Here is a 97135-nt window from a genome sequence, read left to right as displayed (position 1 = left end):
CGTGGCGTCCGCGACCGACGCGGTTCGCGGAGCGGGGGTGTACCACTCCGGCTCGTCATCCCCGTCTGGCCCGGCCGTGGCGGTGTGCGGCGTGGCGTCCGGAGTCGACGCGGTTCGCGGAGCGGGGGTGTACCACTCCGGCTCGTCATCCGCGCCAGGCCCGGCGGCGGTGGTGTGCGGCGCGGCGTCCGCGGTCGACGCGGTGTGTGGAGCGGGGGTGTACCACTCCGGCTCGTCATCCTTGCCGTCTGGCCCGGCGGTGGCGGTGTGCGGCGTGGCGTCCGGATCGGTGTCTTCTGTCGGCTGGGCGTCGCTGGTAGGCCCGGTGTGGTCGGCGTTGACGTCGGTGTCGGCGGTCGGGTTGGTGCTGCTGGTGGGTTCGCCGTTGCCGGTGTGCGAGTCGCCGTTGCGGGTGGTGGTTTGTCGGGGGTTGCTGGTGGTGGTTTGGTCGTTGCCGAGGAGGCGGTTGACGGCCAGATCGGTGCGGAGTTGGTTGAGGTTGCGGGGGTCGCCATCGGCTTGGAGTTGCCGGGCGCGCTGGGTGAGGGCGGCCATGATCGCGGTGATGTCGATCGCGGAGGTGGACACGACCAGGTCGCAGGTGCCGCCGTTGTGGTTGACGGTGTAGGTGGTGCGTTCGTCTTGGCGTTGGGCGTGTAGCAGCGATTCGTACTCGGCGAGGACTTTCTGGGTTTCTCGTTGCGCGGTCTTCTTGATCCGGTGCCATCCGTAGCGGCGTCCCCAGGCCAGCACGATCGCCTCGACCGCGGCGCGCAGGTCGTCGTCGACGATCAGCGCGAGTTCACGGGCGATGTGGTAGGCGGCGGCGACCGGGATCCCGCCCGCGCCGAGTAGCCGTAGGGTGGCTGGGAAGCGGTCGACCAGGACCGCGGCCCGGTTCAGCCACAAGGCCGCGGTCTTGCGGTGCGCGCCCAGGGTCAGGCCGATCTCGTCGGTGACCGAGACCAGCACGTCACCTGACCAGCGCCGCTCGGCCGGACCGGCCAGGCGATCACCTGAGCGCGGTGATTCGTGACCCAGGTCCGCAGACGTGCCGGACAGCGCGTGGTGGAAGGCGACCATCGTCTGGGCTTTCCGGGCCGCCAGTGCGGACTCCAGTTGCTGGATCTTCGACAGGTGCTCCAGCAGACCGTCGGCGTCGAGCACGGCGATGTCCACGCTGGCTACCGAAGCCATCGTGGACACCATCTCCGCCGGACTCTCGAACATACTGTCGATTATAGACCCAGTGAAGATGCCAGAACTAATCGCGAACGAGGCCTGTGGACAACCCAAAACCCCAATTCTGCAAGGGAAATTGGGGCTGCGTGAAGTCGGCTAGCCGGTTGAGCCGTTAAGAGTGGTGCCGCGATGGCGCCCGGGAACGAACGAGGTGACACGGAGCGGCTGGGGGTGGGCCGGAGCGGAGGTGGGTGGGCGGAGCGCCTGTGGGTGGGCCGGATCGCCAGCGAACTGGTGAAGTGGCGGACGGCGTACGAGTTGGAGATCGTCTGGCAAACCGAGTCGCTCGCCGTCCGGGATCGCTGATTAGCCTCGCGCTGGGGGTGGGCCGGAGCGGAGGTGGGTGGGCGGAGCGCCTGTGGGTGGGCCGGATCGCCAGCGAACTGGTGAAGTGGCGGACGGCGTACGAGTTGGAGATCGTCTGGCAAACCGAGTCGCTCGCCGTCCGGGATCGCTGATTAGCCTCGCGCTGGTGCCGGAGTTGGGCTAGCCGAAACGGGCCGAGCGAGCCGACGTCTGCTTGAAACGGTGAAGGCGCTTAGGGCGGTCCAGATCAGGGCGAAGCCGATGAGGCGGGCGACAGGCATTGGTTCGCCGAAAGCGAAGACAGCAAGGGCGAACTGGACTGTCGGAGTGAGGTACTGCAGCAATCCAAGGTAGGTCAGCGGTATCCGCGCAACTGCACCGGCGAAGAACAGCAGCGGGATCGCGGTGGCCGGGCCGGCGGCCATCAGAAGCAACGTCGTCGACCAACCTGCATGCCCAAACGAACCCCTCCCGGCGTACTCGAGCCACCCCAGATAACCCACCATGACAGGCAGAACAACAGCCCCCTCGACGGCAAGGCCCTCAACCGCCGGCACAGCCGCCCGCTTCTTCAGTACGCCGTACGCCGCGAAGCTCAGGGCCAGCCCGACCGCCACCCAAGGCACCCGACCGTAGTCGATCGCCAGCCACGCAACCCCGACCGCGGCCAGCACGAGCGCGACCCACTGCCCACGCCGCAGCCGCTCACGAAACAGCACCACCCCGAACAGCACTGTGATCAAAGGGCTGATGAAGTACCCGAGCGACGTCTCCACCACCCGCCCATGGTTGACGCCCCAGATGTAGAGGTACCAGTTGAACGCGATAACCACCGCGGCCACACCAAGACAGCGCAACGCACTCGGCCGCCCAAGCAACGCCCGCCACCACCCAGGCTGCGGACGCAACCAAAGCAGCACCCCGACAACCGCAAGCGTCCACACGAACCGATGAGCAAGCACCTCGATCGCACCCGCGCCGTCAAGCAGACGCCAGTAGAGCGGAAGCAACCCCCAGATCCCGTACGTCGATGCGCCGTACAGGAGCCCCCGCTTCATTTCAGAACGCGGTACTTGAGGTGAGTGACACCAGGTGCTTCGACAGCCCGGACCTGCTCCAGCCGCACCCCGGCAACGTCACCGAAGATCCGAGACCCGTCACCGAGCAGGATCGGCACGACATGCAGCTCGAGCACATCCAGCAGTCCCGCGGCCAGGTACTGCCTGATGACGTCGCCACCGCCCCACAGCATCACGTCCTTCCCACCGGCCGCCTCCTTCGCCTGGGCGAGCGCCGACTCGATCCCGTCGGTGACGAAGTGGTACGTCGTACCGCCGGCCATCTCGACCGGGTCCCGCCGATGATGCGTGACGACGAACACCGGATAGTGGTACGGCGGGTTGTCGCCCCACCAACCCTTCCAGTCCTCGTCCACCCACGGCCCGCCGCCGATCGGGCCGAACATGTTCCGGCCCATCACCGCGGCGCCGATGTTCTCCCGCACCTCCTCGACGATCCGGTCGCTCGCGTTGACCTCGCCGCCTTCCTTGTCGTGCCCTTCGCGCCAGGACGCCAGCGGCACTACCCAGTCGTGCAGCCGCTCACCACCCTCGCCGAGTGGTTCCTCCATACTCTGGTTCGGTCCTGCGACGAAACCGTCCAGTGAGATCGAGATGTGGCACCTGAGCTTGCTCATCGCTCTCCTCCTCGGTCGTGATCCTGCACCGAGCATGGAGCACTCGGGAGATGACGTCTAATGCCAATATCGCAAGCAATACATTGATATTCTTGATCAATGCTGAACCCGGTCCATCTCCAGGTGCTGGCCTCGGTAGCGCGGCACGGCTCCGTCACCGAAGCCGCCAAAGAGCTGAACTACTCGCAGCCCTCGGTGAGTCATCACCTGTCCCGCTTGGAAGCAGCCACTGGCGTCAAGCTCATCCAGCGGGTCGGTCGCGGGATCCGACTGACCCCGGAAGGCCGGCTGCTCGCCAACCGGGCCGCCGAGATCATCGGCCGAATCGAATCGGCGACCAAGGAGCTCGCCGCCCAGGTCGGACTCCAATCCGGCCGGATCAGCCTGGCCGCCAACGCGTCCGCCCTGAGCACCCTCGTACCGCGAGCCGCCACCACGTTGGCCGAGACCAACCCGGGCCTCGAACTCAGCCTGATCGAGCGTCACCCCGTCGAGGCGTTGCAGCTGCTCCGGCACGGCGACATCGACGTCGCACTCATCTACCGGTACGCCGATGCGCCTGCCGAAGACGAAGCGTTTCGCCTGGTCCCCGTCGGCGAGGACTCCCTCTACCTGATCAGCCAGCACCCCGACGACTCTCTGGAGAAGCACCGCGACTCCCCCTGGATCGGCGGCTGCGAACGCTGCCAGGAAGAGCTCGTCACGGTCTGCCGGCGAGCCGGCTTCGCCCCACGCATCAGGTCACTCAGCGACGACATGACCGTCGTACAGGCATTCGTTGCCGCCGGCATCGGTGTCACCACCCTCCCCGGGCTAGCCCTCCAGGCCCACCGCCACCCCGGCATCCACGCCACCAAGATCCCCCACCACACCCGCCAACTCCACGCCGCCACCTACGGCGACCCACCCGACCCACCCGCCACCACAGCCCTGATCAAAGCCCTCCAAGCAGCTGGGTCCGAGGGGGAAAAAGGTGGGCCCAGGGGCTCTCGGTGAGAGCTCCTGGGCCCTGGCCGGCCGCCATGCGCCTGCGGGCGGCAGGCCGGTCCTTTGTGCTTACCAGTAAAACTTACTGGTCGGTCACATGGCTAGCCGAAGGTGTGTCAGATCTCGAGGTCGACGGTGCGGGCGGTGTCCGCGGCTACCGCGGTGGAGATCTCGTCGAGGACCGCCACCGGGATGCTGGAGTCGACGCTGAGGGCCACCAGGGCCTTGCCGCCCTTGCGGTCGCGGCTGACCTGCATGCCGGCGATGTTGATGTCGGACTTGCCGAGGATGCCGCCGACCTGGCCGACGATGCCCGGGCGGTCCTCGTAGCTGAGGAACGCCAGGTGGGCGGCCAGCTCGACCTCCAGGTCGAAGCCGTCGATCTCGACCAGCCGCTCGGACTGCTTCACGCCGACCAGGGTGCCGGAGACCGAGACCTGGCCGCCGTCGGCGAGGGTGCCCCGCAGGGTGATCAGGTTGCGGTGTTCCGGGGACTCGTGGTCGGTGAGCAGCCGGACCTCGAGCCCACGCTCGGCGGCGAGCAGCGGGGCGTTCACGTAGGAGACGTTGTCCTCGACGACATCCGCGAAGACACCCTTCAGCGCGGCCAGCTCCAGCACCTTCACGTCGAACTCGGTGATCTCACCACGCACCTCGACGTCGAGCTGCTGCGCGACCCCACCGGCCAGCGCGGTGAAGATCCGGCCGAGCTTCTCGGTCAGCGCGATCCCGGGCCGGACGTCCTCGGCGATCACGCCGCCCTGGACGTTGACCGCGTCCGGCACGAGCTCACCGGACAGCGCGAGCCGCACGGACTTGGCGACGGCGATGCCGGCCTTCTCCTGCGCCTCTTCGGTGGACGCGCCCAGGTGCGGGGTGGCGACGACGTTCTCGAACTCGAACAGCGGCGAGTCGGTGCACGGCTCCTTGGCGAAGACGTCCAGCCCGGCCGCGGCCACCCGGCCTTCCTTCAGCGCGGAGTACAGCGCGGCCTCGTCGACGATCCCGCCACGCGCGGCGTTGACGATGATCACCTCCGGCTTGACCTTGTGCAGCTGCTCGTCGCCGATCAGGCCGATCGTCTCGGGCGTCTTCGGCAGGTGCACGCTGATGAAGTCCGAGGCCGCCAGGAGCTCGTCCAACGAGGCGAGCCGGACGCCCATCTGGGCGGCGCGGCCGGCCTGGACGTACGGGTCGTACGCGATCACGTTCATGCCGAAGGCGGCCAGCCGCTGGGCGACCAGGACACCGATCTTGCCGAGGCCGACGATGCCGACGGTCTTCTCGAACAGCTCGACGCCGGAGAACTTCGACCGCTTCCACTCGCCGTTCTTCAGCGAGAGGTCGGCGGCCGGGACCCGGCGGGCGGCGGCCAGCAGCAGCGCGACGGCCAGCTCGGCGGCGCTGACGATGTTGGACGTCGGCGCGTTGACGACCATCACGCCGGCCTGGGTGGCGGCCTTCACGTCGACGTTGTCGAGGCCGACACCGGCGCGGGCGACGACCTTGAGCTTCTTCGCGGCGGCGAGCGCCTCGGCGTCGACCTTGGTGGCGCTGCGGATCAGGATGGCGTCGACATCGGCGATGGCCGGCAGCAGTTCGGCGCGGTCGGCGCCGTTGGTGTGCCGGATCTCGAAGTCGGGGCCGAGCGCCTCGACGGTGGCCGGGGAGAGTTCTTCGGCGATCAGGACGACGGGACGATGTGCGTCAGTCATGGGAGAGATCTCCTGCAGAAGCGGTTGGGGGCTCAAAGGAACAGAGCACCGCGCTGTGCCCGCTGGAAAAGATGCTACCAGCCACCCAGTTCAGCCGGACGGCGGTCTCATCCCGTACGCCGGGGCTCAGTCGCTGTCGCAACTCTGGTTGGAGCTGACGTTCGTGGCCACATCGATCCGGAGCCGGCCTTGTTCGCGGACCAGCTTGTAGCGCAGATCCAGCCGGGCGCAGGTCGCCCCCTTCGCCCCGGCGCTCTGCGACGAGAACAGTACGGCGAACGTCATCCGCGCCGTCGCCCTCGTCTCCCCGGTCCCGCCGATCTCGGAGATCACCGGCCCGAACGCGTACGACGTACCGTGCGACTTGTCGAAGGCTTCCTTCGTACTGTCCGCCGCGAGCTCGCGCGAATACGTGTCCTGCATCGCCAGGAAGTCGTGCTGGTTCAATGCCTTCAAGTAAGACGCGAACAGGCGCTGGATCTCGGTAGCCAAGGCAGTGACCGGCACGCTCAAAGAAGGCTGAACCGCGGATCGGGGGCCCCGCGCGGAGCAGGTGCCGGTGGGCTCGGCAGCCACGCCCGGCGCCGAACCGGCGTACCGACGGAGGTCGTCGAGGCCGATCACCTTGCCGGCGGCAACGGTGTTGCCGGTGACCAGGCCGGTGACCTGGCCGTTGCGGTCGAGCACCGGCGCACCGAGAGACGCAGGGTCGAGGAATTCGGCCAGCGCGCGCGGCTGCCGCGTAGTACCGGCGTCTTGGATCGATTGTTTGCCGGCTTGGTCGTAGCCGATGATCGCGCGCGGTGCGCCGGCATCAACTGATGGGGCTACGACCGCGGTCGACGTGTCCAACCGGCCCGGCAGATTCAGTACTGCGACGCCGTCGGTACTCGTGCCGTTCACAGTGGCCCGCCGGATGCGCCCGTCCGCGGTCACCACGGCAACGGAAACCGGCTGTCGGATTGCGGAAGCGGCCGTGAGCACCCGGCCGTTGTCGAACAGCACCCCAGTTGCCTCGCCGCTCCCCGCGCACGTGCTGGCGAGCACCCGTACGACGCTTGGGCCGCTCGCCTTCAGTACGGCAGTCGTGTCCAGCGGCTGATCGACCGGAGTCTCGTCATCCTTCGAACCGAGCAGCCAGCCGGCGCCGACACCCACGACCAGCACGATGATCACCAACGGGATGATCGCCAGCGGACCAGGTCCAGGAAGCGGCCTGCGGCCGCGCTGTGCCCCTGAAGGCGAGGATGGCGGGTGGCCCGCCACTGCGCGGGGCTCGATCGAGGTCCGGGCGCCCTTGGTGACCTGCTCGTCGGCGGTGGCCCAGGCCGGGATGCGCCGGGGCGGCTTCGGCAGGTCGTTGTCTGCCGAACCCTCGCCCGTCGAGCGCTCTGCCATCCCCCACCTCTCCCTGACCCGGTGTCAGCGCCGATTCTGTCAGAAGACAGAGCGACGCCCGGGTCGCCACAGCAGTGGCGGCCCGGGCGTCCGGCGTACGGAAGATCAGCGCGCGGCGCTGCCCTCGACGTAGTCGTCGTCGTGCGACTTGACCCACGCCATCAGACCGCGCAGCTCCTTGCCGACGGCCTCGATCGGGTGCTCCTGGCTCTTCTTGCGGAACTCGGCGAACTCCGGCGCGCCGGCGTCCTGGTCGGCGATGAAGCGGGCCGCGAAGGTGCCGTCGGTGATGTCACCGAGGACCTCCTTCATCCGCTGCTTGACCGACTCGTCGATGATCCGCGGGCCGGAGACGTAGTCGCCGTACTCGGCGGTGTCGGAGACCGACCAGCGCTGCTTGGCGATGCCGCCTTCGTAGATCAGGTCGACGATGAGCTTGAGCTCGTGCAGGCACTCGAAGTACGCGACCTCGGGCTGGTAGCCGGCCTCGGTGAGGACCTCGAAGCCGGACTGGATCAGCTGGGAGACACCGCCGCAGAGGACGGCCTGCTCGCCGAACAGGTCGGTCTCGGTCTCCTCGGTGAAGGTGGTCTTGATACCGCCGGCCCGGAGGCCGCCGATGCCCTTCGCGTAGGAGAGCGCCAGGTCCCAGGCCTTGCCGGTCGCGTCCTGCTCGACGGCGACGAGCACGGGGACGCCGCGGCCTTCGCTGAACTCACGGCGTACCAGGTGGCCGGGGCCCTTCGGGGCGACCATGAAGACGTCCACGCCGGCCGGCGGCTTGATGTAGCCGAACCGGATGTTGAAGCCGTGGCCGAAGACGAGCGCGTCGCCGTCCACCAGGTTCGGCTCGATGGCCTCCTTGTAGAGCGACCGCTGGGCTGGGTCCGGGGCGAGCACGACGATCACGTCGGCCTCCTCGCACGCCTCGAACGGGGTGAGCACCCGCAGGCCCTGGGCCTCGGCCTTGGCGCGGCTCTTCGAGCCCTCCGGCAGGCCGACGCGGACGTCGACACCGGAGTCGCGCAGCGAGAGGGCGTGCGCGTGGCCCTGGCTGCCGAAGCCGAGCACGGCCACGTTGCGGCCCTGGATCACCGACAGGTCGGCGTTGTCGTCATAGAACATTTCTGCTGCCACTGGGAGCTCGTCTCCTTGAGTTCTCGATAGATAGTGCCGGTACTACGGGGCGCCGGCCGGGTTGGTTCGATCCTGCCGCTCGGCAGGTGGTTCGCCTGGTGGTGAGCCGCTCAGCCCTGGCGTGCGGGAGCGGCGGGGCGACCCGGCGGCGGCGCCGGCACCGGGTGGTTCGGGTGGTGGGCGGCCGGGGAGTTGCCGGATGGGCTCGTCGCGCCGGTCGGACTGCTCGCGGAACTCGCCTGGCTGTTCGCCGGACGGGCCTGCAGGGCCGGCGCTCCGGAGGCCACGTGGGGTGGCGGGACCGGGACGGGCCGCAGGGTGCGGTCGGAGATGGAGCGGCTGCCCCGGCCGATCGCGACCATGCCGGACTGCACCAGCTCGCGGACACCGAAAGGTTCCAGCACCCGGAGCATGGCTTCGAGCTTCTCGGGGTTACCGGTCGCCTCGATGGTGATCGCATCCGGAGCCACGTCCACCACCTTCGCACGGAACAGCTGGACGGTTTCCAGCACCTGCCCGCGACTGAGGGTGTCCGCCTTGACCTTCACCAGTAGCAGTTCACGCTGCACGGTGGCGGTCGGCTCGAGTTCGACGATCTTGATCACGTTCACCAGCTTGTTGAGCTGCTTGGTGATCTGCTCCAAAGGCTGCTCGTCCACGCTGACCGCGATGGTCATCCGGGAAACCTCAGGGTGCTCGGTCGGGCCGACCGCCAGCGAGTCGATGTTGAACCCGCGGCGCGAGATGAGTGCGGCCACCCGGGCCAGCACACCATGCTTGTTCTCGACCAGGATGCTCAATGTGTGCTTGGACATTTACAGCTCCTCCCCGTCCCACTTGGGGGCCATGTCGCGGGCGATCTGGATGTCGTCGTTGCTGGTGCCGGCGGCAACCATCGGCCAGACCATCGCGTCGCGGTGCACGACGAAGTCGACCACGACCGGCTGGTCGGTGACCGACATCGCCTTGTCGATGGTGGCGTCGACCGACTCCTTGTCCGAGCAGCGCAGCCCGACACAACCCATTGCCTCGGCCAGCTTGGCGAAGTCCGGGATCCGTGCGGAGTGCAGGTCGGTGTTGGAGTAGCGCTTGTCGTAGAACAGCGTCTGCCACTGCCGGACCATACCGAGCGACTGGTTGTTGATCACGGCAACCTTGATCGGGATGCCTTCCAGCGCGCAGGTGACGAGCTCCTGGTTGGTCATCTGGAAGCAGCCGTCGCCGTCGATCGCCCAGACGGTCTTGTCGGGCCGCGCGACCTTGGCGCCCATCGCTGCCGGCACGGAGTACCCCATGGTGCCGAGGCCGCCGGAGTTCAGCCAGTGCAGCGGCTTCTCGAACGGCAGGTAGTGCGCGGCCCACATCTGGTGCTGCCCGACGCCGCTGGTGTAGATCGCGTCCGGGCCGGCGATCTGGCCGATCCGCTGGATCACGTACTGCGGGGACAGGCTGCCGTCCTCGGGCTCGTCGTAGCCGACCGGGTACTTCGCCTTGACCGAGTCGAGCAGACCCCGCCAGGCCGAATAGTCCGGTGTCTTGCCGTTGCTGGCGATCTCGGTCTGCAGGGCCTGGATGAGGTCGGTGATGACCTCCTTGCAGTCCCCCACGATCGGCACGTCGGCGGCGCGGTTCTTGCCGATCTCGGCCGGGTCGATGTCGGCGTGGATCACCTTCGCCTCGGGCGCGAACGAGCTGAGTTTGCCGGTCACCCGGTCGTCGAACCGTGCACCCAGACAGATCAGCAGATCGGACCGCTGCAGCGCACCGACGGCCGAGACCGAGCCGTGCATCCCGGGCATCCCGAAGTGCAGCTCGTGCGAGTCCGGCAATGCACCACGGGCCATCAGGGTGGTGACGACCGGGATCCCGAGCATTTCGGCGAGCTGCTTCAGCTCCTCGCTCGCCTTCGCCCGGATCACCCCGCCCCCGACGTAAAGGACCGGCTTCTCGGCGGCGGCGATCAGCCGGGCCGCCTCGCGCACCTGCTTGGGGTGCGGGCGGGTTACCGGGCGGTAGCCGGGCAGCGAGAGCTCGGTCGGCCAGTGGAAGTCGACGGTCGCCTGCATCGCGTCCTTGGTCACGTCCACCAGGACCGGACCCGGACGGCCGGTCGAGGCGATGTGGAACGCCTCGGCGATCGTGCTGGCGATCTCGTTCGGGTCGTTGACCAGGAAGTTGTGCTTGGTGATCGGCATCGTGATGCCGCGGATGTCGGCCTCCTGGAAGGCATCCGTCCCGATCGAGGCGCTGGCGACCTGGCCGGTGATCGCGACCATCGGCACCGAGTCCATGTACGCGTCGGCGATCGGGGTCACCAGGTTGGTGGCGCCCGGACCCGAGGTCGCCATGCAGACGCCGGTCTTGCCGGTCGTCGAGGCGTACCCCTGGGCGGCGTGGCCGGCGCCCTGCTCGTGACGTACCAGGATGTGGCGGATCTGGGTCGAGTCGAGCATCGGGTCGTACGCCGGGAGGATCGCGCCGCCCGGAATGCCGAAGACGGTGTCGACGCCGGCATGTTCCAGTGCGCGGATCAGAGCCTGTGCCCCGGTCAGCTGCTCACTCATGAGTGCCTTCCCTTGTCAGTCACGGTAGTTCTCTTGTGCCGTATCGCGATCGATCGTCCTCGGCCCTGGGGCCTGGTGACCAGCCCCTGGATCACAGGAACCTGGACAAAAAAGAACCCCCTCCGCCGGGTGGGCTGAGGGGGCGCGCTCGACTCGAAGGTCGCGTCAGTCGGCGCGCCACACAAGTACGAGGAGAATCGATCGCATGCAGTCACCTTCCCCGACTCCCCTCGATCCGGTCAAGCCTGCCACCTGACTGTCTCACAACCCGAGATTCCCGTCTTACTTTCGCCCAGTCTAGAACCGCCCTCCCCAAACAACGTCCTGGGCCCCCGAAGGTCACCCCCGCCCCGCAACACCACCCGGCCACCTCTCCGGAGTCCCTTCGGTGGGTCTGGACAGCAAACGGGGGCTCCGGACAGGAAATGACATGTCCGAGGGCCCCACGTCCTGTCCGAGGGTCCGAGAAGTTGGTCGAGGGGCAGCAGGTTGGTGGGAAGTTGATGACGGGGCTGCTCAGATGCAGATGGCGCCTTCGGAGGCGGAGCGGACCAGGCGGGTGTATTTGCCGAGGACGCCCTTGGTGATGGCGGGGGTTTTGGGGGTCCAGCCTTCGCGGCGGGTGGCCAGTGCCTCGGGGTCGACGTGGAGTTCGAGGGTGCGGTTCTTGACGTCGAGGGTGATCCGGTCGCCGTCGCGGACGAAGGCGATCGGGCCGCCGTCGACGGCTTCGGGGGCGACGTGGCCGACGCAGAGACCGGTCGTTCCGCCGGAGAAGCGGCCGTCGGTGAGCAGCAGGACGTCCTTGCCGAGGCCGGCGCCCTTGATCGCGCCGGTGACGGCGAGCATCTCGCGCATCCCCGGGCCGCCCTTCGGACCCTCGTAGCGGATCACGACCACATCGCCGGCCTGCAGCGAACCGTCCTCGACCGCGTCCATCGCACCGCGCTCGCCGTCGAACACCCGCGCGGTGCCCTCGAACACGTCGGAGTCGAAGCCCGCACTCTTCACGACAGCACCCTCCGGCGCCAGCGTGCCCTTCAGGATCGTGATCCCACCAGTGCCGTGGATCGGCTTGTCCAGCGCACGGATGATCGTGCCGTCGACATCCGGCGGGGCGATGTCGGCCAGATTCTCGGCCATCGTCTTGCCGGTCACCGTCAGGCAGTCGCCGTGCAACAGACCCGCATCGAGCAGGGCCCGCATGACGACCGGGATGCCACCGACGCGGTCCACGTCCGTCATCACGTACCGGCCGAACGGCTTCAGGTCGCCCAGATGCGGAACCTTGTCGCCGACCCGGTTGAAGTCGTCCAGCGTCAGGTCGACCTCGGCCTCGCGGGCGATCGCGAGCAGATGCAGTACGGCGTTCGTCGAACCGCCGAGCGCCATCACCACGGCGATCGCGTTCTCGAAGGCTTCGCGGGTGAGGATCTGACGAGCGGTGATCCCCTTGGTCAGCAGGTTCACCACGGCCTCGCCGGACTTGCGGGCGAACCCGTCACGGCGACGATCCACCGCCGGCGGCGCGGCCGAGCCAGGCAAGGACATGCCCAGTGCCTCGGCTGCGGAAGCCATCGTGTTCGCGGTGTACATGCCACCGCAGGCGCCTTCACCGGGACAGATCGCACGCTCGACGGCATCGACCTGCTCGCGAGTGATCAGACCGCGAACACAGGCACCGACGGCCTCGAACGCGTCGATGATCGTGACGTCCTTGTCGCCGAGGCGACCGGGCATGATCGATCCGGCGTACAGGAAGACGCTGGCCAGATCGAGGCGCGCGGCCGCCATCAGCATGCCGGGCAGCGACTTGTCGCAGCCGGCCAGCAGCACCGAACCGTCGAGGCGCTCGGCCTCCATCACCGTCTCCACCGAGTCGGCGATGATCTCGCGGCTCACCAGCGAGTAGTGCATGCCGACATGACCCATCGAGATGCCGTCGGAGACGCTGATCGTGCCGAACTCCAGCGGGTATCCGTTCGCCGCGTGGACGCCGTCCTTGACCGCCTTCGCGAGCCGGTCGAGCGACAGGTTGCACGGGGTGATCTCGTTCCAGCTCGAGGCCACCCCGATCTGCGGCTTCACCCAGTCGTCGTCACCCATCCCGACGGCGCGGAGCATGCCGCGGGACGCGGTGGCCTCCAGTCCGTCGGTGACCGTCCGGCTCCTGGGCTTGATGTCAGGCTCGTTGTTCGTGGGCATGGCTCCGACTGTAGGACTGTCCACGCCGTGGTCACCACCGACCCGCTCAGCCGCCGGCCACGCTCGGCAGGATGAGCAGCTCGTCCCCGTCGGCCAGCGGCGTACCGAGACCGTTCAGATCGCGGACGTTGTCGTTGCCGAGGAAGACGTTGACGTGCCGGCGCAGCGCCCCTTGCTCGTCAGTCAGTCGCCGCCTGAGCGCGGGATATTCGCCTTCCAGCGCAGCGAAAACCCCGCCCACAGTGGCGTCGTCCGGCTCGACCTCGACCCGTTCCGCATCACCGGCGAACGGTCTCAGGACGGTCGGGAGCTTCACCTCGATCTTCATCTCAGTCGAGGACTGCTGCGCGGACGGTGAGCACGTCGGGGAGATGGCGGGCCACCTCGGTCCAGCTGTCGCCCGCATCGGCACTCGCGTAGACGCAGCCGTCGCGCGTCCCGACGTACACGCCCGCCGGGGTTCCCTGGTCGGTGCAGAGCGCGTCCCGCAGTACCGGCGCGTACGACGGGACGTCGGGCAACCCGTTCGTCAGGGCTTCCCAGGTGGAGCCGGCGTCGCGGGACCGGTAGACCCGGCATTTCGCGTCGGTGGGGATCCTGTTGCCGTCGGCGATCAGCGGGAAGACGTAGATGGTGTCCGGTTCGTGCGGGTGCACGGCGATCGGGAAGCCGAAGTCCGACGGCAGCCCGTCCGCGATCGACTTCCAGATCGCGCCGCCGTCGTCGGACCGGTAGACGCCGTGATGGTTCTGCGCGAACATCCGCTCCGGCCGGTCCGGATGCGCCGCGAGTTTGTGCACGCACTGGCCGAACTCGGGATCCGGGTCGGGCATGAAGTACGCCTTGATGCCGTGGTTGGCGGGCTCCCAGATCTGACCGCCGTCGGTCGTCTGGTAGACACCGCCGGTCGACATGGCGACGCTGACCTGGTCCGGCTCGGTCGGATGCGGCAGCACGGTGTGGATCGCCTGGCCACCGAAGCCGGCACCCCAGTCCTTGCGGTGCGGGTGGTCCCAGAGTCCGCGGACCAGCTCGAAGGTCACTCCCCCGTCGGTCGACTTCCACAACGAGGACGGCTGCGCACCGGCGTACACGACTCCGGGCTGTCCCTCGGGCGCCGGCTGGATCTGCCAGACCCGCTCGACGGACGCCTCGGATCCGGCCGGGAACCCGATCGACCCCTCCGGCGGCTCGGCCCAGCTCCGCCCGAGATCATCCGAATGGAACACCGCGGGCCCCCAGTGCTCACTGGTCCCGCCGGCGAACAACCTCGGGGTGTCCGCGCGGGTGTCGATCCCGACGGAGTACACGCCCTGCATCTCGAACGACGGCCCCTCGAGCGTCCACTCCCGGCGCGCGGCGTCACTCCGCCCGATCCAGAGCCCCTTCTTGGTCCCGATCAGCAACACACTCTCGGACATCTTTGTCCTCTTCTATCTGGGTGGGCCTGCCACCACGTTGATCAGCGGTACGCCGGTGGCGTAGCGCTCCAGCTGGGCGCGGACCAACCGGGCCACCCGAGGCGCGAAGGCGGTGGATGCGCCGCCTCGGTGAGGGTTGATCAGCAAATTCGGAGCGGACCACAGCGGGTGGCCCGCGGGCAAGGGTTCGGGATCCGTGACGTCGACGGCGGCGCGGAGACGGCCCGAGACGAGTTCCGCCAGGAGGGCGTCGGTGTTGACGATGACGCCGCGGGCGACGTTGATGAGAAGGGCGCCGTCCTTCATCGTGGCGAGGAATTTCTCGTCGACGAGGCCGCGGGTCTCGTCTGTTGCGGGGGTGAGGAGGACGACCACGTCAGCCTGTGGAAGGAGGGTCGGGAGGTCGGTGATCGGGGACACGCCGTCGCGCGGCCGCCGTGCGACGCGGAGTACGGAACATTCGAAGCCGGCGAGGCGGCGTTCGAGCGCCTCACCGATCGAGCCGTAGCCGAGGATCAGCACGGTCCGATCGGCGAGCGAGTCGTCCATCTCGTCGTACGACGACGGCCAGATCCCGAGCTCCTGGTTGCGTACTGCGCGGGGAAGGTTCCGGTACGACGCCAGGATCAGCCCGACCGCGAGTTCGGCGGTGGACGCGTCGTGCACACCCCGCGCGTTGCACAAGGTGACGCCCTCGCCGAGGTACGGCAGGAAGTTCTCGAAGCCGGCCGTCTGGGTCTGGACGACCTTCAGCGCCGGCATCTCCGCGACGACCTCGGCCAGTTCAGGCCCGCCCATATAACTGGGCACGTAGAACTCCACCGTGTCCAGCGACGGTGGCCGGTCACCACCCGCGAAGTACTCGACGTCGAATCCTGCCGGCAACCCACCGAGGAAGCTGTCCGCGTCCTGCCACGGCAGCCATGTCTTCACCGCATCAGCCATATCCCGAACCTACTCGCTGCTCATTCCGATCGTTCACCGGTGACGTCGGAGCCGGCCCGGCGGACTCGACATCCGCACGGAAGTTTCTTCGAGGGGACTCGAAGTTGGTGAGAATTCCGTGCCGGACCGGAATTTCGGTCGTACTCTGGATCGGTGCCTTCGACACCGGATCTGGCCTCGACCCTCGATCACGACCAGGCCGTAGGACGGCTGAGAGCGTCCTACCAGCGCATCCCGGCGGGGCAGCCCGTCCGGCTGGCCAAGCGCAGCTCCAACCTGTTCCGGCCCCGGACGGCCGTCGACACCCCAGGGCTCGACGTGTCCGGCCTGACCGGCGTGATCAGCGTCGATCCGGCCGGCCGAACGGCGGACGTCCAGGGCATGTGCACCTACGAGGACCTGGTCGCGGCCACCCTCCCGCACGGACTGATGCCGCTGGTCGTACCTCAGCTGCGCACGATCACGCTCGGCGGCGCGGTCACCGGCCTCGGCATCGAGTCCACGTCGTACCGCAACGGCCTGCCGCACGAGTCCGTCCTCGAACTCGACATCCTGACCGGCTCCGGCGAGCTCGTCACCGCGCGGCCCGAGGGCGAGCACGCCGACCTGTTCCGGACCTTCCCGAACTCCTACGGCTCGCTCGGCTACGCGACCCGGCTGCGGATCGAACTCGAACCGATCTCCCCGTACGTCGCGCTTCGGCACGTCCGCCTCGGTCTCGACGAACTCGGCCCTGCCATCGAGTCGATCGTTGCCGCGGGCACCTATGACAACCAGCCCGTGCACTTCGTCGACGGAGTCGCCTTCACGCCGGACGAGGCCTATCTGACGCTCGGGCGGAACAGCGACGCCGCAGTACGGACGAGTGACTACACCGGTCAGGAGATCTTCTACAAGTCGATCCAGCAACGATCGACCGACTTCCTCACGGCCAACGACTATCTGTGGCGCTGGGACACCGACTGGTTCTGGTGCTCGGCGGCCTTCGGCGCCCAGAACCCTTATCTCCGGCGGGTCTGGCCGCGCAAGCTTCGGCGAAGCGACGTGTATCACAAGATCATCGGGTTCGAGAACCGTCATCAAGTTGCCGCGCGCATCAATCGTCGACGCGGGAACGCCGACCGCGAGCGCGTGGTTCAGGACGTCGAGATCCCGACGGCGCGGCTGGCCGGCTTCCTGCGCTGGTTCGACGCCGAGGTGGGGATGCGGCCGGTCTGGCTGTGCCCGCTGCGGTTGCGCGGCGACGAGTCGTGGCCGCTGTATCCGCTGAAACCCCGCGAAACCTACGTGAACGTGGGCTTCTGGGGCACCGTGCCGATCGCGCCGGGCGCCGCCGACGGCGACGTGAACCGGCGGATCGAGGCGGCGGTCGCCGACTTCGACGGCCACAAGTCCTTGTACTCCGATGCCTACTACGACCGGGACACCTTCGACCGGCTCTACAACGTCCCGGCCCTGACCGCAGTGAAAGATCGCTACGACCCCGACGCCCGGTTGACCGGGCTCTACGAGAAGGCGGTGACGCGTCGATGACGGCTACCCTCCCGACGCAGGTTTCGATCGCAGCAGCGCTGACAGCGGTGGCGCCTGACGGACTGCCTTTCCGCTTCACGGCGTACGACGGCAGCTCGACCGGGCCCGAGGACTCCCCGGTCCACATGCACCTGGCCACCGAGCGCGGGCTCTCCTACATCCTGACCGCACCGGGCGATCTCGGCCTGGTCCGCGCTTACGTCCAAGGCGATCTGGAGATCACCGGCGTCCACCCGGGCAACCCGTACGGCCTGATGAAGCTGATGCTGAACGAGCTCCACTTCCAGCGCCCCTCGCCGGCGGAAGCGCTGCGGATCGTGCGCGGGCTGGGCTGGAGTCACCTGAAGCCACCGCCCCCGCCGCCGCAGGAGCACCTGCCGAAGTGGCGTCGTACGTTCGAAGGTCTGCGTCACTCGCGGACCCGGGACAAGGTGGCGATCCACCACCACTACGACGTGTCGAACAAGTTCTACGAGTACATCCTCGGACCGTCGATGACGTACACGTGCGCCGTCTACACGTCGCCGGACGCGACGCTCGAGCAGGCGCAGTTCGAGAAGTACGACCTGGTCGCGCGGAAGCTCGACCTGAAGCCAGGTCAGCGGCTGCTCGACGTGGGCTGTGGCTGGGGCGGCATGGTCCGGCACGCGGCGCGCGAGTACGGCGTGAAGGCGATCGGCGTCACCCTGTCGGCCGCGCAGGCGGAGTGGGCGCAGGAAGCGATCAAGGCCGAGGGGCTCGAGGATCTCGCCGAGGTGCGGTTCTCCGACTACCGCGACGTGTCCGAGCGCGACTTCGACGCGATCAGCTCGATCGGGCTGACCGAGCACATCGGCGTCCGGAACTATCCGTCGTACTTCGGGTTCCTGCTCGACCGGCTGCGGCCCGGCGGGCGGTTGCTGAACCACACGATCACCCGGCCGGACAACCGGTACCGGTCGACGGGGGCGTTCATCGACCGGTACATCTTCCCGGACGGCGAGCTGATGGGGTCCGGGCGGATCATCGCCGACGCGCAGGACGCGGGGTTCGAGGTACGGCATGAGGAGAATCTGCGGGAGCACTACGCGCTGACGCTGACCGGCTGGTCCGAGAACCTGGAGGCGCACTGGGACGAGGCGGTCGAAGAGGTAGGTTTCGCCACCGCGAAGATCTGGGGGCTCTACCTGGCCGCCTGCCGGGTCGGTTTCGAACGCAACAACACCCAGTTGCACCAGATCCTCGCCGTCAAACTCCACGAAGACGCCTCGTCGGGCTTCCCGCTCCGCCCGACCTGGCTCAGCTGAGCTACAGGGTGCTCAAGGCAAGTAGCAGGAGGCGTACTGCGGCCGCGGTGGTTGCGGTGGGTGCCTTGGTGGCGGGTTGTGGGGACAACGGTGGGGACGCGGAGCCGTCGGTGTCGACCAGGTCGGCGACATCGGCGACTCCTAGTACTCCGCGCGCGCTGAAGCTGGAAGTCGCCGGGACGGTCGCGACCGGGATCGAGGTGCCGTGGGGGTTGACCTTTCTGCCCGACAAGTCGGCCTTGGTGGCGTCGCGGGACTCCGGTGAGGTGAAGCGGATCGCCGACGGCCGGGTCACGTCGGTCGGGAGCGTGCCGGGAGTGGATTCCTCGAGCGAGGGCGGATTGCTCGGGCTCGCGGTCGATCCGGCGTACCCGTCGCGGCCTTATGTTTACGCGTATTACTCGACCAGCTCGGACAACCGGATCGCCCGGTTGACCTATCAGAACGGGCGGATCGGGAGTCCTCAGGTGATCCTCCAGGGCATCCCGATGGCAGCCGTCCACAACGGCGGGCGGCTGCGGTTCGGGCCGGACGGGTTCCTGTACGCCGGAACGGGTGACGGCACCGAGGGGCCTAACTCGCAGAGCGACGACTCGCTCGGTGGGAAGATCCTGCGGATCACGACCGACGGGAAGGCTGCGCCGGGTAATCCTGGCGGACGGCTCTGGTACTCCAAGGGTCACCGGAACGTGCAGGGGCTCGCGTTCGACGGTTCTCAGCTGTATGCCGCGGAGTTCGGCCAGAACACCTGGGACGAGTTGAACGTGATCACGGCCGGTGCGAACTACGGCTGGCCGGCGGCCGAAGGGGTCAGCCAGCTCGACGGGATGGTCGATCCGGTTGCGCAGTGGCGGACGAGTGACGCCTCACCGTCGGGGATCACCTTTGCCCAGGGGTACATCTTCATGGCCGGGCTCCGGGGCCAGCGGCTCTGGGCGATCCCGGTCGCCGACGGACGGCGTACGGGTGAGCCTGTTGCCTTCTTCACCAACCAGTTCGGGCGGCTGCGGACGGTCGAGGCCGCGCCGGACGGGTCGTTGTGGCTGACCACGTCGAACACGGACGGCCGCGGTACGCCGAGGGCCGGCGACGACCGGATCCTGCGGGTGACGATCAGTTAAGAGGCGAGGCGCTCGCGGGTGCGGCGATTGGGGCCGGACGGTTCGGCCTGGTTGATCTCGGCCCAGATCGCGTCGAGGGACAGGCCGAGGACGTCGGCGATCGCGGCGATGGTCGGGAAGGCCGGGGTCGCCACCCGGCCCGATTCGATTTTGCGCAGCGTCTCCGGGGAGACTCGGGCATCGAGGGCGGTGTCGAGCATCGAGCGCTCACCCCGGGCGCGCCGGAGGAGGGCGCCGAGACGCTGTCCGCGCTCGACCTCTGCGGGGGTGAGCGGCAACCTGACCATGACACCGATGATAGTACCGGTATAGTTTGGCCGGGATAGTTATTGGAACCGTGAGGAAGGCACCACGATGATCGAGATCCTGAGCCCGGCCGAGGTGGACCGGGCGCGGCAGACCGGCGCTTTGGTCGCGAGCATTCTGCAGACCATGAAGAGCCGGAGCACGGTCGGCACCAATCTGCTGGACATCGATCAGTGGACCAAGGAGATGATCCTCGACGCCGGGGCGGAGTCCTGCTACGTCGACTACGAGCCGTCTTTCGGGCGCGGGCCGTTCGGTCACTACATCTGTACGGCGGTCAACGACGCGGTGCTGCACGGCCTGCCGTCGGACTACACGCTGGCCGATGGCGACCTGCTGACGCTCGACCTCGCTGTGCTGCTCGACGGAGTCGCGGCGGATTCGGCCATCAGTTTCATCGTCGGCGAATCGCGGCCGGCCGAGAGTGTCGCGCTGATCGACGCGACTGAGCGTGCCCTCGCCGCTGGGATCGCCGCAGCGGGGCCGGGGGCTCGGATCGGTGACCTGTCCCATGCGATCGGGACCGTGCTCAGCGAGGCCGGCTATCCGATCAACACCGAGTTCGGCGGCCACGGCATCGGATCGACGATGCACCAGGACCCGCACATCTCGAACACGGGTCGCCCGGGACGCGGCTACCAATTGCGCCCGGGCCTACTCCTCTGCCTGGAGCCGTGGGTGATGGCCGACACCGCCAAGCTCGTGACCGACGACGACGGCTGGACCCTCCGCAGCATCACCGGCTGCCGCACGGCCCACAGCGAACACACCATCGCCATCACCGATTCCGGCGCGGAGATCCTCACCGTCGTCTCTTAGGCGGCCTTGCTGAGCGGGTTCTGCTGGTCGAGGAGAGCTCGGGCGACGGAGGCATCGGCTGCGGTCGCGCGGACCTCGTAGCGGGCGGGGAGGAGTTCGGTGAAGACCGCCTCCGGGCGGTTGTGGACGAGTCCCCGCCCGAGGCCGATCAGCCCGCCGACCAGTACTCCGTACACGATGCCCCAGAGCACCACGGCCAGCCCTGACAGGTTGGTGTCCGCTACCAGGGTGACGAACACAGCCGCCAGCAGGCCGAGTGCGAGGCCCGTCCCGGCGCTCTTCGCCGCCAGCCCGGCCGTCGAGGCTCGCGGTCTCTCGGTCAGGACCAGCTCGGCACCGACGATCGCCAGACTCTCCCGGCTCATCCCGGACGATCGCAGGAACCCGACCGTCTCCTGGGCCTCCGGGTAACTCGCCGCGGAGACGATCACCGTGTCATGCACCAGCACCTCAACCCCAGACCGCAAAACCATTCCTCTCACCACCTAGCTCGCACCGGACCCCTCCACTAGTACCAGCCCGGCCAAATCTGAAACGTAAAGTTGCCCACGGCAACATGACTGAGCCCCGGGCAGGTAGACCCGGGGCTCAGCGAGGGTGCGGGGTCAGATGCCCAGCTTGGCGTTCAGGAGTTCGCGGACCTTGGCGGCGTCGGCCTGGCCGCGCATGTCCTTCATGACGGCGCCGATCAGGGCCCCGGCGGCGGCGGGCTTGCCGGAGTTGACCTTCTCGACGACGTCCGGGTTGGCGGCGATGGCCCGATCGATGGCCTCGATCAGGGCCGAGTCGTCCGAGACCAGAGCCAGGCCGCGGGACTCCATGATCTCGGCCGGCGTGCCCTCGCCCTTGACCAGGCCGTCGAAGACCTGGCGGGCGAGCTTGTCGTTCAGCGCGCCGTCGTCGACGAGCTTCTGGACAGCCGCCACCTCGGTCGGTCCGACGCCCAGGTCGCCGAGGTCCTTGCCGCTCTCGTTGGCGGCGCGGGCCAGCTCGCCCAGCCACCACTTCTTCGCCGCCGACGGGTCGACGCCGAGCTCGACGGTCTGCACGATCAGCTCGAGCGCACCGCCGTTCACGACGTCGCGCATCTCCAGGTCGGTGAGGTTCCACTCCTGCTGCAGCCGGACGCGTCGCAGGGAAGGTGCCTCCGGCAACGACTTGCGCAGCTCCTCGACCCATTCGCGCGACGGCGCGATCGGGACCAGGTCGGGCTCGGGGAAGTACCGGTAGTCGTCCGCGTCGGACTTCTCCCGGCCGGACGTGGTGATGCCGGTGTCCTCGTGCCAGTGCCGGGTCTCCTGGACGATCTTCCCGCCGGCGTTCAGGACAGCGGCCTGCCGGGTGATCTCGTAGGTGACGGCCCGCTCCACCGACCGGAACGAGTTCACGTTCTTGGTCTCGGTCCGGGTGCCGAAGACAGTTGCACCGCGCGGCTTCAGCGACAGGTTCGCGTCACATCGCAGTGAGCCCTGGTCCATCCGGGCGTCCGACACGCCCAGTGCGAGCACCAGGTCGCGCAGATGGTTCACGAGAACCCGGGCTACCGCGGCGGCCTTCTCCCCGGGGACCTCGATCGTCTTGGTGACGATCTCGATCAGCGGGATCCCGGCCCGGTTGTAGTCGACCAGCGAGTGCGACGCGCCGTGGATCCGGCCGGTCGCGCCACCGACGTGCAGCGACTTGCCGGTGTCCTCCTCCATGTGGGCGCGCTCGATCTCGATCCGGAACGTCTCGCCGTCCACCACGATCTCGGTCCACCCGTTGAAGGCGATCGGCTCGTCGTACTGCGAGGTCTGGAAGTTCTTCGGCATGTCCGGGTAGAAGTAGTTCTTCCGGGCGAACCGGCACCACTCGGCGATCTCGCAGTTCAGCGCGAGGCCGATCTTGATCGCGGACTCGACGCCGACCGCGTTCACCACCGGCAGCGCGCCCGGCAGGCCGAGGCAGACCGGGCAGGTCTGCGTGTTCGGCTCGGCGCCGAACTCGGTCGGGCAGCCGCAGAACATCTTCGACTTGGTGTTCAGTTCGACGTGGACCTCGAGGCCCATCACCGGGTCGTACTGCGCGAGTGCCTCGTCGATCGGCACTACCTCGGCAACGACAGTCATCGGGTGACCTCCAGCTCCGGAGCCTTCGACATCAGCACGCCACCCCACTGGTCGGCCAGCGCGGACTCCAGCGCGGCGCCGACCTTGTACAGCAGGTCGTCGCGCATCACCGGTGCCATCACGTGGAAGCCGACCGGCAGCCCGTCCTCGTCGGCCAGGCCGGCCGGGAACGAGGCCGCGGCGTTGCCGGCCAGGTTCGACGGGATCGTGCAGAGGTCGTTCTTGTACATGGCGATCGGGTCGTTCACCCGGTCGCCGATCGCGAACGCGGTGGTCGGCGTCGCGGGCGAGACCAGCACGTCGACGTGCTCGTAGGCATTGGCGAAGTCACGCGCGATCAACGTCCGGACCTTCTGCGCCTGGCCGTAGTACGCGTCGTAGTACCCGCTGGACAGCGCGTGCGTGCCGAGCATGATCCGGCGCTTGACCTCGGCGCCGAAGCCGGCCTCGCGAGTGAGCCGCATCACCTGTTCGGCGTCGTTCTCGCCGTCGTCGCCGACCCGCAGGCCGAACCGCATCGCGTCGAACTTGGCCAGGTTGGACGAGGCCTCGCTCGGCAGGATCAGGTAGTACGCCGGGAGCGCGTACTGGAAGTGCGGGCAGGACACCTCGACCACCTCGGCACCGAGCTTGGTGAGCAGCTCGACCGCCTCGTGGAAGCGGGCCTCGACACCCGGCTGGTATCCCTCGCCGCCGAGCTCCTTGACGACACCGATCCGCAGCCCGTTCACGTCACCGTGCCGGGCCGCCTCGACCACCGGCGGAACCGGCTGGTCGATCGAGGTGGAGTCCATCGGGTCGTGCCCGGCGATCACCTCGTGCAGCAGCGCCGCGTCGAGGGTCGTCCGGGCACACGGGCCGGGGGTGTCCAGGCTGGAGGCGAGCGCGATCAGGCCGTACCGCGAGGTTCCGCCGTACGTCGGCTTGACGCCGACCGTGCCGGTGAACGCGGCCGGCTGCCGGATCGAGCCACCGGTGTCGGTGCCGATCGCCAGCGGCGCCTGGTACGCCGAGATCGCGGCCGACGAGCCACCGCCCGAACCACCCGGGATCCGGCTCAGGTCCCACGGGTTGTGGGTCGGTCCGTACGCCGAGTTCTCGGTCGACGAACCCATCGCGAACTCGTCCATGTTGGTCTTGCCGAGGATCACGATGCCGGCCGCCTTCAGCCGCTTCACCACGGTCGAGTCGTACGGCGGCTTCCAGCCCTCGAGGATCCGCGAACCGGCCGTGGTCGGTACGCCGTCCTGGGTCAGCACGTCCTTCAGCGCGAGCGGAACGCCGGCCAGCGGGCCGAGCTCCTCACCCTTGGTCCGGCGCGCGTCGACTGCAGCTGCCTGGGCCAGTGCGCCCTCGGTGTCGACATGCAGGAACGCCCGTACGGCGGTGTCGGTGGCCGTGATCCGGTCCAGGTGCGCCTGGGTGATCTCGACCGAGCTGGTCTCACCGGACGCCATCAGCTCCGACAGCTCGACGGCTGTCTTACGGGTCAGATCGCTCATCAGTCCTCACTCAGAATCCGCGGCACCCGGAAACGCTGCTCTTCGGCGGCCGGGGCGCCGGACAGCGCCTGCTCGGGCGTCAGGCAGGGCACGTTCTCGTCCTTGCGCATCACGTTGCTCAGCGGCAACGCGTGCGAGGTCGGCGGGATGTCCTCCGCGGCCACGTCGCTGACCTGCGCGACCAGGCCGATGATCTGGTCGAGCTGCGGAGCGAGGTGGTCGAGCTCGTCGTCGGAGAGCTCGATCCGCGCCAGTCGCGCCAGGTGGGCGACCTCTTCGCGGGTAATCGATGGCATGAAAGGGATCCAATGGTCTCGCAGGATGGCCGGACCGCTGGTTCAGCCCGACCTGGCCATCCTAGTGGGCCACCACTGTCTCCTTTGCCCCTATATACCGCGGCCTGTGGATAGCGGGTTTCGGACCAGAAAGTGAGAGGCCGGGCGTGTCTTCGGGTTCCGCTCTGTAACATTGGCCGCGACAGGGCGTAACTTGCGTGGTAATCGGCTGGGAGATGATCGTTCGGTGTTCCTGCTGCGATTGATCATCCCGGACCGTCCCGGTTCGCTGGGCACCGTGGCAACCGCCCTCGGTGAGGTGAACGCGGACATCCATGCCATCGAGATCGTGGAACACCGGCGCGAGAACGGCACCGCCGTCGACGACATCGTGGTCGACCTGCCACCAGGTGTCCTGCCCGACCGGCTGGTCTCGGCCTGCAACAGCGTCCCTGACGTCGAGGTGATCTGGTTCTCCCGCTACGGCGCGGGTGGCGGCCTGCACATGGACCTCGAGGCTGTCGAGCAGATGACGTCGGCACCGGCCGAGGCGGTCGACATCCTGGTCGAGCAGGCGCCCTCGGTGCTGCACGCCGACTGGGCCGCGCTGCTGGACGGCACCGGCAGCGAGATCAAGGTCGCCCTGGAGACGAGCGCGACGCCGCAGTTCGGCGACCTGGTCAACCAGTGGCTCCCGCTGGACAAAGCGACCACTCTGGAAGCTCCGAGCCACCAGGGTCTGTCGGAGTCCGTGCTGGTCGCCGCACCTCTGGAGTCGAACCGTCGCGTGCTGGTGATCGGCCGCCGCGGTGGACCCGAGTTCCTCGGCTCCGAGGTCGCCCGCCTCAGCTACCTCGCCAACCTCGCGGTCACCATCCGCGCCACCGCCTGACCTCATAACAAAAGCCGCCCTCCTCCATCGCGGGGAAGGGCGGCATTTGCGTGCGGCGCTTCAGAAGAACTTGAAGTAGGCGAGGGTCCAGAGGGCGGCGAGGATCAGCAGGATCACGACGCCGATCAGCACGACGATGATGATCGCCTGGCTGTTCTTGTCGCCGCGTTCCGGCAGGTCGAACTGGGTCGGCCCCCAGGCGCCGCCGCCGTCCACCCGTTGCATCGCTTCGGGCGGCGGCTTGGCGACCTGGTGGGCCACCCGCTTCTCCGGCTCGAACTTCATTCTTTCAGCGTACTCAGACGTAGAAATTCTCGGACCGGATCGAGATGCTCCGTGAGCCGTAGTCGGAGTCGGTGTCGTTGCCGGTGATCTCCACCCGCCAGCCCGACACGTACCCGGCGTACGACTTGCCGTCGCTGTGCGACGAGACGTAGTCCTTCAGCGCCGCAACGTCCGGGCCCTTGAGGACGCCGAAGCCGTCCGCGATCGCCCCCGGCATCGCTGCCTTGATGTCGTCGCCTTCGCCGCTGACCCGGATGTCGAACGAGCTCAGGCCGCCACTGCTGCTGCCGTAGCCGTCGATGAGCTGCGAGCCGTACTTGCCGACCGTCTTCTTGCACAGCGAGGTGCAGGCGTACTTCTTCGCCTTCAGCGCCGCGTTCAGCTGCGCCTCGGTGATGTCGAACTTCTTGCGCGGCATCTCGAACGAGTCCGAACCCGACTTGCCACCCGACAGCGACAGGTCGCCACCGTAGTTGGAGAGCCGGAACTCGCCCCAGGTGCTGCCGACCTTCTGGTTCTTCTGGCCGGTCTTCACCGCCTGCTGAACCTTCGCCACCTCGCTGCCGCCGAAGGCGTCGTTGCCGATCGCCTGCAGCGCCTGGTCGAAGGTGACGCCGGCATTGTTCACGTTGTCGCTGTCGTAGGACCGGATCCGGACACCGATGATGGTCCCGTCGGACTGGAACTGGAAGACGACCTCGGCGGTCTTCGGACCGTCGTACTTGAAGCAGCCGCGGTGGGCGCCCTGCGGGCCGTTGAACAGGTCGCTGCACTGGAAGCCGGCGCCCTGCAACTTGTCGGTCGCGGTCTTCGCCTGGCCGGTCGCGTTGCCGAGCTGGCCGGCCGGCGGAGCCTGCGTCGGGTCACCATCCGGCGTCGTCGGGGCGTCGGTCGGCTGGGTGTTGTTGGTCGGCAGTGGGTCGGCTTCCTTCTTGTCGTCGCCGCCCAGCGCCTTGATGCCGAGGAAGACGAGCAGGCCGATCAGTACGACGCCGATCACGCCACCGCCGATGAACAGCGGCATCTTGTCCTTGCCGAAGCCACCGCCGCCCGGGCCCTTACCGCCAGGTCCACCGGTCTGCCAGGGTTGCTGCTGGCTGTGCTGCTGTTGCCAGCCGGGCTGCTGGCCAGGCTTGTTCTGGCCCCATTGCTGCTGCTGGTAGCCGCCCTGCTGCGGGGACTGCTGTCCCGGACGCTGACCCCAGCCCTGACCGCCCTGCTGCGGAGGCTGGCCTTGACCGGGCTGCTGACCCCAGCCGGCGCCACCCTGCCCCGGTTGGGGCTGACCCTGCTGGGGCGGCGCGGGCGGCTGTGCCGGGGGCTGCTGCGCGGGAGGACGTTGTCCCCAACCGCCGCCCTGGGGAGGCTGTTGCTGGCCCCACCCACCTTGACCCGGCTGTCCCCCTTGCTGCCCGCCTGGCTGGCCCCCCGGCTGCCCAGGACCCCACGGCCCTTGTGGCGGCGTCGTCATAATCGCTCCTTTGAACCCACTGGTAGACGGTGCAAACTAACAGTCCGACGGATCAACCCGGCGTCCGGCTCCATCAGATGTCCACTAGTCAGACACCGGTACTACGTGTCGCCGCCGTCCCCGTTCGTCGCAACCGCGGCTGCGGCCTCTGGTCCGTCCTCCAGGAGCACGCGGAAACCGGCCGCGTCCAGGATCGGTACGCCGAGCTGAACCGCCTTGTCGTACTTGGATCCCGGCGAATCGCCGACCACCACGAACGACGTCTTCTTCGAGACCGAGCTCGCCACCTTGCCGCCGCGGGACACGATCGCCTCGGTCGCCTCGTCCCGGCTGAACCCCTCGACCGTCCCGGTCACCACCACCGACTGCCCGACCAACGTCTGCTCGACAACCGGTCCGGTCCGCTCCTGCCGCATGACGACCCCGGCGGCCTTCCATTTGCGGACGATCTCCTGGTGCCAGTCGACCGCGAACCACTCCTTCACCGCGTGCGCGATGGTCGGCCCGACGCCCTCGATCTCGGACAACTCTTCCTCGGTCGCCGCCTCGATCGCGTCGATGTCGTCGTACGCCGCCGCGAGTGCCGCCGCCGCGGTCGGCCCGACGTGCCGGATCGACAGCGCGACCAGGCCGCGGGACAGCTGCTGGGTCTTCGCCTGCTCGAGGTTCGCGATCAGCTTCTGGGCGTTGGCGGACAGCGCACCGGCCTTGGTGGTGAAGAACGAACTGGTGGCCAGTGCCTCCTCGGTCAACGCGAACAGGTCGCCTTCGTCGGCGATCAACCCGCTGCTGATCAAGGCGTCCGCGGCCTTGAAGCCGAGCACCTCGATGTCGAACGCCGACCGGCCGGCCAGGTGGAACAACCGCTCGCGCAGCTGCGCCGGGCAGGACCGGGAGTTGGGACAGCGGATGTCCACGTCCCCTTCCTTCATCGCCCGCAGCGTCGTCCCGCAGGAGGGACACTCGGTCGGCATCACCCAGGGTTGCGCGTCGTCCGGGCGCAGCTCGATCACCGGTCCGAGGATCTCGGGGATCACGTCGCCGGCCTTCCGCAGGACGACGGTGTCGCCCGGGTAGACGCCCTTGCGCTCCACTTCCTGAGCGTTGTGCAGGGTCGCGAATTCAACGGTCGAGCCGGCGACGCGCACCGGTTCCATGACGCCGTACGGCGTGACGCGGCCCGTGCGGCCGACATTCACCTTGATTTCGAGCAGCTTGGTGGTGACCTCTTCGGGCGGGTACTTGTACGCGATCGCCCAGCGCGGCGCGCTCGACGTCGAGCCGAGGGCACGCTGCAGGTCGACCTCGTCCACCTTGACGACGACGCCGTCGATCTCGTGGTCGACGGAGTGCCGGTTCTCGCCGTAGTACGCGATGAACTCGTTGACCTCGTCGAGCGTGCCGACCCGGCGGGCCCGGTCGCTGACCGGCAGACCCCACTCCTTCAGCTGCTCGTAGGCCTCGGACAACCGGTGTACGTGGTAGCCCTCGACCTTGCCGAGGCCGTGCACGACGAACCGCAGCGGGCGGCTCGCGGAGACCCGGGGGTCCTTCTGCCGCAGGGATCCGGCCGCACTGTTGCGGGGGTTCGAGAACGGGTCCTTACCGGCTTCGACGAGTTGCGCGTTCAGCTCGGTGAAGTCTTCGACCCGGAAGTAGACCTCGCCACGGACCTCCAGGAAGGCGGGCGGGTCGTCGGTCTTCAGCTCGTTCGGGATGGAGTCGATGGTGCGGGCGTTGAGGGTGATGTCCTCGCCGGTGCGGCCGTCGCCGCGGGTGGCGCCGCTGACCAGGCGGCCGTTCTCGTAGACGAGGTCGAGCGCGAGACCGTCCACCTTCAGCTCGCAGAGGAAGCCGCTGTCGTGGATCTGCTGAGCGGTGACTTCGCGCTCCAGCCGCTTCGCCCACGCCTCCATCTGCTCGGCGGAGAAGGCGTTGCCCAGGCTCTCCATCCGCTGCGGGTGCTCGACCGCGGTGAACAGCGTCGAGATCGGTACGCCGACCTTCTGGGTCGGCGAATCCGGCGTACGGAGCTCCTGGTACTGCTCCTCGATCGCCTGCAGCTCGTGCATCAGCGCGTCGAAATCGGCGTCGGAGATGGTCGAGGTGGCCATGTAGTACCGGAAGCGGTGCTCTTCGATCTCCCGGCTCAACGCGGCATGCCGCTCGCGCACCTCAGCAGGCGCGGCAGGCTGATCGGCGGCGGCAGTCTCGGGGATCTCGTCACTCATACCCCGAAATCTACCGTCGCCCGCCGACAGAATCCGGCATCTGCACCAGGTGACAACTGCACAAGGGAAGGAAGGAAGGAAGGCGAGGGGAGGGGCGGGATTACTCTTCTGCCTTCTCGCCTACGACATCGGCCGTTTTGGGGAGCAGTTCGAGGCGGGCCCGGGCGTCGTTGGCCGAGACGGCGCCGGCGAGACCGCAACCCGGCGTGATCACGACCTGCTTCAGGCGTTCCGGGTCGAGGCCGAGTTGACGCCACTGACGGACGAGACTCATCGCCGCTTGTTCCTGGTTCGGGATCGGGCCCATGGTGGGGACCACCCCGGCGTACAGGGTGGTGCCGGCCTCTACTGCAAGAGCGATCTGCTCCCAGGCGGCCTCGGTGAGCACGGCAACGTCTATTGCCACTCCCCCGGCACCCGCCTTCGTGAACACCTCGATAGGCGGCCGTGCCGCACAGCAGTGCACGAGTGTGATCGCAGGCGCGACAGCTTCGATCACCTGGTTCAGCAGCTCCACTGCACCAGGACCATCGACAGAGCGATGCTTGCTCCACCCACTAGCCGTCGGCACAGCACCAGCCAGTACTGCGGGGAGCCCCGGCTCATCCAGTTGCACCAGGAGATCCGCACCGGGCACGCGCCGGCGTACCTCGGCTACATGTTGTTGCAGACCGTGCGCGAGCCCCTCTGCAAGGTCACGGCGAGCACCGTGATCAGCCAGCACCTTGTCACCACGCGGAAGCTCGACTGTCGCAGCCAGCGTCCAAGGGCCGACGCTCTGGATCTTCAGCGGACCGGTGTAGCCGTCAGCAACCTCTTCAAGCGTGTCCAGGTCCTGCTGCAACAGTGAGCGAGCCCGGCGCTGGTCCATGCTCGCGCGCGGATCACTACCACCGGTCAACCGCCAGCCAGCCGGTTGAAGATCTGCTGCGAGTTCGATCAGCAAGGCCGTCGAACGGCTGACCATGTCGCCGTACGGACGGGCAGGAAGCTCGGGCACGAACGGGATCGTGACAACGTCGAGGATGTACTTCGTCCACTCGGTGAAGCTCTCGCCGGGCAGCGAACCGATCCCGGTTGTCTCAGGCACGTCAGACGCTCTGGGTAGCGCGCTGGACGGTGTCGATGGTGGCCGAGCCGATCACGCGCGTTCCGTCGTACAGGACGACCGCCTGGCCGGGCGCGACCGCGTCCGCCGGCTCGTCGAACTCGACCAGCACCTGGTCGTCCACGAGCCGCGCAGTGACGGCGATCTCCTCGCCGTGCGCGCGCAACTGCGCCTTCACCTGCAACTCCGAGGTGGGCGCCGGACCACACCAGCGCGGCTTCGACGCCGTCAGCCGCTCGACCGCCAGCTCGGCCCGCGAACCGACCGTCACCCGGCGATCCACCGGCGAAATGTCCAGCACGAACCGGGGCTTGCCGTCGGCGGCCGGCGTACCGATCTTCAGGCCCTTGCGCTGGCCGACGGTGAAGCCGTGCGTGCCCTTGTGCTCGCCGAGCTTGTTGCCGGCGGCATCGACGATGTCACCGGGCGCCTCGCCGAGCTTGTTGCTGAGGAAGCCCTCGGTGTTGCCGTCGGCAATGAAACAGATGTCGTGGCTGTCCGGCTTGGCCGCGACCGACAATCCGCGCCGCTCGGCCTCGGCCCGGATCTCGGACTTCGGGGTGTCACCGAGCGGGAAGAAGGCGTGCTTCAGCTGCTCCTGGGTGAGGACGCCGAGCACGTACGACTGGTCCTTGGCCGGGTCGACCGCGCGGTGCAGCTCACGCCCGGAAGGGGTGTCCACGATCTGCGCATAGTGTCCGGTGGCGACCGCGTCGAAGTCGAGGGCGAGCGCGCGATCCAGGACCGCACTGAACTTGATCTTCTCGTTGCACCGCAGGCACGGGTTCGGCGTACGGCCTGCCGCGTACTCCGCGACGAAGTCGTCCACGACGTCGGCCGCGAACCGCTCGGCCATGTCCCAGATGTAGAACGGGATGCCGATCACGTCGGCGGCACGGCGGGCGTCCCGCGAGTCCTCGATCGTGCAGCAGCCGCGCGCGCCGCTGCGGTACGACTGCGGGTTCCGGCTCAGGGCGAGGTGGACACCGACCACGTCGTGCCCGGCCTCGGCCATCCGCGCCGCCGCGACGGCGGAGTCGACCCCGCCGGACATGGCTGCGAGTACCCGCATCAGTTGTTCCTTCCCACGTTCTGCAGTCCTGCGGACTTCGCCCGCTCCACGACCGGTCCGATGTTGTCCAGTACTGCGTCGATGTCTTCGCGCGTACTGGTGTGCCCCAGCGTGAACCGGAGCGAGCCGCGTGCCCGCTGGTCGTCGTACCCCATCGCCAGCAGCACATGACTGGGCTCGGCGACCCCGGCGTTGCAGGCGGAACCGGTGGAGACCTCGATCCCGCGCGCATCGAGCAGGAGCAGCAGCGAGTCTCCCTCGCAGCCGCTGAACGACAAGTGTGCATTGTTGGGCAAGCGGCCGACCGGATCGCCCGACAGCTGCGCGCCCGGCGCGGCCGCCAGCACGCCTTCGATCAGGCTGTCCCGCAGCTCGGTGAGGCGCTCGGACTCGTCCTTCTGGTGCTGGATCGAATACTCCAGCGCCACCGCGAAACCGGCGGTCGCCGGGGTGTCGAGCGTGCCGGACCGTACGTCGCGCTCCTGCCCGCCACCGTGCACGATCGGCACCAGCTGGGTCTCCTTGCGGACCACCAGCGCACCGATCCCGTACGGACCGCCGAGCTTGTGCGCGGAAATCGTCATCGCGTCGGCGCCGAGCGTCGCGAAATCGACCGGCACCTGACCGATCGCCTGCACCGCGTCGGTGTGCACCGGGATGTCGTGCATCTTGGCGAGCGCGGCGATCTCCTGGATCGGCTGCAGCGTGCCGACCTCGTTGTTGGCCATCATCACTGTGACGAACGACACGGACTCCGGGTCCTTCGCGATCGCCTCGGCGACGCTGTCCGGCCGCACCCGACCCAACTCGTCGACCGGCAGCCACTCGATCTCGGCGCCTTCGTGCTGCGCCAGCCAGACGGCAGGATCCAGTACGGCGTGATGCTCGACCCCGCTGAGCAGGATCCGCCGCCGTCGCGGGTCGGCCGCCAGCCGGGCCCACCACAGCCCCTTGAGGGCGAGATTGTCCGCCTCGGTGCCGCCGGAGGTGAACACGATCTCGCTCGGTTGCGCGTTCAATGCCTCAGCGATCGTCTCCCGCGACTCCTCGACGGTGCGCCGGGCGGACCGCCCGGACCCGTGCAACGACGAAGCGTTGCCGGTCCGCCCGAGGTGCGAGGTCATCGCCTCGATCGCCGCAGGCAGCATCGGAGTCGTCGCAGCGTGATCCAGGTAGACCGTACGACGCGCAGTTGAGCTCATAACACTGATAAGAGTAAGTCCCCCGCGGATGTTCCCGATCCAGTCATCAATTCGGGAATAGATCGGGCAGCCCGAAGTGTTCGAAGAGGGCCGGATCCCTGAAGAGGGTGATCCGGGTGTCCTCAGCGCGCCTACGCTCCCTGACCGCGGATCTGGTCCAGCCAGACATGGTCCGGATGGAGGTGGTGGACCATGTCGGCTAGCCAGGTGCGTCGGGCCGCGGAGAGGAGTGGGAGGGTCGTGGCCAGGTCGGCGCGGTCCTTGGGGCGGTTGCCCTTGGCTTTGTAGGCCAGCGCCATTTCGGGGTTCAGGTAGCGGATGCCGTCGTCGGCGACCCAGGTGATCTCGTCCAGTGTGTAGTCGAGCGCCGGGTCCCGGCGGAAGATCCAGCGGCCGTCCCGGTCGGGGTTGAGCACCACGTCGTACTTCCACGGCGCGAGGGCGTGTTCGCGGAGCCAGACCTGGTCGGCGGTGTCCGGCATCTCCGGCTTCTCCGGTGTCAGAGCGGTCAACCCGGCGCCGGCTGCCCAGACGTGGAACCTACCCTCGGCGTACCGGACGAGTTCCGGGACGTGCCGGCGCCAGAAGGAGACGTCCAGATCGTCATGGTGCCGCGGTACGCCGGTGAACGCCTCGATCGACCAGCCACCGGCTACCCACCAGTCGAGCCCGAGCCCGCCGAAGAACTCCTTCGCCTCGTCCCGCGTCGCCGGCTCCACCGGCCCGTACCGCCGCTGAAACTCCAGGTCCTCCGGATCGAGCCCATCCGGGTACCAGTACCGCTTCTCCATTCCCCGATCCTAGGGTTCGTCGGGGTGAACGAATTCGCACCACGGGGTTGTCGTTCGCGACGAATACGCGGGCGTTGACCGGTTCTACGGTTCGAACCATGGCGACCCTGAGCGAGATCGAGACGTGGCTACAAGACCGGGTGCCGGCGTTGATCGCCGAGCATCAGGTCCCCGGTGTGGCGGTCGGAGTGCTGTTCGGCGGCGAGGTGATCGACTACGCGACCGGCGTACTGAGTCAGGCGACCGGTGTCGAGGCGACCGCCGACACCGTGTTCCAGATCGGCTCGATCACCAAGGTCTGGACGACGACGCTGGTGATGCAGCTCGTCGACGAGGGGCTGGTCGATCTCGACAAGCCCCTCCGCGATTACCTGCCGGAGTTCGCCATCAAGGACGACGAGGCGGCAGGCGTCATCACCATCCGGCAGCTCCTCAGCCACCAGGCCGGCTTCGAGGGGGACATCTTCAACGAGACCGGCAAGGGCGACGACGCGGTCGAGAAGTTCGTCGCTTCCATCAGTGAGGTCGGCCAGCTCTTCCCGCCTGGCGAGCTGTTCTCCTACAACAACGCCGGCTTCGCGGTCCTCGGCCGCTTGCTCGAAGTACTGCGTGACAAGCCGTACGACGCGGTGCTGCGCGAGCACCTCTTCACCCCGCTCGGCCTGAAGCACGCGGCCACCGATCCGTACGAGGCGATCCTCTATCGCGCCGCGGTCGGGCACATCCGGCCCGCTCCCGAGGAGGCGCCGGTCCCCGCACCGATCTGGGCGATGACGCGAGGGATGGCACCAGCCGGCGCCATGCTCGCGATGCGGCCGCGCGATCTGCTCACGTTCGCCAACCTGCACCTCGACGATGGCAAGGCAGCAGACGGTACGACGGTCCTCAGCGCTGCCGGCGTCAAGGCGATGCAGGAGCCGCAGGTGAAGGTCCCCCCGCTCGGCCTGATGGGCGACTCGTGGGGACTCGGCTGGGAGATCTTCGACTGGGACGGCACAACGGTGATCGGCCACGACGGCGGGACGATCGGGCAGAGCGCCTTCCTGCGCATCGTGCCCGAGCACGGCCTCGCGGTCGCCGTACTGACCAATGGCGGCGACACCATCGAGCTCTACAACAGTGTCGTCGGCCATGTGGTCAAGGAGCTGGCCGGCCTGGACCTGCCTGCGCTGCCCACGCCGCCAGCTTCCCCTGTACCGATCGACGCGCACCGGATGCTCGGCACCTACAGCTGCGAGGTCGCCGACTTCACCATCCGCCAGGACGAGGACGGCAAGCTCTGGCTCGACCAGACGCCGAAGGGGATCTTCGCGGAACTCGGCCCGGCGCCGGAACCGACCGAGCTGGTCGGCCGCACTGAGGACAGCCTGATCGCGCTCGAGGCCGAGAACGGCGTGCACATGCCGCAGGTCTTCCTCGGCGACGACGGCAGCGGCCGCGCGCTGTACCTGCACAACGGCCGCGCCATCCGCCGCGCCAACGCCTGAGCCCTGGAGTAGCTATGAGACTCACCATCGCAGTCGCCGGAGCGCTGGTCGCGGGCCTGGCCTTGTCCGCCTGCAGCTCGGGCGGCGAGACCAGTACTGCGGGCAAGCCGGTCGCTGGGGGGACGCTGACCATGGCGTTGAACAACGACCCCGGGAACCTCGACCCGCAGTTCACCTCGCTGTCGGTCACCAAGCAGGTCGACGCGTTCCTCTACGACTCCCTCACCAACGTCGATGCGACCGGCAAGGAGGTAGCGGGGCTGGCGGAGAAGTGGGAAGGCACCACCACCTCCGCGAAGTACACGCTGCGCAAGGGCATCACCTGCTCCGACGGTACGCCGCTGACGGCGACCACTGTCGCGGAGAACATCACCTTCGTCGGCAACCCGGCCAGCAAGTCGACCCGGATCGGGGTCTTCGTCCCGGCGGGCGCCAAGGCTACCGGTGACGACGCGACCGGCACGGTGACCGTGACAGCACCATCGCCGGACGCCTTCCTGGTCCGCAACGTCGGTGGTCTGCACATCGTGTGTGGTAAAGGCATGAAGGACCGCACGCTGCTCAAGCAGGGCTCGGACGGCACAGGCCAGTTCAAGGTCGCCGAGGCCGTGCCTGGTGACCACTACACGCTCACGAGGCGCAAGGAGTACGCGTGGGGCACGGGCGAGTTCAAGGCTGACCAGGCCGGCATGCCGGACAAGGTGGTACTCAAGGTCGTCGTCAACGAGACCACCGCGGCCAACCTGCTGAGCGCCGGACAGATCAACATCGCTGCCATCGCCGGACCGGACAAGGCACGGTTGGAGGCCCAGAAGCTCTTCTCCCGCAGCCAGGGCTCTCCACTGGGCGAGCTCTGGTTCAACCAGAAGCCTGGTCTGCCGACTGCGGACCTCGCAGTACGGAAGGCTTTGACGCAGGCGCTGGATCTGGCTCAGCTCGGCAAGGTGATCACCGGCGGAACCGGTAAGCCGACCACCAGCATGGTTGTCCCCGGCACCGGCCCTTGCAGCGACGACACCGTCACCGGCAACCTGCCCGGCCACGATCTCGACGCAGCGAAGGCAGGCCTCGACGCAGCCGGCTGGAAGGTAGGTGCAGGCGGCATCCGGGCGAAGGACGGCACCAAGCTCTCCCTGGTCTCCTACTACATGACCAGCCTCGGCCCCACAATGCAGTCCGGAGCAGAGCTGTTGCAGAAGACCTGGACCGAGCTCGGCGTCAACGTCACCCTCAAGGCGGTTTCAACTGCTGAGCTCAGCACTGTCGTCCTGGCCGGTCAGGGCACCTGGCACACCGGGCTGATCCCGCTGACCACGTCGTTGCCCAGCCAGCTCGTCAGCTTCCTGTCCGGCACGGGGCCGCCCAATGGCGGCAACTTCTCCTCGATCAACAACCCCGGGTACGACGCCGCGGTCGCGAAGGCGGCCAAGATCGCCGGAGCGGAGGGCTGCGGTGAATGGGCGAATGCCGAGCGCGCGTTGTTCCAGCAGGTCAACGTGGTGCCGTTCGTGAACTCGACCGTGCCGATCTTCGCCAAGGGCGCGACCTTCGAACTCAACGACGGCGTCGACCCGAGCTCGATCCGGATGCTGGCGCAGTAGTGGCGGCGACAGTCGGCGTCCCGGCCGCGGCGGCGAACCTCTCCACCCATCCCTGGGTGCGGTTCGCCGCCCGCCGGCTCGGGCGCCTGGTCGGATCTGTCCTCGTCCTGGTCAGCGCGGCGTTCCTGATGATCCACCTGATCCCTGGCGATCCGGTGCGCGGAGCACTCGGACCAGTGGCGGCTCAGAGCGTCGTCGACGCCCAGCGGGAAGCACTCGGCCTCAACGATCCACTCTGGCTGCAGTACTTGCACTTCCTGCAGCACCTGTTCACCGGCAACCTCGGTACGTCGATCAGCACCGGTCTCCCCGTCTCCGACGTCATCCGCGATCGTCTGCCGGCCACACTCCAGCTAGCTGTTGCAGCCTTCGTAGTCGCGGCGCTCATCGCGCTACCGGTCGGCCTGGCGATGGGCGTCCTCACCAGAGCCGGTCGCCGCCCACATAGCGAGCTGACCTTCACCTCCACCACAGTGGTTCTCGCTGCGATCCCCGAGTTCCTCCTGGCCGTCGGACTCGTCTACGTCTTCGCAGTCAAGCTCCACTGGCTCCCAGTTGCCGGCCGCAGCAACCTCTCGTCGTACGTGCTGCCGGTCCTGGCGTTAGCTGTAGGACCAGCCGCAGTACTCGCTCGCATCTGCCGAGTCGAACTCCTGGCAGTTCTACAGACGGACTACCTCCGTACGGCGCGAGCCAAGCGACTGCCCGCCGCTGCTGTCTATCTACGGCACGCGCTACCCAACGCAGTAACGGCGACGATCACCGTCGGCGGTCTCCTGTTGGGCGGCATGGTCGCAGGCACTGTCCTGGTCGAGAACGTCTTCAGTTGGCCAGGTCTGGGCAGCACGATCGTGTCCTCGATCCTCGCCAAGGACTACCCGCTGGTTCAGGGAGTAGTACTCGTCTACGGCGCAGGAGTGCTGCTGGTGAACCTTGCTGTCGACGTGATCCTCGCCCTGCTGGATCCCCGATCCACCATCCGGGAGAGCTGATGAAGAAGACAGCTCGCTGGATCGCAGTACTCCGTACGCCGGTTGGCGCCGGCGCCGGGGTGCTCCTACTCGCAGTACTGCTGCTAGCTCTCCTAGCTCCCATCCTGTGGACTCACCAGGCGACAGCAATCGACACAGAACACCTACTGGAAGGCAGCTCCAGCAAGCACCTGCTAGGCACCGACAACCTCGGCCGAGACATCTTCTACCGAGTACTCGTCGCCTCCCGTACGTCGATCCTGCTGGCCCTCACCGCGACTCTGATAGCGGTCGTCTGCGGACTGGTGCTCGGCTGTGCACCGGCTGTGCTCGGCAAGCGAGGCGGTCGACTCGCGACGGCCGTGGTGAACATCGCGGTCGCGTTCCCCGGTCTCCTGCTCGCCCTGTTCTTCGCTGTCGTCTTCGGCGTCGGCGCGAAGGGCGCAGTACTGGCCATCGGCTTCGCGGGAGCACCGTCGTTCGGCCGCCTCACCCAGACCCTGGTCGCCGGGATCGCCGAGCGGGACTACGTCGCGGCGGCGCGGATCGTCGGGGTCGGCCGGTTCCGGATGCTGTCGCGGCACATCCTGCCGAACGTCGCCGAACCGCTCGTGGTGAACGCGACGATCGGGGCAGGCGGTGCCTTGCTCGCTTTCGCCGGCCTGTCATTCCTCGGTCTCGGCGTCCAGCCACCCGCCTACGACTGGGGCCGGCTGATGGGCGAGAGCCTCAACAGCATCTACGTGCATCCGGCCGCCGCCCTGGCTCCCGGCGTCGCGGTCGTCATCGCGGGCCTCGCGTTCAACCTCTTCGGCGAGGCGGTGGCGAAGGGTTTCGGCGTACCGATCCTCAAGAACTCCCACCCAGCACCTTCGGAGACCAGGCCTGCGGCGCCGACGGACGACGACGCGGTGCTGGTCGTCGAGGACCTGTCGGTGACCTTTCCCGGCCCTGTCACGCCGGTGCGCGGGGTCAGCTTCACGATCCGCCGGAGCGAGATCGTCGGCGTGGTCGGCGAGTCCGGTTCGGGCAAGAGCCTGACCGCACTCGCCGTCGCCCAGCTGATCGAGTCGCCGGGACAAGTGCGAGCCTCGGAGCTGTCGTTCCTCGGTGCACCTCTGCTCGGCCGAACAGCAGATCGCGGTACGACGAATGCCCGGCGACGCCTGTTGGGTACGTCGTTCGCGATGGTCTTCCAGGACCCGATGACGTCCTTCAACCCGACCAAGCGGATCGGCGTACAGCTCGCCGAAGGTGCTCGGGAGCATCAAGGGATGACGCGGCGGCAGGCGATGACGCGGGCGGTCGACCGGCTGCGTGCGGTCCGGATCCCGCATCCGGGGCGAAGGGCACACCAGTATCCGCACGAGTTCTCCGGCGGGATGCGGCAGCGGGCGATGATCGGGATGGGCCTGATGGGGTCGCCCGCGCTGATCGTCGCCGACGAACCGACGACCGCGCTCGACGTCACCGTGCAACGGCAGGTGCTGCAGCTGCTCGAACAGATCCGCACCGAGAACGAGGTCGCCGTGCTGCTGATCAGTCACGACATCACGGTCGTCGGCCAGGTCTGCGATCGCGTTCTGGTGATGTACGCCGGGCGCATCGTCGAGGACCTGCCGGCGAGTGAGCTGACGACCGGGGCTCGCCATCCGTACACGCGGGCACTGCTGGCCGCAGTACCGGATCTGGAGACGCCGCTCGATGAGCCGCTGGCGGTGATTCCGGGGCGGCCGGTGGATCCGGCGCACTTCCCGCCCGGTTGCGCCTTCGCGGACCGGTGTGAGTTCGCCGAGGCGAGGTGCCGCACTGAGGATCCGGCGCTGGTCAGCCTCGGTGCGACACATCAGGTGGCCTGCTGGAACCCGCAGTCCGGCCCGGCCTGGCAAGCTCGGTACCCGGGCACCGAGTCGATCCGGACGGGGCAGCGATGAGCGAACTGCGTTTCGACCAGGTGTCGGTGCGGTTCGGCACGGGCCACCGCGCGATCACCGCTGTCGACGGGGTCGACCTGACCGTCCCGTCCGGGCAAGTGGTCGGGCTGGTGGGTGAGTCTGGTTCCGGCAAGTCGACGTTGGCTCGTACTGCGGTCGGGCTGACCGCGCCGTCGTCCGGGCGGATCCTGCTGGACGGTGTACCGATCGACCACCGGGCAAGAAAGCTCCAGATGGTCTTTCAGGACCCCTACTCGTCGCTCGATCCGCGGATGACGATCGGCGACACGATCGCCGAGGCCGTACCCCGCGGCGCCGGTCGTCCCGGCGTGGCAGCGGGACGGAGCCGGCGCGCTGAGGTCGGTCGACTTCTCGATCTCGTCGGACTCGATGCCGCTCGCGCGGACGCGTATCCGGGGGCGTTGTCCGGCGGTCAGCGGCAGCGGGTCGCGATCGCCCGGGCGCTGGCGGGGCAGCCGGACGTGATCATCGCCGACGAGATCACCTCGGCGCTCGACGTCTCCGTCCAAGGCACCATGCTCAACCTCGTCCGTTCACTACAGCGCGAACTGCACCTGTCGATGCTGTTCATCTCGCACAACCTGGCCGTCGTGCGCTACGTGAGCGACCTGATCGCGGTCATGTACCTCGGCCGGATCGTCGAGGTCGGACCTGCCGACCAGGTGCTCAACAATCCACAACACGACTACACCCGAGAGCTTCTCGCCGCCGTACCCCGCCGCGAGACCTCGTACTCAAGGAGGACTTCCGCGTGACCCGACACCTGCGCATCGACGATCTGACCGACCTCGTAGTGCCGGAGCAGCCTGCGCTGTCGCCGGACGGCACCCAGATCGCCTACGTTTTGCGTACGACCGACGTGGAAGGCGACCGCACACTGCGAAGCCTCTGGCGAGTAGCGGCGTCTGGTGGTGAGCCACAGCAGCTCACCAGAGGCGATGCCGACAGCACTCCCGTCTGGTCGCCGGACGGAACCCAGTTGGCGTTCCTGCGCGCCAAGGACGGCCCAGCCCAGCTCTGGCTGCTTCCTGTCGGCGGTGGTGAACCGGAGCAGGTCACCACTCTCCCGCTGGGAGCAGGGACGCCACGGTGGAGTCCTGACGGCACCCGGATCGCCTTCAGTGCACCGGTGGACATCGCTGGGCTGGACGACGAGAAGCGCGGGCATACGCCGATCGTCACCGAGCGGCTGGACTACCAGGCCGACGGCGCCGGCTGGCTGCGGACCATTCGCCAGCACCTTCACCTGCTCGACGTGGACACGAAGAAGTGCCGGCAAGCCACCGAAGGCGACTGGCACGCCAGTGACCCCTCCTGGTCGCCCGACGGCACCAAGCTCGCCTACAGCGCCGGTACTGCGGCCGACGTCGACCTCAACCCGACAGCACCGGCCTACCTGCTCGATGCGACCGACGAGAAGGCAACGCCTCAGCTAGCTGGTCTCTCTGAGGGCATCGCCGGTCCGGTGAGCTGGGCAGACGACTCATTGCTCATCGTCGGCAACCTCGCCGGACCTGTCGGGCACGCAGGTCTCCTGCGGCTCTCGCTCGACACTGGCGAACTGGTGAACCTGGCGGCGTCTCTGGACCGCAACGTGATGCCCGGCGGACCGGCGTACCCCGGAGCCCTTCCCTGCTTGATCGATGACGGCAGCACGGTCCTCTTCGCCATCCGCGAGCGCGGCTGCAGTCACCTGTACTCCGTACCGGTTGCCGGCGGCACTCCTCAGCTCGTGCTGGGCCAGGCCGGCCAGAACGTCTCCAGTCTCACCGTCTCCGGCAACACCGCTGCGCTGGTGCTCACCACCCAGACGTCGTACGGCGAAGTCGTCACACTAGACCTGGCGAGCGGTGAGGTCACCCCGCGCACGTCGTACGGCGAAAAGCTTGCCGAGGTGGAGCACTTCCTCCGGGAGGAGCGAGAGTTCACCGTGTCCGACGGGACCGTCGTGGCTGGCTACCTGATGCGCGATCCGTCGGCTACTGGGCAGCAGCCGCTGCTGCTCGACATCCACGGCGGTCCGCACAACGCGTGGAACGCCGTGTCGGACGAGTACCACCTCTACCACCAGGAGCTCGTCGCACGCGGCTGGAGCATCTTGCTGATGAACCCGCGCGGCAGCGACGGGTATGGCGAGGAGTTCTACAACGGGGTGCTCGGCGGCTGGGGTACCTCCGATGGGAAGGACTTCCTGGAGCCCATCGACCAACTGGTTGCCGAGGGCATCGCTGATCCCCAGCGGCTTGCGGTAGCCGGCTACAGCTACGGCGGCTTCATGACCTGCTACCTGACTAGCCGCGACGACAGGTTCGCTGCAGCAGTCACCGGTGGTGTGGTCAGCGACCTCACCAGCATGAGCGGTACGTCGGACAGCGGCCACTACCTCAGCGTCTACGAGCTGAACGGTCCCGGTGACTTCACTGCGATGTCCCCGATCAGTCAGGTCGACAAGGTGAAGACCCCGACTCTGGTGCTGCACGGTGACGCGGACGTCCGTTGCCCGGTCGGCCAGGCGCAGCAGTGGCACACCGCGTTGCGTGAACAAGGCGTACCGACGCAGCTGGTGCTCTACCCGGAGGCGAGTCACCTCTTCATCGTCGATGGCAGGCCTTCGCACCGGCTCGACTTCAACCGGCGCATCCTCGACTGGGTCGAGCAGTACGCCGGGGACGCGGCCGGCCCGCGCCGTGCACGCATCGACGCGGCGCACTGGCAGCGTCGGCTCGACACGCTCGCCGCGAAGCACGGCGTACCGGGTGCTGCTCTTGGCATCCTGCGGGGTGATGAGTTGGTCGAGGCCGCAACTGGTGTCGTCTTCAAGGACACAGGGCTCGCGACAACGGCCGACTCGCTGTTCCAAATCGGGTCGATCTCGAAGGTCTGGACCGCGACGCTCGTGCTGCAATGGTCGACGAGGGCTTGCTCGACCTGGACTCACCGATCATCGAGGTGCTGCCGGAGCTTCGGCTGGGTGATCCCGATGTCGCGAAGCAGGTGACGATGCGGCATCTGCTCACCCACACCAGCGGCATCGACGGTGACGTGTTCACCGACACGGGACGTGGTGACGACTGCTTGGAGAAGTACGTCGACGGGCTGGCCGAGGTCGGGCAGAACCATCCGCTGGGTGCTACCTGGTCCTACTGCAACTCCGGCTTCTCACTAGCCGGCCGGGTGATCGAGAAGCTCACCGGCAAGACCTGGGATCAGGTACTACGGGAGCGGATCCTCACACCTCTCGGACTGGAGCACACAGTCACACTGCCCGAGGAGGCGATGCTCTACCGGGCCGCTGTCGGACATGTCGGCGAGCCCGGTGAAGAGCCGAAGCCTGCGCCGGTCTGGGCCATCTCCCGCTCGATGGGACCGGCCGGGACGATCATCTCGACCGTCGCCGACACACTGGCCTTCGCCCGGCTGCACCTCGACGGCGGCATCGCACCCGACGGCACCCGGCTGCTGAGCGAAGAGTCCGCGGCTCTGATGGCCTCGAAGCAGGCGGACCTGCCGGACAAGCACACACTCGGTGACTCGTGGGGGCTGGGCTGGATCCGGTTCGGGTGGGACGGCCAGCGACTGATCGGCCACGACGGCAACACGATCGGCCAGTCCGCCTTCCTGCGACTGCTGCCCTCCGAAGGACTCGCAGTGACGCTGCTGACCAATGGCGGCAACACCCGCGACCTGTATCAGGACCTGTACCGCGAGATCCTCCTCGAGCTCGCCGACTTGTCCATGCCTGCGCCGCTTGCTCCCCCGGCGGATCCGCCGACGGTCGACCTGCACAAGCACGTCGGTCGCTACGAGCGGGCCAGCACCATCGACGAGGTGTTCGTGCAGGACGGTCAAGCAGTACTGCGGAGTACCACGACCGGTCCGATCGCTGAGTTGGTGCCCGAGCCGACGCACGAGTATCCGCTGGTGCCGGTGGACGAGACTGGCGACCTGTTCGCAGTGCGGCCGCCGGGGTCGCAGACGTGGATGCCAGTGACCTTCTATTCGTTGCCCACCGGCGAGAAGTACCTGCACGCCGGGGTCCGTGCGACGCCGAAGGTGAGCTGATGACGTCACTGGTCGAACGGATGCAGGCGGCGCTGCCCCAGATGCTGACGGATCTGGAGCGGTTGGTGACCTGTGAGTCGCCGTCGTCGGATCAGGCGGCGGTGGCTCGGAGCGCCGACCTGGTGGCCGAGCTCGGCACCGGGTTGCTGGGCAGCGCACCGGAGTACGTGGTCGTGGACGGGTGTACCCATCTGCGGTGGCGGCTCGGCGACGGGCCGTCGCGGGTCCTGGTGCTTGCGCATCACGACACGGTCTGGCCGATCGGGTCGCTGGAGAGCCATCCGTTCGTGATCGAGGACGGCGTACTGCGCGGTCCGGGCTCCTTCGACATGAAGACAGGCCTGGTGATGGCCTTCCACGCGATTGCCGCGCTGCCTGCCGCCGACGGGGTGACGCTGCTGGTGACCGGTGACGAGGAGCTCGGATCGCCTTCGTCGCGAGCGCTGATCGAGGAGGAGGCGGCGGGATGCGTCGCCGCTCTGGTGCTGGAGGCCTCGGCGGACGGTGCACTGAAGCTCGAGCGCAAAGGCGTATCCAACTACGAGATCCGGATCGTCGGGCGGGCTTCGCATGCCGGGCTCGAACCGGAGCTCGGGGTGAACGCGAGTATCGAGGCCGCGCATCAGATCCTTGCCGTGAGCAACCTTGGTGACGCTTCGCGTGGGACGTCGGTGACGCCGACCGTTCTGACGTCCGGTACTACGCGGAACACGGTGCCCGCCACGGCGAGCTTCCTCATCGATGCACGGGCTCGCGATGTCGAGGAGCAGCTCCGGGTGGACAAGGAACTGCACGCGCTGACGCCGGTGCTGCCCGAGTCGTCGCTGGAGATCCTTGGTGGCCCCAACCGGCCACCGCTCGAGCGGAAGATGTCCATCGACCTCTTCGAACGGGCCTCTCGACTGGCCGGCGACCTCGGGCTGCCGGCGTTGCGGGAGATCTCGGTCGGCGGTGGATCCGACGGCAACTTCACCGCCGGGGTCGGTACGCCGACCCTCGACGGCCTGGGTGCCGTCGGTGGCGGCGCGCATGCCGACGACGAGCACGTCGTGGTCGCCGAGATCGCACCGCGAACTGCTTTGCTGGTTGCTCTGATCGATGACTTGCTGGACAGACCATGATCAGCACGCTGGATGCCGACCGGGACAGCGTGGCGGCGGCGGAAGCGGCCGGCGTACAGGTCCGGGAGCTGTCCGCGCTGGCCGAACTCGATCAGGTGTATCGGCTGTACGACGCGATCTGGCGGCCGGATCCGAAGAACCCGCCGGTGACCACCGAGCTGTTGCGGGCGTTGACGAAGGCGGGCAACTACGTCGGCGGGGCGTTCGACGGCGACGAGCTGATCGGGGCTTGTGTCGGGTTCTTCGAGGCGCCGGCCACGGTCGCGATGCACAGTCATGTCGCCGGGGTGTCCGGGGCTGCTCGCGGGCGCAATGTCGGGTTCGCGCTGAAGTTGCATCAGCGGGCTTGGGCGTTGCGGCGCGGGGTGACGGCGATCTCGTGGACGTTCGATCCGCTGATCCGGCGGAACGCCTACTTCAACGTGGTGAAGCTCGGCGCGCGACCGGCGGAGTACCTGCCGAACTTCTACGGGCAGATGGAGGACGGGATCAACAACGGGGATGACTCCGACCGGCTGCTGGTCCGATGGCAGCTGGATACGCCCGAGGTAGGTGAAGCGGCTGCCGGGCGGCCTAGTCCCGTGGTGGTTTCTTCGTTGCCTGGGGCAACGGTCGCGTTGGGGCGGGTGGAGGACGGGCGGCCGGTGCTGGGTTCCGGGAGCGACGAGGGTCCTTTGCTGGTCGCCGTACCGGCTGATGCCGAAGGATTACGCAGTACGGACCCCGGCGTCGCCAAGGACTGGCGGCTGGCGGTGCGTGAGGTGCTCGGCGGGTTGCTCGCGGACGGCGCGCAGGTGACCGGCTTCGATCGGGCCGGCTGGTATGTCGTGGAGAGGACAGTCTGATGAAACTGACCGGGGTCGAGTTGCGACGGATCTCGTTGCCGTTGGTGTCGCCGTTCCGGACGTCGTTCGGGACCGAGACGACGCGGGACGCCTTGCTGGTGAGGGTGGTCGGCACCGAGGCCGAAGGGTGGGGCGAGTGCGTGGCGATGAGCGGGCCGCTGTACTCGTCGGAGTACGTGGACGGGGCGATCGACGTCCTGCGGCGGTTCTTCGTGCCCGCGTTGGGTGGTTCGGTTTCCGCTGTTGGGGTCGCACCGGCGTTGGCCCGGTTTCATGGGCACCGGATGGCGAAGGCGGCGCTGGAGACCGCCGTACTGGATGCCGAGTTGCGTGCCGAGGGGCGGCCGTTGGCGCGTGAGTTGGGGGCTGTGCACGATCGGGTGCCGTGCGGGGTGTCGGTCGGGATCATGGATTCGATCGGTGAACTGCTCGACGCGGTCGGCGGGTATCTGGACGAGGGGTATCTGCGGATCAAGCTGAAGATCCAGCCTGGTTGGGATGTCGAGCCGGTCGCTGCGGTGCGGGAACGGTTCGGGGACGTGTTGCTGCAGGTCGACGCGAATACGGCGTACGCGGTGTCGGATGCGCGGCATCTCGCGCGGCTGGACCCGTTCGAGCTGCTGCTGATCGAGCAGCCGCTGGACGAGGAGGACATCCTCGGGCACGCCGAACTCGCCCGGCTGATCAAGACGCCGGTCTGCCTCGACGAGTCGATCACCTCGGCGCGGTCGGCGGCCGCGGCGATCTCGCTGGGCGCCTGCTCGATCATCAACGTGAAGCCCGGCCGGGTCGGCGGGTATCTGGAATCGCGCCGGATCCACGATGTCTGCGTCGCGCACGGCATCCCGGTCTGGTGCGGCGGCATGCTCGAAACCGGCCTCGGCCGAGCCGCCAACGTCGCCCTGGCCGCCCTCCCCGGCTTCACCCTCCCCGGCGACACCTCCGCCTCCAGCCGCTACTACCGCACCGACATCACCACCCCCTTCACCCTCGACGCCGGCCACCTCCCCGTCCCCACCACCCCCGGCATCGGCGTAGTCCCCCTCCCCGACGTCCTCGCCGAAGTCACCACCTCCACCGAATGGCTCCCGCTGTAGCCGCCTCACCTCGCCCCCTTCGCGGCTCCACCCCTCCATGGGCACTCCTCCCTCCGCGGGGTCGGCCGCCCTCCGCGGGGTCCGCTCCCCCTCCGCGGGGTCCGCTCCCCTTCACGGGGCTCCGCTCCCCTTCACGGGGTTCGCCCCCTGGTATGGCAGGGGGCGAACCCCACAAGGAGGGGCGGAGCACACGGAAGGCGCGGCCGGGCGCGGTGGTCGCGAGTGGTCAGCTGTTGGATCGGACGAAACTGGGAGGTGAAACTGTCCAAGAGTACGAACTAGGGTGGGGGTTCGGGTTCTAGCGTCGGGAGGGTGTTGCGTTCCGTGACGAATCGGCCTCGGGCCAGTCTCGGCCGGGTTCTGGACGACCTCGGCGACACGCTGCTGGAACTCGTCCACGGCGACGCCGACCAGTCCGCGGAGATCGGCGGCGTCGTCATCCACGACCCGGTCGACGAACCCGTCCTCCCCCAGCACGCCCTCGTCCTCGGCGTCGGCCTCCAGGACCCGCAAGAAGTCGCCCACCTCCTCCAAGGCCTGGGCCACCACAACGCAGCCGCCCTCGTGGTCCGCTCGCCCATCACCTCCGATGAGCTGATCACCAAAGCTGTGGAGGACTCAGGGGTAGCGCTGCTGGGGCTGACTCGGGGCGCTTCCTGGGATCAGCTCGCTGTGTTGCTGCGGTCGGTGCTGGCTGAGGGGGATGTGGGGGTTGCGGAGCCGGAGACGCTTGGCGGAATGCCTTCGGGGGATTTGTTTGCGCTGGCGAATGCGGCGGCGGCTTTACTGGATGCTCCGGTGACTATTGAGGACCGGAGTTCGCGGGTGCTTGCTTTCTCGGGCAGGCAGGACGAGGCGGACGAGGCTCGGGTCGAGACGGTGCTCGGACGCCAGGTCCCGCAGCGCTACTCCCGCCTGCTCAACGAGCTCGGCATCTTCCGCGAGCTCTACCGCACCGATCAGCCGGTGCAGGTCCCTCCCCTCCCGCACGCCAGTGGTGCGTTCACGATCCCCCGGGTTGCCGTCGCTGTCCGCGCGGGCGACGAGATCCTCGGCTCGATCTGGGTCGTCGTCCGGACCCCGCTCACCGAGGAACGCACCCAGGCCCTCTGCGACGCGGCCAAACTCGTCGCCCTCCACATGCTGCGGATCCGCGCCGGCGCCGATGTCCAGCGCCGCCTCCGCGCCGACCTGGTCAGTACGGCGCTCGAAGGCGGCGCCGGTGCCCGCGAGGCCCTCGACCGCCTCGGTCTCGCCGACCAGCCCGTCGTCGTGCTCGCCCTCTCGACTCCTCAGCCAACAGATCTGAGCGACGCCGGTCTAGCCACCGAACGCCAGCGCCTCGCCGACGCCTTCGCCATGCACCTGGGCGCAGTGCATCCCCGATCGGCGGCGGCCCTGGTGGGCGATGTCGCCTACGGGCTGATCCCGGTCCAGCCCGATCGCCACGACGGCGAGGAGAACGCCGTACGGATCGCGAAGGACTTCCTCGAGCGGATCGGCGATCGCGTCACCGCGACGATCGGGGTCGGTCCCGTCGTACGGGAGAACTCGCACCTGCCGCACGCCCGCGCGGGCGCCGACCGCGCACTGCGCGTACTACGAACCGCCCGCGGCCCGCACCGCGTCGCACGACTGGCCGACGTCCACGTCGAGAGCCTGCTGCTCGAACTCCGCGATCTGATCGAGGCACGGGGTGACCAGCCGACCGGCCCGATCGCGCGGCTGATCGCGTACGACCGGGAGCACAACTCCAACCTCGTCGAGACACTCCGCGCCTGGCTGGACGCCTTCGGCGACGTCATCGCGGCGGCGGGATCGGTCTACGTCCACCCGAACACCTTCCGCTACCGCCTCCGCCGCCTGGCCGAGGTCGGCGACCTCAACCTCGACGACCCCGAAGCCCGCTTCGCCGCCATGCTCCAACTCCGCGTGCTTCCCCCACCCCGTAAACAATGAAAGCCCGGCCACAAGTGGCCGGGCTTTCAGCGGGAGATCAGGACTTGCGCTTGGTGACTTCCTCGGTGGCAGCCGGGAGGACCTTGTGCAGGTCGCCGACGACACCGAAGTCGACCAGCTCGAAGATCGGCGCCTCTTCGTCCTTGTTGACGGCAACGATCGTCTTCGAGGTCTGCATACCGGCCCGGTGCTGGATCGCACCCGAGATGCCCGCGGCAACATAGAGCTGCGGCGAGACGGTCTTGCCGGTCTGGCCCACCTGGTAGGCGTGCGGGTACCAACCCGAGTCGACGGCTGCGCGCGACGCACCGACCGCGGCACCGAGCGAGTCGGCGAACGCCTCGATCGGACCGAAGTCGCCGCCGGTACCGCGGCCACCGGACACGATGATCGCCGCCTCGGTCAGCTCCGGACGACCGGTCGCCTCGCGCGGCTTGGAGTCGGTGATCCGGGCCGTCTTGGCGGCGTCGGAGATCGTCACGTCGAACTCCTCCACCTCCGGCGAGGTCTCGGCCGCCTCCGGCGTCGCCGCGTTCGGCTTCACCGTGATGATCGGCGTCCCGTGCGTGATCTTCGACTGGACCGAGTAGTTCCCCGCGAACACCGACTGCGTGGTGACGGGACCGGCCTGTACGTCGACAGCGTCGGTGATCAGACCCGATTCGAGCTTGACCGCGAGCCGGGCGGCGATCTCCTTGCCCTCGGCATTCGACGAGATCAGGATCGCCGACGGCTCGATCTTGGCGGCGACCTGCTGCAGCGCCTCGGCCTTCGGCGCCACCAGGTACTGCGACAGCTCCGGGTTGGTCAGCGCGATCACCTTCGTCGCGCCGTACTGGCCGAGCGCCGGCAGCGCGTCCTGCACGCCGTCGCCGATGTAGACGGCTACCGGCTCGCCGAGCCGGCGCGCGATGGTGAGGAGTTCCGCGGTCGTCTTACGGACCTTGCCACCGGTGTGGTCAACGAGAACGAGAACGTTCGACATGGCTAACTCGCCTCTCAGAGGAACTTGTTGGTGGACAGGAACTCGACGAGCTGGGTAGCGCCGCTACCGTCCTCGTCGGTGACGATCGTGCCGGCGCTGCGCGGCGGCCGTGCGGTCACCTCGATGACCTCGGTCCAGGACGAAGAGCCACCAACCTGGTCGGCGGTGAGCTCCAGGTCGGCCAGCGACCAGGTCTCGACCGGCTTCTTCTTCGCGGCCATGATGCCCTTGAACGACGGGTAGCGCGGCTCGCCGGACTGGTCCGACACCGACAGCACGAGCGGCAGCGTGCCCTCGATCGTGTCGGAGGCGGTGTCGCCGTCGCGGCGGATCGTCACCTTGTCGCCGTCGACGGTCACCGAGGAGCCCAGCGTGACGGCCGGCAGCCCGAGCCGCTCGGACACCATCGCCGGGACGACACCCATCGAGCCGTCGGTGGAGGCCATCCCGAACACGACCAGGTCCGCCTCCAGCTTGCCCAGCGCCTTGGCCAGGATCAGCGAGGTGGCCACGGCGTCGGAGCCGTGGATCCCGTCGTCGTTCACGTGGACGCCGGCGTCGGCGCCCATCTGGAGACCCTTCTTGATGGCGTCCGCGGCCTGCTCCGGCCCGACGGTGAGGATGGTCACCTCGCCGTCACCTGCTTCCTTCACGGTGAGAGCCGTTTCGACGGCGTACTCGTCCAGTTCGGACAGCAGCCCGTCGACACCGGCCCGGTCCACCGTGTTGTCCTCGGAGCGGAAGCGGCGGTCCGCGGTGGCATCCGGCACGAACTTCGCGCAGACGACGATCTTCATAGCGTGTGGGACCCCTTCTGGTTAACGGTCACTCCCAGCCTGCCATGGATGTTACTCACGAGAAACATAAGCGTGGTGCGAGTCCCATCACAGTCTTGCGGGACACTAAGCTCGGCTGGTGGCTGAGACGTTACCGCTCACCGGGGAGAGAACGGCGCCCGGGATCTGGCACGAGAACTATTGGTATGCCCGGCACCTGGCGGCGTACCAGTGGCTGACCGCCCTGATCCCACCCACCGGCCGGGTCCTGGACGCCGGCTGCGGCGAAGGATACGGAGCAGAACATCTCCGTACTACGGGCGCCCGGTCGGTCGTCGGCCTGGACTACGACGGTACGGCGTTGCGCCACATCACGAAGGTCTATCCGGAACTCAAGGTGCTGCAGGGCAACCTCGTGCAGCAGGGGCTGGCCGATGACGCGTTCGACCTGGTGGTGTCGATGCAGACGATCGAGCACCTCTGGGACCAGCCGGCCTTCGTCGCCGAGTGCGCCCGGGTGGTCCGGCCCGGCGGCACCGTCGTACTGACGACCCCCAACCGGCTCACCTTCCCGCCGGGGAACTGGTACCACACCAGGGAGCTGACCGGCCCCGAGCTGGTGGAGCTGGTGACGGCCGAGCTCGAGGTCACGACGGTGGCGGGGCTGCGGCACGGACCGCGATTGGCCGCCTGGGAGGCGCAGTACGGAAATCTTGTCGACGCCCAGTTGGCGGATGGTCACCAGGAGTGGGCCGAATCTCTGATAAACCTTGTGCAGTCAGTGCGAGCCACCGACTTCGTGGTCGAGGAGGTCGAGGACTCCCTCGACCTCCTCGTGGTGGCCCGAAAGGCTCCCTGACCGGTTCCCGCCCGGGCCGCCAGATAACCATCCGGCCAAGGCTTGGAAAAATTGACCCCAGGTGACTTCTATAACACCCGCTGGATATGTCAGAGTCGTCCGCGTCCTTCGCGACCTGTCTGGCTGCCGCCCCGGTTGCCTCGTCACAGTCGGACCCTGACCATGGTTTGGATTCCTTGAGAATGAAAAAGCTCGTGCTAGCGATCGGCGTCGCCCTGACCGCCGTCGCGGCGGTCGTCGTGGTGTTCCTCGGCGGGCCGTCGTCGGCCTCCCCGATCTCGCAGACCACCGTCGTGTCGGAGAACCCCTCGGACATCACTCCGCGGATCCAGGACGGCGCCGTCTACAAGATGCTCAACCACGGTGGTGCCATCTTCGTCGGTGGCCAGTTCACCAAGGTGAAGCAGTACAACGGCACCACCCTGATCGCGCGTGACCGGCTGTTCGCGTTCAACCCCAAGACCGGTGGCATCACCGGCCTGCACGCGACCTTCAACTCCGAGGTGTGGGCGCTCGCGACCGACGGTACGTCGTTGTTCGTCGGCGGCTACTTCAACACGGTCAACGGCGTGAAGCGCACCGGGCTGGTGAAGCTGAACGCCACCACCGGTGCGGTCGACACCAAGTTCAACGCGAACCTCACCGGCTCGGTCACCGACCTCGCCTTCGTGAAGGGCCGGCTGATCGCGGGCGGCTCGTTCGCGCAGAAGCTGGTCGCGCTGAACCCGACCACCGGCGGCAACACCGGCTACATCAATGTCCCGATCGCAGGCGTGCCCTACCCGGGCAACCCGGAATCGGGTCCGACCAAGGTCTTCCGGTTCTCGGTCAACCCGGCCGGCACCCGCCTCGTCATCGTCGGCACCTTCTCCTCGGTCGGCGGCAAGGCCCGTCGCCAGGCAGCGCTGCTGACACTCGGGACCAGCTCCACCACGGTCAGCAGCTGGTACTCGCCGCTGTGGGACCACGCCTGCTCGTCGGCCACCCCGTCGTACACCCGGGACGTCGACTGGGCGCCGAACGGCGGCTGGTTCGTCATCGTCACCACCGGCGCCGCGGCACCGGACGACCCGAGCCGGCTGTGCGACTCCGCGACCCGCTGGAACGTCAACGACCTCGTCGCGCAGAAGCCGGTCTGGGTGAACTACACCGGCGGCGACACGCTGCTCTCGGTCCAGGTCACCACCTCGTCGGTCTACGTCCAGGGCCACAACCGGTACCTGAACAACCCGTACGGCGACAACGACGCCGGCCCGGGTGCCGTCTCCCGGCAGGCCATCGGCGCCCTCAACCCGAACAGCGGCCTCGCCTACTCCTGGAACCCCACCAAGGACCGCGGCATCGGCGGCTACGACCTCCTCCTCACCACGGACGGCCTCTGGGTCGGCTCCGACACCACCCACATCGGCAACGAGATCCACGAACGCATCGCCCTGCTGCCGACCACGTAACAACTGCTGACAGAGAACGGCCCCGGATCCTGGTGATCCGGGGCCGTTCTCGTTGTCCGCCTTACGGGCGGATGAAGCGTTCGAGGATTTTGCCGGCGATCAGGTAGACGAGGGCTGCGATGCCCCAGTTGACCAGGAGGGTGTTCTTGGCCGTCTCCAGGCGGAAGAGGTCCTTGAAGGGGCCTACTACGTCGTGACCGCGTTCGAGGACGAAGCGGACGATCTCGTTGCTCTGGTTCGTCTGGTCCAGGGCGGTGAAGAGGGCACCTAGTGCGAGCACGGCTGCGGCCAGTACGGCAATCAGCCAGACCACTGAGGCGATCAGGTTCCGGGCTTTCCGCACGCCCGAGCCGACGGTGGACAGCTTGCCCTTGGGGGCCGGCTTCGCAGGCACTGCCTTCTTCACTACAGGTTTGTTGCCCGCGGCACCGGTTGCCGTCGTACCGGTGGTCGGCGTACTGGCGGCTGCCGGTTGGCGGACGAGCGGTTTCGTCACCGAGGTCTCGTCGTCGGCAGCCCCCGCGGCGGCCTCCGCTGCAGCCTTCTCGCGCGCCTTCTGGGCCGCGACGATCTCCGCGGCCGTCTTCGGCTTGGCGGCTTTCGTCGCCGTCGCCGTGCGACCACCGGCAGGAGTCTCCTCAGTCTCCTTGCCCAGCGGTGTCACCGCCTTCTCGGCATCGACGGCCTTGGCCGCCTTGTCGTCGGGTGTACCCACGTCGTCCATCTCCTCAGCCGGGGTCGGTTCCTCGTCCGCCGCCGGTCCCAGCACCGGCGGCTTCTTCCGCTTGTTGCCCGGGACCGGACGCGGCGTCAATCTCCGCCGCACACCTGGTACCGGGACCGGCAACACGTCGTCCACACTGTCCAACGTAGCGACGTCCGCACTCTCGGCCACGATCGGGACCGGTTCGACCGCCCGGTGCCGTGCGCCCGTGATCGAGCCGTCGGCAGCAGCCTGGTCCAGCCTCGGCTGCCGGTTGATGTCAGCCACGCTGCTTCTCCTCTCCGACGACGACGTCCGGGACATAGTGCCCGACTGGCGAGTAACTTGAGAACCCCCTACTCACATCTGCTCTATCACCAGCAGTACGTGTTCCGTTACCCGGCGCCCCTCCCCCCGACACATCTATCCCGTCGGACCCCACCTCGTCAGGTACTTCAGCCGGTACTGCGGGCGCTCCCGCGCGGAGTCTCGCGGCGGTCCGCTCGTTCTCGCGGGCCAACTTTTCGAGGTACGCCCGGCGCTCTGCCTCGGCCTCGTAGCGGGTGACCCGGTCCCGCACTACCACCGCCGGGACGCCGACGGCCACGGAGTACGCCGGGATGTTGCCTCGGGCAACGCTGTTCGCGCCGATCACCACCCCGCGGCCGATATCGGCCCCCCGCGTCACAGTCACCTTGGTCGCCAGCCAGCAGTCCGGTCCGATCCGGACCGGCGACTTCACCAGCCCCTGGTCCTTGATCGGCAGATCCAGATCCTCGGTCTTGTGGTCGAAATCGCAGATATACGTCCAGTCCGCGATCAGCGTCGACGCCCCGATCTCGATGTCCAGGTAGCAGTTCACCGTCACATCGCGCGCGAACACCACCTTGTCGCCGATCCGCAGCGTCCCCTCGTGCGCCCGCAGCCGGGTCTCGTCGCCGAGATGCACCCACTTGCCGAGAATCAGCCGGCCGTGCCCCGGCCTGGCAACGATCTCAAGTTTCTTGCCGAGGAAAACGAATCCCTCGGTGATCACCTGCGGGTGCCGCAGCTTGAACATCGCGAAGCGCCAGTACCGTTTGAGGTAGTACGGGGTCCACGCCCGGTGGCGCACCACCCAGCGCAGATTCGCCGCGGTCAGCAAGCGCATCCGTCCATTATGCGCACGCCCGGTCAGCATCCTTAAGGTGCAACCCCGGTGATCGACACGTTGTAGTAGAGCTCGTCCGGGACTACCTGAGCGAGCACCTTGTCGACCTTGGAGAGCTGCAGCCAGGACTTGTAGGCGAACATCCGCCAGCCGAACCCGAGCTTCTCCTCCGGCACCGCGGCCTCGAACGTCCGGATCGGCCAACCGACCCAGGCCGCCAGCAGCTCTTCGGTGACAGTCCGTACGCCGGTTGCGCCCGCCCGCTCGGCCATCCGGGCCAGCGTGTCCGGGTCGAAGGTGTGCAGGTCCACGACTGCTTCGAGGGCGGCCGCGCGGGACGACTCGTCGAGTTCGGACTGCGGGCGGCGCCAGTGGCTCAGCGCGGGCAGCTTGGTCACGTTGGTGGTCGCCCACCAGGTGAGCCGGGAGAGGCGGCGCGCCACGAAGTCGCCGTACCGGGTGGGTTCGCCGCAGATCACGAACCGGCCGCCGGGCTTGAGGACGCGGAGCATCTCGCGGAAGGCGAGTTCGACGTCGGGGATGTGGTGGATCACCGCGTGCCCGATGACGAGGTCGAAGGTGTCGTCGTCGTACGGGAGTTTCTCGGCGTCCGCGACCTTGCCCTCGATCGCGAAGCCGAGGGTGTCGGCGTTGCGCTTGGCCGCCTCGACCATGCCGGGCGACAGGTCGGTGACGTGTGCTTCGGCGAGGACGCCGGCCAGCTTGAGGTTCAACGTGAAGAAGCCGGTGCCGGCGCCGATCTCGAGCGACTTGCCGTACGGCCAGCCGTCGGAACCGGCGACGTCGGTGAACCGGTCGCGGGCGTAGTCGACGCAGCGTTCGTCGTACGAGATCGACCACTTCTCGTCATACGTGGACGCTTCCCAGTCGTGGTAGAGCACCTGGGCGAGCTTGTTGTCGTTCCACGCGGCCTCGACCTCTTCGGCGGAGGCGGCGGGCTTCGGTCCGGCAGTAGTCATCAGATTCCCTTGAACTCGGCCTTGCCCGGGCCGTTCTCTACGAAAGACTTCATCCCGATGCTTCGGTCCTCGGTGGCGAAGAGGCCGGCGAACTGCTGGCGCTCGATTTCCAGGCCGGTGTTCAGGTCGACGCCGAGGCCGGCGTCGATGGCCTCCTTCGCGGCCCGGAGCGCGAGCGCGGCGCCGCGGGAGAACTGCGAGGCCCAGGCAACGGCTGCGTCGTACACGTCGGCCGCGGGGACGACCTTGTCGACGAGGCCGATCTGGAGCGACTCGGCGGCGTCGACGAAACGGCCGGTGTAGATGATGTCCTTGGCCTTGGACGGGCCGATCAGCCGGGACAACCGCTGGGTGCCGCCGGCGCCGGGGATGATGCCGAGCAGGATCTCGGGCTGGCCGAGCTTCGCGTCGTCGGCGGCGATCCGGTAGTCGGCGCAGAGCGCGAGCTCACACCCGCCGCCGAGCGCGTACCCGGTGATCGCGGCAACGGTCGGCTTGGGGATCGCGGCAACCGCGGACAGCGAGGCCTGCAGCGGACCGGAGCGCTTGACCATGTCGGCGTACGACATGTCGGCCATCTCCTTGATGTCCGCACCGGCCGCGAAGACCCGCTCGCCGCCGTAGATGACGACCGCCCGTACGGCGTCGTCGGCCGCGGCCGCGTCGGCAGCCTCCCGGATCTCGTCCTGGACCTGCACGTTGAGCGCGTTCATCTTCGGCCGATCCAGCCGGATCGTCCCGACCCCGTCACTCACCGTCAGATTGACGAACTCACCCATCGCCTCGCTCCTCCAGTCAGCCCTACCCACCGGTCACATCCCGGGGCACGCTACCGGACCACCCGCCCCACTCGTACTACGAGGTGCCGCCCCGCCCCGCCTACGCGCCTCCGCAGTCGCGCGGTTCACCCACCGCCTGCGGGGATCACCCCCGGTCGTTGGGTTCGCACCCTGCTATACGAGGGGGCGAACCCCGCCACGAAGAGCCCAGCACACCGACCGCGCCGCGCGGTTCACCCACCGGCCCCGGGGACCACCCCCGCCACGGGGTTTATCCGCCACGGGGTCAGCCCTCGCCACGGGGGTTCACCCACCGGCCACGGGGACCACTCCCTGTCGCGGGGTTCGCACCCTGTTATGGGAGGGGGTGAACCCCGCGGCGGAGAGGTGGGCACACCGATTACAGGTCGACGGGTTGGCCGGAGAGGGCGGAGCGGCGGGCGGCGTCGACTATGCGGAGGGTGCGGAGGCCAACGGCGCCGTCTGGTTGGGGGACGACCGCGGGGGGTTTGCCGGGGACGGCTGGGCCCGAGGTGCGGGCGGCGGTGAGGAATTCGGTGAGCATGAGGGCGTCGAGGTTGCCGCCGACCGGGAGGAAAACCTCGCCGGTGGTGTCGGTACCGCCGACGTGCTGGGCGAAGGGGGCGATCTCGACCGAGCCGTTGGTGCCGGTGACCTGGAGAGTGACACCACCCCACGTCGGTCCGTTGTCGGGCATGCTCCAAGAGCAGTCAATCGTCGCCAGCAAACCATTGGCGTAGGTAATGGTCACCAACCCGCCGGTCTCCACCGACACCCCCTTGTCCCGGTGCAGCACCCGATTGGCCGCCGCATAGACCCGAACGGCCTCCACCCCACCCGTCAGCCCGTCGATCAGGTCGGCGCAGTGCACCGTGTGATCCACCAGCGCTCCCCCGCCCGCGTACGCCGGATCGGTGAACCACTGCCGCTGGGCATACGGGATCTTCCCGTTGTTCGTCCCCATCACCGCGAACACGTCGCCGAGCCGCCCGGCTTCGACCATCGCCCGGAGCCGCCCGTACGACGGCGCGAAGCGCACCGGGTACGCCGTCATCAGGATCACCCCCGCCGCCTCACAAGCGGCGAGCATCGCCTCGCCATCAGCGACCTCGGTCGCCAACGGCTTCTCACACAGCACGTGTGCCCCAACCGCAGCGGCCCGCTCGACCAACCCGCGATGCAGCGAGTTCTCCGAAGTCACAACGACCGCATCGGGTCCCCAGGTAAAGAGCTCGTCATAGGAGTCGACGTAGGCCACCCCATGCTTCGCGGCAAACTCGGCACTACGCGGCCCGGAATCGGGTGCCGCCGCGCCATCCGGGTCGGCTGTCAGAACCGAGACATCGGGCAGCCCCGCGAGCAATCCGGCGTACGAGGAGGCGTGGGTGTGAGCGAACGACGCGATGGCAACCTTCATGCCGAGACTCCCGGAGAGAAAGTGTTCATGTCGACAGTGCGACCGGTCGCCATCGATTCGCGCGCGGCCTCGGCCAGATAGACGGCGGCGATGCCGTCCTCGGCCAGCACCCGCGGCTCCGGCCCACCTCGCAACGCTCCCGCGAGTTCCCGCAACTGCGTCAGATAAGGACTCTCGAACAGGGTCGACGACGGGATCAGCAGATCGCCGGTCGCCGCGTTGTCCTGCAACTCCTCGTCGAACCCGGTGTCCTTGTCGGAGGTGTATTCGAGGAGCCCCGCGGACCCGGCGATCGAGAAGCCCGTCCTGAACCGCGTCCCCTCGGCTCCCCAGGTCGCCCGCAGGTGGCTGATCGCGCCACTCTCGTGCGTCAGCGTGACGTGCGCCGCGACGTTGACCGGGCTGATCCCGTCGACCGACGGCGGGCTCTGTACGGCGTACACGCTGGTCACCTCGCCGCAGATCCAGCGGGCCTGGTCGAGGTCGTGCACCATCAGGTCCATGATCACGCCGCCGGAGCGGGCGACGTCGCGGTACCAGCCGCGCGCGGCCGGCGACGACGCCTGCCGGAAGAAGCGCGCGACGGCGACCTCGCCGATCTTCCCGGCGACGACGGCCTCGTGCGCCGCGACGTACTCGGGGAAGAACCGCACGACATGTGCCGGATAGATCCGTACGCCGGCCGCGGCGGCCGCGTCGGCGAGCTCCCGCGACTCGGCCGCGGTCAGCGTGAGCGGCTTCTCGCAGATCACGTCCCGGCCGGCCTTGATCGCGGCAAGGGTGACCTCCTTGTGCGTCGCCGACGGCGTCACGATGTCGACGAAGTCCACCGCGGCGAAGAGCGCGTCCAGCGAATCGGCGACCTCCAGCCCGTCGTACTGCGCCGCGAGCTCGGCCGCACCGGCGTGCGAATGCACCAGCACCCGGACGCCCAGCGCCCGCCAGGACTCGACATGGACATGCGCGATGTTGCCCGCGCCGATCAGGCCGACCGTCAGACCGGTCAGTTGTGGCTCAGCCATGGCGTCCCTACTGGTTTGTCCTGACTAATGCAGGGAACCTTATTATTGTGTGCCTTTGTTCGCAACCATCAATTTCGAACATCTACGGCACAGTTTGTCCACAGCATCCGGACTCCGGGGAGGCGTCCTGGTGCGGACATGGGCACAATGTGCCGGTGACCGAAGCCACCGCCGCCCCGAACGAGCTCGGCCCCTCCTCGGATCTGGAACCCCGTCTGGGCGCGGTGGTCCAGGCCGACGGCACTACTTTCACCCTGTGGGCGCCCTCTGCCGAGCGCGTCGAGCTGGCCCTGATCGCGGCTGACGGCAGTCAGCGCAACCTCGATCTGGTGCACGCCGGAGAGTTCTGGACCGGCTTCGTCCCCGACGTCGGACCCGGCCAGCGGTACGGCTACCGGGTGCACGGACCGTTCGACCCGACTCACGGGCTGCGGTTCAACCCGGCGAAGCTCCTGCTCGATCCCTATGCGCGCGCGGTCGACGGATCGCTCGACTTCGCCAGCCCGCTGATCTACGACTCCTCCGAGGGCGACTCGGCCGGGCACGTCCCGGTCGGCGTGGTCGTCGCGCCTTCGGACCCGCCGCCGCCGATCAGCCGGCCGGTTCCGTGGACCGAGACGGTCATCTACGAGCTGCACACGAAGGGGTTCACGAAGCTGCACCCCGACGTACCGGAGCATCAGCGCGGCACGTACGCCGGCCTGGCGCATCCCTCGGTGATCAACTATCTGGTCGAGCTCGGGGTGACCTCGGTCGAGCTGCTGCCGATCCACCACTTCCTGACCGAGCCCGCGATCGCGGCGCGCGGACTGCCCAACTACTGGGGCTACAACACGCTGAACTTCTTCGCCCCGCACGCGCCGTACTCGTCGTCGGGCTCGACCGGCGAGCAGGTCGCCGAGTTCAAGGCGATGGTCGCCGCGTTCCATGCGGCCGGGATCGAGGTGATCCTCGACGTCGTCTACAACCACACCGCCGAGGGGGGCTTCGACGGGCCGACGCTGAGCTTCCGCGGCATCGACAACCGCGCGTACTACCGGCTCACCCAGGGCGGCACGATGTACGACGTGACGGGCACCGGCAACTCCGTCGACACCTCGCACCCGCAGGTCCGCCGGCTGGTGATGGACTCGTTGCGCTACTGGGTCGAGGAGATGGGCGTCGACGGATTCCGCTTCGACCTCGCGGTGACGCTGATCCGCAACGAGCGGCACGAGGTCGACATCCCCGATCACCCGTTCCTGGCCGAGGTCGCGGCGGATCCGGTGCTCGGCCGGGTCAAGCTGATCTCCGAACCGTGGGACGTCGGCAACTTCGGCTACCAGGTCGGCAACTTCGGTACGCCGTGGTCGGAGTGGAACGGCAAGTTCCGGGACTCGGTGCGAGACGTCTGGCGCACCTCGTCGTACGGCGTACAGGATCTCGCTTATCGGTTGTCGGGGTCCAGTGATCTGTACGGCGACGACGGGCGCTACCCGTATGCGTCGATCAACTTCATCACCGCGCACGACGGGTTCACGTTGCGCGATCTGGTGTCGTACAACCACAAGCACAACGAGCAGAATCTCGAGGACAACCGGGACGGCACCGACGACAACCGGTCCTGGAACTGCGGTGTCGAAGGCGAGACCGACGATCCTCGCGTGATCGCGTTGCGGAAGCGGCAGATGGCGAACCTGATGGCTACGCTGGTGCTGTCGACCGGCGTACCGATGATCACCGCCGGGGACGAGTGCGGGCGGACGCAGCACGGGAACAACAATCCGTACTGCCAGGACAACGAGACCTCGTGGTTCGACTGGTCACTACCGGCGCTGTGGCCGGATCACTTCGAACTGACCAAGAAGATGCTCGCGCTGCGGGCGGCGCATCCGGCGTTGCGGCAGTGGCACTACTTCTCCGGCCAGCCGGTCGTACCGGGTGGGCGCAAGGATCTCTCGTGGATCGCGCCGCACGGCGGAGAGATGACCGAGAACGACTGGCACGACGGGAACCTGCGCACGATCGGGATGTTCCTGGCCGGCGACGCGATCCGCGGAACCGATGCCGAGGGCAACATTCCGGTGGACAACTCGTTCCTGCTCGCCCTCAACGCAACAGCAGAAACCCGCGACGTCGTCGTACCGGACGCCTCCTGGGCCCCGGCGTACGAGGTCGTCCTGGACACCAGCAACAGCGGCGCCACCGAGGTCGTCGCCGGCGCGGTAGTCCCGCTGGCCCCCCGCTGCCTGGTCCTCCTCCGCGCCCTCTGACTCTCCTCAGGTGGGGCTACTTCTGCGACTATGAGGCGCATGGCCTTCGGGGTGGGACGGGTTGCCGGCATGCGGACCGTGGTTTTGGTTCTCGGGCTGATGTTCGGGGGGTGGACGGCCGTGCTCGTGCGGCGGGCGCCGGAGTACTCGGTCAGTGGTGGTTCGTGGGTGGGTGGACCTGCTGAGCTGCTCGTCGGCTGGGCGCTGGTCGGCGCCGGGCTCGCCACAGTCAAGCGCCACACGTCCTTTGGACCTGCACTCACGGCTGCGGGGCTTGCCTGGTTTCTGCTCGAGTGGAACAACCCGGGGGCGGGTTCGGCGATCGTGTTCACGATCGGGCTGGTCGCGTATGCCGGCTGCGTACCACTGGTGGCGTACGCCGTCCTCTCGTACCGGGCTGTTCGGCTCTCGGCAGCAGACCGGTTGGCGATGGCAACCTTGTTTGTCAGCGCGTTCCTCGGTCTCGGTCTGGTTCCGGCGCTGCTGACCGATCCGGCCGGGACTGGGTGTGCGACGTGCCCCGCCAATCTCCTTCTCGTGCATGCCGACGCGTCGGCAGCGGTCACCGTCAATCGCCTGGGCCTCTGGCTGACCGTCGTCGGAGTCCTGGCAACCGCCGTACTGGCCATTCTGCAACTGACCAGATCGACGGTCGCCCGGCGACGGACCGTCGCGGCGGTCGTGATTCCAGGGATTGCCTACCTGGGCCTGGTTGCGTGCTGGTGCGTGCATTCAGCGAGACGGGGATATCTCAGCAACGATCCGGTGGATCGGGGTCTGTGGTTCGGGCAGGGCGCGGCCCTGGTGGCGATGGTCCTCGGCGTCGCGGCTGAAGGAGTGCGCGCAAGCCGAGCCCGTTCGGCAGTCGCGCGGCTCGTGGTGGAAGTCGCCGGCTCGCCACCGCCGGGCGGCCTCCGCGACGCATTGGCCGACCTGCTGGGGGATTCGTCGCTGGAAGTCCTGTACGAATTGACCGACGGACGGCTGGTCGACGGCCGAGGTCGATCTTCGGTGACAGCTGCCGGCCAAGCCGAAACCAGGTTGGTCCGACGCGGCGAGACGGTAGCGCTCGTCACCCATCGCCCTGGCCTCCTGGACGATCCCCAGCTGGCAGGCGAGATCACGGGCGCCGCCCGCCTCGCCCTGGAACACGAACGGCTGCAGGCCGAAGCCGCTGCCCAGATCGAGGATCTGCGGTCGTCGAGCGCGCGGATCGTCGAGGCAGGTGACGCCGAACGGCGCCGCCTCGAACGCGACCTTCACGACGGCGCCCAGCAGCGACTGATCTCGCTGGCGCTGTCTTTGCGGCTGATGGCCTTACGATCCGACGGTAGGCCGGGATCTCAAGAGCGACTCCACGAAGCGGAGGCAGAAGTGAAGGCTGCGCTGGCCGATCTCCGCGAGATCGCGCACGGGCTCTATCCCAACGCGCTCGCCGACGAGGGACTGGCAGCGGCTCTCGAGACCTTGGCGGAAGGACACCCGATCCGGATCACCCTCGGCTCGCTCCCGGACAGCCGGTTCGCTCCCCCGGTCGAGTCCGCCGCGTACTTCGTGGTCGCCGAGACGCTGAACCGCAGCTACCAGAGCCGGCTGGCGACCGTCACCGCTGCGCAGACGAACGATCAGCTCGTGGTGGACATCGAGACCGACGCGCAGCCGCCGGAGGATCTGACCGACGTCGAGGATCGGGTCGGCACGCTGTCCGGACGGCTGATGGTGGAACGCCTGCACACCGGCGGCACCCGGATCCACGCGGAGGTGCCGTGCGCGTCGTGATCGCGGACGACGAAGTCCTGCTCCGCGAGGGACTGGCCCGCCTCCTCGGCGAGGTCGGCGTCGAGGTCGTGGCCGCGGTCGGCGACGCACCCGCGCTGCTGCGCCAGGTTGAACTGGACCGCCCCGATGTCGCCATCGTCGACATCAAGATGCCGCCGACGCACACCGAAGAAGGTCTCGTCGCGGCCCTGAGGATCCGCGAACTGCACCCGTTGACCGGGGTGCTGGTGCTGTCGCACTACCTCGAGTCGCGGTATGCGATGCGGCTCTTCGAGCGGCAGCCGGAACGTGTCGGCTACCTGCTCAAGGACCGGGTCTCCGATATCGCAGTACTGGTGGACAGTCTGCATCGGATCGCGGAGGGCGAATGCGTCCTTGACCCGACGATCGTCTCCCGCTTGCTGGCGCGACGGCGTGCGCCTACACCTGTCGACCAGCTGACCGGTCGGGAGCGAGAGGTTCTTGCCCTGATGGGCGAAGGACGGTCCAACCAGGGCATCAGCCAGGTACTGCAGCTGAGCCTGAAGACGGTCGAAGCGCACATAAGCCATATCTTCGTGAAGCTCGGGCTCCCCGACACGGCCGCTGATCACCGCCGGGTCCTCGCAGTTCTGGCCGCCCTCCGGACCGGATAGCGGCACGACGAATCGAGGGTCAGCCCTGACTCGGTGTGGCCGAAGCTGTGCGACGATCGACGCATGGCCGAGCGGGTCCTGATCGTCGACGATCACGCGCCCTTCCGTTCGATCGCCCGCGCGTTGCTGACGGCGGAGGGGTTCGAGGTGGTGGGTGAGGCGGGCGACGCCCGATCCGCGCTGGAGGCGAGCCGCCGGTTGCGTCCGACCGTGGTCCTGCTGGACATCCAGCTCCCTGACCTGGACGGTTTCGAGGTCGCCCGGCAATTGGCCGAGGACCCCGACGGTCCGGTGGTGGTACTGGTCTCGAGCCGCGACAGCTCGTCGTACCGGCGGCGGCTGGCTGGCAGCACCGCGCGTGGCTTCATCTCCAAGGCAGAACTGTCGGGAGCCGCAGTGGCCGCCCTGGTCGGCTGAGCCGTGCAGGACCTCGGCCTCACCGTCGCAGACACAATCGTCGGTACTACGTTGGCGGGTCTCGGCCTGGCCGCCTGGGCGAAGCGATCGCGAGCTGTCGGATTGCTCATGGTGGTGACCGCTGTCACCTGGTTCGCCGGCGATCTCGGCGGCGCAGCCGTGTTCCTGCACAGAGGGCCGCTGGTCCACCTTCTTCTCAGCTACCCCCGTGGGTGGCCTCGCAGCCGACTGGAGCGAGTCGTCATCGTGATCGCGTACGTCGACGCGCTGGTCTACCCTCTCGCACGGACGGACGGCGTGACGGTCGCGTTGGCCGTAGTGGTCGCCGGGACAGCACTGGGCGGCTCTGTCAAGGCAACCCATCGAGAGCGGCGCGCGCGAGTGCCCGCGGTCGCTGCGACGGTGGGCATCATGCTGGTGCTCGGCTCAGGCGCTGCCGCCCGGCTGACCGGTTCCCCGGCCGACGCCGCGGCGCTGTGGGCCTATGAGCTGGTGGTCGGAGCGTCAGTTGTCATTCTGTTCGTGGATCTCCGCTGGCGCCGCGGGGACCGCGCCGCCATCACGGGCCTCGTTGTCGATCTCGGCGAGGCGGAGCGGACCGGCGTACTGGCTGACAAGCTGGGACGCGCGCTCGGCGATCCATCGCTGGTTTTGGGGTATTGGCTGCCTGAAACGAGTAGTTATGTGGACGAGGCGGGCCGCCCGGTCGACCTGCCTCGCGGGGATCCTCGGCGGGTGCTGACCGAACTGGTTGCCGACGGCCAGCAGATCGGTGTACTCGTGCACGATGCCGCCGTGCTCGATGATCCCCAGTTGGTCGAATCGGTCGTGGCGCTTGCCCGGATGGCGGTCACGAACGTCCGCCTGCAGGCCGAGGTACGAGCACGCGTCGGCGACGTCGAGGCAGCGCGACGCCGGATCGTCGAGGCCGCCGATGCGGAGCGCCGGCGGCTGGAAAGCCTGCTGCAGAAGGGCGCTATGCGTCGGTTGTCCCAGGTCGCCGAGTTCCTGTCGACCGATGACCCGGACGAGCTGCGGGCGCACCTCGACGCGTCGCAGGTCCTCCTGCGCGAGTTCGCCCGCGGCATCCGTCCGCGGATCTTGACCGAGTCGGGTCTCGCCGTCGCCCTGGCCGAACTGGCCGGCTCCGGCAGACCGCCGGTGCGACTCCGGGTCGATCCCACCCGGCTGTCCCCGGCGGTCGAGGCCACGGTGTACTTCGTCTGCTCCGAAGCACTGGCCAACGTCGGCAAGTACGCGCAGGCCACGTCCGCTTCGATCACCGTGGCGGTGGCCGGCGGCGAGCTGATGGTCGAGGTCACCGATGACGGTGTCGGCGGGGCCGATCCAGCTCGTGGCTCGGGTCTTCGTGGCCTGGCTGACCGGATCAACGCGGTGGGCGGAAGCCTCCTGATCGACAGCCCACCGGCTTCTGGGACCCGACTGACAGCACGGATCCCGTGGCCGCCGGTCAGCCCGCCCGCCGCCACGGTTTGACCAGGAAAGGTGTCGGCCCGGGCCCGAGCGATTCGTCGCGGCGAAGCGTCAGCGTGTCCCGGTAGAGATTCCAGCGGAACCCGAAGGTCTCGCCGCTACCGGAGAAGGTGAGCAGAACCGTATCCCCGCGGACTGTGCAAGTGCCGGTATCCGTGCCGCCGCCGCGCTTGGACAGGGCGACCTGGCCCTCCTTGATGGTGAGGGTGAGGTCGCCCCAGTTGTCGTCGTTGATCTCGCCCGCGTCGTACAGCAGCGGCGATGCGGCGAGTTCCGCCTTGGTGAAGCTCGTCTCGTAGACCCCGTCCAGCTTGCTGGCTGCCGTGGCGACCGGTGGCTGGGATCCCGCACAGGACATGACATTGCTCGCTGCAGTGGCCGGCAGTTGCGCCCGGAGAGCCTGAATCCGTTCGAGGTGAGACTTGGTCTTCGCGTCCTGCTGCAGCCACGAGTTCACCGGCGCGAACGCAGCGCGGAGCTGCTGGAGCTGCGCCCCGCCGGCGGTGATGAACTGGAGCTTGCCGCGACGGCACAGCACGGACGCCGATTCGATCTCGGTCTTGCGCTGAAGCTCGGTGGTGCTCCGGACCGCCGCCCGGGCGGCGCTACGCAGCATATCCACCTGGCCGGCACCCAGCTTCTTGCTGTTGGCAACGATGACGAGCGGTCTGGCCCAGAGGCTGACGTTCGCCGTGATCGTCCTGGCCACGTTGTCGTACTGGGCGCCCTGGATCCCCGTGACCTGGTACTCCAGCCCGTCCATCCTCTCGAGCGGCGCGCCGCCGAGTGTGGATGTCACCGGTGTGGCTCCGAGCGCTTGCAGAGCCCGCATTCCGACCTCCGACGCCGACAGGCCGATGCGCGCGCCGCGAAAGTCCGCTGGTCCGAGCAGCTTGCGCGTGATCCCCACAGGCTTGCGCATCGGTCCCGGCAGAATGCCAATGCCTGCCAGACCGATCGCGCTGACCGAAGTGAGCATGTCTGCCGCCACGTCGCTGGCCAGGACCTGCTGCTCCAAGGTCAGGCTGTCCACTGCCATCGGTGCGCTCAGAGCGTCGAAGTCCTTGATCCCGCGAGCGTGCCAGGCACGGGCCGGGACGACGGCGAGGTCGACCTCCCCTGCCTCGACGGAGCGGATCAGCTCTGCCTCGGTGAAATCGGTCGATGGCCGGCTGAGCAGGTCCAGGTGGATCGAGTTGCCGGAGACCCGGCCGACCTCCTCGACGAAGGGCTGGCTCTCCTCGATGACCGGGGTGGCCAGCGTCAAGGTGACGGGGTCGGGCGTCTGACTCCCGCCCGCTTTGTCAGCAGGACCGCCGCAGCCGACGACGGCTGCGACGACCACGACGGCAGCTCCAAGTTTGCTCAGCAGGTTCATCGAAGCTCCTCTCCCCGTGTTCGAAGCTATCGATCCGCTCCGTCCCGCGAATCCAGACGCGCACTGAACCTCGGTCGGCTGTTGTCAGGGAGAACCCGTAGACCGGCCGAGAGGTCACCCCGATTCGCAACTGCCTCGAGACACCTAGCTTCGACCGCAAGGGCCGAGAACTCCAGGCCCCAGGGAGAGGGAGCGAACGATGTCCGAGGCAAGAAGAGGCTCACGAACACTGTCCGCGGCCACCACGCTGGCCGTCGTCATGGCCGGGACGGTGATCGCTGTGACGGCACCCGCCCAGGCCGGCGCCGTCCCATCTCCACTCGCCGGCTCGGCAGCGGTTTCCGCGAAGACAGCCCTTCGCTGTGGCGACACGATCACGGCCGACACCACCCTGCACGCCGATCTCGTCGACTGCCCGGGCAACGGCATCGTCATCGGCGCCGACAACATCACGCTCGACCTCAACGGACACACCATCGACGGGGACGACGCGCTGTCGGAGTGTCCGGCCGGCACGGACTGCGACGTCGGGGTGGCCAATTTCGACGGTCACGACGGCGTGTCCGTCGTGGGCGGAAGAGTCCGCCAGTTCAGGCTGGGGGTGCTCGTCGAGGGAGGCGCCGCTCGCAATCGTCTGCGTCGGCTGGTGGCGACGGACAACACCGGCATCGGGATCGCCGCGGTGGAATCCACCGGCAGCGTGATCGAGAAGAACTCGCTGCGCGACAACAACACCGGCCTGGCGCTCATCGACTCACGCGACGCTCTCGTGACGGGGAACACCTCCGCCGGAGGTAGTGGTTTCGGCATCGTCCTGGTTCGGGCCGAGGCCGGCACGATCGAGCGCAACCTGTTCGACGGCAACGACGAAGGGATCGGCGTCTACGACAGCTCCCACAACACCGTCCGCAGGAACAAGGTCTCCCACCACGCCGGGGCCGCGATCGATCTGCGCGACAACGCCACCGCGAACCGGGTCCAAGACAACCGGCTGACCGACAATGGCGACGGCATCACCCTCCAGGAGGTCGCCGGCAACCTGATCAGCGGCAACCTGGTGACCGGCACGGGATTCTTCGGCGCCCCGGAAACGGGTGGATTCGGGATCGTCCTCGACGGCGGCAGTCGCAACACGGTGGATCGGAACACGGTCACCGGCGGCCGTGGACCGGCCGTCCTGGTGGCAACCCTGGACGCAGCGTCTCCTCCCGAGAGCAGCGTCATCTCGCGGAACCTCGTCAACAGCAAGCAGTACGACGGCATCTTCGTAGACAGCACCGCGATGAAAACTGTCATCGAGCGCAACACGGCCAACCGCAGCGGCCACGACGGCATCCATGTCGACGCGCCCACAACCACGCTGACTCGCAACATCGCCGACAACAACCACAACCTGGGCATCGAAGCGGCCCCTGGTGTCATCGACGGCGGTGGCAACCACGCAAGCCACAACGGCAACGCTGCCCAGTGCACCTACGTCGCCTGCTGATCTGCTGTCCGGCATCCCCAAGGTTGTTCACCTTGGGGATGTAGCTTCGGTCATCAACTGTTCATCTGCGGGTCATCTTTGATGCTCCGGCAGTGGGGTGATGTCCGGAGGGGGTCTGCGATGGCTTTGCTGGGAGCGGTCGAGCGGCACTACGAACGCAGTGAGCATGACCACACCACGCCGATCGGTGTGCTGCATCAGCTGGTGGTGCGTTGGGGTGATGCGGACCGGACGACGTCGCGTGCTTTCCGGCGCTGGTGTGACGGGGTTGCCTTCGTTGACGTGCAGGCGCGGACCTTCGCGGACTTCTGGACTCAGCAGAACTCGGTCGCTCTCGCCAGCGAGGGGCCGCTGTGGGTTGTGCTTGGTGACTCGACTGCCCAGGGCATCGGCGCTTCGTCACCGATGAACGGCTATGTCGGCCAGGTCCTCACCACCTTGAACAGCAGCTCGGGCCGCCGTTGGCGCATCCTCAATCTCTCCCGCGCCGGCGCCCAGGCTGCGCACGTGCTCAACGACCAACTCCCTTTGCTGGAAGGGCTGAACATCCAGCCGGACCTGGTCACCTGCGGTATCGGCAGCAACGACATCCTCGGCACGGTTCCGAAGAAGGTGCACAGCAATCTGCGCGCCCTGATCAGGCGGCTGCCATCCCCCTCGGTCGTGATGGACCTCTTACTACCGGACAGATTCTGGGGAATCGGCAGCCTGTGCAGCCCGTACGTCGCCGGAATCAACCGCACCATCCACGCCGCCGCCGCGGAACGCGGTCTCCCGGTCGCCGAACTCTCCCGCCACGTCCGCCCACCCTGGCGAGGAAAACTCGCCCCGGACCTCTTCCACCCCAACGATCGCGGCTACCAGCACCAAACCACCGCCCTCCTCGCCGCCCTGCCGTCAGCAGTCACCGGTTGAGCAACTGCTCCAGGCGGTTCAGGGACTTCAGGCTTTCGCGGCGGACTCCGATCGGGATGAGCGCTGGGCGACGGGGGATACGGACTCCGCCGGTGAGGGCTACCCGGGTACGGCCGTCTGGTTCTTCGGCGACGGCCATGCCGATGAGGAGGAAGCGGCTCTGGAGCCAGCACCAGCCGGGGCGGACGATGCCTTGGAGGTGGGCGCGGAAACCGTAGTTACTGCGGGCGTAGAGGCTGACATGGACACCGTCGACCGTCACCCGCGTGATCGAGCGCATGTCCGGCTGGAACTCGGCGAAAGCCCGGCCGTCGCCCCACATCAGGTCCCAGACCTCCGGGAGTGACTTGTCGAAGACCCGCTCGGTGACGGCCGCGCCGGAGATTCCGGCGGCGAGCGCGCGCAACCGGCGTACGTCGTCGAGGTCGGCCTGCGGCCAGTTGTCGGTCATGATCCCCATGCCTTTCGGAAGCTTGCGCGGGCCCGGTGCAGGCGCGACTTCGCGGTCCCTGCCGGCACGTCGAGGAGTTCGGCGGCGGCTCGTTCGTCGAGACCTTCGAGGTCGCGCAGGACGAGCAGGGCGCGATGTTCGGGCGACAGCCTCGTCAAGGTGTCGCGGATGTCGACTGCCAGCAGTGGATCGCCACGGGCCGGCAGCTCGGCGAGATCGGCGGCGACCTGCCGCTGGTCCTGCCGGGCCACCCGGATCGCCTCGCGGACCGCGATCGCCCGGACCCAACCGAAGAGGGCAGCCGGTTCCTTCAACGTCCGCAGCGACCTGAACACCGCGACGAGCGCCTCCTGCGTCGCGTCGGGAGCGTTGTGGAGCGCGATCGGACCACAGATTCGCCCGACGTACGGCGTGAGTTGGTCGAGGAGCTCGTTCATCGCGAGCGTGTCACCACCCTGCGCCGCCCGCACCAAGCCCTCTGGGTCCTCGATCACACCAGGAACTCTTCCAGCAACGGCGTGACTTGATCGGCACAGTCCAGGGTGAGCGCGTGCCCGCAGCCGGCCAGCGTCCGAACCGTTGCGTGCGGCAACAACTTCCCGAAGCGGGCCGCTTGGTCCACCGGCAGCACCGAATCCTCCTCGCCCCAGATGATCAGCACGGGTTGCCTCGTCGACGGCAGAGCAGCCTGGGTGACGCGCCAATCGAGACCGCGTTCCAGGGCATACATCGCCCGGACGTTGTCACGATACGTGCCTGGCACCCACATCTGGTCGACCAACGCCGGAGTCACCAATTCCTTGTGCACAAAGAGATCCCGTACGGCGGTCTGCACGGCCGGGCGACTCGCACCGAGCTTGGCGAGCAGTTCGCCGGCTAGCGGAAGCTTGAGCATCTCCCAGCTCGCCGGGTCCGGCTCAGCCAATCCGGAAGGAGCCAGCAGGAGCAGCTGGGAGACCCGCTCGGGATGCCGTTGGGCGTAGGCGAGTCCCCATCCCCCGCTCCAGGAGTTCCCGCCGAGGGCGACTTGTTGCAAGTGGAGCTGATCCAGGAACTCCCCTAGTGCTCCGGTCATCGCATCCAGGTCGTACGCAAAACCCGTGCCGTGCAGCCGGGTCTCCCCTTGACCAGGGAGATCCACGACGTACACGGCACGGGTCTTCGACAGTGCCTCCAGCTCTGGCCGCCAGGCCGACGCCGGTGCGGCGCCGGGTGACAGGAGTACTACGGGTTCGCCGGTGCCGCGCTGCAGGTAGTGGAACCGAGCAACGGGCGTATCGACGTACCGGGAGTCCTTGGACGGCTCAGGGCTCGGCTGGGCCGTCGGCTGATAGCTGTAGGCCAGCAAGCTGACCAGTACTACGCCGAGAACGGGTAGTGGAATGACCAGTCGCTTGAGCCACTTGGCCTGCAGGAGTCCGACGTCGATCGCCAGGAGCGCCACACAGGCGGGGGTGTAGAGGAACAGGTTGAGCCAGTGGAACGCAGTACCGGTGTCGGTGAAGGCCCAGACCACGCCCAGAGTGGCTCGGGCTGCCAGGCCTGCAGCGAGGCCGGTTACTACGCATCGGGCGACTGCGGACCGGTCGGACCGGAGTACGGCGAAGGCCAGCAGTAGGTGCAGTACTGCGAGTGGCAGTACTACTTGGGGAGCGAAGGACGCTTCCCCACCGAGGACCGCTCGGGAGAGTGATCGCTCGTCGGGCGCGGGCCAGGTTGCGCCGGTCGCCCAGTAGATGTGTACCGCCGCCAGCAAGATGTGTGCGCTTGCGGCGATCTTTCGAGACCCCATCCCGACCCCTCCTCAGATGTGTGAACATCCGGGAAGAGGAGTCGTGCGGCCGAAACGTTCCCTGCGTGACGCAGGTCTCAGCTTTCGGGGGTCTGCTCGGGGGTCTGCGGGCCGTCGGCCAGCAGGAGGTAGAGCGAGCGGCGGGCGTCGGCCAGGATCTTGGCGGCCGCGGCGCGCTGCTCTTCGGAACCGGTGCGGGTGACCTGCCGGGTGGCGACGTGGACCTCTTCGAGCAGGCCGCGCAGATCAGTGCCGGATCCTTCGGCGGTCGCGAACGGTGCGAACGGGTCGGTGGTGGTCTCGCGACGTCCTTCGACGTACTCGCGGCCCGCGTCGGTGAGGGTGACGAGCTTGCGGCCGGCTTCCGCGGTCACGGTGACCAGGCCCTCGTCCTCCAACTGGTTGATGGTCGGGTAGATCGCGCCGGGGCTGGGGGTCCAGCGCCCGCCGCTGCGGTCGGCGATCGCCTGCATCAGCTGGTACCCGTGCATCGGCTCCTCGCCGAGCAACTGCAGCACCGCCGTACGGACATCACCCCGCGGCACCCGGCCCCGGCCCGGCCCACGCCGCGGCCCGCGACGCTCGCTCCGACCGAAGCCGCGCTCACCATCGAAACCGCGCTCACCACGCTCGCCGCCGAAGCCGGCCTCTCCTCGTTGCCGGCCGAAGCCGCCTTCGCCTCGTTCACCGCGACCGCGGTGCATCGGCATTCCTTCGCCCGCCCACGGTCCACCGCGGCGGGGGTGACGACGGCCGCGTCCGCGGCCCCTGGATTCGTCTGGGGTAGTCATAATATCCTCCTAGATATTCTTGATGACACTAACGATATATCGCTACAGTCTCTAACGCAACCCTCCCCTGAAAACTTCCCGCAGGGTGTTGACTAGCCCCATGCGCGACACCGACGACGAGCTGACGATCAGCGAGTTCGGCCGCCGGGCCGGCCTCTCGCACAAGGCACTGCGCCTGTACGACGTATCGGGCCTGCTCGCCCCCGCCCGGGTCGAGGCCAACGGCTACCGCCTGTACTCCGAACGCCAACTCGAACGCGCCCGGCGGATCAGCGTGATGCGCCAACTCGACATGCCCCTCGCCACGATCACCGAAGTACTCGCCGGAACCGACGACGAGGGCCTGATCCGGCTGGACCGGTGGTGGGCCGCAGAGCAGGCGACCAACGAGGCTCGCAAGGCGACCTTGGAGTATCTGCGCGACCGGCTGCTTCGCCCGAGCAGTCCTGGGTTACCGCCGCGCGCAGTACTGACCCGTGAAGTGCCGGAGACCAAGATCGCGACCATTCGCGCCGACGCCGATCAGCAGTCTCTGATCGGCGTGATCATCTCGTCGACGATGGAGATCCGTGCCCACCTGGTGCAGCACGGAGCCGACCTGTCCGGCGGCTCGTGGGTGATCTACCACGGTGCGGTGACGCCGGAGAGCGAGGCGACCGTCGAGGTCTGCGTCCCGTTCACCGGGCTGGTCGATCCGGCCGGGCCGATCGCGATCCGGGTCGAGCCGGCGCAGACGGAGGCCTACTGCACGATCACGAAGGACGAGTGCTCCTATCCGCGGATCATGCTCGCCTACGACCTGGTCGTCGACTGGGTACGGCGTACCGGCGTACGGACTGCTGGTGCGCCGCGCGAGGTGTACCACCCGAACTTCCCCACCGCCGACGGGTCCGAGTTCGCCGTCGACATCGCGCAGCCGATCATCGCGACGGCTTGATCACCGTGATCGCGACCGCCACCAAGGTGATCGCGATGGCGATCCAGGTCGTGGCCGGTGGACGATGCGCGCCGAGGGTGTCGAGGAGCAGCGCGCCGAGGAGCTGACCGGTGATGCTGGTCAGGCCGAACACCAGTACGCCGAGGTGGCGGACGACCGTGGCCGCGATGGCGATCACGCCGACGCCGAGAAAGCCGCCGAGGTACAACCAGGGATCGGTCGGGAGCTCACCAGGGGTGAAGCCGCGTACGGCGTACTCGACCGCGAGGGCGATGCAGAGCGTGCAGGTGCCGACAGCGCCGTTGACGAGGGCGGCGGCCCACGGCCAGCCGGCGACAGCGCTGACCCGGCCGTTGAAGGCGGACTGCAGAGAGAGGCCGAGGCCTGCGATGACCGGAAGGGCCAGCAAGGTCAGCGAACCGTCGCCGAGACTGTCGTGCCCGGCGATGGCGACTGCCGCGACCGCCGCCGTCGCGCCGACCAGTCTGCGCACGGTGATGGCACGGATGCCGCCCGGGCCGAGTCCGGCGCGGTCCACGGCCAGGCTGCCGGCCGACGTACCGCCGACCACCGCCACGGTGAAGACCCCCACCCCCAGGGAATGAACGCTGATTCCTTGACTTGCGACGTACAGGGCACCGGCGACGCCACCGAGACAGTGCCACCACCGCAGACCGTGGACCCGCAGAGCTTCCCTGACCTGCCCGAGCGCGCGACGGCCGATCCGCGTGCTCGGTACGACGGCGAGCAGAACGAGGATGCCTGTGCCGTTCGAGATCATCGACGCGGCGATGCCGTCCTGGAGACTCGCCCCCAGTCCTCCGTTGAGGCGACTCTGCACAGCGAGCGCGATCCCGCCCACGGCCGCCAGACCCAATGCGGGCAGTTGCCTCAGTCCTGTCACGGAACGATCCTCCCCTATCTGTTTACTCTGCCCCTGGGGCAGGGCGTTGACTGGAGGAACCCGAACGAAAGCAGAGACTGGTGAACCACAACGACCCCGCGCAGTACGCCGTACAGTCCGCCTACAGCGACCCCGGCGCGCAGGCCGCACTCTTCGACGCGCTACCCACCGACATCCCGGGACTGACCGCGGTCATCCGCAACCTGGTGATCCACTACCGCGGCGGCGGTATCGAGTTCACCGGCGACCGGTACGACGAGATCAACCACCGCTGGGTCTCCGCGATGCTGGCCACCGACCAGCGCCGGAACGGTACTCCGCTCGCCGTACCGCGTGAGCCATTCGACCGGATCGTCGGATGCTGCCGGGACTACACCTTGCTGACGGTTTCCGCCCTGCGCCACAAGGGGATCCCGGCCCGCAGCCGGATCGGCTTCGGCTCGTACTTCGCGAACGGGTTCAACCATGACCACGTCGTCGTCGAGTACTGGAACGGCGATCGCTGGGTGATGGTCGACGCGCAGCTCGAACCCGGTCCGGCTTGGAACTTCGACACTCAGGACATGGAACCCGGCTGGTTCCGGTCAGCGGCCGAGGTGTGGCTGGGCTATCGATCCGGCGAGCTTAGCGGAGACGACTTCGGTGTGGATCCGTCACTGCCGCTCCGTGGTGGCTGGTTCATCCGCAACTACGTGTTCTTCCAGCTCGCTCACCTCCAGGGCGACGAGCTGCTGCTGTGGGACGGCTGGGGAGCCCAGTCGGGTTCGCTGGAGGACGCCGATCTGGAACTCACCGACGAGATCGCCACCCTGCTGGTTGCCTCCGACAACGGAGATGCGACGGCGTCCGAAGTACTGGCTGCCCGGTACGCCGAAGACCCACGCCTGCACCCCGGCGACCAAATCATCCAACTCTCCCCCGCCGGCCACCCACCCGTAACCGTCGACCTCAGAACCCACGCGATCATCTGAAGACAGCAGAACGCGAGCCCCGCCGAGTGAGGTCGGCGGGGCTCGCGTCTGTTGAACGGGTTAGAACTCCGAGCCGGCGGGGAGGTCCGGGGTTTCCGGGTCCTCGGGGTCGGAGGGGCCGGCAGCGAGACCGAGCTCGGCGGGGCTCGCCAGCATGGGGTTCTTCGGGAGAACGCGGACCGTGTAGCCGAAGGGGCCGGTGCGGTCGAGTTTGAGTTCACCCTCGTAGCGGTGCCGGTTGCCCTCGTACGTCTCGGCCAGCGACAGCGAGACGTGCACCGGATCGGTGATCTCGTCGTCCAGGTTCACCCGGCCGTGCAGCGCCTCGACGTCGATGTCCGCGGCCGCCAGATCTCCGAGCGTCACATAAGCCCGGATGCCGACCGTCGTACCGAGCTGCGGCACGTCACCGAGACCCTGCAGCTCCACGTGGTCGACGCGGATCTGCGGCCAGGCGGCCCGCACCTTCTTCTTCCACGCGGCCAGTTCGCGCGCGCCGTCATACGTGGCATTCAAAGCACGCGACGAGTGCGCCGCCGGCACGTACAGCCGCTCGACGTAATCCCGAACCATCCGGGTCGCCAGCACCTTCGGACCGAGCTCCTTGATCGTGTGCCGCAGCATCTCGATCCAGCGAGCCGGCACGTCACCGTCGTAGAACCGCGGCGCGACCTGCTTCTCGATCAGGTCGTACAGCGCATGCGCCTCGAGGTCGTCGCGACGATCGGTGTCCTCGATCCCCTCGGCCGAAGGGATCGCCCAGCCGAACTCGTCGTCGTACCACTCGTCCCACCATCCGTCGCGGATGGACAGGTTCAGCGCACCGTTCAGCGCCGCCTTCATCCCGGACGTCCCGCACGCCTCGTAAGGACGCAGCGGGTTGTTCAGCCAGACGTCGCAGCCCGGGTACATCGGCTGCGCCAGCGCGATGTCGTAGTCGGGCACGAAGACGATCCGGTGCCGGATCTCCGGATCGTCGGCGAACCGGACCATCTCCTGGATCAGCTTCTTGCCACCCTCGTCGGCCGGGTGCGACTTGCCGGCGATGACGATCTGGATCGGCCGGGTCGGGTGCAGCAGCAGCGCCTTCAACCGGGCCGGGTCGCGCAGCATCAAAGTCAGGCGCTTGTACGACGGTACGCGGCGCGCGAACCCCATCGTCAGCACCTCGGGGTCCAGGATCGAGTCGACCCAGCCGAGCTCGGCCTCGGACGCGCCCCGGTTCACCCAGGACGCCCGGACGCGGGCCCGGGTGTCGTCGATGAAGCGCTGCCGCAGCATCCGCTTCGTCTCCCACAACTGCGCGTCGGTGGTCTTGTCCAGACCCTCGAACATGTTCTCGGAGTCACCGGTGTCGGCACTGGCGTAGGTGAGCGCCGAGATCTCCCGGGCCACCCAGGTCGGTGCGTGCACCCCGTTGGTGATCGAGCTGATGGGCACGTCGGCCGGGTCGAAGCTCGGCCACAGTCCGGCGAACATCCCGCGGCTGACCACACCGTGCAGCTTCGAGACACCGTTGGCGCGCTGGGCAAGACGGAGGCCCATGATCGCCATGTTGAAGACGCTCGGGTCGCCGTTCTCGAAGTCCTCGGCGCCGAGCGCGAGGATCCGGTCGATCGGCACGCCGTCGCCGAACACGTCCGGCGAGAAGTGCTGCTGGATCAGCTCGACCGGGAACCGGTCGATACCGGCCGGGACCGGCGTGTGGGTGGTGAAGACGGTGCCGCCGCGGTTGACCTCGAGCGCGGTGTCGAAGTCGAGGTTCTGCTCGGTGGCGAGTTCGCGGATCCGCTCGACGCCGAGGAAACCGGCGTGACCCTCGTTGGTGTGGAAGACCTCCGGAGCAGCATGGCCGGTGATCCGGCAGTACTCCCGTACGGCGCGGACGCCGCCGACACCGAGCAGGAGCTCCTGGAGCAGCCGGTGTTCCGTCGTACCGCCGTACAGCCGGTCGGTGACCTCGCGCTCGGCGGCCTCGTTCTCCTCGATGTCGGAGTCGAGCATCAGCAGCGGCACCCGGCCGACCTGGGCGACCCAGATCTGCGCGTTCAGCTGGCGGCCGCCGGGCAGCGCGACAGTGATGGTCGCCGGGGCAGCGCCGGCATCAGAGCCGTCACGGAGCAGGCTGATCGGCAGCCCGTCCGGGTCGACCAGCGGGTAGCGCTCCTGCTGCCAGCCCTCGCGGTTGAGCGACTGCACGAAGTACCCGTGCCGGTACAGCAGGCCGACACCGATCAGCGGTACGCCGAGGTCGCTGGCCGCCTTGAGGTGGTCACCGGCCAGGATGCCGAGACCACCGGAGTACTGCGGCAGCACGTGGGTGATGCCGAACTCCGGGGAGAAGTAGGCGACCGAGTTGACCGGCGTACCGGCCTCGGACTGGAACCACCGGTCGTCGGTGACGTAACCGGTCAGGTCTTCCACGGCCAGCTCGAGCCGGCGCAGGAAGGCATGGTCGTTCGCCAGCTCGTCGAGCCGGGCCGCCGGGACCTCACCGAGCAACCGGACCGGATCACCGCCGGTGGACCGCCACAGCTGGGGGTCGACAGCCTCGAAGACATCTTGTGTCTCCGGGTGCCAGGCCCAGCGAAGGTTGTTCACCAGGGTGCCGAGACCGGTCAGCGGCTCGGGCAGGACAGGGCGGACGGAGAATCGTCGTATCGCTCGCACCGGGACACCGTACCGGCCCCGGACGGCCGGAACACCCCCGGGATGCATCAATCTTGCAACGTGAGCAAGATCTTGCAGGACCAGACCACTACCACCGCAGGACCGATTCGTGAGACACCACGACCGAACTGTGATCGCCGCATGGCGCGCCGCGGGATGGGTAACCGATAACGTCAGTGCTGTACTTCCTTGTCCCCGCTAGTCGGAAAGCGAAGGTTCGACAACTCCATGACTGGGCGCATCCCGATCACCGACGTCAGCCCGACCGTCGACGCAGGCGCGTATCCGGCCAAGTCGTCGGTCGGTGAGACCTTCACCATCGCGGCCGACGTGTTCCGCGAAGGCCACGACGCGGTGAACGCGAACGTCGTGCTGACGTCGCCGACGGGACAGACCAGACGGATGCTGATGAGTCCGGTCGGTCAGGGCAGCGACCGGTGGACCGTCGACGTCACCCTGCAGGAGCAGGGCGCGTGGACGTTCGCGGTCGAGGGCTGGAGCGATCCGTACGGGACCTGGCGGCACAACGCCGAGATCAAGATCCCGGCCGGCATCGACGTCGACCTGATGTTCGCCGAGGGCGCCGCGTTCTTCGATCGCGCCGCGGCCGGCGTACCGCCCGCGGTGCGTGTCGACCGCAGTACGTTGAACGACGCCGCGCAGGCGCTGGCGAACGGCGCACTGCCGCCGGAGGCCCGGCTGGCCGCGGGAATCTCGCCGCAGGTCCGCGCCGCACTCGGGCGCTACCCGGTCCGCGAGCTGATCACCTCGTCGGAGACCTTCCCGGTCTGGGTCGACCGCCGGCTCGCTTTGTACGGCAGCTGGTACGAATTCTTCCCGCGCTCCGAAGGCGCGAAGTTCGACGAGGAAACCCAGACCTGGACCTCGGGCAACTTCCGTACCGCGGCGCTGCGGCTCGAAGCGGTCGCCAAGATGGGCTTCGACGTGCTCTACGTGCCGCCGGTGCACCCGATCGGCCAGTCCTACCGCAAGGGCCCGAACAACACCCTCGACCCGAAGCCGGGCGACCCGGGTTCGCCGTGGGCGATCGGTTCGGCCGAGGGTGGGCACGACGCGATCCACCCCGAGCTCGGCACCTTCGAGGACTTCGACTACTTCGTCGGCCGGGCCCGCGAACTCGGGCTCGAGGTCGCCATCGACCTGGCCCTGCAGGCCTCGCCGGACCACCCGTGGGTGACCGAGCACCCGAAGTGGTTCTCGGTCCGCGCGGACGGCTCGATCGCCTACGCCGAGAACCCGCCTAAGAAGTACCAGGACATCTACCCGATCAACTTCGACAACGACCCCGAAGGCATCTACGCCGAAGTCCTGCGGATCGTGAAGCTGTGGATCTCGCACGGCGTCACCGTGTTCCGGGTCGACAACCCGCACACCAAGCCGGTGAACTTCTGGGAATGGCTGCTCGGCGAGGTCCGCAAGACCGACCCGGACGTGGTGTTCCTGTCCGAGGCGTTCACCCGGCGGCCGATGATGCGTGAGCTGGCGAAGGTCGGGTTCCACCAGTCGTACACCTACTTCACCTGGCGCAACGAGAAGTGGGAGCTCGAGGAGTACCTGGAGGAGCTGACCAAGGAGACCGGGCACTACCTGCGCCCGAACTTCTTCGTGAACACGCCGGACATCCTGACCGCCTACCTGCAGTACGGCGGCCCGGGCGCGTTCAAGATCCGCGCCGCGATCGCTGCGACGTCGGCGCCCGCATGGGGCGTGTACGCCGGCTTCGAGCTGTTCGAGCACGTCGCGCTGCGGCCCGGGTCGGAGGAGTATCTGGACACCGAGAAGTTCCAGTTCCGTCCGCGCGACTGGGAGGCCGCCGCCGCCGAGGGTCGCACACTGGCGCCGTACATCACGCTGCTGAACAACATCCGCCGCCGGCACCCCGCGCTGCAGCAACTGCGCAACCTCACGCTGCACAAGGTCGACGACGAGCAGATCATGTGCTTCTCCAAGCGCGTCACCGGCGCGGACGGGCACAGCGACACCGTCATCGTCGTGGTGAACTGCGACCCGCACGCGGTTCGCGAGTCGATGGTGCACCTCGACATGGCCGCCCTCGGCATGCGCCCGGAGGACACCTTCACCGTGTACGACGAGATCAGTGGCGCGACCTGGCGCTGGGGCCAGCAGAACTACATCAAGCTCGACCCCAACGGCGAACCGGCCCACATCCTCGCCGTCCGCCGCGGCCAGGCCTGAGGATCCAGGGTTTGCGCAGGCTGCTCGTCGTACTGTTCGCGGTCGCCCTGACCGCGAGCTGCGACAACAGCAGCCCTCGGGCCACGCCGAGCGACACTCCGGTCTCCCGGCCGGCTCCGACGACACCGACGGAGCCGGCCGACCCGCCGAGCCCCGTCCTCCGCGACCCGAAGGTCGCATGCGGTGGCCGCGACTACAACACCAAGCAGTCCCCCGCCTACTACCCCGACGGTCAGCCGTATGCGGGCAAGGGCATCCATCACCTCGTGATGGCACACATCGACATCTACAACGCCCAGGCCGTCGAGGATGTCGACTCCACGAAGCTTCCGAATCTCTGGTCGCCGGGTTCCGTGCCCGGGATGTATCCGGACCGCTTCACCCAACTGCTGCTCTGCGTTTACCAGGACCGGAAGTACCCCAGCAAGGTCGTCGACACCTGCAGGTACAAGGACGGCGAGAAGGTCAGGACGACAGCGAAGCTGCTCTCAGCTCGCTACCGGTACCGCCTACTGGAAGCCAAGACGGGCCGGCAGATCACGACCTTCACCATGACCGGAACCGAGGACACCTGTCCCGTCCTCCTGCATGACGACTTCGGCGGCAAGAAGTACTTCCAGATCGTTGCCGATGCCGCCCTCGCCGCGAAGCTCCGCCCGTACGTCGAGGGACAGGCCCGCTAGAGCGGCACAGTCTCCGGGTATTTGAGGCCGGTGCCGGTGTTGAGGGCGACGACCTGGTCGGTTGACTTGATCCAGCCGGACTCGCGCAACTGCTTCACTGCAGCGAAGTTGGCGGCGCCTTCGGGACAGATGAAGGCGCCTTCCAGCTCGGCGCACCGACGCTGGGCGGCGAGGATGTCCTCGTCGTCAACGGCGATCGCGCAACCATCGGTCTCCGCGATCGCTTGCAGGACGAGGAAATCGCCGAGCGCCTTCGGCACAGTGATGCCGAAGGCAACGGTCTTCGCATCGACCCAGGCCTCGCTCTCCGGCAAGCCCTTCTCCCACGCTCGCACGATCGGCGCACACCCGGTGGCCTGTACGGCGACCAGCCGTGGCATCGGTCCCTCGACCCACCCCAGCGCGGCGAGTTCGGCGAGCGCCTTCCAGATCCCGATCAACCCGACGCCGCCACCGGTCGGGTAGAGGATCACGTCCGGCAGCTTCCAGCCGAGCTGCTCCGCGATCTCCAGCCCCATCGTCTTCTTGCCCTCGATCCGGTAGGGCTCCTTCAGCGTCGACACGTCCTGATAGCCCTCGCGGATCGCCAGCTGCTCGCGGATCCAGGCGCCCGCGTCGCCGATCAGCCCGTCGATCAGCTTCAGCTCGGCCCCGACCACCGTCACCTCGCGCCGGCAGATCTCCGGCGCCGCGATCGGCATCGCGATCAGCGCCTCCATCCCGGCCCGGGCCGCGAACGTCGCCCAGGCCGACCCGGCGTTCCCGTTCGTCGGCATCGCGATCTTCCGCACGCCGACCTCGTACGCCCGCGACACCCCGACCGCCGCCCCGCGCGCCTTGAAGGTCCCGGTCGGGATCAACCCCTCGTCCTTCATCAGCAACCCCGGTACGCCGAGCTCCCGCCCGTACGCCGGTAAGCCGAGCAGCGGCGTCATCCCCTCCCCCAGGCTGACCACGTTCGCCGGATCGCGCACCGGCAGCAGCTCGTGGTACCGCCAGAGATCCGGTGCCCGCGAGGCGACCTCTTCCTTGGTCAGCCCGGCCCGCACCTCGTCGAGGTCGTAGCGAGCGAGCAGGGGCGAACCACAGTCACACAAGCCGATCACCTGATCGGGGTCGTGGACGAGGCCGCACTTCGGACAGTCGAGTTGCCGCAAGGCTGAGAAGCGCACGACTTCAGAGGCTACCCGGCGCGCAACCCGGTGATCGAGGGTCGTTGGTGATCGGTGAGGCGGAAACCCGTTCCGCGCACCGAGTCGATGGTCACCGTCGTACCGAGTTCGTCGAGCTTGCGCCGAAGCCGCTTCACGAGGGAGTGCACGTCCGCAGTACCGCGTAGGTGCCTGTTCCGCCAGACGGCTTGATGCAGGGCCTCGTACGTCCAGGTCCGCAGTGGCTCGATGGTCAGCTGGAGCAGCAGGTCGTGCTCGAGGTCGGTCAGAGGAACCTCCCGGTCCCGCCACTGCGCCACCGACCGCGCGGAATCGATGGTCAGTACGTCGGGCGGCCGCGGCACGCCCTCGGGCCGGGGCTCGACCACGGCCTCAGGTTCAGGCGGTTCGGGTTGCGGCGGTGGCGTGATGAGTTTGCGGAGTTCCTCCAGGCTGGAGACGAGCAGCAGCGGAGCAACATCGTCAACTAGTTCGGCCAGCCGGACCCGCTCCTCCAGCGAGGCAGCGACGGCGATCAGCATCGGGAACGCAGGACTGTCGTCATGATCAGGTACACGGGCGGTGACCATCCGGCTACGGTGTCAACCTTTGCCCTTAATCGTCAACGGATTGACAGTTAATGGCGAACTTTGCTTCGAAGCAGCCAACCGCTAGTGACATCTTGCTCACGAAGTGTGCTTGTGACGGCCTTCGCGTGACACATAGGGTCCTCGACAGGCTCGCTGCGTCACACGCCGCGACCTGGGGGGGCACGGCGCGTTCACAGAACCGGTTCACCACCCTGAACCTTCTGCGAAGCCCTGCACCTCTGCAAGTTGGCTCGGGGGCCGACTCGGGGAAGTACAAGTGAGGGGCTGCAGAGATGTCACATCAACGAAGAAGGGGATTCGCCAGGTCACTGGTGAGTGCTCTGGCGGCGGCCGCCGTCATCACGACAGGGCTGGCCTCGGCCGCTCAGGCGGCGCCGGCCACCGAACCCAGCGGGACGCCCGCACCAGCTTCCAAGATCAAGCCTGATCTCCTGTCGAAGCTGCAGGGCAAGGACGCCAAGGAAGCGACCGACTTCTGGGTGCACTTCAGCGCCAAGGCCGACCTGACCGCCGCGAGCAAGATCACCGACTGGAACCAGCGCGGTACGGCGGTCGCCGCAGCGCTGAAGAAGACGGCCACGGAGAGCCAGGCCGGGGTCAAGGCGCAACTGGACGCCGGCCACGCGTCGTACAAGAGCTACTGGGCCACCAACGCGATCGTCGTCAAGGGCGGTTCGCTGGAGATGGCGCAGAGCCTGGCCGGGCGCAGCGAGGTCGAAGCGATCTACAACCCGGTCAAGTACGAGATCCCGAAGACGACGGTCGGGACCACCGAGCACCAGATCAACTCGGTCGAGTGGGGTATCGCGAACATCAAGGCCGACCAGGTCTGGTCGCAGTACGGCGACAAGGGCGCCGGGATCGTTGTCGCCAGCATCGACACGGGGGTCCAGTACGACCACCCGGCGCTGGTGAACTCCTACCGGGGCAACCTGGGCAACGGCCAGTTCGACCACAACTACAACTGGTTCGACGCGGCCGGCACCTCGCCGAACGCACCGGCCGACGGCAACGGGCACGGTACCCACACGATGGGCACCATGGCCGGCGACGACGGCGCGGGCAACCAGGTCGGCGTCGCACCGGGCGTCAAGTGGATCGCGGCCAACGGCTGCTGCCCCAGCGACGACGCGCTGATCAGCTCCGGGCAGTGGATGCTCGAGCCGACCAACCTCGCCGGGCAGAACCCGGACGCGAGCAAGCGGCCGAACGTCATCAACAACTCGTGGGGCAGCACGCTGCCGTCGAACGACCCGTTCATGGAGGACGTCACCAACGCCTGGACCGCGTCCGGGATCATGGGTGTGTTCGCCAACGGCAACAGCGGCCCGGGGTGTAACACCAGCGGCTCGCCGGGCAGCACGCAGAGCATCTACTCGGCGGGTGCCTACGACATCAACAACAACGTCGCCTCGTTCTCCGGCCGCGGTTCCGGCCAGAACGGCGTGATCAAGCCGAACATCTCGGCCCCGGGTGTCAACATCCGGTCGAGCCTGCCCGGCAACACCTACGGCGCCTTCAACGGCACCTCGATGGCGACTCCGCACCTCGCGGGTGTCGTCGCGCTGCTGTGGTCCGGTGCACCGAGCTTGAAGGGCGACGTCGCGGCCACCCGCGCGCTGCTCAACCAGACGGCCATCGACAAGTCCGACACCACCTGTGGTGGCACGGCGACCAACAACAACGTGTACGGCGAAGGCCGGCTCGACGCGCTCGCACTGCTGAACGCGGCCCCGGTCGGCGACACCGGCACGCTCAAGGGCAAGGTCACCGCGACCGGCGGCGCTGCCATCTCCGGTGCCACGGTGACGATCAGCCAGACCGGTGCCCAGGACAAGGTGCTCACCACCTCGGCCGACGGCAGCTACTCGGCCATCGTGCCGGCCGGTGACTACTCGCTCGCGGTGGCCGCCTTCGGCTACAACGGGCAGACCGCCACCGCCACCGTCACGGTGAACACCACCACGACGAAGGACTTCACCCTGACGGCCGCTCCGACCGTCAACGTCGGCGGCACCGTCACGGACGGCTCCGGCCACGGCTGGCCGCTGTACGCGAAGGTCAGCGTCGAGGGTCCCGGTGGCGTCTTCGACTACACCACCCCGTCGAACGGCCGGTACAGCCTCAAGGTGCCGTCCGGCGCGTCGTACTCGCTGAAGGTCGAGGCGCAGTACCCGGGCTACCAGACGGTCAGCGAGCCGATCACGGTCGGCGCGAGCAACCTGACCAAGAACGTCGCCGTACCGGTTCGCGGTGACTCCTGCCTGACCGCACCCGGCTACAAGAACGGTTCGGACGGGGTCTACGAGACCTTCGACGGCACCGTGGCGCCGAGCGGCTGGACCGTCGTCGACAACAAGAACAACGGCCAGACCTGGAAGTTCACCGATGTCGGCAACCGCGGCAACCTGTCCGGTGGCACCGGCGGCTTCGCGATCATCGACAGCGACAAGTACGGCGCCGGTCAGTCGCAGGACACCTCGCTGGTCAGCCCGGTCGTGGACCTGAGTGCGGTCACCGCTCCGAAGATCAAGTTCAACCAGGACCTGAACTACCTGTCCGGTGAGAAGGCCGACGTCGACCTGTCGATCGACGGCGGTACGACCTGGACCACCGTCGCCGCACAGGCCGCGGACCTTCGCGGTGTCAAGGAGATCCCGATCCCGCAGGCGGCCGGCAAGTCCGCCGTACAGGTTCGGTTCCACTACTACGACGCCTCGTACGAATGGTGGTGGGAGGTCGACAACGTCCTGATCGGCAGCTCGGTCACCTGTGTGCCGACCGGCGGCGGTCTGGTCGTCGGCAACGTGAAGGACGCCAACACCGGCGGCTTCGTGAACGGCGCCACCGTCACCCGTGACGACAAGCCGACCGTCACCGCCACCACCGTCGCCACCCCGGACGACACCGGGCTCGACGACGGCTTCTACTGGCTGTACTCGCCGGAATCCGACGCCCACAGCTTCACCGCCAAGGCCGGCAACTACGTGAGCTCGAGCCAGTCCGTCAACGTCGAGGCCGACTACGTCACCTCGGCCAACTACACCCTGGCCGCCGGCCGGATCACGGTCACGCCGACCGCACTCGAGGGCAACCTCAAGCTGCCGACCGGCGCGGTCACCAAGTCGTTCACCGTCAAGAACACCGGCGGCGCACCGGTCGACCTGAAGTTCGGCGAGCGCGACGGCGGCTTCACCCTGCTGAACGCCAACGGCAGCACGACCACCAAGGCGCAGGTACTGAGCAGCACCGGTGCCCCGCTCCAGCGGCTGGCTGTCCCGACCTCGTTCGGCAGCAAGCTGTCCGGCAAGATGGCCGTTCCCGCCCCGGTCGCCAAGCCGCTCGCGGCACCGTGGCAGGACATCGCCAACTACCCGGCGGTCGTGATGGACAACCGCACCGTCAACGTCGACGGCAAGGTCTACTCCATTGCCGGCGGCAACGGATCCGCCTCGTCGGCGAACAGCTACGTCTACGACCCGGCCACCTTGGCCTGGACGCCGATCGCTCCGCTGCCGGGCGCCCGGAACGCAGTCAGCGCCGGTGCGGTCGGTGGCAAGATCATCGTCAGCAGCGGCTGGGGCGACGGCGGTCCGGACGCGGCGACCTGGTCCTACGACCCGGCGTCCAACGCCTGGTCCGCGGTGGCCAACAACCCGGCACCCCGGGCCGCGGCCGGTACCGCTGTCGCCGGTGGCAAGCTGTACGCCGTCGGTGGTTGCACCACCGGTGACTGCCTGCCGATGTCCAACTCGGTGGTCGCGTACGACGCGGCCTCCAACAGCTGGGCGACGCTGGCCAACTACCCGAAGGCGGTCGCGTTCCTTGCCTGTGGCGCGATCGACGGCAAGGTGTACTGCTCCGGCGGCAACGACGGATCGGTAGCGCAGAAGGGTGGTTACGTCTACGACCCGGCGGCCGACTCCTGGTCGCCGATCGCCGACGCCCCGGCCGACCACTGGGCCTCGTCCAACTCGGTTGCCGGTGGCAAGCTGATCGTGGTCGGCGGTGTCCAGGGCGGCGCCATCACCAACGCCGGCTTCGCCTACGACGCGTCCACCAACACCTGGGCCGCGACGCCGAACGCCAACCAGCCGCGGTACCGCGGTGGCGCGGCGTGTGGCTTCTACAAGATCGGTGGCGCCTCCGGTGGGTTCACCGCGACCAACAGCAGTGAAGTACTTCCCGGTCTCGAGAACTGCACCGAGTCGTCCGCCGACGTCAGCTGGCTGAGCGTCGACCAGACCGAGGCCACCCTGGCCCCGGGCGCGAAGGTCGTCGTCAAGGTCACGATGAACGCCAATGTCGACCAGCCGGGCACCTACACGGCAGCCGTAACCATCGGCGAGAACACGCCGTACACGGTCAACCCGGTCGACGTGAAGATGAACGTCACCCCGCCGACCACCTGGAGCAAGCTCCTCGGCACGGTCACCGGCGTCAGCACCTCCGGCGTCACCGCTCCCCTTCCGGGCGCGACCGTCGAGGTCGACTCCTGGGCGTCGTCGTACACCTTCATCACCGACAAGAACGGCAACTACGCCTACTGGCTGGACCGCCGCAACAACCCCCTCACCCTGATCGCCGCCAAGGACGGCTACAAACCCCAAACCCGCACCACGAAGCTGATCGCCGGCACCCCGGTGACGGAGAACTTCGCCCTGAAGGCCATCAAGTAGCCACGGCCTAGCAGCACCCGGCCCCGCCCAGTCATCTGGGCGGGGCCGGTCCTTTTCCGCACTCCGCCACGCAACTTTGCCAGCTCCACCGTCGAATCCAGCGTCCGGCGCTCGCCCTGTACCGACGGACATGAGGTATCAAACCCGGCGACTACCGCCCACGCTCGCCCAGACCAGATCAGGCCCGGCTTCCGCCAACACCTCATGTCCGTCGGTACACCAAGTCGTGCCCGGGGTCTGAACAGATCTGAGCAAACGAGGCACCCGGCCAGGTCGGCACGCCACAGCTGACCGGTCTGGAGGTTCATGACGTACTGGCCGGGGTCGCCGAGCGCACCTTCGCTTCCCCAACCGAGCAGGTCTCCGCCGACTCGGCGGAGAGTTGGTCGGTGACGTCGTACAACCGGCCAGGATGGCGATGACAGCGGCGGCGCTCAGGAGTGTGCGGGCCGGGCGGGTCATGGTGCTGTAGACGCACCGACAGAGGGCGAAGTTCAGGCGGGGAGGAGGTGGAAGCCGACGCCTCGGACTGCGTGGATGGTTACGGCGGCGCCTAGGTCGGTGAGTTTTTGGCGGAGGCGTTTGACGACCGAGTGGATGTGGGAGCCGTGGCCGAGGTGTTCGTTGCCCCAGACGGCTAGGTGCAGGCGTTGGTAGGTCCAGACGCGGCCGGGCTCGGTGACCAGGCAATGCAGGAAGTCGTGTTCCAAGCGGGTCAGGGAGATCTCGCGGTCCTTCCAGCGGACCACCCGGCGGTGGACGTCGAGGCTGAGCTCGTCCATCGGGTCGGGGTCCGCCACCAACGCCGGCGCCGGGAATGCAGTAGGCGGCACTGACTCGATCTGAGCAGTGACGGTACGCCGGGGCGCAGCGGCCACCACAGCAGGAGTCAGTACTACGGGACTGGTCTCCGCCGACGTCAGGTCGAGGAAGGCGCGCGCTTGTTCGGCACTGGAGACCAGGAGCACTGCGTCGGCGTCGGCGAGCAACCGGGCGAGGTGTACCCGCTCGGCCGTCGATGTCGCCACGCCGATCACCAAGGACGAGTCCATCGAGCCCCTCCTCTCGAACACTTGCCGGGTCAAGTACGGCCAACCGCGAAGGGTAAGTCAAGGGATTCCCTCCGCGCCGGCGTGGCACATATGCGCCCTGTCCGACACCGGACAGCGCCGCTCTACACAGCGCCACGAAACAGGGACGGATGTCGCAGACAGTTGCACCTCTCACCAAGCAGAAGCACGAACAAAGCAGGGCGTCCGGAACCACCTGCCGGACGGGGCAGGAGGTTCCGGACGCGGGGAATCGGCCGCCGGATCAGCCGATGGTCTTGACCGCGGTGATCAGCGCACCGCTAGTGGTGTCGCCGGAGAGCTCCCAGAAGAAGGCGCCGCCGAGACCCTGGTTGTTCGCGTACGTCATCTTGCTGCGGATCGTCGCCGGGGTGTCGTACCCCCACCACTGCCCGTTACAGAACGCGTACGCCGTACCGCCGACCGTCCCGTTCGACGGGCACCTGGTCGAGATCAGCTTGTAGTCCTCGATCCCGGCCTCGTACTTACCGGGCGCAGCACCGGTCGCGTGCCCGCCGGGAGCGGCCTGCGTGACACCGGTCCAGCCGCGGCCGTAGAAGCCGATGCCGAGCAGGATCTTCGAGGCCGGGATGCCCTTCGTCTTGAGCTTCTGGATCGCGGCGTCGCCGTAGAAGCCGGCGGTCGGGATCCCGGCGTACGAGGTGAGTGGTGAGTGCGGCGCCGTCGGGCCCTGGGCGTTGAAGGCGCCGAAGTAGTCGTACGTCATCGGCATGATCCAGTCGAGCTTCTGCGCCGCGGTGGCGTAGTTGGTCGCGTCGATCTTGCCGCCGCTGGTGCCGTCGGCGGTGATCGCCGCGGTGACGAGTGCGGATGAGCCGAAGCGGTTGCGCAGCGCCGTGATGACGTTGTTGAACGCGTTCGGGCCGGAGGTGTCGCAGCTCAGGCCGCAGGCGTTCGGGTACTCCCAGTCGACATCGATGCCGTCGAAGACGTCGGCCCAGCGCGGGTCCTTGACCAGGCTGTAGCAGGAGTCGGCGAACGCAGCCGGGTTCTGCGCGGCCTGGGTGAAGCCGCTCGACCAGGTCCAGCCGCCGAATGACCAGACCACCTTGATGTTCGGGTACTGCCGCTTGAGCTTGCGCAGCTGGTTGAAGTTGCCGCGCAGCGCACCGGTGTCCCAGGTGTCGGAGACGCCGTCGACGGAGCTGGCCGCGTCGTAGTACTTGTCGTACGCCGCGTAGGCGTCGCCGATCGAGCAGCGACCGTTGGTGGTGTTGCCGAAGGCGTAGACGATGTTGGTCAGCTTCGCCGCCGAGCCACTCGTCTTGATGTTCTTCACGTGGTAGTTGCGGTCGTAGACACCCCACTCCGTGAAGTAGCCGACGACCTTCTTGCCGGCAGCGACGACATGTCCGTCCTGCTGGTCCTGGTGCGTCTGTACTGCGGGCGCCGGCGCTGCGCCGGTAGCGAGCAGAGCGACCGTCGCGAGCAGAGTCGATATCAAGCGGATCTTCATTGTGTTCCTCCTAGGGGGCGGAAGAGGGACTGTCCGCACTCTAGCGAGTACAGGCAGTTAATAAAAGAAGAAACCGAAATAAATTGCGCGGTCAATCGCCCTGTTCGAGGGGTGGGCGCGCGTGCAGGCGCACGGCGTACGGAGTAATCTCTGCGCGCACGGTCACGATGACCGCAGTCGACGGAGGAACAGTGCCCGGATCCCCGGACGGTCCCCAACCGGTCGCCGCAACGAGTACCGGACTCGTCCGCCGACGGCCTGGTTTCGTCTGGCTGCTCGCGGCCCTGCTTGTCCCCGCGGTGCTCGCTGCCGTCCTGCTGATCATCCGGACCGGCCCGACCGAGGACGATCTCCGCGACCGCTCGCTGGCCGCGCTCCGAGCCCAAGGAATCAACGGGGTCCAGGTCACCGTCGACGGACGTGACGCGACGGTCGTCGTACCGGCCGGTGCCGATCCGCAGCAGGCGCGCGACATCGTCGCCCACGTCGAAGGAGTCCGGGAAGCCACCGCAACGGGAAACACATCCCTGGAGGTAGCCGACCCGATCCCGACGACCTCGCCGACGCCGACGCCGACGCCGACGCCGACGAGCATCGCGGTGTTCAGTGTGAATCGGACGGACGAGTCGTTCACCGTGACCGTTGCGGTGCGGGATCAAGCAGCCAAGGATGCGATCGTCCGTGAGATGCAGGGTCTCGGCGCCAACTTCGTCGACGCCATCACGGTCGATCCGGACGCAGGGCTGGCCAACACGAAGGCGCTGACGGCCCTACTGCGCACGCTCTCGACCGCGACCGGCGACGCGTCGATCAGCTACGACGGCTCGACCGTCAAGCTCACCGGCCAGGTCGCCGACCAGGCCACCAAGGCGACCGCGGCCCGGGCTGCAGCGGCCGCGGTACCGGGCGCGATCATCGCGAACCAGTTCACGATCCCGCAGGCCGCGAAGCCGCCGATCAGCGAGGCCTGCCAGACCTTCGAGGCCCGGCTGGCTCAGCTGAGCACCAAGAACAAGATCGTCTTCCTGTCCGGCACCGCGATCGTCAACGACCCTTCCCGTCCTTCCGTACTACGCGCCGCCGCGCTCCTCAAGAGTTGTGAGACCGCCCGCGTCGAGATCGCCGGCTACACCGACAACCTGGGCAGTACCGCGAGCAGCCTCCCGCTCTCGCAGCAGCGCGCCGACGCGGTCAAGGCAGCACTGGTGAAGCTCGGCGTACCGTCTGACCGGATGACCAGCCGCGGGTACGGCGAAGCGAACCCAGTCGCCTCCAACGACACCGCCGCCGGCCGGGTAGCCAACCGCCGCGTAGAGATCCGGGTCCCGTAGCAGCCTCAGCCCAGCCAGGTGAGAGTTGGCCAGATCTGTTCCCAGCTGCGATTGAGGCCGCGGCAGAGCCAGATCGGGCGGTGCTGTTCAGCGTTCTTGAGCCCCACACTGTTGCTGGTCTCGCCGACAATGTTTGCCGACAGACAGTTCGCTTGCACCCAGTCCAGCGGCGTCCGGTCACGCTGCGACCCGAGCACAATCACCACGTCCGCACCTTCCGCCGGCCGTCCCCACCCGGCGTACGCGTTGTGACCGCTGTAAACCTGCGGTAGTCCGTACGCCGGGCCGTATCGCTCGAGCGCACCGGCCTCGCCATAGTTGCGCGTGACAACCACTGCTCGCTCACGCTCATCGGCCGGCAGCCCGTCGTACACAGCCTTCACCTCGGCCGTGAGTTCCGGCCAGCCAACCTGTTCGCGCGTGCCGCCGAAGTCGAGGTAGTGAACCAGCGGCACGTCAGTGATCGCTGCAACCGGGATCAGTGGCAGACCAGCCAGTCCGACAAGCACTGCTGAACCGGAGAACGCCCCGACCAGCACGCGTCGGCGTACGGCTGTAGTGAGCCAACGGTCGGTAGCTATAGCGCCTGCTGCCATCAGCGCCGGGTACGCGCCCGCTAGATAGAAGCCGTTGCCGCCGAGAACCAATAGCTCGATCGCCAGCGCCACGTAAGCGACACCGAACACCCGGAACGAGTTGCGACGCAGTAGCCGCACCAGACCGGCTATCCAGATCGGCACAAGGAGTGGACTGATCAGAACGAGTTGGAACGGGATGACTCCAAAGCGACCGCCTGCGACGACACGTCCCTGGATCGCTGCTGCCATGTCCAGTTGAGGGAAGCCGTTGGTCGCCTGCCAAACCAGGTTCGGCGCTGCGATGGCTAGGGCGGCTACTGCTCCGCCTAGAAGCCACTTGCTTCGCAGTGCCGAACGGGGTCCGGCTACCAGCAGACCGATGACGAGTGCGAGAGCAAGGAGGCCCAGGAGAGTCTTGTTGAGGAGACCGACACCGAGTACTACGCCGATGAGGAGCAGCAGGTACGCAGTACGGGTTCTGATGTAGCGCGCCAGTAACAAGGTCATCAGCGCGGCGAAGAAGAAGTCGGTGGTGTTGGTCATCAGCAGATGCCCGGCCATCAGGACCACTGCGGACGTGGAGATCGTCAGGGCGGCTATCACGCGAGCACGGCGCGAGGCGCCCATCTCGTGCGCGATGAGGATGACCAGAACGACCGACAAAGTGGTGAGGATCGTGGCAGGCAAGCGAAAGGCCCAGAGCGAGCCTGGTGAGATTGCGTCGCCTAGTGCTGCGAGCAGCGGGGTCAGCGGCGGTTGGTCGGGGTAGCCCCAGGCGAGGTGTTTGCCGCAAGCGAGGAAGTACAGCTCGTCGCGGTGGTAGCCGTACGCATTGCTCGTGACGGCCAGCACTACGAACACAGCGGCAACGATTGACGCTTCTCGCCAATAGCGGCGTTGCGGCGGTGTCTGTTGCTGCACAGGCCTGGGTGTCACTTGGGTCGTCATGCGATCACCTGCTCTGCCAGCCCGAGCCTGCTTGTCGGACCGAGCTTGCCGGTTCCGGCTATACGGATGCTGTATCGGTGGGTTGGCGTGCGGCAGCGACACGGCACGGAGTAATGTCCTCGCGCACGGCCCAAAGATTCCGTAGGGGACTCCATGAGTTGGCTGATCGCGCAGGTCTGGATCTTGCTTCTGGTTGCGTTCGTGCTGGGCAGTGCTGCGGCCTGGCTGGCGTTCCGGATCGCACCGCCACGGTTGAAGGGCGCTCGCCGATGAGCTGGCTCTTCCGCAACAACTGGCCGTGGTCACTGGTCGCCTTCATACTCGGCGCGATCATCACCTGGTTCCTGCTGGCCCGTCGCCAGGTCGTGGAAGCAGCACCAGTTCAAGAAGAAGAACAAAGAGAAGAAGTTCTGGTGGGCGTTGGTGCATATCAGGCTGAGCCTGAGCCCGCACCTGTCAGCCGACCGACGCCGGCGCCCGCGCCCGTCGTACCGGATCAGCCGGCGCCCGTCGTACCGGTAGCGCATTTCTCTCAGCGGATGGATGTCGGCGAAGCAGAAGCGCCGACATTGTTCGACGAGCCGCGTGGCGAAGTGCCACCCGGCCGGTACGGCGAAGGCTCGGCCGAGGCGGTGCCGCACCAGGGACCGCCGGACGGATTCACCATCAAGGGCAACGCCCAGTCGATGCTCTTCCACACCCCGGAATCCCCGTACTACGGCCGGACCAAGCCCGAGGTCTGGTTTCGCACCGAGGCCGACGCCGAACGCGCCGGATTCACCAAGTACGTCCGCAGACCCCGCAAGTCACCAGGCAACGCACCGGGCGCCGGAAAGTAACCTCCGAACCCCTCGGAAGCAACGCACGACACATCACGAAACGACCGCGGATAGGGCGATCAGGCCCCCATTTGCATGTACTGGCAAACGGGCGGCACACTGAGCCGAGCGCAGGCCAGGACCGCCATCCCCAGGCCGTGTTTCACAGCATGGAATCACCGGTCTGCCGCCGTCCCCTTTTGAGAAACCGTCTGACGGGTAAGGGAAAAGAGCAGCCCGGTTCAGACCCGAGGGATGACACCCATTGGAGGTGAGCGTGACCGACATGCTGCCGGAGCAGCACCACGGACTGACGAAGAGTGACCCGCTGTGGTTCAAGCGGGCGGTTTTCTACGAAGTTCTGGTGCGGTCCTTCAAGGACTCCAACGCCGACGGCATCGGCGACCTGCAAGGCCTGACCGAGAAACTCGACTATCTCGAGTGGCTCGGTGTCGATTGTCTGTGGTTGCCGCCGTTCTATCCCTCACCCCTGCGTGACGGCGGCTACGACATCTCCGACTACACGAACGTGATGCCCGAGGTCGGCACGATCGCCGACTTCGCCGCGTTCATGGACGCATGCCACGCGCGCGGAATGCGCGTGATCGTCGATTTCGTGATGAACCACACCTCGGACCAGCACCCCTGGTTCCAGGAGTCCCGGAGCAACCCGGACGGTCCGTACGGCGACTTCTACGTCTGGTCGGACACCGACGAGGCCTACGGCGACGCCCGGATCATCTTCGTCGACTCCGAGACGTCGAACTGGACCTGGGACCCGGTCCGCCAGCAGTACTTCTGGCACCGGTTCTACTCCAGCCAGCCGGACCTGAACTTCGAGAACCCGGCCGTCGGCGACGCGATGATCGAGGCGCTGAAGTTCTGGCTCGACCTCGGCATCGACGGCTTCCGGCTGGACGCGGTGCCCTACCTGTTCGAGGAGGAGGGCACCAACTGCGAGAACCTGCCGCGCACCCACGAGTTCCTCAAGCGGGTCCGCAAGGAGGTCGACGCGAACTACGAGGACCGCATCCTGCTCTGCGAGGCGAACCAGTGGCCGGCCGACGTGGTCGACTACTTCGGCGACCGGGAGTCCGGCGGGGACGAGTGCCAGATGGCGTTCCACTTCCCGGTGATGCCGCGGATCTTCATGGGGGTCCGGCGCGAGTCGCGGTTCCCGATCTCGGAGATCCTGGCCCAGACCCCGCAGATCCCGGACACCTGCCAGTGGGGCATCTTCCTGCGCAACCACGACGAGCTCACCCTCGAGATGGTCACCGACGAAGAGCGCGACTACATGTGGGGCGAGTACGCCCAGGACCCGCGGATGAAGGCCAACATCGGCATCCGCCGCCGGCTCGCGCCGTTGCTCGACAACGACGTGAACCGGATGGAGCTGTTCACCGCGATGCTGCTGTCGCTGCCCGGCTCGCCGATCCTGTACTACGGCGACGAGATCGGGATGGGCGACAACATCTGGCTCGGTGACCGCGACGGCGTCCGTACGCCGATGCAGTGGTCCCCGGACCGCAACGCCTCCTTCTCGACGGCCACCCCGGGCAAGCTCAGCCTGCCCGTCATCATGGATCCGGTCTACGGCTTCCAGGCGGTCAACGTCGAGGCCGAGATGGAGAACGCGTCGAGTCTGCTGCACTGGACCCGGCGGATGATCCAGACCCGCAAGCAGCACCCATGTTTCGGGATGGGTACTTTCACTGATCTAGGCGGTTCCAACCCGAGCGTGCTGTCGTACGTCCGTGAGTTCGGTGACGACGTCGTGCTGTGCGTGAACAACCTGTCACGTTTCCCGCAGCCGATCGAGCTGGACCTGCGGCAGTGGCAAGGTGTGGAACCGATCGAACTGCTCGGCGGGGTGCACTTCCCGACCATCGGCGAGCTGCCGTACCTGCTCACCCTGGGTGCGCACGGTTTCTACTGGTTCCGCCTACCGGTCAACCAGGCCAATCGTGAGGAGAGCTCTTCGTGACTTCCCATCTGGACCAGGTCCAGTCCTTCTGTGCCAACCAGCGATGGTTCTCAGAGAAGGGACACGACGTCCATGTCGATGCGATGGCCACCTCTGCCTGGCTGTCGGACGAGGGCGTCTGGCCTGCGGTCCGGATCGGGTTCGTCTACTGTGCCGGCCCGCCCGGTGCGGAGAACGCAATCCGGGTCTACCAGCTGCCGCTCAGCTACCACCAGTCGCCGCCCGACAACATGGGTCACGCGCTGGTCGGTGACTGGGAGGAGCAGGACCTGGGTGACACCAGGGTCTGGGTGTACGACGCGCTGCACGACAAGGAAGCGACGCCGTACTGGCTGGACGGGCTCACGCATGGCCGGACGCGTGACGGGCTGGAGTTCCATCCCGTCCACGCGCCGGAGCAGACTGTCGTCGTACCGGACGACGCGCAGTCGCTGGTGCTGACGGTCGAACAGAGCAACACGTCGCTGGTCTTCGGCGATACCGCCCTGCTGAAGGTGTTCCGCCGGCTCGAGCCCGGGAGCAATCCCGGGGTCGAGATCGAGTCGGCGCTCACCGAGGCGGGCTCCGAGCTGGTGCCCGCGGTGCTCGGGACGGCGCGTGGCTCCTGGCCGCGCGCCGGCGGCGGCACCGACTCCGGTGACCTGGCGATGATGACGGCGTTCCAGCGGAACGCGACCGACGGCTGGTCGTACGCGACCACCTCGGTGCGCGACCTGTACGCCGAAGCGGATCTGCACGCCGAAGAGGTCGGCGGCGACTTCGCTGGTGAGTCGCACCGACTCGGCGCGGCCACCGCCCAGGTGCATGCCGAGCTGGCCAAGGCGCTCGGCACCGACATCTGGGAACCGGCGCTGATGGTCGAGCACGCGGCCGCGATGAAGCGCCGCCTGGACAAAGCGGCCGCGGCGGTGCCCGAGCTCGCCGAGTTCGCGCCCGGGCTCAGCCGGGCCTTCGACGCGCTCGCGGCCTACGACGTACCGGTGACCGTCCAGCGGATCCACGGTGACTTCCACCTCGGTCAGGTGCTGCGCACGATCGAGGGCTGGAAGCTGATCGACTTCGAGGGCGAGCCGGCCAAGTCGCTGATCGAGCGGCGCGCGCTGGACACCCCGATCAAGGACATCGCCGGGATGCTGCGGTCGTTCGACTATGCGGCGCGCTCGTTGCTGGCCGACCACCAGGGTGACCAGCAGATCGCCTACCGGGCGGCCGAATGGTCGAACCGGAACCGGAAGGCCTTCTGCGACGGGTACGCCGAGGTGGCCGGCTCGGATCCGCGCGACCAGGGCGTGCTGCTGAGTGCGTTCCTGGCCGACAAGGTCATCTACGAGACGCTCTATGAGGCCCGCAACCGGCCGAGCTGGCTGCCGATCCCACTGGCGGCCGCGGCCCAGCTGAGCTTGGGTGCATAGGAAAAACTTCTCCTTCTACCCAAAATCTCAGCCAATAATCTCATCTGACGAAGAATTACAGAGCGTGGAACAGCCGCCACTGTAATACTTGCCGGTATGCCCCCCGCGCCGCAGCTAGAGGTCTCTGTCCTCGGCCCGCTCGCGGTGCGACTCGACGGTGCCGCGATCGCGGTCGATCGGCCGCTCGAGCGGGCTCTGCTGGTCCGGCTGGCGCTGGCCGGTGGCATGTCGGTTCCCGATCAGCGGCTGGCCGCCGACCTGTGGGGCGACGTCGACCTGGCCCGGCCGACCGAACGACTCCGGGTGCTTGCCTCCCGGCTACGTGCGGCTCTGAACTCCCCCGACGCGCTGACCCGCAGCAACGGCGGCTACGCCCTGTCCGCCCAGCTGAGCGATCTCGTCGCCGCCCGCGCCGCCGCGGAGCGGATGCATGCCGCCT

At 67.8% G+C, this 97135-nt stretch carries 76 protein-coding genes and 4 pseudogenes; 36 read left to right on the top strand and 44 right to left on the bottom strand.

Annotation, left to right across the window (positions count from 1 at the left end; genetic code table 11):
• Nucleotides 1-1230, bottom strand: a 1230-nt coding sequence (locus tag ABZ004_RS31795; protein ID WP_355684779.1) for a hypothetical protein, incomplete at its 3' end; no start/stop codon positions are given.
• Nucleotides 1231-1371: 141 nt separating this feature from the next.
• Here ABZ004_RS31795 and ABZ004_RS31790 point away from each other — a divergent pair.
• Complete coding sequence (locus ABZ004_RS31790) at nucleotides 1372-1548, top strand: hypothetical protein (RefSeq protein WP_355684778.1); 177 nt, start codon at nucleotides 1372-1374, stop codon at nucleotides 1546-1548.
• Nucleotides 1549-1700: 152 nt separating this feature from the next.
• On the opposite strand, the gene rarD is transcribed toward ABZ004_RS31790, so the two are convergent.
• Both rarD and ABZ004_RS31780 read right to left on the bottom strand, forming a co-directional pair.
• The gene (gene rarD / locus ABZ004_RS31785; RefSeq protein ID WP_355684777.1) at nucleotides 1701-2606 is read right to left on the bottom strand and encodes an EamA family transporter RarD; all 906 of its coding nucleotides are present in this window, start codon (nucleotides 2604-2606) and stop codon (nucleotides 1701-1703) included.
• Nucleotides 2603-3244, bottom strand: a complete 642-nt coding sequence (locus tag ABZ004_RS31780) for a dihydrofolate reductase family protein (protein WP_355684776.1) — start codon at nucleotides 3242-3244, stop codon at nucleotides 2603-2605. The genes rarD and ABZ004_RS31780 overlap by 4 nt, the downstream gene beginning before the upstream one ends.
• A gap of 99 nt (nucleotides 3245-3343) precedes the next feature.
• On the opposite strand from ABZ004_RS31780, the gene ABZ004_RS31775 reads away from it, so the two are divergent.
• Nucleotides 3344-4240: a LysR family transcriptional regulator gene (locus ABZ004_RS31775; RefSeq protein ID WP_355684775.1), complete on the top strand. Its 897-nt coding sequence runs from the start codon at nucleotides 3344-3346 to the stop codon at nucleotides 4238-4240.
• Between the two features lie 107 nt (nucleotides 4241-4347).
• On the opposite strand, the gene serA is transcribed toward ABZ004_RS31775, so the two are convergent.
• From serA to ABZ004_RS31730, 9 genes and pseudogenes are all read right to left on the bottom strand, one after another.
• Nucleotides 4348-5946: a phosphoglycerate dehydrogenase gene (serA, locus tag ABZ004_RS31770; RefSeq protein WP_355684774.1), complete on the bottom strand. Its 1599-nt coding sequence runs from the start codon at nucleotides 5944-5946 to the stop codon at nucleotides 4348-4350.
• A 126-nt stretch (nucleotides 5947-6072) separates the two neighbouring features.
• The gene (locus ABZ004_RS31765; RefSeq protein ID WP_355684773.1) at nucleotides 6073-7344 is read right to left on the bottom strand and encodes a serine protease; all 1272 of its coding nucleotides are present in this window, start codon (nucleotides 7342-7344) and stop codon (nucleotides 6073-6075) included.
• A 105-nt stretch (nucleotides 7345-7449) separates the two neighbouring features.
• Nucleotides 7450-8469: a ketol-acid reductoisomerase gene (ilvC, locus tag ABZ004_RS31760; RefSeq protein WP_112239767.1), complete on the bottom strand. Its 1020-nt coding sequence runs from the start codon at nucleotides 8467-8469 to the stop codon at nucleotides 7450-7452.
• Between the two features lie 323 nt (nucleotides 8470-8792).
• A pseudogene (gene ilvN, locus ABZ004_RS31755) lies at nucleotides 8793-9296 on the bottom strand (acetolactate synthase small subunit); the annotation flags it as partial.
• Complete coding sequence (locus ABZ004_RS31750; RefSeq protein ID WP_355684772.1) at nucleotides 9297-11045, bottom strand: acetolactate synthase large subunit; 1749 nt, start codon at nucleotides 11043-11045, stop codon at nucleotides 9297-9299.
• Nucleotides 11046-11561: 516 nt separating this feature from the next.
• A complete protein-coding gene (ilvD, locus tag ABZ004_RS31745) occupies nucleotides 11562-13250 on the bottom strand; it encodes a dihydroxy-acid dehydratase (protein WP_355684771.1) in 1689 nt (562 codons plus the stop codon).
• A gap of 46 nt (nucleotides 13251-13296) precedes the next feature.
• Nucleotides 13297-13578 (bottom strand): ubiquitin-like small modifier protein 1, encoded by a 282-nt coding sequence (locus ABZ004_RS31740; RefSeq protein ID WP_355684770.1) that lies wholly within the window; start codon nucleotides 13576-13578, stop codon nucleotides 13297-13299.
• 1 nt (nucleotide 13579) lies between these two features.
• Nucleotides 13580-14671, bottom strand: a complete 1092-nt coding sequence (locus ABZ004_RS31735; RefSeq protein WP_355684769.1) for an exo-alpha-sialidase — start codon at nucleotides 14669-14671, stop codon at nucleotides 13580-13582.
• A gap of 12 nt (nucleotides 14672-14683) precedes the next feature.
• Complete coding sequence (locus tag ABZ004_RS31730) at nucleotides 14684-15616, bottom strand: 2-hydroxyacid dehydrogenase (protein WP_355684768.1); 933 nt, start codon at nucleotides 15614-15616, stop codon at nucleotides 14684-14686.
• A gap of 153 nt (nucleotides 15617-15769) precedes the next feature.
• Between ABZ004_RS31730 and ABZ004_RS31725 the strand changes: the two genes are divergently transcribed.
• Genes ABZ004_RS31725 through ABZ004_RS31715 form a run of 3 tightly spaced genes read left to right on the top strand, consistent with a single transcriptional unit; the run spans nucleotide 15770 to nucleotide 19556 of the window.
• Nucleotides 15770-17149, top strand: coding sequence for an FAD-binding oxidoreductase (locus ABZ004_RS31725; RefSeq protein WP_355684767.1), 1380 nt, complete (start codon nucleotides 15770-15772; stop codon nucleotides 17147-17149).
• Nucleotides 17146-18435, top strand: coding sequence for a cyclopropane-fatty-acyl-phospholipid synthase family protein (locus tag ABZ004_RS31720; RefSeq protein WP_355684766.1), 1290 nt, complete (start codon nucleotides 17146-17148; stop codon nucleotides 18433-18435). Before ABZ004_RS31725 ends, ABZ004_RS31720 begins: the two co-directional genes overlap by 4 nt.
• A gap of 56 nt (nucleotides 18436-18491) precedes the next feature.
• The gene (locus ABZ004_RS31715) at nucleotides 18492-19556 is read left to right on the top strand and encodes a PQQ-dependent sugar dehydrogenase (protein WP_355684765.1); all 1065 of its coding nucleotides are present in this window, start codon (nucleotides 18492-18494) and stop codon (nucleotides 19554-19556) included.
• Here the strand turns inward: ABZ004_RS31715 and ABZ004_RS31710 are convergent.
• The gene (locus ABZ004_RS31710) at nucleotides 19553-19843 is read right to left on the bottom strand and encodes a helix-turn-helix transcriptional regulator (protein ID WP_355684764.1); all 291 of its coding nucleotides are present in this window, start codon (nucleotides 19841-19843) and stop codon (nucleotides 19553-19555) included. The genes ABZ004_RS31715 and ABZ004_RS31710 overlap by 4 nt on opposite strands.
• A gap of 67 nt (nucleotides 19844-19910) precedes the next feature.
• On the opposite strand from ABZ004_RS31710, the gene map reads away from it, so the two are divergent.
• Nucleotides 19911-20681, top strand: coding sequence for a type I methionyl aminopeptidase (gene map, locus ABZ004_RS31705; protein ID WP_355684763.1), 771 nt, complete (start codon nucleotides 19911-19913; stop codon nucleotides 20679-20681).
• Here map and ABZ004_RS31700 read toward each other — a convergent pair.
• The 4 genes from ABZ004_RS31700 to gatC all read right to left on the bottom strand — a co-directional run bounded on the left by ABZ004_RS31700 (nucleotide 20678) and on the right by gatC (nucleotide 24587).
• A complete protein-coding gene (locus ABZ004_RS31700; RefSeq protein WP_355684762.1) occupies nucleotides 20678-21154 on the bottom strand; it encodes a general stress protein in 477 nt (158 codons plus the stop codon). The genes map and ABZ004_RS31700 overlap by 4 nt on opposite strands.
• A gap of 132 nt (nucleotides 21155-21286) precedes the next feature.
• Nucleotides 21287-22789 carry an Asp-tRNA(Asn)/Glu-tRNA(Gln) amidotransferase subunit GatB gene (gatB, locus tag ABZ004_RS31695; protein WP_355684761.1) on the bottom strand — a complete coding sequence of 501 codons (1503 nt, stop codon included), beginning with the start codon at nucleotides 22787-22789 and terminating at the stop codon, nucleotides 21287-21289.
• Nucleotides 22786-24291 carry an Asp-tRNA(Asn)/Glu-tRNA(Gln) amidotransferase subunit GatA gene (gatA, locus tag ABZ004_RS31690; RefSeq protein ID WP_355684760.1) on the bottom strand — a complete coding sequence of 502 codons (1506 nt, stop codon included), beginning with the start codon at nucleotides 24289-24291 and terminating at the stop codon, nucleotides 22786-22788. Before gatA ends, gatB begins: the two co-directional genes overlap by 4 nt.
• Nucleotides 24291-24587: an Asp-tRNA(Asn)/Glu-tRNA(Gln) amidotransferase subunit GatC gene (gene gatC, locus ABZ004_RS31685; RefSeq protein WP_355684759.1), complete on the bottom strand. Its 297-nt coding sequence runs from the start codon at nucleotides 24585-24587 to the stop codon at nucleotides 24291-24293. Before gatC ends, gatA begins: the two co-directional genes overlap by 1 nt.
• Before the next feature lie 226 nt (nucleotides 24588-24813).
• Here gatC and ABZ004_RS31680 point away from each other — a divergent pair, with 226 nt between their 5' ends.
• Nucleotides 24814-25458 carry an ACT domain-containing protein gene (locus ABZ004_RS31680; RefSeq protein WP_355684758.1) on the top strand — a complete coding sequence of 215 codons (645 nt, stop codon included), beginning with the start codon at nucleotides 24814-24816 and terminating at the stop codon, nucleotides 25456-25458.
• Nucleotides 25459-25518: 60 nt separating this feature from the next.
• Here the strand turns inward: ABZ004_RS31680 and ABZ004_RS31675 are convergent, their stop codons facing one another.
• The 7 genes from ABZ004_RS31675 to ABZ004_RS31645 form a co-directional block, all read right to left on the bottom strand.
• Nucleotides 25519-25743, bottom strand: a complete 225-nt coding sequence (locus tag ABZ004_RS31675; protein ID WP_355684757.1) for a hypothetical protein — start codon at nucleotides 25741-25743, stop codon at nucleotides 25519-25521.
• Nucleotides 25744-25756: 13 nt separating this feature from the next.
• Nucleotides 25757-27214, bottom strand: coding sequence for a hypothetical protein (locus ABZ004_RS31670; protein WP_355684756.1), 1458 nt, complete (start codon nucleotides 27212-27214; stop codon nucleotides 25757-25759).
• A 101-nt stretch (nucleotides 27215-27315) separates the two neighbouring features.
• Nucleotides 27316-29445, bottom strand: coding sequence for an NAD-dependent DNA ligase LigA (ligA, locus tag ABZ004_RS31665; RefSeq protein ID WP_355684755.1), 2130 nt, complete (start codon nucleotides 29443-29445; stop codon nucleotides 27316-27318).
• A gap of 100 nt (nucleotides 29446-29545) precedes the next feature.
• On the bottom strand, nucleotides 29546-30535 hold the full coding sequence (locus ABZ004_RS31660) for a methionine synthase vitamin-B12 independent (protein WP_355684754.1): 990 nt from the start codon (nucleotides 30533-30535) through the stop codon (nucleotides 29546-29548).
• 1 nt (nucleotide 30536) lies between these two features.
• Nucleotides 30537-31625: a tRNA 2-thiouridine(34) synthase MnmA gene (mnmA, locus tag ABZ004_RS31655; protein ID WP_355684753.1), complete on the bottom strand. Its 1089-nt coding sequence runs from the start codon at nucleotides 31623-31625 to the stop codon at nucleotides 30537-30539.
• Nucleotides 31625-32827, bottom strand: coding sequence for a cysteine desulfurase family protein (locus ABZ004_RS31650; protein ID WP_355684752.1), 1203 nt, complete (start codon nucleotides 32825-32827; stop codon nucleotides 31625-31627). Before ABZ004_RS31650 ends, mnmA begins: the two co-directional genes overlap by 1 nt.
• A gap of 131 nt (nucleotides 32828-32958) precedes the next feature.
• Entirely contained in the window at nucleotides 32959-33618 is a 660-nt protein-coding gene (locus ABZ004_RS31645; RefSeq protein WP_355684751.1) for a hypothetical protein, read from the bottom strand.
• A gap of 98 nt (nucleotides 33619-33716) precedes the next feature.
• Here ABZ004_RS31645 and ABZ004_RS31640 point away from each other — a divergent pair, with 98 nt between their 5' ends.
• The 10 genes and pseudogenes from ABZ004_RS31640 to ABZ004_RS31595 all read left to right on the top strand — a co-directional run bounded on the left by ABZ004_RS31640 (nucleotide 33717) and on the right by ABZ004_RS31595 (nucleotide 48716).
• The gene (locus ABZ004_RS31640) at nucleotides 33717-35105 is read left to right on the top strand and encodes a serine hydrolase domain-containing protein (RefSeq protein WP_355684750.1); all 1389 of its coding nucleotides are present in this window, start codon (nucleotides 33717-33719) and stop codon (nucleotides 35103-35105) included.
• 14 nt (nucleotides 35106-35119) lie between these two features.
• The gene (locus ABZ004_RS31635; RefSeq protein ID WP_355684749.1) at nucleotides 35120-36706 is read left to right on the top strand and encodes an ABC transporter substrate-binding protein; all 1587 of its coding nucleotides are present in this window, start codon (nucleotides 35120-35122) and stop codon (nucleotides 36704-36706) included.
• The gene (locus ABZ004_RS31630) at nucleotides 36706-37698 is read left to right on the top strand and encodes an ABC transporter permease (RefSeq protein ID WP_355684748.1); all 993 of its coding nucleotides are present in this window, start codon (nucleotides 36706-36708) and stop codon (nucleotides 37696-37698) included. Before ABZ004_RS31635 ends, ABZ004_RS31630 begins: the two co-directional genes overlap by 1 nt.
• Nucleotides 37698-39611: a dipeptide/oligopeptide/nickel ABC transporter permease/ATP-binding protein gene (locus tag ABZ004_RS31625; protein ID WP_355684747.1), complete on the top strand. Its 1914-nt coding sequence runs from the start codon at nucleotides 37698-37700 to the stop codon at nucleotides 39609-39611. Before ABZ004_RS31630 ends, ABZ004_RS31625 begins: the two co-directional genes overlap by 1 nt.
• Entirely contained in the window at nucleotides 39608-40387 is a 780-nt protein-coding gene (locus tag ABZ004_RS31620; RefSeq protein WP_355684746.1) for an ATP-binding cassette domain-containing protein, read from the top strand. Before ABZ004_RS31625 ends, ABZ004_RS31620 begins: the two co-directional genes overlap by 4 nt.
• Nucleotides 40384-43694 (top strand): annotated as a pseudogene (locus ABZ004_RS31615) (LpqB family beta-propeller domain-containing protein). Before ABZ004_RS31620 ends, ABZ004_RS31615 begins: the two are co-directional and overlap by 4 nt.
• Complete coding sequence (locus ABZ004_RS31610) at nucleotides 43694-44815, top strand: M20 family metallopeptidase (protein ID WP_355684745.1); 1122 nt, start codon at nucleotides 43694-43696, stop codon at nucleotides 44813-44815. The pseudogene ABZ004_RS31615 and the gene ABZ004_RS31610 overlap by 1 nt, the downstream one beginning before the upstream one ends.
• Entirely contained in the window at nucleotides 44812-45660 is an 849-nt protein-coding gene (locus ABZ004_RS31605) for a GNAT family N-acetyltransferase (RefSeq protein WP_355684744.1), read from the top strand. The genes ABZ004_RS31610 and ABZ004_RS31605 overlap by 4 nt, the downstream gene beginning before the upstream one ends.
• Nucleotides 45660-46757, top strand: a complete 1098-nt coding sequence (gene menC, locus ABZ004_RS31600) for an o-succinylbenzoate synthase (protein ID WP_355684743.1) — start codon at nucleotides 45660-45662, stop codon at nucleotides 46755-46757. The genes ABZ004_RS31605 and menC overlap by 1 nt, the downstream gene beginning before the upstream one ends.
• 324 nt (nucleotides 46758-47081) lie before the next feature.
• Complete coding sequence (locus ABZ004_RS31595; RefSeq protein ID WP_355684742.1) at nucleotides 47082-48716, top strand: helix-turn-helix domain-containing protein; 1635 nt, start codon at nucleotides 47082-47084, stop codon at nucleotides 48714-48716.
• Between the two features lie 37 nt (nucleotides 48717-48753).
• Here the strand turns inward: ABZ004_RS31595 and ABZ004_RS31590 are convergent, their stop codons facing one another.
• Entirely contained in the window at nucleotides 48754-49701 is a 948-nt protein-coding gene (locus ABZ004_RS31590; protein ID WP_355684741.1) for an electron transfer flavoprotein subunit alpha/FixB family protein, read from the bottom strand.
• A 14-nt stretch (nucleotides 49702-49715) separates the two neighbouring features.
• Nucleotides 49716-50498 carry an electron transfer flavoprotein subunit beta/FixA family protein gene (locus tag ABZ004_RS31585; RefSeq protein WP_355684740.1) on the bottom strand — a complete coding sequence of 261 codons (783 nt, stop codon included), beginning with the start codon at nucleotides 50496-50498 and terminating at the stop codon, nucleotides 49716-49718.
• 118 nt (nucleotides 50499-50616) lie between these two features.
• On the opposite strand from ABZ004_RS31585, the gene ABZ004_RS31580 reads away from it, so the two are divergent.
• Both ABZ004_RS31580 and ABZ004_RS31575 read left to right on the top strand, forming a co-directional pair.
• Nucleotides 50617-51336 carry a class I SAM-dependent methyltransferase gene (locus ABZ004_RS31580; protein WP_355684739.1) on the top strand — a complete coding sequence of 240 codons (720 nt, stop codon included), beginning with the start codon at nucleotides 50617-50619 and terminating at the stop codon, nucleotides 51334-51336.
• Nucleotides 51337-51518: 182 nt separating this feature from the next.
• Nucleotides 51519-52787, top strand: coding sequence for a hypothetical protein (locus ABZ004_RS31575; RefSeq protein ID WP_355684738.1), 1269 nt, complete (start codon nucleotides 51519-51521; stop codon nucleotides 52785-52787).
• A 61-nt stretch (nucleotides 52788-52848) separates the two neighbouring features.
• Here ABZ004_RS31575 and ABZ004_RS31570 read toward each other — a convergent pair whose 3' ends face one another.
• From ABZ004_RS31570 to ABZ004_RS31545, 6 genes are all read right to left on the bottom strand, one after another.
• Complete coding sequence (locus ABZ004_RS31570) at nucleotides 52849-53778, bottom strand: hypothetical protein (RefSeq protein WP_355684737.1); 930 nt, start codon at nucleotides 53776-53778, stop codon at nucleotides 52849-52851.
• On the bottom strand, nucleotides 53771-54640 hold the full coding sequence (locus tag ABZ004_RS31565) for an acyltransferase (RefSeq protein ID WP_355684736.1): 870 nt from the start codon (nucleotides 54638-54640) through the stop codon (nucleotides 53771-53773). Before ABZ004_RS31565 ends, ABZ004_RS31570 begins: the two co-directional genes overlap by 8 nt.
• 32 nt (nucleotides 54641-54672) lie before the next feature.
• Nucleotides 54673-55620 carry a methyltransferase domain-containing protein gene (locus ABZ004_RS31560; RefSeq protein ID WP_355684735.1) on the bottom strand — a complete coding sequence of 316 codons (948 nt, stop codon included), beginning with the start codon at nucleotides 55618-55620 and terminating at the stop codon, nucleotides 54673-54675.
• Entirely contained in the window at nucleotides 55620-56399 is a 780-nt protein-coding gene (locus ABZ004_RS31555; protein WP_355684734.1) for an enoyl-CoA hydratase-related protein, read from the bottom strand. The genes ABZ004_RS31560 and ABZ004_RS31555 overlap by 1 nt, the downstream gene beginning before the upstream one ends.
• Nucleotides 56400-56799: 400 nt before the next feature.
• Nucleotides 56800-57837, bottom strand: a complete 1038-nt coding sequence (locus tag ABZ004_RS31550; RefSeq protein WP_355684733.1) for a Gfo/Idh/MocA family oxidoreductase — start codon at nucleotides 57835-57837, stop codon at nucleotides 56800-56802.
• Nucleotides 57834-58859: a Gfo/Idh/MocA family oxidoreductase gene (locus ABZ004_RS31545; protein ID WP_355684732.1), complete on the bottom strand. Its 1026-nt coding sequence runs from the start codon at nucleotides 58857-58859 to the stop codon at nucleotides 57834-57836. Before ABZ004_RS31545 ends, ABZ004_RS31550 begins: the two co-directional genes overlap by 4 nt.
• A 203-nt stretch (nucleotides 58860-59062) precedes the next feature.
• Between ABZ004_RS31545 and glgX the strand changes: the two genes are divergently transcribed.
• The 5 genes from glgX to ABZ004_RS31520 all read left to right on the top strand — a co-directional run bounded on the left by glgX (nucleotide 59063) and on the right by ABZ004_RS31520 (nucleotide 65439).
• Nucleotides 59063-61111, top strand: a complete 2049-nt coding sequence (gene glgX, locus ABZ004_RS31540; protein WP_355684781.1) for a glycogen debranching protein GlgX — start codon at nucleotides 59063-59065, stop codon at nucleotides 61109-61111.
• Nucleotides 61112-61150: 39 nt separating this feature from the next.
• Complete coding sequence (locus tag ABZ004_RS31535) at nucleotides 61151-62890, top strand: histidine kinase (RefSeq protein ID WP_355684731.1); 1740 nt, start codon at nucleotides 61151-61153, stop codon at nucleotides 62888-62890.
• Entirely contained in the window at nucleotides 62878-63525 is a 648-nt protein-coding gene (locus ABZ004_RS31530; RefSeq protein ID WP_355684730.1) for a response regulator transcription factor, read from the top strand. The genes ABZ004_RS31535 and ABZ004_RS31530 overlap by 13 nt, the downstream gene beginning before the upstream one ends.
• A 63-nt stretch (nucleotides 63526-63588) precedes the next feature.
• Nucleotides 63589-63942, top strand: coding sequence for a response regulator transcription factor (locus ABZ004_RS31525; RefSeq protein WP_355684729.1), 354 nt, complete (start codon nucleotides 63589-63591; stop codon nucleotides 63940-63942).
• Nucleotides 63943-63945: 3 nt separating this feature from the next.
• A complete protein-coding gene (locus tag ABZ004_RS31520; protein WP_355684728.1) occupies nucleotides 63946-65439 on the top strand; it encodes a hypothetical protein in 1494 nt (497 codons plus the stop codon).
• Here the strand turns inward: ABZ004_RS31520 and ABZ004_RS31515 are convergent.
• Nucleotides 65414-66814 carry a hypothetical protein gene (locus ABZ004_RS31515; RefSeq protein ID WP_355684727.1) on the bottom strand — a complete coding sequence of 467 codons (1401 nt, stop codon included), beginning with the start codon at nucleotides 66812-66814 and terminating at the stop codon, nucleotides 65414-65416. The genes ABZ004_RS31520 and ABZ004_RS31515 overlap by 26 nt on opposite strands.
• 199 nt (nucleotides 66815-67013) lie before the next feature.
• On the opposite strand from ABZ004_RS31515, the gene ABZ004_RS31510 reads away from it, so the two are divergent.
• Nucleotides 67014-68303, top strand: coding sequence for a right-handed parallel beta-helix repeat-containing protein (locus tag ABZ004_RS31510; RefSeq protein WP_355684726.1), 1290 nt, complete (start codon nucleotides 67014-67016; stop codon nucleotides 68301-68303).
• A 120-nt stretch (nucleotides 68304-68423) separates the two neighbouring features.
• Entirely contained in the window at nucleotides 68424-69218 is a 795-nt protein-coding gene (locus tag ABZ004_RS31505; protein ID WP_355684725.1) for an SGNH/GDSL hydrolase family protein, read from the top strand.
• Here ABZ004_RS31505 and ABZ004_RS31500 read toward each other — a convergent pair.
• The 4 genes from ABZ004_RS31500 to ABZ004_RS31485 all read right to left on the bottom strand — a co-directional run bounded on the left by ABZ004_RS31500 (nucleotide 69208) and on the right by ABZ004_RS31485 (nucleotide 72165).
• A complete protein-coding gene (locus ABZ004_RS31500; RefSeq protein ID WP_355684724.1) occupies nucleotides 69208-69669 on the bottom strand; it encodes a hypothetical protein in 462 nt (153 codons plus the stop codon). The two genes, ABZ004_RS31505 and ABZ004_RS31500, sit on opposite strands and share 11 nt — an antisense overlap.
• Nucleotides 69666-70163: a sigma-70 family RNA polymerase sigma factor gene (locus tag ABZ004_RS31495; RefSeq protein WP_355684723.1), complete on the bottom strand. Its 498-nt coding sequence runs from the start codon at nucleotides 70161-70163 to the stop codon at nucleotides 69666-69668. The genes ABZ004_RS31500 and ABZ004_RS31495 overlap by 4 nt, the downstream gene beginning before the upstream one ends.
• Entirely contained in the window at nucleotides 70160-71461 is a 1302-nt protein-coding gene (locus tag ABZ004_RS31490) for an alpha/beta fold hydrolase (protein WP_355684722.1), read from the bottom strand. Before ABZ004_RS31490 ends, ABZ004_RS31495 begins: the two co-directional genes overlap by 4 nt.
• Nucleotides 71462-71538: 77 nt before the next feature.
• Nucleotides 71539-72165, bottom strand: a complete 627-nt coding sequence (locus tag ABZ004_RS31485) for a PadR family transcriptional regulator (protein WP_355684721.1) — start codon at nucleotides 72163-72165, stop codon at nucleotides 71539-71541.
• A gap of 187 nt (nucleotides 72166-72352) precedes the next feature.
• Here ABZ004_RS31485 and ABZ004_RS31480 point away from each other — a divergent pair, with 187 nt between their 5' ends.
• On the top strand, nucleotides 72353-73189 hold the full coding sequence (locus ABZ004_RS31480; protein ID WP_355684720.1) for a MerR family transcriptional regulator: 837 nt from the start codon (nucleotides 72353-72355) through the stop codon (nucleotides 73187-73189).
• Here the strand turns inward: ABZ004_RS31480 and ABZ004_RS31475 are convergent.
• Nucleotides 73173-74093 (bottom strand): DMT family transporter, encoded by a 921-nt coding sequence (locus ABZ004_RS31475; protein WP_355684719.1) that lies wholly within the window; start codon nucleotides 74091-74093, stop codon nucleotides 73173-73175. The genes ABZ004_RS31480 and ABZ004_RS31475 overlap by 17 nt on opposite strands.
• 80 nt (nucleotides 74094-74173) lie before the next feature.
• Here ABZ004_RS31475 and ABZ004_RS31470 point away from each other — a divergent pair, with 80 nt between their 5' ends.
• Nucleotides 74174-75064 (top strand): transglutaminase-like domain-containing protein, encoded by an 891-nt coding sequence (locus tag ABZ004_RS31470; protein ID WP_355684718.1) that lies wholly within the window; start codon nucleotides 74174-74176, stop codon nucleotides 75062-75064.
• Nucleotides 75065-75124: 60 nt separating this feature from the next.
• Here ABZ004_RS31470 and glgP read toward each other — a convergent pair whose 3' ends face one another.
• Nucleotides 75125-77734: an alpha-glucan family phosphorylase gene (glgP, locus tag ABZ004_RS31465; RefSeq protein ID WP_355684717.1), complete on the bottom strand. Its 2610-nt coding sequence runs from the start codon at nucleotides 77732-77734 to the stop codon at nucleotides 75125-75127.
• Between the two features lie 228 nt (nucleotides 77735-77962).
• Between glgP and ABZ004_RS31460 the strand changes: the two genes are divergently transcribed.
• Together ABZ004_RS31460 and ABZ004_RS31455 are read left to right on the top strand one after the other, a co-directional pair.
• Nucleotides 77963-79951 (top strand): maltotransferase domain-containing protein, encoded by a 1989-nt coding sequence (locus ABZ004_RS31460; RefSeq protein ID WP_355684716.1) that lies wholly within the window; start codon nucleotides 77963-77965, stop codon nucleotides 79949-79951.
• Between the two features lie 11 nt (nucleotides 79952-79962).
• Nucleotides 79963-80634: a hypothetical protein gene (locus ABZ004_RS31455; protein ID WP_355684715.1), complete on the top strand. Its 672-nt coding sequence runs from the start codon at nucleotides 79963-79965 to the stop codon at nucleotides 80632-80634.
• Here the strand turns inward: ABZ004_RS31455 and ABZ004_RS31450 are convergent.
• Nucleotides 80631-81806, bottom strand: coding sequence for a threonine synthase (locus ABZ004_RS31450; protein WP_355684714.1), 1176 nt, complete (start codon nucleotides 81804-81806; stop codon nucleotides 80631-80633). The genes ABZ004_RS31455 and ABZ004_RS31450 overlap by 4 nt on opposite strands.
• 11 nt (nucleotides 81807-81817) lie before the next feature.
• On the bottom strand, nucleotides 81818-82375 hold the full coding sequence (locus ABZ004_RS31445) for a winged helix-turn-helix domain-containing protein (protein ID WP_355684713.1): 558 nt from the start codon (nucleotides 82373-82375) through the stop codon (nucleotides 81818-81820).
• 332 nt (nucleotides 82376-82707) lie between these two features.
• On the opposite strand from ABZ004_RS31445, the gene ABZ004_RS31440 reads away from it, so the two are divergent.
• Entirely contained in the window at nucleotides 82708-87075 is a 4368-nt protein-coding gene (locus ABZ004_RS31440; RefSeq protein ID WP_355684712.1) for a S8 family serine peptidase, read from the top strand.
• 494 nt (nucleotides 87076-87569) lie between these two features.
• On the opposite strand, the gene ABZ004_RS31435 is transcribed toward ABZ004_RS31440, so the two are convergent.
• Both ABZ004_RS31435 and ABZ004_RS31430 read right to left on the bottom strand, forming a co-directional pair.
• Nucleotides 87570-88127: a winged helix-turn-helix domain-containing protein gene (locus tag ABZ004_RS31435; RefSeq protein WP_355684711.1), complete on the bottom strand. Its 558-nt coding sequence runs from the start codon at nucleotides 88125-88127 to the stop codon at nucleotides 87570-87572.
• Between the two features lie 262 nt (nucleotides 88128-88389).
• Nucleotides 88390-89622 (bottom strand): glycoside hydrolase family 18 protein, encoded by a 1233-nt coding sequence (locus ABZ004_RS31430; protein ID WP_355684710.1) that lies wholly within the window; start codon nucleotides 89620-89622, stop codon nucleotides 88390-88392.
• A gap of 191 nt (nucleotides 89623-89813) precedes the next feature.
• Between ABZ004_RS31430 and ABZ004_RS31425 the strand changes: the two genes are divergently transcribed.
• A complete protein-coding gene (locus ABZ004_RS31425) occupies nucleotides 89814-90953 on the top strand; it encodes an OmpA family protein (RefSeq protein ID WP_355684709.1) in 1140 nt (379 codons plus the stop codon).
• Between the two features lie 5 nt (nucleotides 90954-90958).
• Here ABZ004_RS31425 and ABZ004_RS31420 read toward each other — a convergent pair whose 3' ends face one another.
• On the bottom strand, nucleotides 90959-92479 hold the full coding sequence (locus tag ABZ004_RS31420) for a glycosyltransferase family 39 protein (RefSeq protein WP_355684708.1): 1521 nt from the start codon (nucleotides 92477-92479) through the stop codon (nucleotides 90959-90961).
• Between the two features lie 647 nt (nucleotides 92480-93126).
• On the opposite strand from ABZ004_RS31420, the pseudogene ABZ004_RS31415 reads away from it, so the two are divergent.
• The 4 genes and pseudogenes from ABZ004_RS31415 to ABZ004_RS31400 form a co-directional block, all read left to right on the top strand.
• Nucleotides 93127-93318 (top strand): annotated as a pseudogene (locus ABZ004_RS31415) (hypothetical protein); the annotation flags it as partial.
• 265 nt (nucleotides 93319-93583) lie between these two features.
• Nucleotides 93584-95284: a maltose alpha-D-glucosyltransferase gene (treS, locus tag ABZ004_RS31410; RefSeq protein ID WP_355684780.1), complete on the top strand. Its 1701-nt coding sequence runs from the start codon at nucleotides 93584-93586 to the stop codon at nucleotides 95282-95284.
• Nucleotides 95281-96696 carry an aminoglycoside phosphotransferase gene (locus tag ABZ004_RS31405; RefSeq protein WP_355684707.1) on the top strand — a complete coding sequence of 472 codons (1416 nt, stop codon included), beginning with the start codon at nucleotides 95281-95283 and terminating at the stop codon, nucleotides 96694-96696. Before treS ends, ABZ004_RS31405 begins: the two co-directional genes overlap by 4 nt.
• Before the next feature lie 96 nt (nucleotides 96697-96792).
• Nucleotides 96793-97135: pseudogene (locus tag ABZ004_RS31400) on the top strand (hypothetical protein); the annotation flags it as partial.

This window comes from Kribbella sp. NPDC006257 (genome assembly GCF_040613535.1).
Taxonomy (GTDB): domain Bacteria; phylum Actinomycetota; class Actinomycetes; order Propionibacteriales; family Kribbellaceae; genus Kribbella.
The sequence above is the reverse complement of the archived record's forward strand: the minus strand, read 5'-3'. Positions and strand labels throughout refer to the sequence as shown.

Excerpts from the sequence above, each read along its gene's own strand:
- ABZ004_RS31790 (WP_355684778.1), top strand. The coding sequence starts at position 1,372 with ATGGCGCCCGGGAACGAACGAGGTGACACGGAGCGGCTGGGGGTGGGC.
- rarD (WP_355684777.1), bottom strand. The coding sequence starts at position 2,606 with ATGAAGCGGGGGCTCCTGTACGGCGCATCGACGTACGGGATCTGGGGG.
- ABZ004_RS31780 (WP_355684776.1), bottom strand. The coding sequence starts at position 3,244 with ATGAGCAAGCTCAGGTGCCACATCTCGATCTCACTGGACGGTTTCGTC.
- ABZ004_RS31775 (WP_355684775.1), top strand. The coding sequence starts at position 3,344 with ATGCTGAACCCGGTCCATCTCCAGGTGCTGGCCTCGGTAGCGCGGCAC.
- serA (WP_355684774.1), bottom strand. The coding sequence starts at position 5,946 with ATGACTGACGCACATCGTCCCGTCGTCCTGATCGCCGAAGAACTCTCC.
- ABZ004_RS31765 (WP_355684773.1), bottom strand. The coding sequence starts at position 7,344 with ATGGCAGAGCGCTCGACGGGCGAGGGTTCGGCAGACAACGACCTGCCG.
- ilvC (WP_112239767.1), bottom strand. The coding sequence starts at position 8,469 with ATGTTCTATGACGACAACGCCGACCTGTCGGTGATCCAGGGCCGCAAC.
- ABZ004_RS31750 (WP_355684772.1), bottom strand. The coding sequence starts at position 11,045 with ATGAGTGAGCAGCTGACCGGGGCACAGGCTCTGATCCGCGCACTGGAA.
- ilvD (WP_355684771.1), bottom strand. The coding sequence starts at position 13,250 with ATGCCCACGAACAACGAGCCTGACATCAAGCCCAGGAGCCGGACGGTC.
- ABZ004_RS31740 (WP_355684770.1), bottom strand. The coding sequence starts at position 13,578 with ATGAAGATCGAGGTGAAGCTCCCGACCGTCCTGAGACCGTTCGCCGGT.
- ABZ004_RS31735 (WP_355684769.1), bottom strand. The coding sequence starts at position 14,671 with ATGTCCGAGAGTGTGTTGCTGATCGGGACCAAGAAGGGGCTCTGGATC.
- ABZ004_RS31730 (WP_355684768.1), bottom strand. The coding sequence starts at position 15,616 with ATGGCTGATGCGGTGAAGACATGGCTGCCGTGGCAGGACGCGGACAGC.
- ABZ004_RS31720 (WP_355684766.1), top strand. The coding sequence starts at position 17,146 with ATGACGGCTACCCTCCCGACGCAGGTTTCGATCGCAGCAGCGCTGACA.
- ABZ004_RS31710 (WP_355684764.1), bottom strand. The coding sequence starts at position 19,843 with ATGGTCAGGTTGCCGCTCACCCCCGCAGAGGTCGAGCGCGGACAGCGT.
- map (WP_355684763.1), top strand. The coding sequence starts at position 19,911 with ATGATCGAGATCCTGAGCCCGGCCGAGGTGGACCGGGCGCGGCAGACC.
- ABZ004_RS31700 (WP_355684762.1), bottom strand. The coding sequence starts at position 21,154 with ATGGTTTTGCGGTCTGGGGTTGAGGTGCTGGTGCATGACACGGTGATC.
- gatB (WP_355684761.1), bottom strand. The coding sequence starts at position 22,789 with ATGACTGTCGTTGCCGAGGTAGTGCCGATCGACGAGGCACTCGCGCAG.
- gatA (WP_355684760.1), bottom strand. The coding sequence starts at position 24,291 with ATGAGCGATCTGACCCGTAAGACAGCCGTCGAGCTGTCGGAGCTGATG.
- gatC (WP_355684759.1), bottom strand. The coding sequence starts at position 24,587 with ATGCCATCGATTACCCGCGAAGAGGTCGCCCACCTGGCGCGACTGGCG.
- ABZ004_RS31675 (WP_355684757.1), bottom strand. The coding sequence starts at position 25,743 with ATGAAGTTCGAGCCGGAGAAGCGGGTGGCCCACCAGGTCGCCAAGCCG.
- ABZ004_RS31670 (WP_355684756.1), bottom strand. The coding sequence starts at position 27,214 with ATGACGACGCCGCCACAAGGGCCGTGGGGTCCTGGGCAGCCGGGGGGC.
- ligA (WP_355684755.1), bottom strand. The coding sequence starts at position 29,445 with ATGAGTGACGAGATCCCCGAGACTGCCGCCGCCGATCAGCCTGCCGCG.
- mnmA (WP_355684753.1), bottom strand. The coding sequence starts at position 31,625 with ATGCGGGTACTCGCAGCCATGTCCGGCGGGGTCGACTCCGCCGTCGCG.
- ABZ004_RS31650 (WP_355684752.1), bottom strand. The coding sequence starts at position 32,827 with ATGAGCTCAACTGCGCGTCGTACGGTCTACCTGGATCACGCTGCGACG.
- ABZ004_RS31645 (WP_355684751.1), bottom strand. The coding sequence starts at position 33,618 with ATGGAGAAGCGGTACTGGTACCCGGATGGGCTCGATCCGGAGGACCTG.
- ABZ004_RS31640 (WP_355684750.1), top strand. The coding sequence starts at position 33,717 with ATGGCGACCCTGAGCGAGATCGAGACGTGGCTACAAGACCGGGTGCCG.
- ABZ004_RS31635 (WP_355684749.1), top strand. The coding sequence starts at position 35,120 with ATGAGACTCACCATCGCAGTCGCCGGAGCGCTGGTCGCGGGCCTGGCC.
- ABZ004_RS31625 (WP_355684747.1), top strand. The coding sequence starts at position 37,698 with ATGAAGAAGACAGCTCGCTGGATCGCAGTACTCCGTACGCCGGTTGGC.
- ABZ004_RS31620 (WP_355684746.1), top strand. The coding sequence starts at position 39,608 with ATGAGCGAACTGCGTTTCGACCAGGTGTCGGTGCGGTTCGGCACGGGC.
- ABZ004_RS31610 (WP_355684745.1), top strand. The coding sequence starts at position 43,694 with ATGACGTCACTGGTCGAACGGATGCAGGCGGCGCTGCCCCAGATGCTG.
- ABZ004_RS31605 (WP_355684744.1), top strand. The coding sequence starts at position 44,812 with ATGATCAGCACGCTGGATGCCGACCGGGACAGCGTGGCGGCGGCGGAA.
- menC (WP_355684743.1), top strand. The coding sequence starts at position 45,660 with ATGAAACTGACCGGGGTCGAGTTGCGACGGATCTCGTTGCCGTTGGTG.
- ABZ004_RS31590 (WP_355684741.1), bottom strand. The coding sequence starts at position 49,701 with ATGTCGAACGTTCTCGTTCTCGTTGACCACACCGGTGGCAAGGTCCGT.
- ABZ004_RS31585 (WP_355684740.1), bottom strand. The coding sequence starts at position 50,498 with ATGAAGATCGTCGTCTGCGCGAAGTTCGTGCCGGATGCCACCGCGGAC.
- ABZ004_RS31575 (WP_355684738.1), top strand. The coding sequence starts at position 51,519 with ATGAAAAAGCTCGTGCTAGCGATCGGCGTCGCCCTGACCGCCGTCGCG.
- ABZ004_RS31565 (WP_355684736.1), bottom strand. The coding sequence starts at position 54,640 with ATGCGCTTGCTGACCGCGGCGAATCTGCGCTGGGTGGTGCGCCACCGG.
- ABZ004_RS31560 (WP_355684735.1), bottom strand. The coding sequence starts at position 55,620 with ATGACTACTGCCGGACCGAAGCCCGCCGCCTCCGCCGAAGAGGTCGAG.
- ABZ004_RS31555 (WP_355684734.1), bottom strand. The coding sequence starts at position 56,399 with ATGGGTGAGTTCGTCAATCTGACGGTGAGTGACGGGGTCGGGACGATC.
- ABZ004_RS31550 (WP_355684733.1), bottom strand. The coding sequence starts at position 57,837 with ATGAAGGTTGCCATCGCGTCGTTCGCTCACACCCACGCCTCCTCGTAC.
- ABZ004_RS31545 (WP_355684732.1), bottom strand. The coding sequence starts at position 58,859 with ATGGCTGAGCCACAACTGACCGGTCTGACGGTCGGCCTGATCGGCGCG.
- ABZ004_RS31535 (WP_355684731.1), top strand. The coding sequence starts at position 61,151 with ATGGCCTTCGGGGTGGGACGGGTTGCCGGCATGCGGACCGTGGTTTTG.
- ABZ004_RS31525 (WP_355684729.1), top strand. The coding sequence starts at position 63,589 with ATGGCCGAGCGGGTCCTGATCGTCGACGATCACGCGCCCTTCCGTTCG.
- ABZ004_RS31515 (WP_355684727.1), bottom strand. The coding sequence starts at position 66,814 with ATGAACCTGCTGAGCAAACTTGGAGCTGCCGTCGTGGTCGTCGCAGCC.
- ABZ004_RS31510 (WP_355684726.1), top strand. The coding sequence starts at position 67,014 with ATGTCCGAGGCAAGAAGAGGCTCACGAACACTGTCCGCGGCCACCACG.
- ABZ004_RS31505 (WP_355684725.1), top strand. The coding sequence starts at position 68,424 with ATGGCTTTGCTGGGAGCGGTCGAGCGGCACTACGAACGCAGTGAGCAT.
- ABZ004_RS31500 (WP_355684724.1), bottom strand. The coding sequence starts at position 69,669 with ATGACCGACAACTGGCCGCAGGCCGACCTCGACGACGTACGCCGGTTG.
- ABZ004_RS31490 (WP_355684722.1), bottom strand. The coding sequence starts at position 71,461 with ATGGGGTCTCGAAAGATCGCCGCAAGCGCACACATCTTGCTGGCGGCG.
- ABZ004_RS31485 (WP_355684721.1), bottom strand. The coding sequence starts at position 72,165 with ATGCACCGCGGTCGCGGTGAACGAGGCGAAGGCGGCTTCGGCCGGCAA.
- ABZ004_RS31480 (WP_355684720.1), top strand. The coding sequence starts at position 72,353 with ATGCGCGACACCGACGACGAGCTGACGATCAGCGAGTTCGGCCGCCGG.
- ABZ004_RS31460 (WP_355684716.1), top strand. The coding sequence starts at position 77,963 with ATGACTGGGCGCATCCCGATCACCGACGTCAGCCCGACCGTCGACGCA.
- ABZ004_RS31445 (WP_355684713.1), bottom strand. The coding sequence starts at position 82,375 with ATGGTCACCGCCCGTGTACCTGATCATGACGACAGTCCTGCGTTCCCG.
- ABZ004_RS31435 (WP_355684711.1), bottom strand. The coding sequence starts at position 88,127 with ATGGACTCGTCCTTGGTGATCGGCGTGGCGACATCGACGGCCGAGCGG.
- ABZ004_RS31430 (WP_355684710.1), bottom strand. The coding sequence starts at position 89,622 with ATGAAGATCCGCTTGATATCGACTCTGCTCGCGACGGTCGCTCTGCTC.
- ABZ004_RS31420 (WP_355684708.1), bottom strand. The coding sequence starts at position 92,479 with ATGACGACCCAAGTGACACCCAGGCCTGTGCAGCAACAGACACCGCCG.
- treS (WP_355684780.1), top strand. The coding sequence starts at position 93,584 with ATGCTGCCGGAGCAGCACCACGGACTGACGAAGAGTGACCCGCTGTGG.